Below are 114,292 nucleotides of genomic sequence, written 5' to 3'. Positions count from 1 at the left end.
GCCCACCGACAGCAGCACGGTGAACCAGTTAGTCAGCAGCACCAAAATGAAGGCAGCGGCGACCAGCGCCACGAACAGCAGCTGGGCTTCGGTTTCGCTGATGCGTCCCGTGGCCATGGGGCGCTGGCGAGTACGCTTGACGTGGCCATCCACATGGCGGTCGGCATAGTCGTTCACCACGCAGCCCGCAGCACGCATCACGTAGACACCGGCAATGAAGATGATCAGCACGGAGCGACCCGGCACCCCTTCTGCAGCCACCCACAGCGCCCAGAGCGTCGGCCACATGAGCAGCCAGGTACCAATGGGCCGATCCAGGCGCATCAGCTGAAGAAAGTCTGCCAGCCGGGCCCAACCCGTTGGCCGCAATAGAGAACGGTCCATGCTCATGCTTACCTCGTGAAAGAAACTCCAGAATAGCCTAGCGCGAGGGCAGGCTCAGCGCATCGGCCATGGTCGATAAAAAATACTCTTGAACCAGCAGCGACAACCCCGCGTGCTGAAAGACCGAGCGACGCCCCCACTGGCTACGCCCCTTGGCGGGGGCACCCCACGCCGTGAAGCGCGGGAGCGACACCGTGGCCTGCAACGGCCCGCGCACCAGGTCCGGCTGCTGAAACAACCAGCTGCCCAGCGAACGCTCGCCCAAGGCCCCCAGGCCTTTGCCCTGCAGCTGCTCCAGCGGTGCCACCGATCGCGCCACCACCCAGGGCGTGCCGTCGATGCACAGCGCCACCTCGCGTAGCCAGGCGTGGCGACGTGGAGCGATGCCCAGCGCCATGGCTTCGTCCTGAAACGGCAGGCCAATGGTCTGACGCAGCAGGCGTACGCGGAACTGGCTCGGCGCTCCGGCCGCCATCAGGCGCGCCGTCAGGGAGTCGGTCGAGGCCACCCATTGCCACCAGGCCACACTCATGGCAGGCCGCGCAGCGGCAACCGGCCGCCAGTGGGGGGGTAGCGAAAACGCAGGGCGTGGCAACTCAACGAGCGTCACCTGAGCCTCCAGAACAGTCAATTGGAAAGAAGGCTAGTGTAACATGATGGCTTGGCAGGCTTTTGTTCCTTACCCCCGGATAACGATATGCCCGATTCACACTTCAGCGAATCCCCACATGCCGAGCTGGTCATTGTCGGCACTGGCATGGCCGGTATTGGCCTGGCGCGAGCGCTGCGCCGCCAGGGAGATTCTCGCACCATCGCGCTGGTTAGCGCCGACCGTGGCGAAGAGTACAGCAAACCGCTGCTGTCCACGGGCTTCGCCAAGCGGTTGAGCCCCGAAAAGCTGGCGCAGCGCAGCGCAGAAGCGCTCGCCGACGAACTGAATGCCCAGGTCATGGCTCACACGCAAGTCGTCGAACTGGCGGTGGAACACCAGATGCTGCGCCTGGGCAACGGTACCCTGCTCCGCTACGAGAACCTGGTGCTCGCCACTGGCGCGGCTCCACGCACGCCGTTCCAGATACCCGATGCGCTGGAAGGGCGCTGCTTCACGGTCAACGACCTGGACGACTACCGCCGACTGCATGCAGCGCTCGACCAGCCAAGCCGAGTGGCGATCATTGGCGCGGGCCTGGTGGGCTGCGAATTCGCCAACGACCTCCATGCGGGCGGCCACCACGCCACCCTGGTGGCACCAGAGAGCACCCCGCTGCCGCGCCTGCTGCCCGAACCGCTGGGCCACGCCCTGGCCGAAACCTTTCGAACGGCGGGCATGCAACTGGCGCTTGGACGCACGCTGGACAGTCTATCCCTGAATGCCGACCGCGAACTGGTACTGCAGCTCGACGGCGGCGAGCGCCATGCGGTGGACATCGTCCTGCTGGCCACGGGCCTTGCGCCCCGCACGGCGCTGGCCGAGGCCGCCGGACTCGAGGTCAGCGCCCGCGGTATCGAGGTGGACCGACTGCTTCGCACCCGCCAGCCGAACGTGTACGCATTGGGCGACGTGGCCTGCATCGACGGCGTGAACGCCATGTACGTCCAGCCGCTGCAAGCCAGTGCCAAAGCGCTGGCGGCCACGCTGGGCGGCTCACCCACCCCGGTAAGCTTCGGCGCCTGGCCGATCATCGTCAAAACGCCCCTGCTCCCAGTGGTGGCCTACCCGCCAGTGAGCACACCGCAGCACTGGCGAGTGGAGGGTCATGGGCAGGATTTGACGGCGCTGGCGGAAGATAAAGACGGCCGTTTGATTGGTTTTGCGTTGACAGGGGGCTGCGTGAGAAGGAAAGTGGAGCTTTCCAGAGCTGTACCTGCCCTGCTAGGCTGATTTTCGCCGCATTCACGACTAGGCTGAATAAGCCCCGCCGGGGTGGGTTACCAACAACATTGACGTTTGTTTTTCACAAGGGAGATTCCTTCATGCGCAAACCTGAACTCGCCGCTGCCATCGCCGAGAGTGCTGACCTGTCCAAGGACAAGGCAGGCCAGGTCCTGAATGTCATTCTGGACGAAATCACCAACAGCGTGGCCAAAGGCGAAGACGTTACCCTGATTGGCTTTGGCACCTTCACCGTACGCGAGCGCGCCGCCCGTACCGGCAAGAACCCGCAGACCGGCGCACCGCTGCAGATTCCGGCCAGCAAGAACGTGGCGTTCAAGCCAGGTAAAGCGCTCAAGGACGCCGTTTCCTAATGAAGCTTTCGCTGACGCTGTGGCTGTTGAGCTTCATGCTCAAGCGCGCCCTGCGCCGCAAGCCGCGCTTTCGTGAGCAGCTGGAGCGCATGCGAGGGCTGGACTGGGGCATTGCCACAGAAGATTTGAGTACGGCGCGCCACTACCGAATGACCCCCAAACGCATCACGTCCGGTAAAGGCCTGCCCGTCGACCTGGACCTGGAGCTACGCTTTCGCGACCAGCAAGCCGCCCTGCGCATCCTCAGAAAGCCGACGCAACAGGCGTTCCTGGATGGCATGGTGGCAGGCGACGTGCGCCTCGTCGGCGACTCCTCCGATATGAACAAGCTGCAAAAATTGTTGAAGTATTTGTAGCGCCATACGCCCAGCCGCAGGCAACCTGCTCCCCGCAGCCAAACGCTGCGGGGTTTTTCGTTAACGGCACACCATAGCCACGTACCGGCATACTATCTATACTAAAGTCTAACAACAGCAAACTCACAAGAGCCTCTATGCCCCTGACCCATTCCCTGCGCCGCCTTTGGACCCTAGATAAGTTCGCCTACAGCCTGCGGGTGTTTATCGCCTTCAGCGGGGCGCTGCTGTTTAGTGGGCTGGCGGGGGATGTAGCGCTGGTCATTCCGCTGTTTCTGGGCATTATTGCCAGCGCGCTCTCAGAGACCGACGATAGCTGGCAGGGACGTTTGCAAGCCTTGGTGGTCACGCTGCTCTGCTTTGCCTCGGCGTCGTTCGTGGTGCAGTGGCTGTTTCCGTGGCCGTGGCTGTTTGCGGTGGGTTTGGCGGTCTCCACCTTTACGCTGATCATGCTGGGGGCGATTGGCCAGCGTTACGCAACGATTGCCTCCGGTACGCTGATTCTTTCGATCTACTCCATGATCAATATTGAACAGCACGGCGGCGTGGATGAGGACGTCGCCTCCCGCCAGCTGCTGCTGTTGGCCGGTGCCGCCTGGTACGGAGCGATTTCGGTGGTGTGGTGCGCGCTGTTCTCCCGCCAGCCGGTGAAACAGAGCATGGCACGGGTGTACAAAGCCCTGGGTGAGTTCTTGATTTTGAAATCGGCGCTGTTTGAGCCGGTACGGGGCGTTGATGTAGAGGCCCGCCGCGTGGCGCTCGCTCGCCAGAACGGCAAGGTAGTGGATGCTCTTAACCAGGCAAAAGAGATGATCTTTCGCCGCCTGGAAGGCCAGCGCGGCAGCCGTAAGCTCAACCGCTACCTGCAAATTTACTTTATCGCTCAAGATATCCACGAGCGGGCAAGCTCCACCCACTACCCTTACAGCGCACTTACTGAAGCCTTTTTTCATCACGACGTACTGTTTCGCTGCCAGCGGCTGCTGGACCAGCAGGGCCGTGCCTGCCGCCAGCTAGCCAAGTCGCTGCTGCTCAACCGCCCTTTCAGTCACGAGCAGAGCGAACAGGCGCTGGCCGACCTACGCGCTTCGATTGATAATCTTAGCGAGCGCGGCAAGCCCGAGTGGCGGCCGCTGATACGCCCGTTGAATGCGTTAGCGGACAACCTCTCCACGCTAGAAGCGCAGATTGCCAGCGTCCACAACCCGGACACCGGCAGCGAGCGTCGGGACAGCGCGCTTTATGACCGCTCCCCTTCGAGCCTGCTGGAAGCCTGGAAACGGGTGCGGTTGAACTTTACGCTGGGTTCGCCCACCTTTCGCCACGCGGTGCGCTTAACCACGGCATTGGTGGTGGGCTACGGGCTGTTACAGTGGATCGATCCGCAGCAGGGCTTTTGGATTTTGCTCACCACGCTGTTCGTGTGCCGACCCAACTTCGCCACCACCCGGCGCTTTCTCTCCCAGCGGATTCTGGGCACGGTGCTTGGGCTGATTGCAGGCTGGGCGTCTATCAGCCTGTTCCCCCAGCCACTTATCCAGAGCATGATTGCAGTGGCGGCAGGCGTATCGTTTTTTGCCAATCGGGAAAAGCACTATGTGGTTGCCACCGCCTCTATCACTCTGCTGGTGCTGTGCAGCTTTAACCAAGTGGGGGATGGCTTTGACCTGATCTGGCCGCGGCTGTTTGACACCTTGATTGGCTCGCTGATTGCGGGGCTGGCGGTGTTTTTTATTCTGCCGGATTGGCAGGGTCGCCGCCTGTACCGGGAAGCGGCCAAGGTACTGACCAACCACCGCCGCTATTTGGACGAAATTGTTCACCAGTACGAAGAGGGCAAGCAGGACGACTTAGCCTACCGGTTAGCACGGCGCAACGCTCATAACGCGGATGCGGCGCTCTCGACGCTGCTCACCAATATGCTTCACGAGCCAGGGCACTACCGTAAACTGGATGCCGATAACGGCCTGCGCTTTTTGGTGCTCTCCAACACGCTGCTTAGCCACCTCTCCGCGCTGGGTGCCCACCGCCACCGACTGGCAGAGGATGAAGACGATGCCGCTTTCGTACCCCTCGCCAAGCGGATTAGCGCGCTGTTAGAGCAACTGGCCGAACAGTTGGACCAACGCCTGCCGGTGGAGCTACTCACCGAGCCCGCCAACGAGCTGCTGAGCCAGTTAGAGGAACAAAGCGGCGCGGATGAGAAGGCCGTCACGCTCTATCGACCCATCCAAAGCCAGCTACGCCTAATTGCCGGACAGCTTGGCCCGCTGAGCGATGCTGCTGCTCGGCTCACCAATAAATCAGCAAGTTAGATACCTCAATCAGCTATAAATTATAAATCACTAATAAACTAGTTTAATTTTTATTTCGCACCTCGCTCTGCTCATATCTGACCAATCTGATTTTGTAAGCTATCTCCTAATATTTTGTAAGCCAAAGATTACACATGTAAGAAATTTCTTACATGCTTTTTCATGACTATAAAAAAGAAGATATTAAACCTCTGATTTAAAATAAAATTTACTTCAGAGCAAAGAACAAGAAACTCCGAAGAAACAAAACTGAAACAAAGCGACTTCTCTAGCAAAACCCAGTAATTCGGACTGACTTAATATCGTAGTCAGACTGAAACAATCAACTTCCATATTAGTTTTAAGCAAAAATCACTAGCATCATATTTTTAGCCAGAGGTGAATATGAATTTGAACATATGGCTGACTTTTTTACTGGCTTCAATATTAATTAGCTTATCGCCAGGCGTGGGAGCCATTAAATCTATGAATAGCGGAATAAACTACGGATTTAAATCCTCAATCCCCACTATTCTAGGCTTGCAACTCGGGTATGGCATACAGATATTTATTGTAGCTATCGGGCTTGGAGCGATAATTACTTCATCCGCAGCGGCATTCTTAATAATAAAATGGGGAGGTGTTTTATATTTACTATGGTTAGGTATCGATAAATGGAGATCAGCGGGGTCTTTGGTATCGATTGAAAGCAAGGTAAACAGCCCAAAAAAACAATTTTGGCAATCTGCGGCTGTTAACTTAACAAATCCCAAAGCCACTGTTTTCTAGTTGCTCTATTTCCTCAATTTTTATCTAGTAACAATACATCCCATGAGACTCAGCTTCTCTTAATGGCAACGACCCTTATTATAGTTGATCTGATCATTATGTTTTCGTATGCAGCGCTGGCAAGCCAATTAAATAGCTTCATAAAATCTGAGTCACGTTTAAAATTCATTAACAAAACATTTGGCTCTTTTTTTATACTCGCTGCACTTGCATTATCAGCTTATCAAAAAAATTAAAATAAGTCGTTTTTAGAAAGTTATGCGACATTTTGAAATCAAAAAAGAGATAAACACATGACAACCGCAATTAATGTAGAAGGAATAGATAAAACCTACGGAACTCACAAGGCATTGCGCCACATTGAATTCACAATTAATAAAGGAGAGATTGTAACGCTTATTGGGCCATCTGGTTCAGGCAAATCAACTTTGCTAAGGCACCTTATTGGCTTGACTAAAGCTGACCGACAATCTACAGGAAAAATCGAAGTACTAGGCCACGTACTACAGCGTCAAGGTCACCTTGTAGCTCAAGGACGAGATTACCGGAGACGCAGCGGTTACATCTTTCAGCAGTTCAATCTTGTTGGTCGCTTGAGTGTGATGACGAATGTCTTGATAGGGCACCTTGGTGCAATGCCTAGATGGCGCTCGTTAGCTGGCCGCTTCACAAAAAAAGAACAAAAGCTAGCGCTAAAAGCAATGGAGAGAGTTGGCATTGAGAGTCTAGCAAATCAGCGCGCTAACACTCTCTCAGGCGGGCAAATGCAAAGGGTCGCCATCGCACGGGCTCTTGTTCAAGATGCAGAAGTTATATTTGCTGATGAACCTATTGCTTCTCTAGACCCTCGCAGTGCTCGAGAAGTAATGGAGATTCTTCAGCGTATCAACCATGAAGATGGAAGAACCGTTGTCATCACCTTACATCAAGTTGATGTTGCACGATGCTATTGTCGTAGAGCAATCGCACTCAAGGAAGGAGGTCTATATTACGATGGCCCGATAGAAGGGTTAACCGATATTCTTTTACAAGGGCTTTATGAAAATAGTGGGCTCGATGAAATAAACTCAAGCAGCTTCTCACAATCACGTTCTACAACAGCACATACTACAAACTAAAGTCTGAAAAACCAAGGAGAATCATATGTTTGTGTCTCAGCTCCGTTATAGCACTTTACTAATGGCTGTCAGCATAGGCCTTTTAAATAGCACTCTAGCGCATTCAGAAGTAGAGACTATAAGGTTTGGCATAACCTCTACTGAGTCTAGCCAAAATCAAGCAGACCAGTGGCAACCCTTTTTAGACGATATGTCTAATGCATTGGGAGTTGATGTCGAGCCATTTTTTGCAACCGACTATTCAGCTGTAATTCAAGCAATGCGTTTTGATAAAATTGATATTGCGTGGTACGGCAACAAATCAGCTATGGAAGCAGTTGACCGCGCCAATGGAGAAATCTTTGCTCAAACAGTATCTTCAGATGGCGATCAAGGATACTGGGGGCTTATGATTGTACACCAAGATAGTCCTTACAACTCAATTGCTGAAATACTTGAACATGCTAATGAGCTAACCTTTGGAAATGGAGATCCTAATTCAACATCCGGTTTTTTAGTGCCTGGATACTATGTCTTTGCTGAAAACAATGTTGATCCAAGAACAGCCTTTAGACGTACACTCAACTCAAATCATGAGACAAATGCTCTTACTGTCGCCAACGGTCAAGTTGATGTTGCCACCTTTAGTACCGACAGTATGAAGCGACTAGAAATCAATCATCCCGACAAAGCAGACCAATTAAAAATTATTTGGCAGTCTCCTCTCATACCATCTGACCCACTTGTATGGCGCAGCGACTTAGAGCAAGAAATTAAAAATAATTTACAGCAGTTTATACTAAGTTATGGAGAAACAGCCGCACAGAGGGAGGTTCTTGAGCCAATGAATTGGTCTGGCTTTGTAGCATCTAATAACGACCAATTATTACCAATACGGCAATTAGAACTTTTTAGAGAGCACTCACAAATATCCTCTGATAATTCAATAGATGATGAGACCAAACAAGCGAGGCTTTCAGATATCGAGACTCAGCTTGAAAACCTGAACAATCGTATCCAATCCCTAAACGAAAGCTAACTAAAAAATTTTACTACTATGATACATCATTAGCATCATAAAATTTCGGGGCGAGAGTACCGCCCCGTTAGCGGAGCTATCAAATGGACTCTACATTAACTACTGATACTAAAAACTACTACAAAAAATTTAGTTGGTGGCAATTTGCCGGCTGGATTGCAACATTCATATTACTCGCTTGGGCATGGGAGGGTGCTGAAATAGAACCTGCTCAGTTATTAGCTAATGCAGGGAATATGGCAACCCTTACGGGAGATTTTTTTCCACCGAGTTTACGGCATCTGGAATATTATATTGATCAGATGCTAGTAACAGTTCAAATCGCTATATGGGGTACTTTCCTAGCAGTTTTATGTGCAATACCGTTCGGTTTACTTTCATCAGAAAATCTTACTCCATGGTGGATTTATCAACCAGTGCGGCGGTTAATGGATGCTAGCCGAGCAATAAATGAACTCGTTTTCGCGATGCTTTTCGTAGTAGCTGTAGGCTTAGGTCCATTTGCAGGAACAATGGCTTTATTCGTACACACGACAGGTGTACTCGCCAAACTTTTCTCGGAAGCAGTCGAAGCTGCTGATGAAGGCCCCATGGAAGGAGTACGCGTGACAGGTGCCGGACGTATTGAGGAAATCATGTTTGGGTTGATTCCTCAGGTTCTACCGTTATGGATCTCTGTTAGCCTTTACCGATTCGAGTCCAATATCCGATCCGCGACAGTACTTGGTATGGTTGGTGGCGGTGGAATTGGTGTGGCTCTTTGGGAAACTATGCGTGGCTTCCAGTACACAGAAACCGCCACTATTATGATCGTAATAATAATCTCAGTAACTATGTTGGACATGATTTCACAACGGGTTAGAAAATTTTTCATCTAACTCCCTGAATAGCAAAAATTCAATGATTTAAATCTAGCAGGCCTGAAAAATGGAAGATTCAATTACAGAATATGAGTATAAACTTTTAGAAACAGCTAAGGTCGCTGCCCAAGAAGCTGGAGTGATTTTAAAAGAAGGATACTATTCTTACAGAAGGGTAGACTTTGAACGTAAAGGAGTATCAGATTTTGTTACTTTTTATGATAGAGCCGCTGAAAAATGCATTATCAAGCGTATACGAGAATTATTCCCAGAAATAGCTTTCATGGGTGAAGAAAGTGGTAGTACGGCTGGGAACATGAGCGATTACACAGTCATTATTGACCCAATAGATGGCACTAATAACTTTATTCATGGCGTACCCCATTTTTCCGTCTCAATTGCAGTGACTAAGGGCAGTGAAATTTTACTGGGTCTAGTTTATCAGCCTCTACTTAACGAAATGCTTTGGGCAGCTCGAGGAAGTGGAGCTTATGTAAATAAAAAAAGGCTCAAATTACAAAGCGCTCGCCCTCTTTCAGAAATGATAGTAAGCACCTGCCTTCCATATCATGGTAAAGGAGATTGCTTAACTTCACTAAATCATCTCAAGAAATTAATGCCTATCGTTGCTGGTATTCGTAGTCCAGGATCTGCAGCTCTTGAAATCGCATATACCAGCATTGAACGGTTTGATGCTTTTTGGTCACAGGGCGCAGAGTTGGACTTCTGGGACATTGCTGCGGGTATACTTATTGCTCGTGAAGCAGGCTGTAAAGTGACAGATCTTAATGGTGATCCATCGCCACTCCAGTGGAAAAGTTTATTATCAGCTCATCCTGAGCGGCATGAAGAGTTGCTAAGTTATTTAGGCTAAAATCTTAAACATCAAAATAAAGTTTTAATTTTTCTTCCATTGACACCCTGCAGAAACACCATCTAAAACAGTATTAAATGTTTTTAAAGGAAAGCACTATTGATTAAATAACTAAACACCACCCACAACCATTCTCTATGGTCAATCAGTATCTTTCAAATTCAACATAGGTGAAGAAATGTTACGCAAAGTTGCAATAATCGGAACAGGTAGTATAGGCATTGACTTAATGTATAAAACAATTAAGTCAAAAAAATTAGACTTAAGCTTTTTTGTTGGACGTAGAGTCGATAGCCCTGGAATTCAAGAAGCAAATAAAAATGGCATTACAACATCTAGTCAAGGTGTCGATTTTTTGGAAAAACACATTAATGATTTCGATATTGTTTTTGATGCCACATCAGCAGATGCACATGTAGAAAATGATAAAATCTTTAAAAAATATAATAAATTAATAATTGACCTTACTCCAGCAAAGATTGGAGAACTTTGTGTTCCTGTTATAAACATCAACTCCCTAAAACAGAGTAGAAATATAAATTTAATAACATGCGGAGGTCAAGCTAGTTTACCACTTGCATATGCGATCAAGAAATCTTGTGAAGAAATTGAGTATATTGAAGTAATTTCTAGTATATCCTCTGACAGTGCAGGAATAGCAACTAGAAAGAATCTAGATGAATATATAACAACTACTGAGTTTGCATTAAAAAAATTCACCAACTCAAAATCTGCAAAGGCAATTTTAAATATAAATCCAGCTATGCCACAGGTCTGCATGCAAACCACTCTGTATGCACATTGTAAAAAAATAAACAACGACGCCCTGGAAAAAAACATATCCGCTATAATCAACATGGTTAAACAATATGTTCCAGGCTATCAGTTGGCGTTAGAGCCTATTGTTCAATCAGACAAAATAACATTAGCAGTGCAGGTTTACGGAAGCGGTGATTACCTACCCAAACATGCAGGAAACCTTGACATAATTAATTCTGCAGCTATATCTATAGCAGAATCAAGATCAACTAACATTGTATAATCTATTTTATAAAAAAGGAGATATCATGCAAAACCACGCCATAAAAATAAGTGATTGCTCACTAAGGGATGGTAATCACGCCATTAAGCATCAACTTACTATTGATCAAATTTCAGCATATTGTGAGAAAGCGGACCAAGCAGGATTAGATATTATAGAGGTTGGTCATGGGTACGGAATTGGTGCATCTTCTAGTGCTTTTGGTATTGCCAAAGTAGATGACAAAACCATGTTGTCTATTGCTAGAGAAAAATGTAAAAACGCCCAACTAGGCATTCACTTTGTCCCTGGTGTAGGTAAGCACTCTGAGCTTGATATGGCTATTGATATGGGGGTTGATGTTTTTCGAATTGCAAGCCATTGCACAGAAAGCAATATAACTTATAAATCAATTAATTATTTGAAAGAGCAACACAAAAATGTTTTTGGCGTTCTTATTATGTCACACATGGCAGACGCAACTAGACTTTTGGAGGAAGCATCTGGGATGAAAGCCGCAGGAGCTGATGGCATTATTCTAATGGATAGTGCTGGATACTCAACTCCAGACATGGTGGGCGAAAAGGTCTCAACTCTAGTTAATGGCCTAGGGATTACCATTGGCTACCATGCTCATAATAACCTTGGACTCGCGGTCGCTAACTCTATTGAAGCAGCTAAATCAGGGGCAACAGTCATCGATGCGACTATAAAAGGATTCGGCGCTGGTTCCGGAAATACTCAGTTAGAAGCTGTCGTAGCTGTTTTTGAGCGATTTGGTTACAAAATGAATGTAAAATTTAAAGATCTAATTAATTTATCATTATACGCAGAAAATAATATAACAAGTAGAACTCCTGATATAAAAGCCATAAATATAATGACAGGTATGCATGGATTATTTACTGGTTACGGAACATATATCCAGAAAATTTCCTCTGATTTTGATATAGATATTTTTGAATTATGCGAAAGACTTGCCGCAAGAAAATTAGTTGCTAGTCAAGAAGACATCATTATAGAGGAAGCTACTAAGCTTTCAAAAAAGCAGCTCACCTAATTAAATCAGGCGTTAATAGGTACACCATAATCTAAGCGCACCAACTATGGTGTATCTTTAAAACTATTTATTTATAATTAATGAGGTAACCAATGTTAGAAACTCTAGGAAAAATTTCTCCCGACCCAATACTCACTCTCAGCGATCACTTCAACCAAGATGCTAACCCTAGAAAGATTGACCTTGGAATTGGTTTATATCAAGATGAATCAAACAAAACTCCTATTATGGAGTGTGTGAAAATAGCTGAACAAAGAGTCATTAAAAATCTCTCTTACGATAAAAAATACAAAGGATCTAATGGCTTCAATGGATTTTGCGAAGCAATTTCAGAATTGCTTTTTAGCAGAAAACATGAGCTTATAAAAGAAGGAAGAATTTTATCATTCCAAACAATAGGCGGGACTGGAGCTATTCGTCTCTCTGCTGAAATAATTTATCAAATTAATCCTGACAAAGGTGTTTGGATTAGTAACCCTACGTGGGATAATCATAGAGATATTTTTCAACATTTAGGTATGAAAATCTACAGTTACCCCTATAGTGGAGTTCTGGGGGAATTAGATTTTCAGTCAATGCTTGAGAGTATTAGTAAAATACCAGAAGGCGATGTAATTGTTCTACATGGTTGCGGGCACAATCCGACTGGTTTTGATATAAAAAAGAAGCAGTGGGCTAAAATTTTAGAAATAATTAGATATAGAAAACTAGTGCCAATTATAGACATGGCCTACCATGGATTAACAAAAGGTTTACAAGACCCTGAATCCGTGAGACCGGCCCCCGGAAGCACTTCTAACCCACTGACCTGCATGGCAATATAGCTATTATCGCCATTCACCCAGACAGTGCCATGCCCAACATAAAGTTCCGCGCCAGTCGCCGCACCCTCACCAGCCACGCCGGGCTGTCCATCATCGGGCAATGCTTCGAGATCGCTGGCGTCGACAGCATCGACAGCCGCTTCCCCACCACGCTGGGCATGCGCACCAGTGACGTGATCAAGAGCTACCTGGGCCTGCTGTGTCTGGGCATGAGCGACTATGACGCTGTCGAGAACTTCCGCCGCGACAAGCCCTTCCAACAACTGCTGACCCTGCAGAAGGTGCCGAGCGCGGCGACGCTGCGACAGCGGCTGGAGAAACTTGCCGCCAACGACCTGCAGGCGCGCACCGCCACCTGGTCCACGACCCTGCTGTCACTGATCGAAGCACCGATCACCGCCGAGACGACGCACGTCTGCCTGGACATCGACACCTTCGTCATGGACAACAGCAACTCGAAGAAGGAAGGCGTCTCGCGGACCTACCAGAAGGTCGATGGCTACACCCCGATCGCCGCCTATCTGGGCAACGAAGGGTGGTGCCTGGGTCTGGAACTGCGGCCTGGCAAGCAGCACACCATGAAGGAGAGCAACGCCTTCCTGGAGCGGGTACTGCCTCGCGCCCAATGCTTGACCAAGCAACCGATCCTGTTACGCGAGGACAGCGGCTTCGACAGCCAGGCGCACCTGGCGCTTCTCGAACAGCAACGCCAGGTCTTTGCCGACGAGGGGCGCCGGCTCGACTATGTCGTCAAATGGAACCCGCGCGGCTCGGCCACGGCTGATCGAGATACCTGGCTGGCGGTGGCGGCGGACTACTGGGAAGAGCTGCGTCCTGGCAAGCGCCAGGCGCTGTGGACGCAGACCGTCTCGATCCACGACGACAACAAGACCGAATACGTCGTCCAACGCGTGATGCGCCTGGTAGAGCGCACCGCCGATCGCGATGGCCAGTTGCTGCTCGAACCGGACTATGAGTTGGAAGGCTGGTGGACCAGCCTGGACGAGGCGCCGGAGGCGGTGATCAAACGCTACCAGGCGCATGCCACCCATGAGCAGTTTCACAGCGAGATCAAGACCGATCTCGACCTGGAGCGCTTGCCGTCCGGCAAGTTCGCCACCAACGATCTGATCCTGCATCTCGCCCAGTTGGCCTACAACATCCTGCGCCTGATGGGACAGCTGGGCATGACCGGCGAGCTGAGCCCGGTTCGCCACCCGGCCAAGCGGCGCCGGCTGCGCACCGTGCTACAAGAGCTGGTGCACCGTGCGGCTCTCGTGATTCACAAGGCACGGCAGATCATCCTCGACGTCGGGCAGGATATCGGGCGCATGACGGTGCTCAAGACGCTGCGGAGCCGACTGCGTTATCCACGAGGAACGCCATGCTGACCGTCAATCGGCGACACTCTATCCACAAGCAGTTCCAGGCGACACGTGATCGCCAGATATGTCGTGCCTGGCGGGTGGAAAGGCATGACAAAACGGGCCGTCAGCACTGATCAGCACGGTGGGTTTTGGCAATAACGGGCTTGCGAAAGCCAACTTGCACGGGGCGAATGATCAAAAAGTGCTCGCTGGCGGTGATAGGGAAAGTGTCGGCGCCGGCTTCACGGATTCAGGAAGACGACAACTACTGCATTGATTTGTTTTCTTCTCAAATAGATGAATTTTTTATTGCATATTCATGCTCTAAAAATTTCGGCCTTTATAATGATAGAATCGGCGCTTTAATTGTTGTAGCAAAGAATCGAAAGACTTGTTTTAAAACCATGCTGCACCTGTCTAGACTCACTAGATTAAGCATTTCAAGCCCTGCCATACATGGTGCATATATTATAAATGAAATATTATCATCTGAAGAGCTTAAAGAAATATGGCAGCGTGAGTTAAAAGACATGAAAGATAGAACTATATCTGCTAGAAGAATATTATTAGAAGAAAGCAAACGACAAAATTGTGCTAACTTTTTCTTTGAAATTGAATATGGTGTTGGGCTTTTTTCAATGATTTCTATTCAACCTAAACACATAGACACACTGAGAGATAAATTTGGTATATATATGCTAAGATCTGGAAGAATCAATATCTCAGGCCTTAATTAAAATAATATTAAATATTTTATTTCCTCTACCAAGCCATTTATAAAAAAGCAGTACTAATTTAATAACGCACTCATGTTATAAGACCCATTAAAAAGCATCCAGCGAGCAGTAAATAATTATATGAGCAACGCGGTCAAACGTGCTTTTAGCACTCTTGCCTCATCCAATGCTCTATACCTATGGCAGCTAAGACATTCGCTTCGCAACGTGGTTAGGGTTGCATTTGCAAACTTTATTCCTCATAAATAAAATGCACATGCTTTTCTATTAATGGAAAATTTCTGTTTTTAAAAACGTGTACAACAACAAATATCCATAAGAACACTATCCAGACAATTCCTCGAGATTTTCTCAAATAAAAATATCTATAACTTTGCAATCAAGCCGATTTCTGTTTTTTGGCAATCATACATATGTCGTAAATAGATACTTTCTGAGCTGTAGCCGTTACCATTTTTGGCAGTTCGTTGTCCACGACTACAACTTTTAGGAGCTTGTCAGTGGAAAGCTTTTTCAACTTATTGCTTTCCGTTTCAAGCTCCCATAAGCGCTTCGCCTCATTCACTGCCAGAGTCGACCACTGGCTGTGCCAATCTCAGAAAGCTCTACTGTAAGTGTTCATCTTACCCGACCTTGGCACCGGCATCGTGCTACTTGATAGCGCCAATGATATGTAGCTTTTTCCATACTGATATCTCCGCTAACTACGATTAGCTGAAAACCTCTTCGAGTTCATGGTGCTAATTTCTGGGGAAAAACTAAGCTCATCCTTCAGTTGCAGCAATAAAATTTTAAATACTACACCTGCCCGTAGCGCCCGGCGGCTTCGCCCAGCCAGCGGCGCACCAGTACCGCGGTGACTTCGGCGTTGCCCTGGAGCGCCTGGGCCAGGGCAGTGACCCGCTCCAGCTGGTCGGCATCGCGCTCCAGGTCGGCGATTTTCATCTGGGCGAGGCCGGTCTGGCGGGTGCCGAGCACTTCGCCGGGGCCGCGAATTTCCAGATCTTTTTCGGCAATGCGGAAGCCGTCGGTGGTTTCGCGCATCACGCTGAGCCGCTCTCGGGAGCTTTTGGACAGCGGCGCATGGTAAAGCAGCACACAGAAACTTTCGGTGCTGCCCCGCCCAACACGCCCGCGTAGCTGGTGGAGCTGAGAAAGCCCCAGGCGCTCCGGGTTTTCGATGATCATCAGGCTGGCATTCGGGACATCCACGCCGACCTCGATCACCGTGGTGGCGACCAAAAGGTCCAGCTCGCCGGTCTTGAAGGCCTCCATCACCTCGGCTTTTTCGGCGGCCTTCATGCGCCCATGTATCAGCCCAATGGCCAGCTCCGGCAGCGCCTGGGTAAGCTCGTCCCGCGTGACCTCCGCCGCCTGGCACTGGAGCACTTCGGACTCCTCGATCAGCGTGCAGACCCAATAGGCCTGGCGGCCATCGCGGCAGGCATGGCGGATACGCTCGACCACTTCCGGACGGCGCTCGTCCGAGACCACCACGGTCTTCACCGGCGTGCGCCCCGGCGGCAGCTCGTCGATCACCGACACGTCCAGGTCGGCGTAGGCGCTCATGGCCAGGGTGCGGGGAATCGGCGTGGCGGTCATGATCAGCTGGTGAGGCGTCAGCCCACCGGCCTCCCCCTTTTCACGCAGGGCGAGGCGCTGGTGCACGCCAAAGCGGTGCTGTTCGTCGATGATCGCCAGCCCCAGGCATTGAAAATGCACATCGTCCTGAAACAGCGCGTGGGTGCCCACCACCATCCGCGCTCGGCCATCGGCGATGGCGGCCTTGGCATCCAGCCGCGCCTTGCCTTTCAGCTTGCCCGCCAGCCAGGCGACGTCGATACCCAGTGGCTCGAACCATGCCTTGAACGAACGATAGTGCTGCTCGGCGAGAATTTCCGTGGGCGCCATCATGGCCGCCTGGCAGTTGCCCGCCAGCGCCGAGAGCGCGGCCATGGCCGCCACCACCGTCTTGCCCGATCCCACATCCCCCTGCACCAACCGCAGCATGGGTGCCGGGCGTGCCAGGTCGAGGGCGATCTCCTCCAGCACGCGGCGCTGGGCACCGGTGAGGGCAAACGGCAGCTGCGCCAGAAAGCGGGTTTGCAGGCTACGCCCAGAGGGCAGCGTCGGCGCGCCATCGGCCTGAATACGCAGGCGCACTTCCCGCAGGCTAAGCTGGTGGGCCAGCAGCTCCTCCAGGGCGAGCCGCCGGGTGGCGGGGTGAAGCCCTTGGGAAAGCTGCTCCAGGTCCACGTCCGGTGGTGGCTGGTGCAAGAGCTGCAGGCTGGCATGCAGCCCCGGTAGCTGGAAGCGCTGGCGCAGGGTGTCGGGGATCACGTCCGGCAGCGTTTCAGGGGCTTGCGTCAGCAGGCGCAGCGCCTGCTGGGCCAGGGCCCGCAGGCGTGCCTGATGCAGCCCCTCCGTGGTGGGGTAGATGGGCGTGTAGTACTCCTCCACCGGGGTTTCGCTGCTGCCGCTCAGGCGATACTCCGGGTGGTAGATTTCCAGCCCCGTGGCTCCTGCCCGGGCTTCGCCGAACGCCCGCACGGTGGCTCCGGGGCGCAGCTGTTGCTGCTGAGCCGGAGAGAAGTGAAAGAACCGCAGGCTCAGGATACCGCTACCGTCGCGCAGCCGCACCAGCAGGCTGCGCCGCCGCCCCTTGACCACGTCGCTGGCGGTCACTTCCCCTTCCACCACGGCCTCCTGGCCCGCCCGAAGGTGGCCTATCGGCGTCAGCCGCGTACGGTCCTGGTAGCGCAGCGGCAGGTGAAACAGCAGGTCGCTGACGCGCTCGACCCCCAGCCGCGCCAGCTTGATGGCCAGCGCGTCGCCTACGCCCTTCAGCGCCGTGACCGGAGCAGCCAGTTCACTCATGAGTCCGTGTGGGCCTTGTGGTCCGGTTGCTGGCACTGGCCAATCGCCTGGGCCAGGGCATCGATGGCCTTGGGCCTGGGGAAGCTTGCGCGCCAGGCAATCGCCACCGTGCGCGAAGGCGCAGGCTCCACGAAGGGACGGCTGACCAGCATGGCGTTCTCGTACTGGTCGGTGCCCAGCGCCGACTGGGGCAGTACGGTAATGCCCAGCTTGGAGGCCACCATGTGGCGAATCGTTTCCAACGAGCCGCCTTCGGCAATCAGGGTATTGTTGGGGCTGTTCAGCTTTTGGGTGATGGCCGGGCAGGCTTCCAGAATCTGGTCACGGAAGCAGTGGCCTTCCCCCAGCAGCAGCAGGCGCTCTTCCAGCAGGTCTTCCTTGTGGATGGCTTCACGCGCTACCCACGGATGGCTGGCGGGCATCAGCACTTCGAAATGCTCGTCATAGATCGGCTTGGTGACTACATCGGTTTCGGTGAAGGGCAGCGCCACGATGATCACGTCCAGCTCGCCATTGCGCAGCTTGGCGCGCAGCGTGCCGGTCATGCCCTCTTCGATGTACAGCGGCATCTGTGGCGCAGCGTTGGCCAGCGCAGGCACCAGATGGGGAAACAGGTAGGGCCCAATGGTGTAGATGGCGCCAATGCGCAGGGGGTTGGCCAACTGGTCCTTGCCTGCCTTGGCCAATTCGAAAATCAGCCCACTCTGTTCCAGAACGCGCTGCGCCTGCGCAACGACCTTTTCACCCAGCGGCGTTACCTGTACGGTGGACTTGGAGCGCTCGAACAGCGCCACTTCCAGTTCGTCTTCCAGTTTTTTCACCGCCACCGACAGGGTGGGCTGTGAAACATGGCAACGTTCAGCGGCACGGCCAAAATGGCGCTCTTGTGCAAGGGTTACGATGTAGCGTAGTTCTGTTAAAGTCATGGTGGTGCCAGTGGCATCCTCTCGTTGCAGCTCGTGACTGGTAATCGTAATTAGCGAGATGGAAAAGGACAGACAAGCCCTATTGAAGATGGCACATCTCATAGGGACTTTGTATCTAATAGGGAATATTTATCAAGAGGGGTGAGCAAGGTGAAGCTAACGGTACTGATTATCGGCTGTGGAGATATCGGCGTCACGCTTGGCAAGGAGCTGCTGGACGAAGGGCACCGCGTGATCGGCGTGCGCCGCCAGGCCGATGCACTGGCCAACACGGGCATCGAGCCGCTGGCCCTGGACCTTAACGACCTGGAAGGGGCACCTGCCAACGCCTTGCCCAGCGCGGACTACGTCATTTACACCGTCAGCGCCGACCGTTTCGAAGAGAGCGCCTATCAAAGCGCTTACCCGGACGGCCTGAAACGTGTGCTGAGCGTGCTGGAGCAGCACGACACGCCGCCCAAGCGAATCTTCTTCGTCTCTTCCACCAGCGTTTACGGCCAGCAGGAAGGCGAAGTGGTCAATGAAGAGAGCCCCACTGAATCCACCAGCTTCTCCGGCACCCTGATGCGCGAAGCCGAGCAGTCACTGCTCAACCACCCGCTGCCTGGCACCGTGGTGCGTTTCTCGGGCATTTATGGCCCGGGGCGTGACCGCCTGATCCACCAGGTGGCAGAAGGCCGCATTGCCGCCGTGACGCCGGTGATCTACTCCAACCGGATTCACCGCGATGACTGCACCGGCATCCTGGCGCACCTGATTCGCTGTCAGGAGAGCGGTACGCCGCTGGCAGACCTTTACCTGGGCAGCGACTGCGAGCCGGTGACCATGCACAACGTGATGGCGTGGCTGGCGAAACAGCTGAAGGTGGAGTCCACCGAGACCATGCAGTCCCCCCTGCGCCGCCGGGCCAGCAAGCGCTGCGACAACCGCCGTATTCGTGAAACCGGCTACACCTTCCGCTACCCCAGCTACAAGGAAGGGTATCTGCAGGTGCTCAAGGAAGGCGGGTTTCTGGAACTGCAAAAAGCCTGACGCTATCGCGTAAGAGCAAAAAGCGAGCCCCTCGGCTCGCTTTTTGCTGTGCCGTACCAGGCCTTGGCGTTAGTCGCCAATCACCATGACCGCTTCGGCTTCTACCTGGCTGCCCTTGGGCAGCGCCTTCACGCCCACCGCCGCACGGGCCGGGAACGGCGTGGAGAAAAACTCCTCCATGACCTTGTTGACGATGGCGAAGTTGTCCAGGTCCACCAGGTAGAGGTTGAGCTTGACGATATCGCTCAGCGAACCCGCCGCCTCTTCGCACACTGCCTGCAGGTTGGCAAACACCTGACGCGCCTGGGCTTCGAAATCGTCGGAGACCAGCGCCATGGTGTCCGGGTCGAGGGGAATCTGGCCCGACAGATACACCGTGTTGCCCGCCTTGATGGCTTGTGAATAGGGGCCAATGGCCGCCGGGGCTTTCTCGGTGTTGATAACCGCTTTATTGCTCATTGCGTCTCTTGCTCCTGTAAGAATGCATCGATGGATGATGATCGCCATGGCTGACGCCGCCAGCCTGACAGGCCAGCGGCGGGTACCAGGTCGTTTTAATTGGCCATACGGGTAATCTTGCCGACGTTGGGCAGGTTGCGGATCCGCTTGATGATCCGCGCCAGATGGACTCGCCCTTTCACCGACAGAGTCAGGTTGACCGTCGAGAGCCGTGCATCACGCTCTTCGATGCCGATCCGCTCGATGTTGGCGTCCGCATCGGTCACCAGCCCGGCCAGCTCGGCGACCAGGCCACGGCGGCTTTCGATCTCGATGCGCAGGGCCACCGGGAAGTCTTCGTCGATATTTTCCGACCACTCCAGGGCAAACAGCTTTTCCGGGTCGTTCTTGCGCTCGGAGAGGTTCTTGCACTCACTGCGGTGCACCACCAACCCCTTGCCGACAGAGAGGTGCCCCACCACCGGGTCGCCCGGCAGCGGGTGGCAGCAGCGCGCAAAGTTGATCACCATGCCTTCGCTGCCGCTGATGACCACCGCCTTGTCGCTGTTGTCGGCCAGCGTCTTGTCGAAGCTCTCGCCGTGGGCCACGTCCACCAGCCGCCGAGCCACCACGTGGGCCATGCGATTGCCCAGCCCCATCGACTCCAGCAGCGCATCCATGGAGCTGGCGTCCAGCTCTTTCAACGCCTGTTCGAACACGCTCTCGTCCAGCTCTTCCAGGCTGGTCTCGAAGGGGGCCAGCGCCTTGTTGAGCAAACGGCGTCCCAGCATGATGGCTTCTGCCTGCTGCTGGTGCTTGAGCGCGTGACGGATGGCCGAGCGCGCCTTGGCGGTGGTGACGAAATTCAGCCAGGCCAGGTTGGGGCGCGCGCCGGGCGCGGTGATGATTTCCAGCGTCTGGCCGCTTTCCAGCCGTGTCGAGAGCGGCGCCAGGTGGCGGTCGATGCGACAGGCAATGCAGTTGTTGCCGATATCGGTGTGCACGCTATAGGCAAAATCGATCACCGTGGCCCCCTGGGGAAGCTCCATGATGTCGCCCTTGGGCGTGAACACGTAGATATCATCCGGGAACAGGTCGTTCTTGACGTGCTCGATGAACTCCAGCGAGTCCCCCGCGTGGCGCTGCATCTCCAGCAGCCCCTTCACCCAGGCGCGGGCGCGGGCGTGGCTGCCTTCGGCAATCGGATGCGCGGTCTGGCCAGCCTTGTACAGCCAGTGGGCGGCAATGCCGTTGTTGGCCATGGCTTCCATTTCGCGGGTGCGGATCTGCACTTCGATGGGCATGCCACGCTGGCCGAACAGCGTCGTGTGCAAGCTCTGGTAGCCGTTGGCCTTGGGAATCGCGATGTAGTCCTTGAAGCGCCCGGGTACCGGCTTGTAGAGGTTGTGCACCACGCCCAGAATCCGGTAACAGCTGGCCACGTCTTCGGTAATGATACGGAACCCGAAGACGTCCATGATCTCGGCAAACGGCTTGCGCTGGTCGCGCATCTTCTTGTAGATCGACAGCAGATGCTTCTGGCGGCCAATCACCGTGCCCTGCAGCGCTTCGTCGTCCAGGCTCTGCTGTAGCGAGGCCTGGATTTCACGCATGGCGCTGCGGCGGTTGCCTCTGGCGCTGGCCACCGCACGCTTGATGCGCTCGGCCCGCATGGGGTGAATCGCCTGGAACGAGAGGTCTTCCAGCTCCACACGGATGGTGTTGATCCCCAGTCGCCCTGCAATACGGGCGTAGATTTCCAGGGTTTCCCGGGCAATGCGGCGCTTCTTGTCGGGCCTTAGAGCCCCCAGAGTGCGCATGTTGTGCAGCCGGTCGGCCAGCTTGACGATGATGACACGAATGTCCCGCGACATCGCCAGCACCATCTTCTGGAAATTCTCTGCCTGGGCAACGGCCTTGTCTTCGAAGGTGATCTGCGTCAGCTTGGAGACGCCATCCACCAACTCGGCCACCGGCTTGCCAAACTGGGCTGCCAGGGCTTTCTTGGAAACACCGGTGTCTTCGATGACATCGTGCAGCATGGCGGCCATCAGGCTCTGATGGTCCATGTGCATGTTGGCGAGAATGTTGGCCACCGCCAGCGGGTGGGTCACGTAGGGCTCGCCCGAGCGACGGCGCTGGCCGTCGTGGGCCTGCTCGGCGTAATAGAAGGCGCGCTTGACCTGCTGGATCTCGTCCGGGGGTAAGTAGCCGCCGAGTCGGTCGGCCAGGTCATCAATGGTGAACATGTACCGCGCCCCTGATCGGTGCTAGCTTAGTCGTCGATTTGAGCGCTGGGCGTCATGGCAGGACGCGCCCGCACCGGCGCTTCGACCGGCTCATCCAGAACCGTATGGTCGACCAGGCCTGCGGCGATCTCACGCAGCGCCATGACGGTCGGCTTGTCGTTTTCCCAGGGCAGTTGGGCATCACGGGAGCCACGCGCCAGCTGACGGGCACGCTGGGTAGAAATCATCACCAGTTTGAAGCGGTTTTCTACGTTTTCGAGACAATCTTCGACGGTTACGCGAGCCATGGGGCCATCCTGTAATAACGACGCCGGGCCGGCAGGGCTGAAAACGCCGCCGACCCAGCGAGAAAAGTAGTCATACGACCTGCTAGATTACTCGACGCCAGGCGCCTGTGACAAGAGCGCAGACAGCAGGGGCGCATGACGCTGCTGCATGGTGGCCAGGGTCAGGCGGTGGCTGATCACCAGCGACTGCAGTTCCTGCAGTGCCGTGGTGAAGTCATCATTGATCACCAGGTAGTCGTATTCATCGTAATGGGACATCTCGCTGACGGCATCGCGCATGCGCCGAGCAATCACCGCGTGCTCGTCGGTACCCCGGCTCGACAGGCGGCGCTCCAGCTCACTGCGCGACGGCGGCAGGATGAAGATCGACACGGCGGAGGGCATCTGTTCGCGGACCTGGCGCGCGCCCTGCCAGTCGATTTCCAGAATCACGTCTTGCCCGGCATCCAGCAGCGTTTGCACGGCCTGACGTGACGTACCGTAGTAATTGTCGAAGACTTTGGCATACTCAAAGAAATCGCCGCGGGCAATCATGGCTTCGAACTCGGGAATCTGCGTGAAGTGGTAGTTCACGCCATTCACTTCGCCTTCGCGCTTGGCACGGGTGGTATGAGACACCGATACCTGAATGCCATCCAGGCTCTCTATCAGCTCGCGAACCAGGCTGGTTTTACCCGCCCCAGAGGGGGCAGAAACGATATAAAGCGTACCCTGGGACATGCAGCGCTTCCCTTGTTGATCAGAAATGGGCGCGGGTGACGGCCCACGCCAATAGCGCGCAGTATCGCATACCCCTGGCAGGGACTGTAGGGGTTCAAGAAACCACACGGAGGTCAGATTACGCTGATTCGCGACTGGGATGACGAGGGAGAAGTGGGAGAGTTCTTGCGGGCAGCGAGGGATGGCGCCTGCGATACCTTCGGCAACGTGCTGGGGCCGGATTACAATGCCGCGCATGCCGATCATCTCCATCTGGGCATGCGCGGTTTCAGGCTGTGCCGCTAGTGGCCTGTGCCAACGTCAGTCGAGGCTGATGTCCTCTTCATCGGTCAGGGCACCGGTCGCAGCACCTACGCCTGCACCAATCACCGCGCCACGGCCAATACTTCCGCCAGTGGCCGCTGCTGCGCCAGCACCGACGGCGGCACCTACGCCTGCGCCGCTGGTGGCGCGCTCTCCAGTGGTTGCGCCACAGCCCGCCAAGGCCAGGGTCAGCGCTGCGATGGCACTCAGGGTCAAGCTACGCGAGACGTTCAATGATGGGCTTTGCATGGGTCACCTCCTTATGGGTTGCATCTTACACCCTAGGAACACTCCAGCTTTTTTGCCACCTTTAATGCCCCTTGTCTTGCTTGAGAAAACGCTTATTTATGGCCTTGCGCCACGGGTTGGCGAGGGGCTTCAGCGCGCTTTTCAAGCCAGCGCCCCCAGGCAAAAATGACCAACCCGCACAGCGCCAGCCCCGTTCCCACCAGCCCGGTGCTCGACCAGCTGAACCCGGCACTGATCACCAAGCCCGCCAGCCACGCCCCCAGCGCATTGGCGCCGTTGAACGCTGCATGGTTCATGGAAGCCGCCATGGTCTGGGCATCTTCCGCCACGTCCATCAAGCGCGTTTGCAGCGAAGGCGCCAGCGCCATGCTGGTGCCGACCAGGCCAACGAACAGCAGCCCGCTCCACACCTGATTGGCGGCAAAGTAGAACAGCCCCTGAACCACCGCGCACCACACCAGGATGGTAGGGATTGCCCGCATCAGGTTTTTATCGGCCATGCGCCCACCGACCAGATTGCCCGCGATGGAACCGAGGCCAAAGATGACCAGCACCAAGGGGCCCAGGGCTTCACGCATGCCCGCCTGCTGGGTCAAGGTGGGCATCACGTAGCTGAAAATCGAGAACATGCCGCCACAGCCGATGCAGGCAATGGCAATGGTCACCAGCACACGCTGCTTGACCAGCGCGGAAAGCTCGCGCAGCGGGCTGGCCTGGGCATCGAAGGGCTGCACGGGCACAAAAAGACGAATCAACAGCGCCGTCAGCAGAGCAATCACGCCCACCCCGGCAAAGGCAATTTGCCAACCAAACAGGTTGCCTGCCCAGGTACCCAGCGGCGCCCCGATCAGAATGGCCACCGTCAGCCCCATCATCACCCGAGCAATGGCCCGCGCCCGTTGATCGACCGGCACGGCGCCAGCCGCCACCAGCGCCGCCACGCCAAAGTAGGCCCCGTGGGGCAGCCCGGCCAGAAAGCGTAGCCCCACGAACGACCAGAACCCCGGCGCCATGGCGCTGGCAATGTTACCCACGGCAAACACCAGCATCAGCGCGATCAGCAGCGCTCGCTTGGGCACCCGCGCGGCCAGCGCCGAAATCAGCGGTGCCCCCACCACGACCCCCAGGGCGTAGCTGCTGATGGAATAGCCTACCTGCGGCACGCTCACGGCCAGGTCTTCCGCCACGCGGTTCATCAACCCCATGATGACGAACTCGCTGGTGCCGATGCCGAACCCGCCCAGCGCCAGCACGAATTCCGTCCACCGCGGATGCCGCGCCAGCCCCGCTGATGATGCTTGCATACCTCACTCCCCAGGCGCGGGATAACGCGCCTGTTCACTAAAACGATCCTAGATAGTCGCAAATGATGGCAGGATTAGACGAAAGTAGAAATACAAGGCATGAAAAAAGTTAGCGTGCGAACTCAATCATCCAACGATAAACCAAGAGGATTAGTCCCTCGTGGCATTGGCTGACAATAAGCGCTCGCGCAGCTCGCGGTTGCGCGGCAGCAAGCCTACCTGCAGACCCAGCGGCCGGAAGACCTGATTGAGCAGCGCCACGGTAGGGCTTGCCTTATCGGCTTCCAGGTCTGACAGCGAACGACGGCTGATGCCCACCAGATCGGCGTATTGGGTCTGCGACATGCCCAGTACCTCACGGCGGAGCTGACGCAGCACCTGCCCAGAGCTGATTTCTTCGCGCACCAGTTGGGCCGCTAATGTCGTCAGCAGCGCCTCCCGCTCGATGCTGGTGAGCTCTTTACGCTTCATACCAACCCCCAGCGCTGCAGCTTGGCATCCAGATGATCCAACCCCACCGCATCCAATGCCAAAATGGTATTGGGTACACCCCGCTGCGCTAGCCGTTTCTTCAAGCCCACTAGCTGGCTACCCAAGGCTTTCAGCTCTGCCATGAGCCGCTCTGGTGGAAGATAAACGCTCAGGCGTTCTGCAATGGCGGCCCAGTTAAACTCTCGCCCTTCTTCAAACGGCGCCCCCCAGGTAATGGTTCTGACGATTCCCTCAGGATCTGCCTTCATGGGCGCAAAATCGTACACCGGTGCCCACCAGGTTCCTTGCGGTGTTTTCAGCAGCGCCGCATTGCGGCCATGATTGTCGCTATTGGCAAACGCAACATTGAGCAGGTCGCGTTTCACCCACTCACTGACAAAGCGCGCCGTATCGAAATGGTCACCCGACTCACGCACGCGGAATTGTTGGCTCAACATATCCACCAACTCCCCGACCACGGCAAAATGATTCAAGAAGCTTCCCGGCTCTTTCCCCATGACGGAGTAAACAGACTCCAGGCCATACCGCGCGAGCGCTCCCTCTTGATAGCCCACATCAGAGCGGGGCAACCAGAGCGATGGATATCGCGCACCTTCAATCAGACGCATCCCTTGGGTATCGATGGTCGCGACGCCCAGCGACGCTAACTCGTGATAGAAGTAGTACTCCGCACGCAATATGTCGTTATCGATCACCGTGCGCTGACCGCGAGGAAACTTCACCAGATAGTGCTGATCGATATTCGCCGGATCGTCCTGATAGGTATCAATCCAGACCTGATCATCTGATGAACAGCGCAACAGCAGCTTGGGCGCCTCACCACCGGCCCCAGTGGCGCCCCCCCCAGCAGCCCCCACCTGCTGCGCATAGGCCAGAAAGTCGCTATCCCGATTGACGACATCCACTATTGCAAAGCGCTGCTGCTCCAGCGTGCTGCCTGCTGGGCGCTCAGGAAGGGCCTCTTTGATACGTAAATTGCCCACTGGCGCAATCGTTCCCTTGGCCAGTAGCGCGGCATCCTGCTCCGCCTCACTAAGTGCCGATATACCCAACTGCGTGACCCAGTAACGGCGGCTGGCCCCAGAGGGCATGATATCGTCTAAAAAAGTGAACCAGCGTGGCGATTGATGGGTATTCATCAACTCGATAGGCAAACGAAGGCTACAGGCGTGCTCATCGTCGTGATCCAACCACTCAAGGGCATAATCGGTAAGGTAGCCCAAACGCGCAGGCCCTCGACGGCCCCGCTCTGGATACTCGAACACTAGCTCGGCAGCATCGTGCCACTGCCCTTGATGGAAGGCTTGAACGGTTAGCAACACGGCTCACCTTTAACGCGTCATTTGATGAGTAGTTTAATGCTCAAAAGTGTAGTTCGAAGCAGCATAATGTGCACTTTAATACTCAAATTTGAATCAAATTATCATAAATGAGCAGTTTAATACCCATTTATCTCAGGAGATATCATGCCGTCTGATCAAACGCCCGTTGATATGATCGAGCACGCCATGCAGGCATTGGCCCACGCCGACCCCGACATTGCGCGTGCCTACCCCCTGGTGGGTGCGCCCAGCCCGCGCCAGCGCGACCCCGGGTTTGCCACCTTCTTCTCGACCATCGTCAGCCAGCAGATCTCCACCGAGGCCGCTCGGGCCATCATGGGCCGAGTGAATACGCTGCTGCCGGAGCTGCACGCCAAAGCGGTGATGGAGGTGGAAGGCCAGGCGCTGCGGGATGCAGGCTTGTCGTGGCGCAAGATCGAGTATGCCAAAGGGCTGGCAGAGGCGGAGCTTGCGGGCACCTTTAGCGCCGATGGGTTGGCGCATCTCAGCGATGACGAGGCGATTGCCGCGATTACCCAGCTGCGTGGGTTTGGCCGCTGGAGCGCCGAGATCTACCTGATGTTCTCGCTCAAGCGCCCCGATATCTTCCCCGCCGACGACTTGGCGTTAAGAGTGGCGCTGGGCCGCCTGAAGGGCATGGAGGACAAACCCACGCCGAAGCAGGCCCGCCAGTTGGTAGAGCACTGGTCGCCCTGGCGCAGCGTGGGGTCGCTGTTTTTATGGCACTACTATCGAGGCGAGCCGGTGTAGCGCGGCGGTTACAGCGTCAACCCGCCAAACTTGCCGTTCTGGTAATCCTCTACCGCCTGCACGATCTCGTCGCGGGTGGTCATCACAAAGGGGCCGTGAGAGTAGACCGATTCATCGATGACGTCGCCATGGCCAAACAGCAGGCGCGCATCGCTGGCTGCCTCGATGGCAAGGCTTTCGCCGTCACGGTCGAGTTCGATCAAATGGTGCGCTTTGGCAGGCTCGCCGCCCACCATCACCTCACCACTCACCACGTACAGAAACACCTGCCGCCCAGGGGCCACGGGAAGCTGCTCATGGGCACCCGCAGGCAGCGCGAGTGTGGACATGAACACGCCGGTCAGCGACTCGATCGGGCCTGACTGCCCTTGCCACTCCCCGGCAATCAGGTTGAGCGTACCGCCGCCCGCCAGGGGAACGGCGGGAATGCCTTCCTGCTGCAAGCCCACGTAGCGCGGCTCGCTCATCTTCAGCCGCGACGGCAGGTTGACCCACAGCTGGAGGATTTCCAGCGGCCCGCCTTCGCGCAGGAACTCAGGAGGCGAGATTTCTGCATGCACGATGCCGCTGCCCGCGGTCATCCACTGCACGCCGCCTGCATGAATCACGCTCTGGTGCTTGGCGCTGTCGGCATGGGCCAGCGAGCCTTCCAGAATGAAGGTGACCGTCTCGAACCCCCGGTGGGGGTGCGGCCCAAACGGCAGCCCACGATTATTGGCGGGATATACCTGCGGGCCGTGGTGATTCAGGAACAGAAACGGATCGAGCTGATCCAGCCCCGGCCCCGGCAGCGGCCGGCGGGTGACCAGGTCACCGATATCGTCCCGATGGGCAGGGTGCTGAGCGACCACGCGGCGAACGGATGGGGTATGGGGTGATGACATGACGTCCTCCTTATCAATACGCCCAGCGTAAAACCTCAGCGACGCAATGAGGAGCGAATAATTTGCCTTGGTTCATTGAAGGAAATGCACAAAACCTCAGCGGCTGGGAATGCTAAGCCGCCCCACCACCGCAAACCCATCCTCCTGGGGGCGCACGACTACCATTTCCCCGGAACTGACACCGCCGCCAGTCAGCGCCGTGATATTCACCTGATGCGTCACCAGCAGCCCTCTTTTATCAGAATTCCGTGACGACGGTGACCCCCACGCCTTCAAACTTATCCATGTTGATCAACGCCTGCACCGACTCCTCTAGCGTGATGCGGCGGCCAATCAGCTTTTCCGGCGCCAGTTTGCCCGACTGAATCATCGCCAGCATGGCACCGTAGCGATGCGCCTGCATGCCATGGCTGCCCAAAATTTCCAGCTCGTTGGCGATCACCTTGCTCATCGGCACGGCGGGCGTGCTGTGGTCCGCCAGCATCAGCCCCACCTGAACATGCTTGCCGCGCTTGCGCAAATTGCTGATGGAGTTGAAGCAGGTGGGGTGGCCCAGCGCGTCCAGCGAGACGTGGGCGCCGCCTTGGGTGATCTCGACCACCGCCTCCACCACGTCGGCCACCTGGTTGGCATTCACCGTGGCCACCGCCCCCAGCTGGCGCGCCAAAGCCAGCGCCTGCTCGGAAATATCCACCGCCACCACGTTGGCACCGGCTGCGCTGGCAATCATGATGGCCGATAGCCCCACGCCACCGCAGCCGTGCACCGCCACCCACTGGCCCGCCGACACGCGGCCCTGGTCTACCACCGCACGAAAAGAGGTCACGAACCGACAGCCCAGGCTGGCGGCGGTATCGAACGTCAGGGTATCCGGCAGTGCGACCAGATTCACATCGGCGTAGTGAATGCCCACATACTCGGCAAACGAGCCCCAGTGGGTAAACCCCGGCTGAAATTGAGCATCGCACACCTGATGATTGCCGGTGTGGCACTCCGGGCAGGTGCCGCAGCCACCCACGAACGGCACGGTCACCCGGTCGCCAATGCGCCACTTCGTCACGTCCTTGCCCACCGCTTCCACCACACCGGAGAGCTCATGGCCCGGCACATGGGGAAGCCGGATATCCGAGTCGTGGCCCATCCAGCCGTGCCAATCACTGCGGCATACGCCGTTGGCCATCACCTTCACTACGACCCCGTGAGGCGCTGGCGCTGGGTCGGGCACCTGCTGGATGCTGGGCGGGGTAGAAAACTGCTCGAATACCACGGCTTTCATGGCTCACTCCTGAACGGTCGGCGGTGCGTTGGATGTATACGCACTATAACGAGCCACGCCCGAAATTACGTTTCCTTCTGATGGACATCCTGCGCCTTTTTGAAGCACTCTTTTCAACAAAATGAATAAACCGAAAGAGCCTTTCAAAATGAGCGAGCTTGTTGACATCCTCCCCTCCCTCAGCTTGCGCTGCCGCCTTGCGGCGGAAAGGAAGGGGATTCCCAGGTCGTTACCTTCCTGGTTCCTGCTTCGATGTTCGTTGCCTTCAATGCCTTGGCACTGCCGGTCTTACACAAACTCCACAGGCGTACATTCCCGAGTGCCCCTCGGTATGATCTTTCAACCATCTGCACCGGCTAATAGCGCGGTGCCTGCTTGCAGAATGTTGCGGGCCGCATTCACGTCGCGGTCGATGCCCTGAGTACCGCAATCTGGGCAGTCCCAGGTGCGAACATCCAGCGGTAGTGATTCCAGCACAAAGCCGCAGCTATGGCAGCGTTTTGAGCTTGGGTACCAGCGATCAATCTGGACAAACTGCCTTCCCGCCCAGGCCGCCTTGTAGTCAAGCTGGCGCACTAACTTCCCCCAGCCAACATCACTGATGGCGTTAGAGAGATGGCGGTTTTTGACCATGTTCTTCACCTGCAAACTCTCCGCTGCAATCACTTGGTTCTCGTTAACGATCTGGCGGGTGAGTTTATGCAGGTGGTCACGTCGCGTGTCAGCGATCTTGGCGTGACAGCGAGCGACCTTTAACCGTGCCTTGGCTCGGTTGTTCGAGCCTTTTTGCTTACGGCTGAGGCGCCGCTGCGCCTTCGCTAGCTTTCGGGCATAGCGGGCAGTGTGGCGGGGATTATTCACCCGATGGCCGTCACTGGTCACGAACAGGTCTTTGATCCCCAGGTCGATACCGACCATCTTGAACGTAATTGGCAGCGCCTCAGTGTCTACCTTGCACAGACAGCTAATGAAGTAACGGCCTGCTGCATCCTTGGATACCGTCACTGTGCTCGGTGCCGCAGGCAGGTCGCGGCTCCAGCGGATGTTTAGCGGTTCACGGCACTTGGCGAGCGTGATCTGCCCGTCACGGTACGAAAATGCCGAACTGGCAAAGGTGGCTGACTGCCGGTGCTTCTTCGATTTAAAGCTGGGGTACCGCGCCCGCTTGGCAAAGAAATGCTTGAACGCACTTTGTTGATGGCGCAAGCATTGTTGCAGTGGCACCGAACTAACCTCGGCTAGAAAGGCGGTGTCCGGCTGCTTCTTTAACTGTGTTAGGAACGCGCTGGCATCGTTATAGCCGATCTTTTCCTGACGCTGATAAAACGCGTCGGTGCGATAGCGCAGCACCGCGTTCCAGACAAACCGCACGCACCCAAACGTCCGCGCCAGCAAGGCTGCTTGCTCAGGCGTAGGATAGAAGCGGTATTGGTAGGCGCGTTCGGCTTTCATGTTTTACACTTTAGACTAAATATTGTAAGGATGCAAAACACAAGGCGTCCTGGCGGACGCCGCGCTATCCATCCTCGCACTAAAAGTACGAGGTTTTCCGCGCTAACTGATAAAAAGGATGCCCGATTAGCCACCTTACTGCAGGCAGACGGGCGGGTGGCCAACGCACGGCTGGCCGAGCAGCTGCACCTGAGCGAAGCCACCTGCTGGCGACGCCACAAACGCCTGGAAGAGCTGGGGGTGATCGAAGGCTACCAGGCCATCCTCAACCGCCGCAAAGTGGGCGCCAGCGTGCTGGCGTTCGTGCAGATTACCTGCACCCAGCACAGCGAAGCCGCCACGGCAGAGTTCGAGCGCATCATCCAGGCCAGCTCCCGCGTACTGAGCTGCCACAACACCACCGGCGAAGCCGACTTCCTGCTACAGGTAGCCGCCAAAGACCTGGACGACTACAGCCACTTCGTCGAAACGGTGCTGCGCAAACTGCCCGGGGTATCGAGCATTCGCTCCAACCTCTCGCTGAGGGAAATGAAAGCGACCAGCCATTTGCCGGTTGAGGAGCTGTTGGGGCTGTGAGCTTACTTCCCCGTTTCTGTTGTTGGACGATACCGATGTTCAGCAGGCCTTTGCTGCCCACCTACGCAGGTTGCGCGAGCAGGCCAAGCTATCCCGTGCGGCGCTGGCGCAGCGCAGCAGTGTGCCCGCTCCTACCATCAAGAAATTCGAGCTCACTGGGCAAATTTCTCTCCGCCAACTGCTGTTGCTCTGGCAAAGCCTGGATGACCTGGCACGGCTCTATGCGCTGACCCAACCCGATGCCCTCGCCGCTAAACAGCCCACCTCCATAGAAGAGGTGCTCAAAGATGGCCTTTAAGCCAACGCAGCGGTTGAACGTGACACGCACGCTCTCAACGGGAGAGCGAGTCGCGGCTGGCGTTTTAGCGCAGAACCGCCAAGGGGTGTTGGTGACTGTTTACCCGATGGCTGTGGGCTGCTGCTGCAAGACCGAGTCTTTCGCCAGCAGGGCATCGCCCCGACACAGCTGACGGCGATGGATCGGCTGGCAACACAGGTAGGTTTCACTGATTGGAAACAGGCACTGTCGTACGCTCAAGAGTCAGTGGGCGTTCTCAGCACCTTTGCGGTAGTGGCCCAAGCACCTCGGAGCGAGAGCCAGCACCATTGAGCTCGTCACCAAGCGGTTGAGCCAGGCGTGGAATGCTAGCAAGGGGCTATTGGGCACATGGGCACACCTTAGGGCGTGGGCGTGATCGCTTGGGTGATGGTTGGTGTATTTTTCTTGCTTTATTTAAAATCAGCTATATAGATCGTTTGTCACTGCACGAGGCCCTGTCTTGGGCAAGTAGCCCAAAAAAATAGGGTTGCTCAATCACAGCACACTGATAAGATGGGCACCCTATCTGTATATGCACACAGGGGTATTGGGATCCTTGGCTTAGAATGGAAGCATGCGGCTGTTTTCTTTTTAATGATCGCTTAGCAGTAAGTTAATCATAAATTTCTTCAAGAAATATTTGCGAATTATATTTCAATTTTTCATTAAAAATTTCATTCAATTTTATTGCACTATCACACAAACATCAATTTAGCAGCTAAAAATGGAAAGCAGAAACCTTAAAATGAAAAGCGCATTGAATGCCCTAAAACCGTTAGCTATTCAGCACACACCTAACGGTAGCGAGTATCAAGCAGTAATTGACCAATGGATGCACGCTTTATCGACTAAGAGCAAGCTTTATTTCAAGCCCTCATTAACCACACACACAAAGCTTAAAAAAGAAATTACCGAAACAATAGCTAAAGAAGGTGTCATTTACACATGTGAATCTTTTTATAATGAGTATTTTAAAGAATTACCAGTCAAACAAGTCAAAAATCCTAAATTTAGATTCATCGATCTTTTTGCGGGAATCGGCGGTGTTAGACTTGGATTCCAGAGCGCTGGGGGAGTTTGCGTTTTTTCTTCAGAGTATGATAAAAATGCACAAAAAACTTATAAGACAAACCATGGAGAGCTTCCTTTTGGGGATATTACAAAAATTGAAGAAGATGAAATCCCAGAGCACGATATACTTTTAGCTGGATTTCCTTGCCAACCTTTTTCAAACGCAGGTGTATCTGCTCGCAATGCGGTCGGCAAAAAACATGGTTTTTTGTGCGACACTCAGGGAACATTATTCTTTGATGTTATGCGCATTGTTTCAGCCAAAAAACCAAAAGTAGTTTTTCTTGAAAACGTAAGAAACTTAGAACGGCACGATAAAGGTAAGACTTTTCAGACTATTAAAAAAACCCTAGAAGACGGTGGATATCAATTTTCATATAAAGTCATTGATTCAAGCTCAGTTGTACCTCAAAGGAGAGTACGTTGCTACATGGTAGCAGTGCGCAATGACATTGGAAAAAAATTTGAATTTCCTGACTTTAAGGGGGAGCCTAAAGCGCTTCGCAGCATACTAGAGAGCAATGTAGATGAGATCTTCACGATATCTGATAAATTGTGGGCTGGACATATAAATAGAACAAAAAGGAACCTTGAAAGAGGAACAGGCTTTACAGCACATACTGCAGATTTAGACAAACCATCCAACACTATAGTTGCAAGATATGGTAAAGATGGAAAAGAGTGTTTAATACCTCAATTAAACAAAAACCCCAGAATGTTAACTCCAAGAGAATGTGCACGTCTGCAAGGCTTTCCTGAAAGCTTTGTAATACCGAGCGCTCGTACACCAGCTTATAAGCAGTTTGGTAATTCAGTCGTAGTGCCGATCATAGAAAAAATTGCTCAAAAGATACAGGAAGACATCATATGAAATTTGAAGACTATTGCCGCACTATTGATCAAACTCAGAAGATAAGAGCTGAAAACACTTTTACCTTAACATACACAAACACTAGAAAAGAAGAATTTAATATTTCTCCTGAAAGCATCAAATGTTTTTTTAATTTTTTTATAGATAACTATAGTTTAGTAGAAAATGCATGGAAAAACATTGATACGAGGAGAGATGAAATCTATCAATATGAAGAAAAGTCATACCGCGCGATTTATAAGACAGTGAACTCAGAAGGAATGAAAGCAATTTCCGCAGCGGGAAGTAGCCAGACAAAAGCACTAACTCAATTGATATCGAAAATAATATCTTTTTTAGCAAAAAAAAATTACAAGAAACCTGAAGAAAACACTTTTTTCACAATAGATAATATAAAAAAGTGTTTGGAAAACTGGGATGATCTTGAAAAAAATTCAAAACATAAAAAGTCCAATCCTGTTAAAAGTGGCATAGCCACGACATTACCTAAACAATTTTTAATTCTAGCTGGTCTTTCAGGGACAGGGAAAACCCGCTTCGTTCGTGAACAAGCAAAGTCTACGGGTGTGGCTCATAAGAATTATTGCTTAACTTCTGTCCGCCCAGACTGGCATGAGCCAAGTGATTTATTGGGATATATTTCACGGCTAAATGGTACAGCAGAATATATTACTACGGATGTGTTACAGTTTATTGCTAACGCTTGGCGCGAAATTGTGGATAGTGGCTTAACATTAGACATACAAGATACGGATGAAAACGGTGAACGCTTGGTCGTTTTGGGTGAAAGAGATATTCTCAATCAAGTGTTGCCTTATTGGCTATGCTTAGATGAAATGAACCTTGCCCCTGTGGAACAATATTTTGCTGATTATTTATCTGTGCTAGAAACTCGCGAATGGTATTGGGAAGGAGATAGCTTTACCTATAGCAGTGATGCTCTATTAAAACCTGCAACCATTAAAGAAGTAGCCAATACGGATAAGTTACGCAGTGCGCTAGGCTTTACAGAAGCAGAGTACGATGAGCTGTGGAAATATATTTGTCAATATGGCTTGGCAATTCCATTTAATCTCATGGTTGCAGGCACTGTTAATATGGATGAAACCACTCATGGCTTCTCACGTAAAGTAATAGATCGTGCATTAAGCTTTGATTTTGGCGCTTTCTTTCCAAACGACTATGATGAGTTTTTCTCACCGACTAGTTTTCACAAGCGACTAAGTTACCCTATTTGGTCGCATGCCAGCAAGGAAGAGGTTGATTTTGAGATTGAATCGCAAACGGGAGAACAAATAAAAGCTGGCGATACAACAATACAATTTTTGAAAGTGGTCAACTCTGTTTTAAAAAATACACCTTTCGAACTAGCATACCGCGCATTAAATGAATTACTTCTTTCTGTGATCAGTGTCTATCCAAAAGATGAATTATCTCTTAAAGCCGTTTGGGATGATTTTATAATGTGTAAAGTACTGCCGCGAATTGAAGGTGATATTGATAAATTAACGACCAGCGATGGAAAAGAGATTCTAGCAGAGTTAAGTGCTGTATTAGAGATACAGCTAGCACCTATTTGGAACTCTACTGAAAGTGACGTGAGCACCATGCGACCTGATCTTTATCGCGAAAAAACAGATGTCGAAGGCTTATCTGATAAAGAAAAAATACTGCGAATCCCATGTCGCTCAAAAGATAAAATTGAATGGATGGGACAACGATTAACAAACTCCTCTTTTACCAGCTTCTGGCCTTAAATTTATATTATAAGCTTTTTTTAAGAATGAAGGGGGTAAGCAATGCCAGAATTAATACGATTTAAAACGTCTGATTTTGAATTTTCCGTGTGGGCTAGCGACATTAGCCAACGCGCGAAAACATATCACACCACTTTGGCATCAAGAGATTGCTTAGCTAAAAGTTATGGAAATAACATAGAGTCAGATGAACTCACAGAGAATGTATCTGTTTCTTCAAAAGTTATTCAACCCATCTACTCTCTACGTTTTTCGCCAACTGTCGAGATAACCGATATCAACACCTCGGCAGAGGCTCATCAGGAGCAAAGACAGCATTTAACAGCAGATGAGTCTGTTCATGAGTTTTATTCTCACCAACCCAAAGCGGAGCTAACTCTAAAAGCACCACTGTTTTTTGAAAACACTCAATACCAGTTTGAGTGGATATTTTTCAATGCAGTAACAGAAGCCAATTTAACACACCCTAGCCACAGTATTAGTGAGGCTTTTCGCTTTTCTCCTGAAGCGACTACTGCTAGAGGGATCATTCCTGCTCGATTATCGGGAACTATAAACACTGGAAATAATGTTGGCTGGTTGCGTTTGCCGCTAACTTTTAAAATGGATGGAAAAACGCACAATCAATATATTGCATTTGAAGTATTGCCAACTAAAATGGTACTTCATCAAGATTTACCAGCCATGTATCAATCCATCGATACTATTTATCCGCTCTGGCGTTTTAGACTAGTCGAAAAAACAGAACAAGATGCCGCAACAAGTCAGCAACGTGGCCATTTTCCTTTAATGTGGTTAGCAAATTTTTCAGCATTAAGAACACGTTTTGAACATGGCCTTAAAGTCATTTGCGAAGCACCTCATAGTCGGCTTCAATTGAGCGAAGAGAATATTAAAGCAGCTAAGTTAAAAGGCAAGATACCTCATAAACTAGCACAAAAAATTAAACAAGATTTATCAAATGGGCAATACGATAAAAGATACAAAATAAATAATAAAAAACTTAGTTTAGACACACCAGAAAATCGATTCATTAAGATGGCTGTAGTCAAGGCCAAAAAACAACTACACAATTTTGAAACAACTTTACGTCTTCATAACCAGGCCCCTGAGAAACAGCGATTATCAAACTCTTTTTTGGATGAGTTACATAGCTGGCAACAACCTTTGCAAAAAATATTAAGCCAAAGCTTTTTAAAAGATGTCGGGAATTATAAAGAATTAAACCGTGGATCTTTAGTCCTGCAGCAAAAAACTGGTTACAGTGTAATATATAGAGTATGGCAAGAGCTAAAATTTTATTTAAACGCTTTTGGAAATCATTCAAGTATTTCCATGAAGTCAGTATCTGAAATTTACGAAGTTTGGTGTTTTTTGTGCATAAAACAAATCCTAGAAGAAAATTTAGGATTTACGCTGATTGACAATGGTGCGTCTAAACTACAGCAATGTGATTTTTTTGAATACCAAATGCAAGATGGTTTCGCTGGAGCATTTCAATTTAAACGTAAAGATGGCGTGACTGCAAAACTAGCGCACGAGCCAAAATTCACTAAAAAAGGAAAAACGATACGCTCATACTTAGTGAACCAGGAACCCGATATTGTACTGGAAGTGACATTGCCAAAAACCAACGAACTAGACATAGAAAAAAAATTCATTTGGATTTTTGATGCAAAATACCGCATAAAGTTAGATAAAAATCGTTTTGATGATGGCAGTGACGATATTACAAAAACCGATTATGTGCCAGATGATGCTATTAACCAAATGCATCGCTATCGTGATGCTTTAATTCGTTTAAGTGGCTCTGAGATAAAGACTGGAAATGTATCTCCAAACGTTGACAACCTTTCAACGGGGCAGAATGTGAAAAAAAGTCGTCCCGTTTTCGGAGCTTTTGCATTATATCCTGGTTTTTTTAATCAGTCCCAAACTGAAAATCCTTATGCACCTGCAATTGAAGAAATTGGGATAGGTGCATTCGCCCTGCTACCAAGCCAACCCGAGAGTAATTACTGCGGCCACCAGTGGCTACTAGAGTTTTTAGAAGCACAAATTGGCGCTGTTCAAACAGGACAGCATAGTCATACTAAGTATCCTACTGCTGATATAGCGGAAAGGCTTTATGTACAAGAAGCTGCTCGCATACCTTTCTACGGAATGCAGCAGGTATTATATCCTGACTTGACAATGACAGTAGCTCTTGCTGGGCAACGTGGGCGCGACAATGAATACTTTAATAGGTTTGAGCAAGGCACAGCTCAATGGTATCACTTACCACAAAGTACGTTATTACAAAAATTTAAACAGCATGTGGCTGATGAAATCAGGTATTTAGCTTTGGCGTCGACCTCAGACACTCACAGCAAAACAAAAAAAATCGACAAACTATGGCCAGTAAAACAGGTTAAGGTTCTACCACGTTATGCTATCACTGAAGAACAAGCCGGTAAAAACTCTAATTCAAACAAGCTTTATTATTTGTTCACACTAGGCAAACCTCTTTTATTACAAACGCCAGTAACCAATGTACCCCATAGACCCATTAAAAACTCTATGAAGCTGACTACTTTAACTAGTCTAGAAAATACAGGGAAATTTGTTGACATAGAAAAGGTATATGAAGAGGCCTTTGAAAGATAGCCTTTTGGATTAATTGGTTAAATTAAAAAGCACTGCGGTGCCAAACTCTTATGGCGTAGTATCATTTTTTAGCATGCTCCAGACAGCGAAAAACCCCGATGCACTCACCGAGGTTTAGACGCCGACCGGGCACTCCCTGTCCATTTAACTTCAGCTTGTAGAGTTTGGCATGCCAAGTCAATGCCAATACCTCATCACTCAATATTCTGAATCTGCTCCCGCATCTGCTCGATCAACACCTTCAGCTCTACCGCGCAGCGGGTGGTCTCTGCCACCACGGATTTCGATGACAGCGTGTTGGCTTCGCGGTTGAGCTCTTGCATCAGGAAGTCCAGGCGGCGGCCTTTGGGGCCTTTTTGGGCGAGCTGGTGGCGCACTTCGTCGATATGTGCGGTGAGGCGGTCGAGCTCTTCGTCCACGTCGGCTTTTTGGGCCACCAGTACCAGCTCGGCTTCCAGGCGCTGGGGGTCGAGTTCGGTCTTGGCGACTTCTAAACGCTCCAGCAGTTGGGCCCGCTGGCGTTCCAGAATTTGCGGCAGCAGGCTGCGTACGGTGGCCACTTGCTCGCTGACGGCGTCCAGGCGGGTGGTGATCATCTCGGCCAGCTTTTCGCCTTCTCGGGCGCGGGCGTCGATCAGTTCCTTCAGCGCTTGGTCGAACAGCGCTTTGGCGGCGGCCTTGATGGCGTCCTGGTCCAGGTGCTGGGTTTCCATCACGCCGGGCTGGTTGAGCAGCGCAAGCGTGGTGGGCGGTACGGCGCTGGGCACCTGCTGCTGAATGGCCGCCAGGGCGTCGGCAATCTCTTGCAGGCGCGCGATGTTCACCGCCGGTGCCTGGGCGGTGTCAGAACTCTCGAAACGCACGCTGCACTCCACTTTGCCACGCGCCAGGCGGGTACGCAGCGCCTCGCGCAGCAGCGGCTCCAGGTCACGCAGGCTTTCGTGCAAACGAAAATGCGGCTCCAGGTAGCGCTGGTTCACCGAACGTATCTCGACCTGCAGGGTGCCAAAAGGGGCGGCCTGCTCGGCGCGGGCGAAGGCGGTCATGCTGTGAACGTGGCGGGGGCTGGCCATGGGGGCTCCTGTGGGTCGCGTTTTGGTCAGTCTACCTGATCTTGTCGGGGCGGGGTGCCTTGAATGGGCCTGGCCTGAATAGCCCCATGCCGGGTGGCGTTGACGTGTACAATGGTGGGCCTTTTCAACGTAATGATGATGTGAGGTGCTATGCGTCCTGATGTAGTTCGCCCCAGCGGTCGCGAGGCCAACCAGCTGCGTGAGATTCGTTTGACCCGCGACTTCACCCGCCATGCCGAAGGCTCTGTGCTGGTGGAGTTTGGCGAGACCAAGGTGCTGTGCAACGCCAGCGTGGAAGCGGGCGTACCGCGCTGGCTGCGTGGCAAGAATCAGGGCTGGATTACGGCGGAGTACGGCATGCTGCCCCGCGCCACGCACTCCCGCAGCAACCGCGAAGCCACCCAAGGCAAGCAGGGTGGTCGCACGCTGGAGATTCAGCGACTGATTGGCCGTAGCCTGCGCGCGGCGGTGAATTTGAAGAAGCTGGGTGAGTTCACCATTACCGTGGATTGCGATGTAATCCAGGCCGATGGCGGCACGCGCACGGCGGCGATTACCGGTGGTTGCGTGGCGCTGGTGGACGCCATTCGCTACCTGCAGCGGGAAAAGAAGATCAAGGGCGACCCCTTCAAGCAGCTGGTCAGCGCCATTTCCGTGGGTATTTACAAGGGCGTGCCGGTGCTGGACCTGGACTACCCGGAAGACAGCAAGGCCGACACCGACCTGAACGTGGTGATGACCGAAAACGCCGAGCTGATCGAAGTGCAGGGCACCGCCGAAGCGGGCGCGTTCAACCGCCAGGAACTGAACGCCATGCTGGACCTGGCCGAAAAAGCCGGTGAAGAGCTGCGCGAGAAGCAGCGTGAAGCGCTGGGCATTCGCGGCTAGGCGGGCCTGAAACGCAACAGGCCAGCGGTAAGCTGGCCTGTTGCCGATGCGACGCGGGAAGTAGCTAACGCTTAGAGCGCTAAATCATACTCAACGATCAGCGGTGCGAACTCGGAGAAGGTCGCATCGTAATCAATCCACGCGTCTACCACATGGCGCCGGAAGTTGGGGCCGACCAGCTGGTAGTCGATCCGCCAGCCTTCCTGCCGGTCCCGGGGTACTTCCTGGTCCAGCTTGGGCCACCAGGTGTATTCGCCAGCATCGCGATTGATCTCGCGGAAGGTGTCGATGAAACCGATTGGGCCAAGCACCTGGTCCATCCAGGCACGCTCTTCCGGGCGGAAGCCGGAGGTGAGCTGATTGTCCGACCAGTTGGCCAGGTCGACGGTTTTGTGGGCAATGTGCCAGGTACCGCAGATGATGTATTCGCGGCGCTTGCGCGACATCTTCGTCAGGTACTCCTGGTACTGCTCCATGAACGCCTGCTTGGCTTTCTGGTCACTTCCGTCGGGCATCAGGAAAGTGGCAATGCTGAAACGGTCATAGTCCGCCTGCAGAAAGCGCCCTTCGTGATCGCACTGAGGAAACCCCAGGCCGTACATGATGGCCTTGGGGATTTTGCGGCAATAGAGCGCCACACCGGCGAAACCATCCTCCTCGGCATCCAGGAAATAGCCTTCGTAGCCTTCCGGATAGAGAATATGGTCACCCAGTTCAAAACTTTTTGCCTTGATGTTCTGCACGCAGACCACGTCGGCATCCTGCTGAGCCAGCCAGTCCAGGAAGCCACGGTCGACGGCATCACGAATACCATTGACATTGATGCTGGCAATTTTCATAAATCGTCCCTTTTGCGTCGCTGCTGTATGATACCCGACGTTTAGACGTTTGGGTAAATAGACAAACCAATTCTTGCTATTTATCCCCGTTTTATTGTTGCGTTTGACTTACATTCCTATCGATCACACCTACCGACAAGAGAACACCGCCGTGGCCACCACTCTACAACCCTACCAACGCGATTTCATTGCCTTCGCTATTGAGCAGGGCGTGCTCAAGTTTGGCGAGTTCACGCTGAAGTCGGGGCGAGTAAGCCCTTACTTTTTCAACGCAGGCCTGTTCCAGACGGGCCGAGCGCTGGCCAAGCTGGGGCGTTTCTATGCCCAGGCGATTGTCGATAGCGGCCTGCAGGCCGATGTGCTGTTCGGCCCGGCCTACAAGGGCATTCCCCTGGCGGCGGTCACCACGGCGGCCTTGGCCGACCACCACGACCGTGACATGCCCTACGCCTTCAATCGCAAGGAAGCCAAGACCCACGGTGAAGGCGGTAACATCGTGGGGGCTGAGCTGGCGGGCGATATCTTGATCATCGATGACGTGATCACGGCGGGCACGGCCATCCGCGAAGTCATGACCCTGATCGAGCAGAGCGGCGCTCGGGCGGGCGGCGTGATCATTGCCTTGGACCGCCAAGAGCGTGGCCAGGGCGAGCAGAGCGCCATCCAGGAAGTACAGTCCCAGTATGGCATGCCGGTGGTCAGCATCGTGTCGCTTGAGCAAGTGCTCACGTACTTGGAAGAGCAGTCGGGTAGCGACCTCAGCAGCCACGCCGAGGCCGTGCGTGCGTACCGCGACCGCTACGGTATCGCCGGTTAGGTTGCGTTGCCCATGGGCAGTGCGCCAGCGTAGTCTTGTTGGCGCCACGCTTCGTAACTGACCACCGCCACGGCGTTGGAGAGGTTCAGGCTGCGGTTGTTGGGCTGCATGGGAATGCGCAGTTTTTGCTCTGCGGGCAGCATGGCGTGCACCTCGGGGGAGAGCCCGGCGGTTTCCGAGCCGAACAGCAGCACATCCCCCGGCTTGAAGGCGGCATCGCTGTGGGCGCGGGTGCCTTTGGTGGTAATCGCCCAAAGGGTACGCCCCTGCATGGCCGTGTAGAACGCCGCGAAATCAGCGTGTCGGGTGACGTTGGCCAGGTCACGGTAATCGAGCCCCGCACGCCGCAGCTTTTTCTCTTCGAGATCGAAGCCCAGCGGTTCGATGAGATGCAGGCGGCAGCCGTTGTTCGCCACCAGGCGCATAATATTGCCCGTATTGGGAGCCATGCGTGGCTCGAAGAGCGCTACTTCAAACATCACTACCTGCCATGATTGGTCTATGGTGCCGTTGTCAGCGCGGCTGATTGTAATGGAAATCACTCGGAAACACTTGTAGAGGTCACCCTTCGCCATGATGCCCCAACCGCCAAAGACGATTCTTGAACGTATCAAAGGGCTCAATCCACGCCAGCAGGAAGCGGTGCGCTACATCGACGGCCCCTGCCTGGTGCTGGCGGGCGCGGGGTCCGGCAAGACCAGCGTGATCACCACCAAGATTGCCTACCTGGTGCAAGAGTGCGGCATGAGCGCCCGCCGGATCGCCGCGGTGACCTTTACCAACAAGGCCGCCCGAGAGATGAAAGAGCGGGTGGGCCAGATGCTGAAGGGCAAGGAGGGCCACGGGCTGACGGTCTCGACCTTCCACAACCTGGGGCTCAACATCATTCGCGGCGAGCTGAAGACCTTGGGCTACAAGCCGGGGTTTTCGCTGTTCGACCCGGAAGACGCCAAGGCGCTGCTGCGGGACTTGATGAATAAGGACGCTCAGGTGGACGCCGAGCAGATCAACGCCGTTCAGGCCAAGATTTCCCAGTGGAAGAACGACCTGGTGCTGCCCGGGGATGCGCTTTCGTTTGCTGCCGATGACGACGAGCATTTCGCGGCACGGGTGTACGAAGCCTACGTTCGCCACCTGAAAGCCTACAACGCGGTGGATTTCGACGACCTGATTCTGCTGCCCGTAGTGCTCTTGCAGCGTGACCCGGAAGCGCTGGCCCGCTGGCGGCGCAAAATCCACTACATGCTGGTGGATGAGTACCAGGACACCAACGTTTCCCAGTACCTGCTGGTGAAGCTGCTGATGGCCGAACGCGCCACCTTTACCGTGGTCGGCGACGACGACCAGTCGATTTACGCCTGGCGGGGCGCACGGCCGGAAAACCTGGTCACCCTGGGGGAGGATTTCCCGCGCTTGAAGGTCATCAAGCTGGAGCAGAACTACCGCTCTACCGGCACGATACTGCGCGCTGCCAACACGCTGATTGCCAACAACCCCCACGTCTACGACAAAACCCTGTGGTCGGAAATGGGCGACGGCGCGCCGATTCGCGTGGTGGTGAACCGCCATGAGGAGGCGGAAGCCGAGCGAGTGGCCAGCGAGATGCTCACTCGGCGCATCAAGGAAAAAGCCGAGTGGCGCGATTTTGCGGTGCTTTACCGAGGCAACTTTCAGGCGCGGCTGCTGGAGCTGAAGCTGCAGCACCACCAGATTCCGTACAAGCTCTCCGGCGGCACGTCGTTTTTCTCGCGTAACGAGATCAAGGACGCCATGGCGTACCTGCGGCTTTTGATCAACCCCGCCGATGACAACGCCTTTTTGCGCATCGTCAACGTGCCCCGGCGTGAAATTGGCCCCGGTACGCTGGAAAAGCTCGCCAACTACGCCACCGAGCGCTCCATTTCGCTGTTTTCCGCCTGCCACGAGCTGGGCCTGGAGCAAATGCTACCCACCCGCGCCGTGGAGCGGCTGTCGCGCTTTACGCACTTCATCGATGGCGTGCGCAAGCGGATGGACCAGGGCGATGCCATTGCCGCGATACGTGACATGCTGCGGGATATGGATTACGAGGCGTGGCTGTACCAGAACGCCAGCGCCCCGACCATTGCCGAGCGCCGCATGGCCAACGTATGGATTTTGATCGACCAGCTGGAAAAGTCGCTGAACCGCGACCCGGAAGAGAGTACCGCCAGCACCGAGACGGAAACCGACAGCGTCGAGGCCGCTATCTCGCGGCTGGTGTTGCGCGACATCCTGGAGCAGCAGGCCGAAGAGGATGATTCGGATCGCGTGCAGCTGCTCACCATGCACGCCTCCAAGGGGCTGGAGTTTCCCCACGTTTACCTGATGGGCTGGGAAGAGGATCTGCTGCCCCACCGTAACGCCATTGAAATGGGCACCGTGGAGGAGGAGCGCCGCCTGGCCTACGTGGGCATTACCCGCGCCCGGCGGACGCTGACGCTGACCCTGGCGCGCCAGCGCAAGGCGTATGGCGAACTGATGGACTGCCAGCCTAGCCGCTTTCTGGATGAGCTGCCCGCCGACGACCTGGAGTGGGAGGGCCGCGCCGACAAGGAAGACCCCGACAAGAAGCAGGCTCGGGGCAAGGATGCCATTGCGGGGCTGCGTTCCTTGCTGGGCTGAGGACGTTTGATAGGAAGGCGGTTTTTCAAGGCAAAAAAATATCCACAGGGGGTAGGGAGAACCCGCCTGTGGATAGTTTGGAGCATCCGCTAACGAAGGATTACTCGGCTTCGGCGACCATGTAGTCGACGATGGCCATGATCTCTTCATCGGAAGCGCTGCTGCCACCGCGCGGCGGCATCACGCCCAGGCCGTTGAACACGCTGGCGTAGAGCTCATCCATTCCTTTGTCGATTCGCGCTGCCCAGGCATCCGCATCGCCCAGCACCGGTGCACCAGCCACACCAGCGGCGTGACAAGCGACACAGCCTGCGCTGGAGTAAAGCGCGGCGCCATCCAGATCGCTACCGCCATTGGCGGCTTCTTCTGTGCTGGCCACGGCTTCGTCTTCGCTGGTGGCTTCTTCAGCCGCGGCGACTTCCTCGCTGGCACCTTCGTCTTCGGCAGCCGCTTCTTCACCGCCGCCCAGCTCAGGCACGTCCATCACCGGCTCGACCAAATAGGCCGTGGCGGCTTCCATTTCGGCATCCGACAGGTTGGGGTTGCCGCCGCGGGCAGGCATCGCGCCAATGCCGTTGATCGAGTGCTCGAGCAGCGTGGCAAAGCCCTGCTCGGTACGCTCGGCCCAGGCGCTTTCATCACCACGTACCGGTGCACCGGCAGCGCCCGTCTCGTGACACGCCATGCAGATACGGTTGTAAATGCCCGCGCCGTCGATCTCGTCGCCACCACTGCTAGCCGCCGCCGGTGCCGATGCGGTACCACAGTCCTGGCCCTGGAGGCAGAGCTGGCCTACTGGTGCCAGGCGCTCAGCCATTGCGTCACGTGCGGCGTCGTCCAGAGCATAAGCACCCGATGTGCCTGCCATGACGCCGAGGGCCGCCAGCCCGCTCATGATCAGCTTAGATTTCACTCTCACCACCTCTTTGAGTTTTATATAAAACGTTGTGCTTAAGAATCGTGCTTGAAGATCGAGCTCAGGAACCGTGCTCAGGAACCGTGCTCAGGAACCGGACGCTTGAAGATGTAGCACTGAACCCCTGCGCACCAGCGCCACTACGCACTCTGCCGCCGAAACGCCAAGACATGCCTCTTGGAGTTAGTATACCGAGAACACAAAGGGTAGGAAAATGCTACTAAGCGCGGCAGTTCAACTCGGTGGCGGGCAAGACACACCAGCCCAGCAGTTGATGCTCACCCGCAGACAGCATCCCTGCCTGCCGATAGGCTCGCTGCGCGGGCAGGTTGTCACGGTCTACCGTCAGCGCCAGCTGGCTTGCGCCCGCCTGGGCCACCATGGCCTGCGCTTGCTGCACCAGTGCCTTGCCTTGCCCTTGGCCGCGCCAGCCAGGCACCAGTCCCATCAACTGAACGCTCCAGTGCTCGCGGCCTGGGCTGGCATCCAGCAGCAGCAGGCCCGCATGGCGGCCCTGCTCCCCCTGCAGGTAATACCAGTGTTTGGAAGCGCTCGATGCTTGGTGATAAAAGCCTTCCAGCAGAGCCTGCGCAGGCAATACATCGCGCAAGGCAGGGCAATCCAGCGAGCCCTCCCCCACCTGCTCGACCAGTGCCTGCTGCTGAGCGGGCGTCAGCTCATCAAACGGCCGTAGCGGTGGCAGCCCCCGCACGTGAGCAACCGGCCGACAGTGCCAAGCCAGGTGATCGAGGGTGGCCAACCGCTGCATGCCCAGGTTCAGCAATGGTGCTTCCCAGCTCGCCATGGTCTTATCCAGGGCAACGTGACACAGCACAAGCTCTTGGGTCGCCACCCAGCGGTGCAGTTGACTTAGCAGGGGCTCGACAAATTGGTTATTCTGCTTGGGCAACCATAGCTGCGCGATGCGGTTTTCCTGGCACTCTACCCAGGCGGCAGCGCAGACTCGCCCTGCCTGGCAAGCCACCCACAGGCCCGACCAACCCTCGGGCCGTGTGCTGGCCTTGACCAGCGCCTGCTGTAGCGCAGCCTGCTGGGCAGGTTGGTGGACGGCAGCCAACTGCAGCAGCGCCTCGCGCCGTTGCTGCGCCGGGCAGACCATGATCGACGTTGCCGGGCGGGTCGAGAACATGCCAGATAGCCTTGTCGCCAGCAGGCGCAACACAACAAGAGGAGTGGCCTGTCAGTATGCGAATTTTATTGGTGGAAGATGACCCTAGCTTGGCATCGGGCATTCGCATGGCGCTAAAGCCCGAGCATTACACGGTCGATCATCTGACCGATGGTGACACGGCCCTGGTCGCACTGCAAAACGAACCGTTCGATGCCGTGATTCTGGACCTGGGCCTGCCCACCATGGACGGCATCGAGCTGCTGCAAACCCTGCGCCGTCAGGGGCACCAGGTGCCCATTCTAGTGCTGACGGCCCGCGACGCCGTCGAGAGCCGCATTGCCGGGCTGGACGCGGGTGCCGACGACTACTTGACCAAACCCTTCGAAGTGGATGAGCTGAAAGCGCGCCTGCGGGCCTTGCTACGCCGCAGCCAGGGCCAGCCCAACGGCCTGCTCTCCTGCCGGGGGATCAGCTTGAACCCTCAAACCCTCACCGTACACTACCAGCAGCAGACGATTCCCCTATCGCGTCGCGAGCTGGCGCTGCTGCAGGAGTTCATGAGCCACCCGGGGCGCGTCTTCACCCGTGATACGTTGGCCCGGCTGGTATACGGCTGGGAAGAGGACGTGGAAAGCAATGCCATCGAGGTCCATATCCATCACCTGCGGCGCAAGCTGTTTGCGGATGCCATCCGCACCGTGCGGGGCATTGGCTATGTGATGGAAAAAACGGGCAAGGAGAGCTGATGCGCTCCATTCGTCGCCGCACGCTGGGGCTCGTGCTGCTGGTATTCGGCGTGAGCATGTTCATCATCGGTTTCATCAGCTATCGCTTTGCGGCACAGGAAATCGAAGAGTTGCACGACCGCAGCCTGGCGCAAAACGCCCGTTTACTGGAGGGCCTGCTGCAAGCCCCCTTGCCCACTCAGGACCGCACGCTGCTACTGCAAAGCCTGGAGAACGCCTTGCTGCAGCCCGGCGCCACAGAACCACCGGATCTGAGCGATGGCTATACCCACCAGCTGGCGTTTCAGCTGTGGGAAGGCAACCAACTGCTGCTGCGTTCCGATAACGCGCCGGCGACCCCGCTGGTGAGCCAGCCGGTCGGGTATTCGACCGCCACCCTGGGGGAGCAGACCTGGCGGGTCTACGTGCTTTCGATGGCAGATGCCAACAAGCGGGTCATCGTCAGCGAACGCCAGGATGTGCGCGCGGCGCTGACCCGAGAAGTGGCGCTGCGTACGCTACTACCCGACCTGATCGGCCTGCCTCTGCTCACCCTGCTGCTGTGGTGGTCGATTGGCTGGGGGCTGGCGCCGCTGTCACGCATGGCGGAACAGATCCGCAGCCGCGACCCTAACAACCTCCAGCCGCTGTCATTACAACGCCTTCCTCAGGAGCTGGATACCATTGCCGGGGCACTCAACCGTTTGCTGGCGCGTTTACAACAGATGCGTATTCGCGAAAAGCGCTTCATCGCCGATGCGACCCATGAGCTGCGTACGCCGCTGGCGATTCTCGATCTGCATGCCCAAAACGCGCTGGCTGCCGATAACCGCGCGGATCGTGAAGAGTCGCTGCACCATTTGCGCAGCGGCGTGGCCCGCTCGACGCGGCTGGTGGCCCAACTGCTGACCCTGGCAAGGCTGGACCCCGAAGAGGAGCCGCTGCCCGAGATCCGCCATGCCGACGTGCGGCAAGAGACCCAGGAGACCCTGGCGAAACTCCTGCCGCTGGCCACGGAGCGCCGCCAGCAGCTGCACATGGAGGTCGAGGAGCAGCAGAGCTGGCTCATGGAAGAGGAGCCCGGGGCCATCGAGACCCTGGTACAGAACCTGGTGGGCAACGCCCTTCAGCACTCGCCCCCGGAAGGCGCTGTGACGGTGCACCTGAGCGCGTCCCGTCACCACATCACCCTGATGGTCGATGACCAGGGCAAGGGAATCCCACCCAGCGAGCGCAGCCGGGTCGTGGAGCGCTTTCAGCGTGCAGGGCCTGGAGCGGGCGCTGGCCTGGGCTTGTCGATCGTCGAACGCATCGTGAAACGCCATGGTGGCACCCTGTTACTGGAGGACGCACCCAGCGGAGGGCTGCGAGTACACGCCACGCTGGCGAGAGATTCACTGACTCAGCGCCATGCAAAAGAATGAGAAAAAATGTAACAGATTCTGGCTGTTAAGATTTCGATAAGAATTCCGTGCAAATGTGAAGGTACAGAGCAGGCAATCAGTCAATGACCTGCTGTTCACCCCACGGAGGTACCCCCGATGAATTCACTGCTGAAATCTCATAAAGCCCTTATCCAATTTGGCGCAACACCGCTGCTGACGACCCCGGCCACCAAGACGTTGACGCCCGATAGCCCGGCGCTGTCGGTTCTGACCGATTTCACCAAGGTGGTGCCACAATCTGTCGCTGGCGATACGCCCATCGATGAAGCCCACCTGAAGATGCGCCATGGCGGTGTTCGCCTGCTGTTCGTGATGGACAAGCAGAATCACTGCGTCGGCGTGCTGTCGGCCAAGGAAGTGATTGGCTCACGACGCATCAATATTGCCATGCAGCAGCGTAATCTGGAACGTTCCGAAGTGACGGCTGCCATGATCATGACGCCTTGGGAAAAACTCAGCGCCATGCCGCTGGAGCAGCTGACAGCGCTCACCATCGAGGATCTGGTGCGTTCCATGGAAACGTTTGCCGAGCAACACCTGCTGATTACCGAGCAGACGGCCAACCACGAACTCAGCGTACGGGGAATCGTGTCGGCCACGGACATTCAAGCCGTCATGGGCAAGCAGACCAAGGGAAAAGCCGATGCCACGGTAGTACCCATGGCCCGCAGCTTCGCCGACATTTGCCAAGTGGTCACCGGTCACGATTTGTAAGTTTCAACCCGCTTACTGACCAAAACGCCCCTTATCTTCGATAAGGGGCGTTTTGTTTGCCTGCCCAGCGGCCAGCGCTGGGCAAACGGTGGGTTTTCAAAACATGCTGGCGTTGATCATCAGATGCGCCGCGATACTGGCCACATAGCCCAGCAGGATGGCAGGCACCCAGCGCAGATGAACGGCAAAGGTGTATATGCCCCTTGCCTGGCCCATCAGCGCCACCCCAGCGGCAGACCCCATGGAAAGCAGGCTACCGCCCACCCCCGCCGTCAGGGTAATCAGCAGCCAGTTGCCTTCGCTCATGTCTGGTGCCATGGAGAGCACGGCAAACATCACGGGAATGTTGTCCACCACGGCGGAAATCAGGCCCAGCACCACGTTGGCCCAGACCGGGTTCCAGCCGCCGTACAGGGTTTCAGACAGCAGGCTGAGATAGCCCATGAAGCCAAGGCCACCGACACACATGACGACCCCGTAGAAGAACAGCAGCGTGTCCCACTCGGAGCGCGCAATCCGGCTGAAGATATCGAACGGCACCACGCTGCCCAGTTGCTCCAGCTTTTGCCAATCGCCACGGCGAGAGTAGCGCTCGCGCTTGCGCTCCAGCGAGCGAGGCAGGCTGCGACGCAGGTAGTAGCCAAAGAACTGCAGCAGGCCCAGGCCAAACATCATGCCCATGGCAGGGGGGAGATACAGGATCGAATGGCACAGTACCGAGATGGCCACGGTCACCAGAAACAGCAAGATAATGCGCTTCGCGCCGCGCTTCATCCAGACGTCCTCGGTCAAGGCAGCGGGCTGACGGTTGACGAGGAAGAAGTTCATGATCAACGCGGGCACCATGAAGTTGACGATGGCGGGCACCAGCAACGCAAAGAAGCCTTCGAACGGCACTTGCCCAGCTTGCCATACCATCAGCGTGGTAATGTCGCCAAACGGGCTGAAGGCGCCCCCTGCGTTGGAAGCAACCACCACGTTGACACAGCACAGGCTGATGAACTTGTTGTCTCCCTCAGCCACCTTCAAGACGACGGCACACATCAACATGGCCGTGGTCATGTTGTTGGCAATCGAGGAGATGGCAAACGCGAGACAGCCGGTGATCCAGAAAAGGGTTCGGTAGCTGAACCCCTTGCGCACCAGCCAGGCACGCAGCGTATCGAAGACACGCCGCTCTTCCATGGCGTTGATGTAGGTCATCGCCACCAGCAGGAACAGCAGCAGCTCGGCGTACTCCAGCAGCGTCTCCTTGAAGGCTTCTTCCGCTTCATGAGGCATGCCTGCCTGAACGTACACCCAAGCCACCATGGCCCAGATGAGTCCCGCCGCCACCAACACCGGCTTGGACTTGCGCATGTGGATAATTTCTTCACTCATGACCAACGCATAAGCAAGAATGAAGATGGTCACCGCCGCTATACCGGTCAGTGAGGAGGTCAGGTCTAGCGGGCCAGCAGCAGCAAAAGCAAAGGAGGGCAAGAGGGTCAAGCAGAGGGCGGTCAACAACCAAGCGGCTCGGCGGGAGGAGTGCCGTGCTGCGAGGGCGTTAGGTGGTTTCATGGCAAGTGGTCCTGGCAGGGTAAGAGAGTACCGCCACGATAATAAGCACACTAACTATGTGCTGCAACGCAGCGATTGCGCATAAGATGCGGCCATTCGCCGCATCCTGTAAAGCGCTTTTGTGCAGGCCTTTGCAATAAATTGTGTCTTGGGTTTTATTCCACCGTCACGCTTTTCGCCAAGTTACGTGGCTGGTCCACATCGGTGCCTTTCAGCACGGCCACGTGATAGCTCAGCAGCTGTAACGGCAGGGTATATAACAGCGGCGCCAGTGCCTCGTGCACCTCCGGTAATTCCAGTACGCGGATATCTTCCTGAGCGCTGATGCCTACCTTGCGATCGGCAAATACGAACAGCTGACCACCGCGAGCGCGCACTTCTTGAAGGTTGGACTTCAGCTTTTCCAGCAGCTCGTCATTGGGCGCTACCGAAATTACCGGCATCTCGTTATCCACCAGCGCCAACGGGCCGTGCTTCAGCTCACCCGCAGGATAGGCTTCCGCGTGGATGTAGGAGATCTCCTTGAGCTTCAGGGCGCCTTCCAGAGCAATCGGATAGTGGGCACCACGGCCCAAGAACAGCGCATGATGCTTTTCGGCAAACGCCTGGGAAAGCGCTTCGATCTGCGCATCGAGGCCTAGCACCTGCTGGCAGAGCGATGGCAGGGCCTGAAGACCCGCCAGAATCTCCGGCTGCTCCGGCTGGCCTTTCGCTTTACTGACGGAAAGCGTCAGCAGCAGCAGTGCGATCAACTGCGTCGTGAATGCCTTGGTGGAGGCCACGCCGATTTCAGGGCCAGCGCGGGTCATCAGCGACATATCCGATTCGCGCACCAGCGAACTGCCGGGCACGTTGCAGATCGCCAACGTACCGACATAGCCCAGGGTTTTGGCAAACCGCAGCGCTGCCAGCGTATCGGCGGTTTCCCCAGACTGAGAGAGGGTGACGAATAGCGTGCCATCCGGTACCACCGGATGGCGGTAGCGATACTCGGAGGCCACTTCGACCTGCACCGGCACGCCAGCGTAGCGCTCCAGCCAGTAGCGGGCCACCAAGCCCGCATGGTAGCTGGTGCCACAGGCAATGATGTGCACTTGGCGGGCTTTCTGGAACAGCGCCTGAGCGTCTGGCCCGAAGCTTTCGACCAGAACGCTGCTGGCGCTGATGCGCCCTTCCAGCGCTGCCTCGATGACCTTGGGCTGCTCGAAGATTTCCTTGAGCATGTAGTGGCGATACTCTCCCTTGCTGGCAGCGCCATCGCCATGCTCGAAGGTATGTACCGGGCGCTGGACATCGTGCCCCTGACGGTCGACGATGCGGATGACACCGTGTTCGCGCAGCTCGACCAGATCGCCCTCTTCCAGGTAGATGAAGCGGTCGGTGACCTGCAACAGCGCCAGCGGGTCGGAGGCCAGGAAGGCCTCATCGATCCCCACGCCCACCACCAGCGGGCTGCCCTGGCGCGCGCCCACCACCACGTTGGGCTCGTGCGTGCTCATCACGCCCAGCGCGTAGGCGCCCCCCAGCCCGCTGACGATTTCCTGGGTCGCCTCGAACAGTGTCTTGCCGGTCGCCAGTTTGTCGGCCAGCAAGTGAGCAATCACTTCGGTATCGGTGTCGGAAGTGAAGGTGTAGCCACTGCCCTGCAGCGTTTCTTTGATCTGCTCGTAGTTCTCGATGATGCCGTTATGTACCACGGCGACATTGTCACTGCTGTGGTGGGGATGGGCATTGGCCTCGGAGGGCTTGCCATGGGTGGCCCAGCGAGTATGGGCGATACCGCAATGCCCCGGCAGTGCCTCGCTGGCCAGGCGCTCTTCCAGGGCCGCCACCTTGCCCAGGGCCCGGTGGCGGGTCAATGATCCGCTGCTGAGTACCGTCATGCCTGCCGAGTCATAACCGCGATACTCCAGACGCTTGAGTCCTTCCAACAATATTCCCTGCACATTGCGCTGTGCCACGGCTGCGACGATACCGCACATACTCCACTCTCCTGGAGGCGCCAAGCGCCTGTGTCACCGATAGTTAGTTTGCTTTTTTGGTGGGGCGCGGCCAGTCGGCCTTTTCCAACTGGCGGCTGCGAGTGACCGCCAAGGCATGTTCTGCCACGTCCTTGGCGATGGTGGAGCCCGCGCCCACGGTGGCTCCCTGACCAATCGAAACAGGCGCGACCAGCGCGCTGTTGGAGCCAATGAACGCATGGTCGCCAATCTGCGTGCGATGCTTGTTGGCGCCATCGTAGTTGCAGGTGATGGTACCTGCCCCAACGTTCACTTCACGCCCCAGGGTGGCATCGCCCACATAGCTCAGGTGGTTGATCTTGCTGCCTTCGCCGACCTCGGCGTTCTTGGTCTCCACGAAGTTGCCCACTTTCGCCTTGACCGCCAGACGCGTGCCAGGACGCAAACGTGCATAAGGCCCAATCTGATTATGGCCAGCGGCCACCGTGGAGTCGATGACGCTGTGGCTATCGATGACGCTTTCAGCACCGAGGGTGCTGTTCTTGATCACGCAATAAGGGCCAACGCGCACGCCTTCGCCCAATTCCACGTCCCCTTCGAAGACGCAACCCACATCGATGAACACGTCGTGTCCACAGGTGAGCTTGCCGCGCACATCGATTCTCGCCGGGTCTGCCAGGGCAACGCCCTGGGCCATCAACGCTTCCGCCGTCTGCTGCTGGTAAGCACGCTCCAGACGGGCCATCTGCGCACGGTTGTTGACCCCTTCCACCTCGGTAGCATCGTGGGGCTGCGCCGTGGCCACCTTGATACCTTCGCTGGCAGCCATGGCAATGACGTCAGTCAGATAGTACTCACCCTGGGCATTCTCTGCCGAGAGCTGGGGCAACCAGCGCTTCAGTTGAGCGCTGGTCATGGCCATGATGCCGGTATTGCACTCGGTGATGCTCAGTTGCTCGTCGTTGGCATCTTTTTGCTCGACAATCGCCACGGCCTGCCCGTCACTATCGCGCACGATGCGCCCGTAGCCGCCAGGGTCGTCCAGCGTGACCGTCAACAGGCCCATATGCTGCTCATCCACCTGAGTCAGCAGGTTGGCCAACGTGTCACGGCGAATTAGCGGCACATCGCCGTAAAGCACCAGCACGACGCCCTTGCCCAGACGAGCCTGGGCCTGGGCCACGGCATGGCCCGTCCCCTTTTGCTCTTCCTGCAGAGCAAACAGAACGTCATGCTCTGCCAGCGCTTCTCGCAGTTGGTCAGCGCCGTGACCGATCACCACGTGGGTCCGTGCCGGATTCAGTGCCTGAGCGGTCTCCAGCACGTGCTGCACCATGGGTTTGCCTGCCAGGGTATGCAGCACTTTCGGCAAGGGAGAGCGCATCCGCGTCCCTTTGCCAGCGGCCAGAATGACGATGTCGAGATCATGCATGTTCAGTACCTACCGTTATTGGGCCACTGCCGGTGTCCAGGCATCGATGCCCAGCTCTTCCAGCAGCGCATCACCAAAATAGTTCGTAAACGCAGGGCTGGCGATGCTGCGCCAGCGGTCGCCGTCGCGCACCAGCAGCAGTACGCTCAGGTCGTGTTCAAGGGCCAGTGCCATTCCCTCTTCCGTGCCGACGACCAGTAGTGCCGTGGCCCAGGCATCCGCCCATGCATTGGAAGGGTGGAAGACCGACACCGATACCAGGTCATGGGTAATCGGTTTGCCGTCACGAGGATTGATGGTATGCGAGTAGCGCTGCCCGTCGACTTCGAAGTAATTGCGGTAGTCACCGGAGGTCGCCACCGACAAGTTGCTGAGCGGCACGATATGCTGAGCCGTCTGCTCACCGTCTTCCGGCACTTCGATACCTACACGCCAAGCCAGTTCCTCGTCGGGCTCCCGGTAACCACGGGCGATCATGTCTCCCCCCAGGTTCACCAGATAGTGCTCGATCCCCTGCTGGTCCAGATACGCACCCACTCGATCGACGGCATGACCTTTCGCCACACCAGAAAGATCGACAAAGATATCCCGCGTGCGTCGCGCCTGCATCTGCTGGGTATCCACTTCCAGGGCGTCATACCCGACGGTCGAAAGGCGTTCGGCAAGGGCTTCATCGCTGGGCACTTCTTCTGGCCTCGCCTCTGGCCCGAAACTCCACAGATTCACCAGGCCGCCCACCGTCACGTCGAAGGCACCATCGCTATCCGTCGCAATGGCTTGGCTGACGGCCAATACCTCGATCAGCTCATTGGACAATGGCTGCCATTCATCCAGCGGCGCATGATTGAACGTTACCAGCTCGGCGTCATCCCGATAGGTCGACATGGAACGGTCCACGCTCTCGAGTTCGGCCAGAAAGCCCTCTTCCAACGCCTGTGCCTGACCCTGGGTCAGCGGATCCATCACCGTCACTTGGTAGAAAGAGCCAAATACCCCTCCTTCAAACCGGGTGGGCGGCTCCAGGGGTCGATCACTCTCGGAGCAGCCTGCCATCAGGGGCAACAGGGTCAGTAAGCCAATGCCAGCCAAAAAAGGGCGATAGCCGATGTTCATCGCATTTTCCTTGAAATGTGCGCGGGGTCAGAAGTGGAAGAACCACAGCAGCCAGAGACCAAATACCACGCGGTAAACCACGAACGGCTGCATGCCCAGTTTCTTGATGACGACCAGAAAATAGTGAATACACAAGTAAGCGCTAATACCAGAGAGAAGCGTACCGACGATCATGGCGGGCCAGTCGATGGCCTGTGGGTCGCGGAGCAAGCCAACGGCCTCCAGTCCTCCAGCCAGCACAATCACGGGAATCGACAGCAGAAACGAGAAGCGTGCCGCGCCCTCCCGGCTCATGCCTACCAGCAGGGCTGCCGTGATGGTGATACCGGAACGGGATGTACCCGGAATTAGCGCCAGTGCCTGCGCAAAACCAATGATCAGCACATCCTTCAGATTCATGCTGTACTCGCTGCGGGTGCCGCGCTTTTTCCAGTCGGCATAGCCCAGCAGTAAACCAAAAGCGACCAGGCTCAGCCCGATGATCAGGGTCGAGCGCATGTGATCGGCAATCAGATCGCGACCCAAAAAGCCGATAATACACACCGGCAAAGTGGCCAATGCGACCCAGAACCCTAGCCTGGCATCCTCATCGACGCCTTTACCCCGTAGCGCGGCCACGCTGCTGACGACCATGCGTATGATTTCATGACGAAAGTAGAGGATGACGGCACTCAAGCTACCCAGATGGAGTGCCACATCGAATGCCAACCCCTGATCTTCCCAGGGCGTAAATACGGGCACGAGAATAAGATGTGCGGAACTGGAAATCGGCAGGAACTCGGTTATTCCCTGAACCACTGCCAAAATCACGACCTGTAGCCAATCCATAGATTCATCCTAGCGTCAGTTGAGAGGCGTTCTGAAAAGCAACAAGGATACACGTGCGATTCCATGATGTCCGCCTGCAAATATTCTGTGATTGACAATCATGAAAACGCCTCCTAGCATGGCGCCGTGTTCAAGCGCCCTACCTGTGGCCCATGAATGCAATACAACTCCTTATCTTTCCCATAAAAGAGGTTTCGAGAGCAGCCCATGGAAGATCCCAGTAGTCGATTATGTATGCGTGAAGCAGCCATGAAGTTTGGCTCGCTAGTGCACACGACCCGCCGGTAAGCTTTCTGCTCTCCAGGCCGTCGTGGCCTGGCCCTCTATACCCCCGCCTCTCTTCATAGCTCTTTCGCGCCTTGCGCGAGTCGTTGTCGTCAACTCGCCACATTAGTCGTTCACTATGCACACAAGTACTTTGTCGACCGTGTGTCCCTGACTCATGTCAGGCCACTTTGGCCAGAAAACCTTGTGCGCGTGGATTATATGCGTGTCGGTGCGTCGTCATGAACGCTGCCTTCACATCGGGTTGTCTCGCCTTGATTCCGCCATTGCCGGAGGCGAACAATGAGCTATGCCGTACTAGCCGCTTCACTAAGAAGCGCCATGCAGCGCAACGATCACACCGCGATTTCTCATATCGTCGCGGAAATGCAGCCTGCCGATATTGCCGATTTTGCCCGTTACGAGCCCGCTTATACGGTGTTGGCGTTAATCATGCAGCTTCCCGAAGCGCAGCGTGGCCCTACGTTCGGCTACCTGGAAACGGAGCAACAGCGGGACATCGGTGAAAAAATGACCGATGAAGAACTCGCAAAACTGGCTGCTACGATGGATGCAGACGAGCGCGCTGACCTGTTCCACCTGGTGGCGCCAGGCAGGCAGCCTGCCATCCTGCGCCAACTATCGCAAAAAGAGCGCGATGACTTAACCAAGCTGGCCAGCTATGCCGAAGGCACGGCAGGGGCCGTCATGACCTCCGAGTATGTTTCCGTGCCGGTCACCATCGACGTGGCGGAAGCCTTGAGCCTGCTACGCGCCAGCGCGCCTGACGCCGAAACCATCTACCAGGTGTATTGCGTCGATAAAGAAGGCCGTTTGCAGGGCACCGTATCGCTACGCCAGCTGATTCTTGCGGCCCCCCACCAACGCGTGGAAGAACTAATGGTCTCGGAAGTGGTGTTTGCCTCCGTGGAAACGCCGCAGGAAGAAGTCAGTCGGCTGATTGCCCATTACGACTTGCTGGCGCTTCCCGTGATCAATGGTGGTGACCGCCTGGTGGGCATCGTGACCTACGACGACGCCATGGACGTGGCCGCGGAAGAAGCCACCGAAGACATGCACAAGGGGGTGTCGGTGGGCAAGCTGGAGGGCAGCCTGCGCTCGGTCAGCCTGTTCGAGCTCTACCGCAAGCGTGTGGTGTGGCTGGTATTGCTGGTATTCGCCAATATCTTCTCGGGTGCCGGTATCGCCTATTTCGAAGAAACCATCGAAGCCTACATTGCGCTGGTGTTCTTCCTGCCCCTGCTGGTGGATAGCGGTGGCAACGCAGGCTCTCAGGCGGCCACCCTGATGGTACGCGGCATGGCCACCGGCGATGTACGTACCCGCGATTGGGCCAAGCTGCTGGGTCGTGAAGTCGGCGTCGCCTTGGCGCTGGGTCTGACCATGGCACTGGCGGTGTCCGTGGTGGGTATTTTCCGCGCGGGCAGCGAAATAGCACTGGTCGTCGCGCTATCAATGGTGCTGATCGTCACGGTAGGTAGTCTAATCGGGATGATTCTGCCGTTCATTCTGCAGCGCTTCAAGCTAGATCCGGCGACCGCCTCGGCACCGCTGGTGACCTCGATTGCCGATGCGTCAGGCGTACTGATCTACTTTGCACTGGCAACGGCTATTTTGGGTCTACCTACCCCATAGGCCGCGCTTTGGTCAAGGAGACCAGTGATGATGCCGACCATGATATTTTGGGAGTCTCTGCAACCATTATGGCCGCTAGTACTAGCGGCCATACTCGGATCCCTGGTAGGTCTCGAGCGCCAGTGGAGGCAGCGGTTAGCAGGGTTGAGGACTAATGCACTGGTGGCACTGGGTGCCGCCAGTTTCACATTGATGTCGATGATGGTGGAGGGTGAAATCAGCCCTACTCGTATGGCAGCGCAAGTGGTATCAGGAATAGGCTTTCTGGGCGCTGGGGTCATCATGAAAGAGGGGGCCAATATTCGGGGGCTCAATACCGCCGCAACCCTTTGGTGTTCTGCGGCCATTGGGGTCATGGCAGGGGCTGGCTTCCATCTCGTCGCCATGATGGTAGCGCTATGCATTCTGGCGATTAACATTCTACTGCGCCCTGTCGTACTGATCATCAACCGGCAGCCGATGGAAAATAGCCAGGAAGAGATCGATTGGCGCTATGAGCTGAATGTGACCTGTCATAGTGATCAAGAAGCACATATTCGCGCACTACTACTTCAGGGTCTATTGGGCGATGCGTTACAATTGCAAAAACTCGAGAGCAGTCACCGTGATGATCAACGCAGCGTACGAGTCACAGCGCAGTTATACGCCACCGAGCGTCATGATGCCCTCGTTGAAAAAGTGATTGGCCGCCTTAGCCTTGAGCCATCCGTCAGCGCCGCTGGTTGGGACATTTCATGATCACAGATACCACTGAGCAACACCACAGCCAGGAAGCCAAGCGCGTCACGTACATTGGTGCCTGGCTGGATGGGCTGCTGAGTGTCGTCAAGGTGGTGGTGGGGTTTCTGGTTGGCTCGGCAGCCTTGATTGCCGATGGCATTCACTCCCTGTCTGACCTTGTCACCGATGGCTTTGTTCTGGCCGCCATTCATTATGGCCGTCAGGAACCGGATAACGACCACCATTATGGCCATGGCCGTATCGAGACGCTGACCACGCTACTGCTGGGCAGTGTGCTGATCTTTGTGGCCGGCGGTATCGCCTGGTCGAGCATCGACCGTCTGTTGAGCGGTACCGAAGTAGGCGCGCCCGGCGCTTTTGCCATCGCGGTGACGGTGCTGGCCCTGATCAGCAAGGAGTGGATATTCCGCTACACCATGCGGGTCGCCAAACGGGTCAAGTCCAAGCTGCTGGAAGCCAATGCCTGGCACTCCCGCAGCGATGCCCTCTCAACGGCCGTGGTGCTGGTAGCGCTGGTGGGTGCCCAGTATGGGATGGGGTGGCTGGACGCCGTGGCCGCAATCATCGTGGGGCTGCTGGTAGGTAAGGTCGGCATCGACCTGCTATGGGAGTCCGCCAGAGAACTGGTGGATACCGCCTTGCCCGAAGACGTGCAGCAGCAGATGCATGATGTGGCCTGCAGCGTGCCCGGCGTGGATAGCGTGCATGACCTGCGTACGCGCCAATCGGCAGGCTGGGTGATGGTGGACCTGCACGTGGTGGTGGGTCCGCGTATCACCGTTTCCGAAGCTCATGAAATCGGCAATGAGGTGAGTCGCCGCCTGCGCCACGAGTTTCCGCTACTGACCGACGTCATCTTCCACGTGGACCCGGAAGACGATGCCGGTGAGGGCGACCCGAGCCGCCTGCCCGGCCTGCCCTTGCGCCCAGAAGTGGAAGCCGCTCTCGATGAGCGCTGGTACATGCACCCGGTATGGCGCACGTTGAACGATCTACAGCTTCACTACCTGGACGACAAGGTATCGGTCACGCTGATCATCGGTGACGCGGTCCACCAGCCGCCCCAGTGCCTGGCCAGCCAGCTCAAGGCGCTGGCCAGCGACATCGAGTGGCTGGGCCACGTGGAAGTGATGTTCATCACCCGCGCGGCCAGCAGCGCCATGCGCTAGACGTTGGTCAGAATGGCGGTGGCGATGGTGAAGTAGATCAATACCCCCGAGGCATCGATCAAGGTCGTCACCAGCGGTGCCGAGGCCGTGGCCGGGTCGACCTTGAAGCGTTCCAGCACGAACGGCAGACACATGCCCATCATGCTACCGAACAGCACGATGGTGACCATGCTCAACGCGACCACCATGGCGACTTCCTCACCGCCACGCATGACCCCGATGGGCGCGACGGCCAACGCCATGGTCAGCCCCAGCGCACCGGCCACCAGCAGCTCCCTACCCAGCATCTTGCTCCAGTCCTTGACCCCTACGTCCCCGGTGGCCATACCCCGCACCATCAGCGTGGCCGCCTGGGCGCCCGCATTACCACCACTGCCAATCAACAGCGGCAGGAAGAATACCAGAGCGACCTGAGCGGCAATGGTATCTTCGAAGTACGCAATACCAGCCCCCGAAAACAGGTTGGCAAACACCAGCAGTACCAGCCAGGTCACCCGCTTGCGGTAAAGACTGGCCAAGGGCACCCGACTGACACCGTCTTCCAGTTGGCCAATCGACATCCCTTTGTGGATATCTTCGGTGGCCTCGGATTCGGCCACGTCCATGGCATCATCGTGGGTCACGATCCCCACCATGCGTCCATCCTGATCAAGCACCGGCAGCGCCAGCAGGTCATAACGCGCCACGATACGCGCCACTTCTTCCTGCTCTTCGTCTACGTGGGTGCTGATGACATCCTTGATCATGATGTCATCGACCACGGCTCCTGGACGGGCGACCATCAGCTGCCGTAGAGACATGGTTCCCACCAACTCGCCTTCCTTGTCGAGGATGTAGAGCTGGTAGACCGTTTCCGCATCCGGCGCCGTCTGTCGCACCCGCATCATCGCCTGTGACACCGTCATGCCACTGGCTATCGCCACATAGTCAGAGGTCATGATGGCGCCGGCCGTGCCTTCTTCGTAGCTTGCCAGACGCTTGAGATCTTCCCGCTCCTGGTGCGCCATGCGACGCAGCAACGCTTCGCGGCGGTCTTCATCGAGCAGGTTGAACAGATCCACTCGCTCGTCCGACCCCATCTCCTCAAGCAGCTTGAGCACTTGGGTGTCGCTCAGCTCACCGACGACTTCGAGCTGACTCTCGCCTGGCAGATAGCCCAGCACGTTGGCGGCTCGCTCGGTGGAGAGTATGTCCAGCACCGTCAGGGCCGCACGTAGCTCTTCATCCTCTTCGATCAGCTCTTCCAGCACTTCGCCAATATCGGCCGAGCGAATTTCAGCGAGGCGTTCTGCCAATTGCGCCTTGCTGGGCTCTTCCTTGACCAGCTCATCGAGCAGTTCGGTTTTCAATTCCTGTAAGGCTTCTTCGTTCAGCGCCATCGCTCTCTCCTGATGCCATTCAAATCCGGGACGACTGACCACCATACTAACAGACAAAAAAAACGCCCCTTAAACCCTGGTCGGGTTTAAGGGGCGTTTGGGTACACAGTGCGTGTAACTAGCCTTTTCCCGCCTTCTTGCGCAGCTGCTGGATCGTTCGCAACTGAGCAACGGCTTCGGCAAGTTCAGCAGCAGCACGGGTATAATCCAGCTCTGCTGACTTGTCGTTAAAGGCTTTCAGCGCCTGCTGACGCGCTTCCTCGGCGGCGGCCTCGTCGAGGTCACCGGCACGAGCAGCAGCATCTGCCAGGATCGTCACGACATCTGGCTGGACTTCCATGAAGCCGCCAGAGACAAAGAAGTTTTCTTCCTTGCCGCCATCGTGGATCACGCGGATCGGGCCCGGCTGAAGCTCGGTCAGCAGCGGGGCGTGCCCCGGCAAGATGCCGAGGTCACCCATAATCCCGGAAGCCACCACCTGCTCGACCTTGCCTGAGAAGATGGATGCTTCTGCGCTGACGATATTGCAAGTGAAGCTATTCGCCATAGCGAATCCCCCTAATGGACGGGATTACTTCTTCATCTGGTTGGCTTTGTCGACAGCTTCGTCGATGGAGCCGACCATGTAGAAGGCCTGTTCCGGCAGATCGTCATACTCGCCAGCCAGAATGCCCTGGAAGCCACGGATGGTGTCTTTCAGAGAAACATACTTGCCGGGTGAGCCTGTGAATACCTCAGCCACGAAGAACGGCTGAGACAGGAAGCGCTGGATCTTACGCGCACGAGATACGGCCAGCTTGTCTTCGTCAGACAGCTCGTCCATACCCAGGATCGCGATGATGTCCTTCAGTTCCTTGTAACGCTGCAGAACGTTCTGCACGCCACGCGCCACTTCGTAGTGCTCTTCACCGACGACCAGCGGGTCCAGCTGACGTGACGTGGAGTCCAGCGGATCGATGGCGGGGTAGATACCCAGCTCAGCGATGGAACGCGCCAGTACCACGGTAGCGTCAAGGTGGGAGAAGGTGGTCGCAGGAGACGGGTCAGTCAAGTCATCCGCAGGAACGTAAACGGCCTGCACCGACGTGATAGAGCCTGTCTTGGTGGAAGTGATACGCTCCTGAAGAACGCCCATCTCTTCCGCCAGCGTCGGCTGGTAACCTACCGCTGAAGGCATACGGCCCAGCAGTGCAGACACTTCGGTACCGGCCAGGGTGTAACGATAGATGTTGTCGACGAACAGCAGAACGTCACGGCCTTCATCACGGAATTTCTCAGCGATGGTCAGGCCGGTCAGCGCTACGCGCAGACGGTTGCCGGGCGGCTCGTTCATCTGACCATAGACCAGCGCTACCTTGTCGATAACGTTGGATTCGGTCATTTCATGATAGAAGTCGTTACCCTCACGAGTACGCTCACCCACACCTGCGAATACGGAGTAGCCGCTGTGTTCGGTGGCGATGTTGCGGATAAGCTCCATCATGTTGACGGTTTTACCGACACCCGCGCCGCCGAACAGACCAACCTTACCGCCTTTCGCGAAGGGGCATACCAGGTCGATGACCTTGATACCGGTCTCGAGCAGCTCGTTGGAAGCTGCCTGGTCGGCATAGCTGGGGGCTTTACGGTGGATCGGCATGCGCTCTTGCTCGCCAATCGGGCCCGCTTCATCGATCGGCTCACCGAGCACGTTCATGATGCGGCCCAGCGTTTCCTTACCCACCGGTACGGAAATCGCGGCACCTGTGTTGACCACGTCCAGGCCACGCTTCAGACCCTCGGTGGAGCCCATGGCAATGGCGCGTACTACGCCGTCGCCCAGCTGCTGCTGGACTTCGAGGATGGTCTCAACATTGGAGACCTTCAGCGCGTCGTAGACCTTGGGCACAGAGTCCCGCGGAAACTCTACGTCAATCACCGCGCCGATGATTTGTACGATACGTCCGCTCATCTTGGTTCCTCTCAAAAACCTGCAAATGAAACCTGTCTGCCGGGAATGACCTGTCAGTCAGACCACTCCCTCGGCGTTAAACGGCAGAAGCGCCGCCGACGATCTCGGAAATTTCCTGGGTGATGGCGGCCTGACGGGCCTTGTTGTAAACCATCTCCAGATCGTCAATCAGGTTGCCCGCGTTATCAGTGGCACTCTTCATAGCGATCATACGGGCGGCCTGTTCGCACGCACCGTTTTCGACTACCGCCTGATACACCTGCGATTCGATGAATCGAACCAACAGGCTGTCCAGCAACGCCTTGGCATCCGGTTCATACAGGTAGTCCCAGCTTCCGGGACGGGCGTTTTCTTCGTCATGCTTCTCTTCGCTGCCCATGTCAGGGGACAGCGGAAGGATCTGATGCACGACCGGGCGCTGTGTCATGGTGTTCACGAATTCGTTGTACACCACGTACAGGCGATCCAGCCGACCTTCATCGTACGCTTCCAGCATGACCTTCACACTACCGATCAGACCCTCGACGGTCGGTGCTTCACCTAATCCGCTCTTGGCAGCAACCAGGTTGCCACCATAATTGCGGAAGAAGGCACCGGCCTTGGAGCCAAGGGCACAGAAGTCCAGCTCGGCGCCTTGCTGTTTCCAGGCCATCGCATCTTTCAGAACGGCCTTGAACAGGTTGACGTTCAAGCCGCCACACAGGCCGCGGTCTGTCGACACCACGATATAACCCACGCGGTTGACAGGGCGCTCGACCATGTAGCGGTGCTTGTCTTCCTGCTCTACGTCTGCATCCGCAATATGGGCTACCACATTACGGATCTGCTTGGCGTAGGGCTGACTGGACTTCATCAGATCTTGCGCTTTACGCATTTTCGATGCAGCCACCATTTCCATGGCGCTGGTGATCTTCTGCGTATTTTTGATGCTCCCGATCTGGGTGCGTATCTCTTTTGCAGCTGCCATAGCGATCTACCCTTCGTTCGTGGCTCTCAGAAAGCATGCAAGCCCGCCCGCAGGCGGGCCAGACATTACCAGCTCTGAGTCGCCTTGAACTTCTCGAGACCCGACTTCAAACCGTCCTGAATCTCGCCGTTGTAGTCGCCGGTCTGGTTGATCTTGTCGAGCAGTTCGCCGTGCTCGGACTTCATGTAGTCGTGCAGAGCACGTTCGAAGCCCAGCACCTTCTCGACGCTCACATCGTCCAGGTAACCTTCGTTGGCAGCGTACAGAGACAGGGCCATTTCCGCCACGGACATCGGCGAGTACTGCTTCTGCTTCATCAGCTCGGTAACACGCTGTCCGTGCTCGAGCTGCTTACGCGTGGCTTCATCCAGGTCAGAGGCAAACTGAGAGAACGCCGCCAGTTCGCGGTACTGAGCCAGCGCCAGACGCACACCACCACCCAACTTCTTGATGATCTTGGTCTGTGCGGCACCACCAACACGAGAAACCGACAGACCTGCGTTGATCGCCGGACGAATACCGGAGTTGAACAGGTTGGTTTCCAGGAAGATCTGACCATCGGTGATGGAGATGACGTTGGTCGGAACGAAGGCCGATACGTCACCGCCTTGGGTTTCGATGATCGGCAGCGCGGTCAAGGAACCGGTCTTGCCTTTCACTTCGCCGTTGGTGAACTTCTCGACGTAGTCGGCGTTGACGCGCGCGGCGCGCTCCAGCAGACGGGAGTGGAGATAGAACACGTCACCCGGGTAAGCTTCACGACCCGGCGGACGACGCAGCAGCAGCGATACCTGACGGTAGGCAACGGCCTGCTTGGAGAGATCGTCATACACGATCAGTGCGTCTTCGCCACGATCACGGAAGTACTCGCCCATGGTGCAGCCGGAGTAGGCCGCCAGGAACTGCATGGGTGCCGGGTCGGCAGCGCCAGCCGCCACCACGATGGTGTGCTCCATCGCGCCGTGCTCTTCGAGCTTGCGCACCACGTTGGCAATGGTCGACTGCTTCTGACCGATGGCCACGTAGACACAGGTCACGCCCTTGCCTTTCTGGTTGATGATCGCATCGATGGCAATGGCGGATTTACCGATCTGACGGTCGCCGATGATCAGCTCACGCTGACCACGACCGATCGGCACCATGGCGTCGATGGACTTCAGACCCGTCTGGATGGGCTCGTCAACGGACTGACGGGTGATAACGCCAGGCGCTACCTTTTCTACCGCGTCGGTCAGCTTGGCATTGATGTCGCCTTTGCCGTCGATGGGGTTACCCAGCGCGTCGACAACGCGACCCACCAGCTCGGGGCCTACCGGAACTTCAAGAATACGACCGGTACACTGAGCGGTCATGCCTTCTTCAAGCTGCAGGTAGTCACCCAGGACAACGGCACCCACGGAGTCACGCTCCAGGTTGAGTACCATGCCGAAGATGCTGTTGGGGAATTCAATCATTTCACCGAACATCGCGTCTTCGAGGCCGTGAATTTTCACGATACCGTCGGAAACGCTGACGATGGTGCCCTGATTACGGGCTTCGGATGCGACGTCAAGCTTCTCAATTCGCTGCTTGATGATGTCGCTGATCTCGGAAGGATTCAGTTGCTGCATGCCATGTCCCTCAGACTCAAGCGGTCAGCGCTTCGGAAAGACGGTTCAATCGACCACGCACCGAACCGTCAATGACGGTATCGCCGGCACGCAGGATGACACCGCCGATGAGCGACTTGTCGACCTGAGTAGTAATGGAGATTTCGCGATTCAGACGTTTCTTGAGCGCGTTTGCCAGCTTGGTCTGCTGCTTGCTATCCAGCTTGTAGGCTGAAACCACAGTGACGTCGATACGCTTTTCATGTTCTGCGCGAAGGTGTTCAAACTGTTCAGCGATTGCACTCAACGCCATCAACCGACGCTGGTCGGCCAGGGTGGTGAGAAACCGCTGGAAAGCGTCATCGGCACCGTCGCCCAGCATGTCAGCCAGCAACGCCACTTTCTGTTCGCTACCCAGTTTGGGACTACCTAACAGGTTGGCGACCTGGTGATCCTTGACAATGAGACCTGCCATTGCCAGTGACTGAGACCAGGTATCCAGTGCCTGATGATCGCGCGCGTATTCAAACGCCGCTTTGGCGTAAGGACGAGCGACGGTCGTTTGTTCCGCCATGGATCACCTCCTTACAGTTCAGCGGCAAGCTTATCAAGCAAGTCGCGGTGCGCTTTCTCGTCAACAGAGGCTTCAAGAACACGCTCGGCGCCTATGATCGCAAGGTGAGAAACCTGCGCACGCAACTCGTCTTTCGCGCGATTGATTTCTTGCTCAATTTCAGCCCGAGCACTGGCCACCAGACGCTCGCCTTCGGCACGTGCTTGTTCACGTGCTTCTTCGATCATCTGCGCAGAGCGCTTGTTCGCTTGCTCGAGGATTTGAGATGCCTGCTCCTTGCTTTCACGCAGCGTCTGCTCGGCACGCTCTTGAGCGAGCTCAAGGTCACGCGTCGCGCGGCTGGCTGCGTCCAAGCCATCAGCAATCTTTTTCTGACGCTCGTGAAGCGCGTTGCTGATCGGAGGCCACACATACTTTATGCAAAACCAGACAAAGATCGCGAAGGCGATCGTTTGCCCGATAAGCGTCATGTTGATATTCACAGGGATGTACCTCTGACAAATTCGTGGCGACCGGAGTGAAACAAAACCGAGCGGTTGCCCGCTCGGTCAAGCTGCATTAACCGGCAACAACGAAGATCAGGTACATCGCGATACCAACACCGATCATCGGTACGGCGTCAAGCAGACCGGCCATGATGAAGGTACGAGTTTGCAGCTGGTCGCTCAGCTCAGGCTGACGAGCGGTGTTGTCCAGCAGCTTGCCACCCAGCATGGCGAAACCAAAGCCAGTGGTCAGGGCGCTAACACTGATGATGATGGCGGCAGCAATGTAGACGATTTCCATGATGAAGCTCCTGATAGTGCGTTAATTTCAAGGGTTTAGGTTAAGGGTTTAATGCAAAGCGTTGCTCGGGTTCAGTGATGCTCGTGCGCGGCGCTCAAATAGACGATAGACAGCGTCGTAAAGATGAAGGCCTGCAGCGAAACCACCAGAATATGGAAGATGGCCCACGGCACATCCAGCATCCAGATCGCCCAGAACGGTAGCAGGGCAATCAGGATAAAGATAACTTCACCGGCAAACATGGCGCCGAACAGACGGAAACCAAGGCTGATCGGTTTGACCAGCAGGCCGACGATTTCGAGAATCAGGTTGAACGGTGCCAACAGCCAGGTATTGAACGGCGTCAGCGCCAGCTCCTTGCCGAACCCAGCAACACCTTTCACCTTGCAGCTGTAGTAGATGATCATCAGGAAGACACCGATGGCCATACCCAGCGTGGCGTTGATGTCGGTGGTGGGAACGATTTTCATGTAGCCCACGCCCAGCTTGCCGAACAGCTCCGGGAAGTAGTCCAGCGGGATCAGCTTGAGGCTGTTCATCAGCAGAATCCACATGAACAGCGTCAAGGCGATCGGGCCGATGTTCTTGTTGTTGCCGTGGAAGGTAGAGCGGGTCAGGTTATCGATGAACTCGATGACCATTTCAACGGCGTTCTGCAGGCCGCCCGGGACGCCGGTGGTCGCTGCTTTGCCCGCTTTATGGAACAGCCACAGGAACAGAGCACCCATGCCGATGGACCAGCCCATCGTGTCCAGGTGAATGGCCCAAAAACCCATTTCGGTCGCTTCGGCAGAGGTGGACGCAAGCGACCAACCATTTTCCGGGTGCTTTCCGAACGTCAGGTTCTGGAGGTGGTGCTGTATGTAATAGATGGCCGATATTTCGTTATCCGCTGCCATACTGCTTCCTCAAGTTTAAGGGGTTGACCGCTCACGCACGAGCCAAGGGGCTAGCCAGTGCATCAGTTGGGCCACCACATAGGCGACAAAGAAAAAAGCTGGGTTTGAAGGGGGCGCTATCGTCAGCACTATGGCGAATAACGCCACCGTCAAACCAAACTTGCCTGCTGCAGCCTGGTACAAGTTGAGCACATTACGCTGTGGTTGGCGGTTACGCTGCTGCCTTTGACCACGCCACACAAAATAGATGGTCGGTAGAAGGCTAATCAGCCCCCCCGACAAGGCAGACCCTGCTGCCTCGATGCCGACCATGACGCTTGCCAACATGGCCACCAGCAAGATCGCCACCAGCTGAGCAAGAAACAGCCGCCGAAAATCCAATAGACGCCGACGGACAGGCGCTGCACTTTTCACTTTGACCACGACTCCGTGCAGGCTGGGCTGCTGCTCAATGGGGTAACGAGTACGCCCGTTCGTCCAAGCAAGCTTTCGACAAACACGGCGGATTATAGGGAAGCGCTATCACACCTTCAACCGAAGTTGCACGGATTTCGCACGTTTTGGCGTTTACTTGCGACCAAAGGGTTAAAAAAAGGCCGCTTATTTCATTAGCCTGCTACTTTATATGGGCAAGAATGCCATCCAGCTCTTCAAGGCTTGTATAACGTATGGTGACTTTTCCTTTGCCCTTTTGACCGTGGTCGATGGAGACAGGCGCGCCCAGTAGCTCGCCCAGGTGCGTTTCGAGGCGCGCCACATCGGCGGTCTTGGCCACTTTTTTGGCCGATGCTACCGGTGACTGCTGAGTGTCGTGCACCTTCTTGACCAGCGCCTCGGTGTCTCTCACCGTCAGGTCCTTGTTGACCACTTCATGGGCCACCTGGCGTTGCTGGGCGCTGTTCAACGACAGTAGGGCACGAGCATGCCCCATATCCAGATCGCCACGCTCCAGCAGGGTCTGCACTTCCGGGTCCAGGGCCAACAAACGCAGCAGGTTGGCCACCTGCGTGCGGGATTTGCCCACGGCATCGGCCACCTGCTGCTGGGTAAGCTCGAACTCTTCTGCCAGGCGTTTTAACGCCAGCGCTTCTTCGATGGCATTGAGGTTTTCACGCTGAATGTTCTCGATCAGCGCCAGCGCCAGCGCTACGTCGTCGCTGACATGGCGAATGACCGCCGGAATGACATCCAGCTCGGCCAGTTGGGCAGCGCGCCAGCGCCGTTCACCGGCAATGATTTCATAGCGGTCCGGGCCAATCGGGCGAACGACGATCGGCTGCATGACCCCCTGGGCGCGAATGGAGTCGGCAAGCTCCTCCAGTGCCTCGGGCTGAATGTCGCGGCGAGGCTGGTACTTGCCCCGGGTCAGTTGCCCCAGCGGCAGCCGCTCCAGGCGTTCGGCATGGGCATCGTCCTGCGCTGCCTCTGCGGAAGCACCTTCCGGCAGAAGGGCCTCTGTGCCTTGTGAGGCGCTACTGGTCAGGTCCAAACTGTCACGACGACGGGCGCCCGCACCAATCAGGGCATCCAGGCCACGTCCTAGCGCGCGTTTACGCGTCATTCGCTTTCCCTCGTTGAACGTTACGTACTTCGAACCTTACAGCGACAGCCGCCGTAACGACAGGCGTTACAGTGACAACCGTCGAATCATCTCTTTGGCCAGCACGCGGTAGGCCTGGCTGCCCCGCGAAAAACGGGCGTACTGGGTCACGGGCAGGCCATGACTTGGCGCTTCTGCCACTTTCACGTTGCGCGGAATGGTGGTTTTCAGCAGCGCATCGCCGAAAAAGTCGCGTAGCTGCTTGTCCACTTCCCGCGTGAGGCTGGTGCGCTTGTCGTACATGGTGCGCAGGATACCGGAGACGGCAAGCTCGGAATTCACGCTCTGCTTGATCTGTTCCACGGTATCCAGCAGCGCCGAGAGTCCTTCCAGAGCGTAAAATTCACACTGCAGCGGGATCAGTACGCCATGGGCTGCAGTAAGCGCATTCACCGTGAGCATGTTCAGCGACGGCGGGCAGTCGATCAGCACCACATCGTATTCGTCGGCCACGCTGGCCAGCGCCTGAGAAAGGCGACTCTGCCGCTGCTCGGCGTCCAGCAGCTCGACTTCCGCCGCCGTCAAATCGCCATTGCCCGGCAAGACATCGTAACGAACCGACAAACCGCGCACGATGGCGTCGCTGGCCGAGGTTTCCCCCAAGAGCACGTCCAGCACGCTCTTTTCCAGATCATACTTGTCGATCCCACTGCCCATGCTGGCATGCCCCTGGGGGTCGAGGTCGACCAACAGTACGCGCCGGTCCAGGGCGGCCAGGCTGGCGGCCAGATTGACGGCTGAAGTGGTCTTGCCCACGCCGCCTTTTTGGTTGGTCAGGGCAATGATCTGGCTCACTACTCAACTCCTTTTGGGGTCAGGATCAACAGCTGCCGCTCGGCCGTCTCGAAGGGTATATTCAACAGGTGCCGAGCGTTCAGTTCAACACCTGCTGGCAGGTCGCGCAGCTCGTCATCGGCACCGGGGCCCTTCATGGCCAGCCACTGGCCGTCGGCGGTCGGTAGCGGGCGCGTCAAGGTCACGAAGTCCACCAGGCTGGCGAAGGCCCGCGAGATCACCTGATCGAAGTGCTGGCCCGCAAACTGCTCGACCCTTGCCTGAGTGGGCGTCACGTTGCTCAGCGCCAGCTCCATGACGGCCTGCCGTTGGAAGCGAACCTTCTTGCCGTTGCTGTCCAGCAGCGTCACCTGAAGTTCGGGCTTCAAAATCGCCAGCACCAGTCCAGGCAAGCCTGGCCCGGCGCCTACGTCCAGAAGTCGGGGCCCCCGAATGAAGGGCGCCACCGCCGCACTGTCCAGCACGTGGCGAGACACCATTTCATCGACGTCGCGTACGGCGGTGAGGTTATAAGCCCGGTTCCACTTGTGCAATAGCGCCAGCAGCCCCAGCAGCTGCTCACGCTGGGCGGGCGTAATGGCGATATCCAGTTGGGCCAGCCCTTGCTCCAGTCTGGGGGCCACACTAGCGGGCAGGCTTTCAATCAGCGGCGGCAAGAAACTCATCCGTTGGCGACCTCGGTATGGCTGATCAGGCGGCGCTTTTTCAGGTGAATCAGCAGTATCGAGACGGCAGCAGGCGTCACTCCAGAGATACGGGCAGCCTGGGCAAGGGTTTCCGGCCGCGCGGCGCTGAGCTTCTGGCGAATCTCGTGGGAGAGCCCCTCCACGTTGTGATAATCCAGCTCAGCGGGGAGCGCTGTGGCTTCGTGGCGCTTGAGCTTGTCGATTTCGTCCTGCTGACGATCGATGTACCCCTGATACTTGGCCTGAATCTGCACCTGTTCGGCGACAGCTTCATCCTCCACGCCGCCGCTTTCCATGCCCGGCAGGTCGGCAATATCGGCGTAGGTCAGTTCAGGGCGCTTCAGCAAATCGCTCAGGCAGTACTCCCGCGACAGCGGCTTGCCGGTTTTCTCGGCGATGCTGGCGGCAGCCGGGCTGTTGGGATGTACCCAGGCGCTGGACAAGCGCGTGGCTTCACGCTCGATGGCATCACGTTTCTGGCTGAAAGCCGCCCAGCGGGTGTCATCGACCAACCCCAGCTGGCGGCCCTGCTCGGTCAGGCGGAGGTCGGCATTGTCTTCACGCAGCAGCAGCCGATACTCGGCGCGTGACGTGAACATGCGATAGGGTTCCTTGGTGCCCATGGTGATCAGGTCATCCACCAGAACGCCTAGATACGCCTCGTCACGACGTGGGTACCACGCCTCCAGCTGCTTGGCTCGCCGTGCCGCGTTGAGCCCCGCCAGCAACCCTTGAGCACCCGCTTCTTCGTAGCCAGTGGTGCCGTTGATCTGCCCGGCAAAAAACAGGTTGTGGATAAATTTGGTTTCCAGCGAGTGCTTCAAATCCCGCGGGTCGAAGAAGTCATACTCGATGGCATAACCCGGGCGCGTGATATGGGCGTTTTCCAACCCTTTGATGGAGCGCACGACCTGCAGCTGCACATCGAAGGGCAGTGAGGTGGAGATCCCATTGGGGTAGAGCTCGTGGGTATCCAGACCTTCCGGTTCGATGAACACCTGATGGCTCGATTTGTCGGCGAAGCGATGCACCTTGTCTTCGATCGACGGGCAGTAGCGGGGGCCGATGCCTTCGATTACCCCGGAGTACATGGGGGAACGATCGAGGTTGTTCAGGATGATCTCGTGGGTGCGCTCGTTGGTGTGCGCAATATGGCAGCTCACCTGCTGAGGATGCATGCCCCGATGCCCCAGGTAGGACATGATCGGCGTGGGCGTGTCGCCTGGTTGCTCTTCCAGCTGTGAAAAGTCGACGGATTTGGCATCGATACGCGGAGGGGTACCGGTCTTCAACCTGTCGACGTGAAAAGGCAGTGCCCGCAGTCGCTCTGCCAGCGCATTGGAAGGTGGGTCGCCTGCGCGGCCACCACGGCTTTGGTCCAACCCGATGTGGATAACACCGCCAAGGAACGTGCCCGTGCTCAGCACCACCGACTCGGCATGAAAACGAATGCCTGTCTCGGTCACTACACCACGTACGGTGTCGTTATCCACAATGAGGTCGCCAGCCGCCTGCTGGAAAATCGTCAGGTTCGGCTGGTTTTCCAGCATGCCTCGAATGGCGGCCTTGTAGCGGATCCTGTCTGCCTGGGCGCGGGTCGCGCGTACGGCAGGCCCCTTACGTGCGTTGAGTACTCGAAACTGGATGCCGCCCAAATCCGTGGCTAGCCCCATGGCACCACCCAACGCATCGATCTCCTTGACCAGATGGCTCTTGCCGATCCCACCAATGGCGGGATTGCAGGACATTTGGCCCAGCGTCTCGATGTTGTGGGTCAGCAATAGGGTTTGACAGCCCATGCGAGCAGAGGCCAGTGCGGCTTCGGTTCCCGCATGGCCACCGCCGATGACAATCACGTCAAAGCGGTCGGGGTAGTTCAAGAGACACCTCGTCTTGTGCCCAAGGCACGGATGATGTGGTCAGCGGATCACCGCTGTTGGAATAAGCCCGCCAGTATAAACCTCCTGTGGGTAACCGTCAGGTTTTTCCACATCCTTGCTATCAGTGGTTTTATAAATTAATAACAAAATAAAAATATATAAGAGAAGTTCTGTAAATGTAGTTACTAATGGTGTGGACAAAATCTGTTGATAAATGATTTTTTCCTATATTAATCATCATTTTGTATTGTTGACCAAGCAGTGGTGAACCGGCGGAGTGCCTGCGTAGAAGCGGTGACGGAGCTGTGGATGAAAAGCTTACTTACCCACAGGCCAGGTTAACGACGGCTTATCCACCGCTGGCTACCGCGCTTGTTACCGCACCTGTGAACAAGTGATCTGGTGACCATCATATGCGTTGAAAGATGCCCATGGCGCGGGTGTCAGCCAGATAGTGGCAGCCGAGGAAAAAATATTATCCACAGGCAAAAAAAAGGCCTGTCGCAAGGACAGGCCGGTCTCTGAGGTGCCCTGATGGGCTGCTAGTGCTTCAATACGCGCGCCAAGAAGGACTGGGTGCGTTCATGCTGAGGTGCATCGAACAGCTGTTCCGGTGGCCCTTGCTCGGTGATTTCCCCTTTGTGAATGAAGATGACGCGGTCGGCTACTTCCCGCGCAAAGCCCATTTCATGGGTCACGATGACCATGGTCATGCCTTCCTTGGCCAGCTCACGCATGGCGTCCAGCACTTCACCGATCATCTCCGGGTCTAGCGCCGAGGTGGGCTCGTCGAAGAGCATGAGCCGGGGTTCCATGGCCAGCGCGCGGGCCAGGGCGACCCGCTGCTGCTGCCCTCCAGAGAGCTGGCTGGGGTACTTCTGTGCCTGATCGGCAATGCCGACGCGTTCCAACAGCCGCTGAGCCGTCTCTTCGGCATCCTTACGGCTCCAGCCACGCACTTTCATGGGGGCCAGGGTAATGTTGTCGATGACGCTCAGATGGGGGAAGAGGTTGAACTGCTGGAACACCATGCCGACTTCGGTGCGGATGGTTTGCAGGGCCTTGCTGCTTTTGCCATCGGGCAGCAGCGTATTGCCATCGACATCGAGGCTGCCGGACTGAAACTCTTCCAGCCCGTTGATGCAGCGGATCAGCGTGGATTTGCCAGAACCGCTGGCGCCGATCACGACGACGACTTCTCCAGGGACGATTTCCAGATCGATGTTCTTGAGCACATGCAGGCTGCCAAAGTGCTTGTTGAGCTTCTGCATTTGCACAATGGGCGATGAGGTCGAAGTCATTGTGCGCTCCTTATTGGCCAACGACGCCGCGCCGTTCCAACTGGCGCAGGATGATAGAGAGGGTCCAGGTAATGGCCAGGTACATCAGGGCGACCATGAAATAGACTTCCAGCGCCGTGAAGGTGGTGGCAATGTAGATCTGTCCTTGGCGCACCAGCTCACCCACCCCGATGACGGAAAACAGCGAGGTGTCCTTGATGCTGATGATGCCCTGGTTGCCCAGCGGAGGGATCATGCGGCGGAAGGCTTGAGGCCAGATGACGTAACGAAACGACTGCGCTCGGGAGAGCCCCAGCGACAGCGATGCTTCGCGTTGCCCGCGTTCGATCGACTGCACGCCTCCGCGTACGATTTCGGAGATATAGGCCCCTGAATTGACGGCAATGGCGGCAATGCCGGCCACCAGCGCATTGATGGGGCCACCCAGTAGTTGGGGCAGGCCGTAGAAAATGAACAGCACCTGCACCAGGATGGGTGTACCGCGAAAGACTTCGACATACAGGATGGCTGGCCAGCGCAGCCAGCGCGTGCGGCTGATGCGCAGCAGGCCAAAGAAGATGCCGATGAAAAAGCCAATGGCCAGGCCGCCGAACGAGATCAGCAGTGTCCACGGAATACCGGGTAACAAGTAGGGAATCGAGCGGAAAGCGGCCGCCCAGTCGAATTGAAAAGTGACTTCCACGTGACGTCTCCAGAACAGCACCACACAATGATTCAGGGCCGGGGGCTAGGCCGCCCGGCCCTGTAAACGTGAGATAACGCACTTACCTATGACAGTGCTTACTCTTCGTCGGAGGTCTCACCAAACCACTTCTGGTAAATCTCGTCGTAGGTGCCGTCTTCACGCATGGCCGCGAGTGCTTCATTGGCGGGTTCTACCCACTGGCTACCCTTGTGGAAGACGATGCCGTACTGCTGGCCTTCGTACAGGGGGCCGACGACCTTGGTGCGACCTTCACCGCGTGTTTGCGAGAAGTAGGCAACGTTGGGGGCATCGTAGAACGCGGCATCGACGTTACGCCCCAGCAGGGCCATGTACATGTCGCTATTGCCTGGATAGGGAGTGATATCGGCGTCGTCGCCCAGCTGCTCTTGCAGGAAGTCGTAGCTGGTGGAGCCGATGCGCGTGGCGATGGAGAGCCCGGCCAGGTCTTCGATGGACTCTACGTCATCGTTGTCGGCACGCACGATGATCTGCAGGCCCGAGTCGTAGTAGGGATCAGAGAAGTCGACGATCTGCGCACGCTCTTCGGTGATGGTCACACCGGCAATGGCAATTTCCTGGCTGCCGGTCTGGACGGCCGGAATGATGCCCGCGAACTCCATGGTGGTGAGATTGATGTCGAAGCCAGCCCGTTCGGCGATTTCGTTGATGATGTCCATGTCGAAGCCGATCATTTCACCGGTTTCGGGGTCGAGCATCTCGAAAGGCACAAAGCTTGGGTCAGTCACCACATTGACCGTGGGTGTGTCAGCAAACGCAGTGGTACTGCCCAAGCCCAGTGCAACGGCAGTGGCGATAGCGGAGGTGGTAAAAAAGTGTTTCATTAGTTTCCCCGAGTTTTATGTGGTTTCCGTCACCGTTTATATAGTGTGTTTCTTCTTATAAACCGGTCGATGAACCGTTATTGACCTTTTTACCTTGGCGAGAAACCGCCAAGGCGTCAAGTCATGGGGAAGTCGTTGCGACCAACGCTGGTCATACCATGAACGAGGCACCACAGCCGCAGGTGGTAGTGGCATTGGGGTTTTGCACGCGAAAACGCGCCCCTGCCAGGCCCTCTTCGTAGTCCACGGTAGAGCCGACCAGGTATTGGTAGGAGAGGGGGTCCACCACCAGCGTGGCGTCTCCGAATTCGATCAGGGTGTCGTCCTCTGCCACGTTGTCGGCAAAGTCAAAACCATACTGAAAGCCGGAACAGCCACCACCGGTGACATAGACACGCAGCTTGAGGGCTGGATTGTGCTCTTCGGCCATGAGTGCCTTGATGCGCTGGCGCGCACTGTCGGACAGCATTAAAGGGGTTGGAACAAAAGCTTCTGCACCGCTCATGGGTACCTCCCGCGAGCTTTAGGAACGAATAGATGGCATGGGGGGATTATGGGTAATTCCCAGCAAAATGGTCAACTATTGCCGGGAATTACTGTGGCTCAAGGCATCAGAGCGGGGGCGTTGAGGCCCATCTGCTCATCGAAGCCAAACATCAGGTTCAGGTTCTGGATGGCCTGGCCGGAGGCGCCCTTGACCAGGTTGTCGATGACGGAAAGTACCACCACCGTATTGCCGTTGCCCGGACGATGCACGGCGATGCGGCAGGTATTGTTGCCTTTTACGCTGCGGGTTTCCGGGTGGCTGCCGGCGGGCATGACGTCCACGAACGGCTCATTGGCAAAGCGTTTTTCGAACAGTGCCTGCAAGTCGCCTGGCTCGGTGCTGAGGGTGCTGTAGAGCGTGGCGTGGATGCCGCGGATCATGGGTGTCAGGTGGGGGACGAAGGTCAATCCCACGGTGTCTGGCTGCATGTCGCCCAGGCCCTGACGAATTTCCGGCAGATGGCGATGGCCGCCTGCACCGTAGGCTTTCATGGACTCGCTGGCTTCGGCCAGCAGCGAGGCGACCTTGGCACCCCGCCCAGCGCCAGTGACCCCGGACTTGCAGTCGGCAATCAGCTGATTCGGGTCGATCAGGCCCGCTTCCAGCAGCGGCAGGTAACCTAGCTGAACGGCGGTGGGGTAGCAGCCGGGTACCGCGATCAGACGCGCGGTCTTGATCTTTTCACGATGCATTTCCGGCAGGCCGTAGACCGCCTCTTTCAACAGTTCAGGGGCGCCGTGGGGCTGGTCGTACCAGCGGCTCCACTCGTCGGCATCGCGCAGGCGAAAGTCGGCCGACAGGTCGATGACGCGGGTTCCGTTGGCCAATAGCTCGCCTGCCAGCGCGTGGGCCACGCCATGAGGGGTGGCAAAAAAGACGGCGTCCATGGCCCCCAGGGCCTTGGCATCGGGCTCACTGAAGGTCAGGGTATCGTAGTGGCCTCGCAGGTTGGGGTACATGTCACAGACCTTGACGCCTGCTTCCGAGCGCGACGTTATCGCTTGAACATTTACCTCGGGGTGCTGGGCCAGCAGCCTCAGAAGTTCAACACCGGTGTAGCCAGTGCCGCCTACAATGCCAACGTTTATCACAGATCACTCCTTGCGCCTTCTGCACAGTCCTGGCAGCGGTAATTAGCAGCCTGGCAAGTTTTGCGAGGCTGTTGATGTGTCTCCAGCTATGATACACAAGAGAGCAGGCGCAGAAGAGCACTGCGTGTCGTAGACCCACTCTACCCAACCAAGGACGAGCGTTGTGGCAGGTTTTTCGCGGTCAGATTTCACCTTAGAGGGTTTTCGTCGCCAGCTGGCCAATGTGGATGCCTTGCCGCAACTGTGTGTGCTGGGGCTGGTGTCTGGTGTCATGACCGGGGCTGTCATGGTGGCATTCAGGCTGCTGCTGGAGGCGGGAGCCGCGCTGTACATGCCGGACGGTAACCCGGAAGGCTTCGAAGCGCTGCCCCCGTGGGTCAGAGCGCTGCTGCCCCTGCTGGCCGTGAGCGTCATCGGTGTGCTGCTGTATCGTCAGAAGGCCACCGCACGCAAGCTGGGCGTCGGCCATGTCATCGAGCGCCTGACCTACCATCAGGGCCGTTTTCCACTGCGTAACTGGCTCAACCAGTGGTGGGTCGGGGTGGTATCGGTGTTGGGCGGTCTCTCTGCTGGCCGTGAAGGACCGGCAATTCATCTGGGGGCGGCGGCTTCCAGTGGCCTGGGGATGCGGCTGCGGCTGCCACACAACAGCCTGCGTGTGCTGGTGGCCTGTGGAACGGCGGCGGGTATTTCTGCCTCTTTCAATACGCCCATCGCGGGGGTCATCTTTGCCATGGAAGTGGTCATGATGGAGTACACCCTGATGAGCTTCATGCCGGTGATCCTGGCTTCCACCATGGGTGCGCTGGTGGCTCAGCTGGCGTACGGAAACGAGCCAGCCTTCCGCATCCCTGAAGTAGCACTTGGCTCGCTGATGAATTTGCCCTGGATAGTGGTGACGGGGCTGGTGATTGGCCTGATGGCTGGCGTATTCATTCATCTGGCACGCCATGCCTTCCTGCAAGGGCTTCCGTTATGGCTGAGGCTGGGCAGCGTTGGAGTTGCTACGGGAGCACTGGCGTGGTGGTTTCCTGAAATACAGGGCATTGGCTACGATAGCCTGGCCGCGGCGCTGAATAACCAACTGACCGTTAGCGTATTGCTGGCGCTGATGATTGGCAAGCTGCTGATCACGGCTCTGACCGTGGCGGGCGGTGTGCCGATCGGTATCATCGGCCCCGTGCTGGTGTCGGGCGCAGCCTCCGGCGCACTGGCAGGCATGCTGGGTGGCTGGCTATGGCCCGACAAGGCGGCAGACCCCGGGATTTATGCCATGCTGGGGATGGCCGCCATGATGGGCGCCGTGTTGCAGGCTCCGCTAGCGGCCTTGATGGCACTGCTGGAGTTGACCCACACCCCCCACATGATGTTGCCTGGCATGCTGGCGGTGGTGGTGGCTTGCCTGACTTCGCGACAGTTGACGGGATGTGAAGGGTTTTTCGTCAGTTCGGTGCGGTATGGCATGCACCCCTTGCAGCAGCCGTTGATGCAGGCGCTTTCCAGAGTGTCGGTGCCTGCGGTCATGGAGCGCTCTCTGGTGCGTACCGAGCGCATGATCACCCTCGAGCAGGCCCGCCAGCGGCTGGAGGCCAACCCTACCTGGCTGGTGATCGAACGATCCAGCGACGACAAGCCGGTATTGGGCTTGAAAGCGGCAGAGCTGGCCCGCTGGTTGCTGGAGCATGACGAAGCCTTGAAAGAGGGAGCCGCGCAAGAGGAGGAGTTGATCGACCTGCTGGAAATTCCCGGGCAGCGGCTGGAAATGGCCCCCATCGGTTTGCAGGCCACCCTGTCGGAAGCCTTCCTCAAGCTGCAGGACAATACGCTGGATGCGCTCTACGTGATTCATGGCTACCGGCCAAAGCAGCAGCGAATTTCAGGTATCATTACTCGCGGCGCCATCGAGCGCTATTACCACTATACCGATACACGTCATTCTGACCCCCGTGACCCCACTGTTTCGCAATGAGCGCACCTATTAAGGAGAGACCATGTACGAGTGGATAAAGGCCATTCACCTGATGGCCGTTGTGACCTGGTTTGCTGCACTGTTCTATCTGCCACGGCTATACGTGTACCACGCGATGGCGCGCGACAAGGGGGATGTCCAGGCCATCGACTACTTCAAGACCATGGAGCGCAAGCTTTATCGCGGCATCATGACGCCTTCCATGATCGTCGTGCTGCTGTTTGGCGGCTGGCTGCTTTACCTGGTACCTGCCTGGTTCACTCAGGGCTGGATGCACGTGAAGCTGACGCTGGTGGTATTGCTGGTGGCCTATCACCACGTATGTCTGATCTATTTGAAGCAGTTGGCCCAGGATCGCTGCACCAAGAGCCACGTGTTCTTCCGCTGGTTCAATGAGGCCCCTGTCGTGGCCCTGATCGCCATCATTCTTCTGGCGGTAGTGAAACCCTTTTGATGCGCCAACCACTTCCTCCCGTTGTACTGGTATTGGCAGGCCATGATCCTACCGGCGGCGCTGGACTGGTCGCCGATAGCGAAGCCATCGCCGCGTGTGGTGGCTGGGCAGTGACCATTCCCACCGCCCTGACCGTGCAGAACTGCCATAATGTCACCACGGTATTGCCAGCCGATGCAGCTGCCATGCGGCAAATGGCAGAAGCGCTGGTCGACATGCAGATTGCCGCCATCAAGCTAGGCTTGCTGGCGGACGAAGCAACCTTGCGTGCGGCCGAGCAGATCGTGCGGCGTTTTCCGGGTGTACCGGTGGTGGCAGACCCTGTCTTGAAAGCGGGCGGCGGCACTGAGTTATCCACACCCCGTTTGCAGAAGCTTTATAGTGACCGTCTGCTTCCCCTTGTGGATATCCTGACGCCCAACCGCCATGAACTGATCGCGCTCACGCCTGAGATCGACGCACCGTTCGATGATACGGCCCGCGCTGTTTCGTTGTTATCGCGCGGGTGCCAGGCGGTGCTGGTCACCGCCACGGATGAGCCTCTGCCCGGCAGCGGGCAGCAGGTGGTCAACACACTGCATTCGCCCGATACCACTCGCCAGTGGCAGTGGCCCAGACTGCCGGAAGTGTTTCACGGGTCCGGATGTACGTTGGCTTCCGCCCTGGCCGCTCGTTTGGCGGTAGGTGAGCGCTTACCTACGGCTTGCGAACAGGCACAGCACTTTACCTGGGAGAGTTTGTCACACGGCTATCAGCCGCCCAGCGGGCAGTGTTTGCCTCAACGTCTATCACGCCCTGCACGCTTTTGATTTTTATTGTCCGTCAGCTATTGCTACAGAGGATGCCATGACCACATCTGCAGAATTATTTGATCTGGCCAGTCGCCATATTCCCGGTGGCGTGAACTCTCCCGTCCGTGCCTTCAAAGGGTTGCACCGCCCGCCGGTATTCATGGAACGTGCGCAGGGCGCTTACCTCTTCGATGTCGAGGGCAACCGCTACGTCGATTACATCGGCTCCTGGGGACCGATGATTACCGGTCATGCCGATCAAGACGTATTGGCGGCTGTACGTGCGCGGTTGGATAATGGGCTCTCGTTCGGTACCCCCACGGCCGTGGAAACCACCATGGCCGACCTAATTTGCGACATGATTCCCTCCATGGAAATGGTGCGCATGACCAGCTCGGGCACCGAGGCCACCATGTCAGCGATTCGGCTGGCGCGGGGCACCACGGGGCGGGACAAGATCGTCAAGTTCGAGGGTAACTACCACGGCCACTCGGACTCCCTGCTGGTAAAAGCGGGCTCCGGTGCCTTGACCCACGGCGAGCCCAGCTCACCTGGTGTACCGGCGTCGTTGGCCGAGCACACCATTACACTCTCCTATAACGACCCGGAAGGCGTTGAAGCGTGCTTTGCAGAGATCGGTGAGCAGATTGCCTGCATCATCGTCGAGCCGGTGGCGGGCAATATGAACTGCATTCCGCCTCAGCCAGGTTTCTTGGAAACCCTGCGCCACGTTTGTAACGAGTACGGCAGCATTCTGATTTTTGATGAGGTGATGACCGGATTCCGGGTTGCCCTTGGTGGTGCCCAGGCGTACTACGGTATCACGCCGGATCTGACCTGTTTGGGTAAGATCGTTGGTGGCGGTATGCCGGTCGGTGCGTTTGGCGGCAAGCGCGACATCATGCAGAACATCTCGCCGCTGGGGCCGGTATATCAGGCGGGCACCCTTTCGGGTAACCCACTGGCTATGGCCGCCGGGGTAGCACTTCTCACCAAGCTGCAGGTGCCGGGCTTCCACGATGCCCTGAGTCAGCGCGTGCAAACGCTGTGTAACGGCCTGCAAGAGCGTGCCAACGCGGCGCGGGTACCGATGATGACCCAATCCGCAGGCGGCATGTTCGGCGTGTTCTTCACCTCGCAGTCCCGTGTGGATAACTTTGCCCAAGCCACGGCGTGTAATCCCGATGCCTTCCGCCGCTTCTTCGGCGCAATGCTGGATCATGGCGTCTACCTTGCGCCGTCTGCCTATGAAGCCGGCTTTATGTCCAGTGCCCATACGCCCGAGGATATCCAGCTCACGCTGGATGCCGCAGAGAAAGCCTTTGCTGTTATGTAACACTAGGTAACTGGTAGTTAGAACGCCTGCTACACTGCAAGAGCCGCTCATGTTGAGCGGCTCTTGTGGTTAATGAGGTAGCTAACATGAAACGATCATTGGCTTGGCACGTTTCACGACGATACGGCACGCTGTTTATCGCCGTACTTACCCTTGGCTTGCCCATCTCAGGGTTAGCCGCACAGGAGCAGGATATGACCCAAATCCACATCACCATGAGCGGCTCTCCCGGCGCTGAGTTTTCCGCCGAGTGGCGCATTACCCACAACGGCGACACCGTCGAACACCCTGAAATCCACGGCACGGTACCCGCAGAGTTCACCTTTGAAGGCGATACCTTGGAAGGCACCGTCAAACTCCTGAACGATGACGAGCGGCTGGAAGTCGATATCGTCAAAGGCAGCAACCGTTCACGCTCCTCGACTCAAGGCAAAGGCGGCACGCTGACGGTGGTGGTGCGTTAGGTGACAGCATAAAAAAACCGCCCCCTTGGGGGGCGGTTTGAGAACATTATTTAACCAGGAATTAGTACTGAATGGTAGAGGCGCGGTTGCCACTGCCCACTTGAGTTACGCTGGCATTGGCGTTTACCGCACTACTTACCTGAGTGATGGTGGAGATGTTGTTCCAGCCACCTGCTGGGTTATGAGTTTGGCTTACAGTAGCATTATGCATGCCGCTGCCAGTTTGCAGGATGAAGGACTCGTTAAATTCTGCCCCTGCAATACCAACGCCATCTTGGGTAACGGTAGCTGTTTTACCATCACCATTTTGGATAATGAAAGAAACGTCACCTTCACTGAACTGACCAACTAACGCAGTGTTACCACTACCATTTTGGAAGATGTCAGACTCACCATCTGTACCTAGCTGGGCCACTCCAGCAAAGTTATTGTCGCCATTTAACTGCGAGACATAAGAATCATTGTCCATTCCGCTCTGTCCAACTAAGGCGATATTGGTATCTCCCGTACCTGCTGCGCCCTGCAGAATGTAAGAGTTGTTGAACGAGCCATCATCAGCTAAAAATGCTAAGTTGCTGCTGCCTGCTTGTTTGATATGACTAATACCGTCATTTCCCACTTGAACCGCTAAGGCTTGGTTGGTATCCCATTGCTGGCGAATATAGCTTTGGTTAGCTGAGCCAAGCTGAATGGCAACGGCGTCGTTATTATCCGCACCACCGCCTACGACCCCTTGATTCACAATAGATTTGTGACCAACACCCACTTGGGTGACACTAGCACCGTTGGCATCGCCACCGAACTGATCAACGCGAGATTGGTTTTCGTTGCCGACCTGAACAACGTTGGCAACACCGCCAGTGCTAAGATCCTGAGTAATATCGGAACGGTTAAGCGTACCATCTTGTATTACATCAGCTTTCAAAGCATCGCCTGTACCGCTTTGGTTTTGTGTGATGTTGGATTCGTTTTGATCTCCACCACCCTGTAACACACTGGCCGAGTTGCCTGTGGTGCCAGTCGCAGTTTGGGTGATAGTACTGTCGTTGTCACCTACTGCTGCCGTACTGCCAGGCATATTATCAAGGCCATTTGGGCCAGTCTGGAAGTTGGTAAAAGCAGGATCTGGTTGGAAAGCCGTTGGAAAACCTGCAGTGTCCCAAGCATCAGTATCGATAGGTGTATTATCGTTATCAACGCCATAACCGCCCCCTTGTCCGCCACCAGCGCTGGTATAGGTTAGGTTATTGGTAGAGACAATTGTTGTTGCCATGGCCATGCTGCTGGAAAGTGCTAGAGCGGCAGCAATTGCGGTTAGTTGCAGTTTCATGGTGTTTCCCCTTTATTTCGATCAACTTGCTTTGGTGGTTAACTGAGAAGCCAGGTGCGACTCAGTTGATATCGATAGTGACCGGTCGTGAAGTGCCCGAGTAGTTTTGTTGGTGGACATTTACATCGCGTAGGCCACTGCCCGATTGTGAAATCATTAAGCTGCTGTTGAAGCCAATTTGGATGGCATTCAACGCAACGCCAACACTGTTTCCTTCTTGAGTAGCCGTAACGCTATGGTTACGGCCTTGCTGAACAATCACGCCAATATTGTTACCGTTGTGCTGGGTCAAACTGGCCTGATTGTCGTATCCGGATTGTTTGATGTAGGCAAAGTTTTTAAATTGGTAATTCGCTGAACGAGATTGAACGACGCTCGCGCTGTTATTGATGCCTTGCTGTTGAATGATACTCACATTACCTTTTAAATGGCTAACACCTTGAGACTCTACGTATTGCGTGACTCTAGACATGCTGCCAACGAATTGGTCATTTGCTGAAGCGTCTAGGTTTAAGCTGGTTAGTAAGACACCCATCACCAATGCCGTACAGGAAGCTACGGATCCTGTCTTTTGGAGGGCTGGCAATTGGTTGAACGGTTTCATTGGGCGTTCCTTTTGAAACGTTATGTGTCTTTTTGTTTCCTGTGTTGAGTTTGGACGATTTCAAAGAAGGCGCTATCGGAAATTTTTCTAGTCATTAACTTATAAAGTTGGTGTTTTTTATTTTAATAGACATGATTGCTTTGGTTGGATTTGATGAGTTTTCTAATGCTAATAACTATAGATTCGGAAATATTAGATTTGTAAATAAAAAGCCGCTTGAAAAAGCGGCTAAAATCAATAGAGGGAATGCATACTCAAAGAATAGGTATAGGTTCGTTGAGGTAGTCGCCTAGAATCGTCTCCTGCAGATTGGTCCCTGGTGATAGGTTCCAAAGACGGTTTTCTACCCCACGGGCAATCAAGTGAATCACCGCAGACTCGATAGCAGACATCACCGCTAACTGAACGGGCTCATTCGTGGTGATGCCTGCCTCTGCTTCTAGCAAACGCCTAAAGTCGATGAAGCGATACACGCCAGCTCTAAGTTCTTTAGAGTAAATGGTTTTGGTGGTAGTGACGTTGGCAAGTATTTCACCGGTGGATATTTCTACCGCGCGCAAATTCACCGTGACTTGATCGACTTGATACTGACCCGATGCCCCGATACCAAAGTACTCTGCCCCCGCACCGCCCGTGCGGACATTGGATTCATAAGCGATAATACCGCCTTCGAGCATCACAGAGGCAGCTCGGAGTGACGGCAAGGTATCGGGCTGGCCAAAACGCTCGAATTCAGCACGAATGATGCGTCGTTCGGTCAACAGGTTCTGTAATCCCACCCTTTCTAAAGGTATGAACCAGCCTGAATCAGCAAGCGCTCCTGTGAGCATGGCGGCGGCGCCTTGGGTGACGGCGGTTGAAAAAGTGCTGGCTGGGGCGGGTCGATATTGCCCGGTTTGATCTCTAAAGTCATACACGGAGACGAATATTTTTCCCGCAGGAGGGGGTAAAGAGACCAAGTCTTGATAAGTGGCGCCCCTTGGCGTTAACGTTGCCTGGGCTCCTTCTAAATTTTCTGACGTGGCTACCATTCCAGCGCACCCGCTGAGTAGCCCAGCAATGACGATCGAGGCAATTATTTTCATGGTGTTCCCCTGAATACCTTAAGCCGTACTTTGTTTTAACGTGTACTTTTGATCATTAAGGGTTGAATAAACCGCCTACGCTAATTTCAGTCACGTCGCCGGTTATTTTATCGACGACACGAACCACTAACTGTCCGCTACTATCACTGACGACAACGCCAAACTCGTTGCTATCAAAACTACCTTCACTCACTTCCCCCCGACTCACATCAGAGATCAGCTGTGATATCAATCGGCTCTCTAGGTTTTGTATCAAACGTTGAGTAGATGAAAGTGATTGCAAACTTCGTGTATTAGGATCCGAATTCGTATCTTGTGCTTGAGCTTTGCCTAGCAAATAGCTTCCAACAAAGGGGTCGCCGCCAAAAGAGGGGTTGAGTGGTCGGTAAATCAGCTCTCCTGCCTCTGAGCCGTGGGGGATTGACAGCATGAAAATTGCTGATGCTGCACTAATATTTCTTATGATCTTCATCAGAATAACTCCTCTTTTCCCAGGTCTTTATCTGACGTCAGGGCGGCCGATAATTGTTGTTGAAGCAGCGCTTCTTCCACGATATTTACAGCTTCTCCGGCAACACGGTCCGCTTCGTTGATTCGGGGAGAGAGCTGTGTTCGGAAATACATGCGGTTGCCTTCCATGACCCAGATCTGGCTTCCCCACCGAGCATCTGGGCGCTCTTGAATGGTCAGGGTGGCGTTGCCGATGATCAGGTTATCCATCGCCCGCTGACTGAAGGCGCGATAGAACGTTTTTCCGGCCATGGTGATCGTTCGATCTACCATGATGCCGGTCAGCTCACTGCCCCTGTTCACTTGGCCTTGAACTTCCGGGCCATCTGGGCTCGACAGCTGATTGATGGCCTCTATCTCCGCTTGCTCATTGACGGGCAAGGTGCTGGCGGGGTTTGCAGGTTCATTGGCGTGACTGTAAAGCCCTGATCCTGAGCTCAGCAGTACCGTCATGATCAAGAAATGGCGAAGGTTCATGGCGTTTACCCCTGTGCCTAGCGATGCCGTTGCAGGCTTCGCGCGGCCTCCATGTTGGGGAGGATGGGGCCCAGGTTCTGGTGGATCCAGTTGAGCGCCTGAATACGATTGTGTACGTTGATTTTTCTGAAGATATTGTAAAGATGTGACTTCACCGTGTGCTCACTGACGAACAGCTTGTCGGCAATTTGCTGGTTGGACGACCCATTGCTCAGCAGTGAAATGATCTCCATCTCTCGATTGGTCAGGCCACAAGCTGGGCGAAAGGCGTTGCTCTGATACTTGCGGTAAAAAAGGATAAGCCGCGCCATCAAGTCGCGTGACATCCACAACTCCCCCTCCAGCAATGAGAGGATGCCCTTGCAGATCACTTCCAGGCTTTCATCTCGGTAAAAAACGCCTTTCAAATGAGCGCAGGAGAGTGCTTCCAAGGCGTGATCCATATCTCGCACATTGAAGGCTGCCAGCGGTGATTTCGCGAGCGAATCCGACAGTTTGTCCTGCCATTCTGGCAGTGCATCCACGCCGATATGGTCGCTGTCGATGAGTATCAGCAGTCGATCGGTGATCGTGGCAGGCAGTTGAGCAGCAGGTGAGTGAACGCTCACACTACAACCTGTGTGCTCATGCAGGTAATCAGCAAATAGCTGTGCTTGAGGGCTTTTTTCGGTGACGATGTACACCAAGCCGGGGGTCTTTTGCTGGGACATTGGGGGAGCCTCATTCAAGGAGAACATCAGCAGGCGACCCTAACAGTGTTGCCTATAAGATAATTTTCGTAAAGAAATGTTATCAAAATAATGAGTAAAGTAATTTTCATATCGTTATTCTTTTTTTATCTAAAAGCCAAGTTGTTGATTTATATTCTATAAATGAGTCATCTTCGAACGATTGGGCGGTAACGATAAAAATACGCTGGGTACACATTCCATGTGCTTTAGCTGTGTTTCTGTTCAGCGTAAACTGAGGCTCCCTGTTTGGAGGTTTCGATATGTCGACGGGTACGACGCTTGTCCTGGCCAGTGGAAACGCAGGAAAACTTAAAGAGTTCAATCAGTTACTTTCCCCGCTTGGGCTCGATGTAAGAGCACAGGCAGAGTTTGGCGTGCAAGACGTGGAAGAAACTGGACTGACCTTCGTTGAAAATGCGCTGTTAAAAGCTCGTGAAGCCAGCCGAGTCAGCGGGTTACCTGCCCTGGCAGACGATTCGGGGCTGGAGGTGGATGCACTGCAAGGAGCACCGGGTATCTATTCTGCGCGTTATGCCGGTGAGCCGAAGAGTGACGAACGCAACAATCAGAAACTGCTGGCGGCGCTTGCCGACTGTGCGGAAGGCCAGCGCAGTGGCCGCTACTGGTGTGTGCTGGTCTATTTGCGTCATGCCGAAGACCCTGTCCCCGTCATTGTACAGCGCAGCTGGGAAGGCGAAATTCTGGCGCATCCCCGTGGGGATGGTGGGTTTGGTTACGATCCTCTGTTCTGGTTACCGGATCAAGGCATGAGCGTGGCTGAGCTGGCGTCAGAGTCCAAGAACCGGTTGAGCCACCGCGGGCGTGCGCTGCACGATCTCGTGGATATCCTGAAGGTGGCGCATGGCTGAGGCACTGCCGCCCCTGTCGCTGTACATCCACACCCCGTGGTGTGTTCGCAAGTGCCCTTATTGCGATTTCAACTCTCACGAGCCAGGCGCCCAGGGGCTCCCTGAAGAGGCGTATCTGGCTGCGCTATTGGCTGATCTGGAGCACGATCTTCCACTGGCAGCCGAACGTCCTCTGCAAACGATCTTCATTGGCGGCGGGACGCCTAGCCTGCTCTCGCCGGACTTCTATCAGCGGCTGTTTCAGGGTATTCAGCAGCGTTTGGCGTTTGCACCAACCATCGAGATCACTCTGGAAGCCAATCCAGGTACGACCGAACAGCAGCGTTTCGTAGGTTACCGAGAGGCGGGTATCAACCGGCTGTCGCTGGGGGTACAGAGTTTTCGTCCGGTGCAGCTAGAGGCCCTGGGGCGGATCCATAGTGGGCAAGAGGCATTGACGGCCGTGGAGCAGGCCAGGTCGGCGGGCTTCGATAATATCAACATCGACTTGATGCATGGGCTTCCCCAGCAAACGCCTGAACAGGCCATGGAAGACATCGACCAGGCCTTGGCATTGGCGCCTGAACACCTCTCCTGGTACCAATTGACCCTGGAACCCAATACGGCTTTCTTCTCACATCCTCCTCCGTTACCGGAAGAGGAAGCGCTGTGGGACATTCAGGAAGCGGGGCATGTGCGCCTTGAACGGGCAGGGCTGCAGCGTTATGAAATATCGGCCTATGCGCGCCTCGGCTTACAAAGCCAGCACAATCTGAACTATTGGCGCTTCGGCGACTATCTGGGCATTGGAGCGGGTGCCCACGGCAAGTTGACGTGTATCGACGAGAATGGCCAATGGCAGATCGAACGCCGCTGGAAAACCCGCCAGCCTCATTCTTATTTGAGGCGTCTCGACGATCCACGTGGTTTCGTGGCCGGCAAACAGCCGATCGAAGCCGATGAGCTGCCGCTGGAATTTGCCATGAATGCACTGCGATTGACGGAAGGGGCAGGCCTGAAGACATGGCAAGCGCATACGGGTCAGCCTGTTGAACTGTTACTTGACCGTTTACAAATCGCTCACGAAAAAGGACTTTTGGTGGAAATGCCCGAAAAGCTGCGTGCTTCTCCTCAAGGTCTATTATTCTTGAACGAACTGCTGGCACTGATCAGTGATGAGTGAGCAGTGATAACAAAGGCAAAACCTAATCGTAAAAGGAGTGAGTGATGCGTATGTTCCGACTACTGACCCCGTTGGCGGCGGCTATTCTGGTGGCGGGCTGTGCCACCACCGACCCTTATGGTGGCCAAACACAACGCTCCAGTACAGCGGTGGGTACGGGCATTGGGGCAGCCATTGGTGCCGCAGCGGGTGCCTTGTCTGGTGATGGAAGCACTAGCCGTCGTGACCGAGCGTTGATCGGGGCAGCGGTTGGCGCTGCCGCCGGTGCTGGGGTCGGCGCCTACATGGACCGCCAGGAACAGCAGCTGCGCGAAAACCTGCAGGGATCACGTATCGAGATCGACCGTCGTGGCGATGACATCGTGCTGAACATGCCCAGCAGCGTGACCTTTGGTTTCGACTCTGCTGACCTGACCAGCGACGCACGCAGTGCACTCAATGAAGTGGCCAATGTGTTGACCCAGTACACGGATACCCGCGTCAACATTGCTGGCCACACCGACAGCACGGGCAACGCGGATTATAACCAGCGGCTTTCCGAGCGCCGTGCCGAATCGGTAGGGCGTTACCTGAGCCAGAATGGCGTTTCCTCCATGCGTCTGAACACCTTGGGTTACGGTGCGACTCGGCCGGTTGCCAGCAATGACTCCGAACAGGGGCGTGCACAAAACCGTCGTGTCGAAATCACGCTGACGCCGACAGGCAATGGCCAATAAGCCGTAAAAACTCTGCATTGCTCTAGAACGCCCGCTATGCTCCCATAGCGGGCGTTCTGTTTATATAGGCATCCTCATGCTGTCATACCAACACGCCTACCATGCCGGTAACTTCGCCGATGTTCAGAAGCATCTGACGCTCTATGCCGTCATCGATCATCTGTTACGTAAAAAATCAGCAATTACATATGTGGATACCCATGCGGGCAGAGGCTTCTATCCACTGGCTACCGCAGAGACACAGCGGCTGCTGGAGTATCGTGAGGGAGTTTTACCGCTCTGGCAGCATCGCCAGCAGTTGTCAGATCCGCTGCTTGGCGCCTGGCTCGAGGCCGTGGCCAGTGCCCAGCCAGACGCTGATACACTGGCCTGCTATCCGGGTTCTCCCTGGTGGCTCGCCCAGCGTCTGCGCTCGGAGGATCGGCTGACGCTGTTCGAACTGCACCCCGGTGAGCACGAACATCTCGCCAGCCAGTCGCTGCCCAAGCGGGCGACGCGTATCTTCGGCGATGGGTTGGTCGGCCTGCGCCATCAGGTACCGGCATCGACCCCCAGGGTGTGTGTGTTGATGGATCCCAGCTACGAGCGCAAGATTGAGTACCACGAAGTGGTGGAGAGCACGGCCTACGTGCTTGAGAAAGCCAGGCATGCCGTGGTGATGATCTGGTATCCGTTATTACCTGCCGAACACCATCAAGCGCTGCTGGCAGGCCTGCGTGACAGCGGAATTCGCAAGATCTGGCAAAGCGAACTGTTACTACGTTCCCCTGAAGCGGGTGCCCGCGGCATGTACGGAAGCGGCATGCTGGTCGTCAACCCCCCCTGGGGGCTGGAGGAGCGTCTGATCAATGCCATGGCTCAGGTAACGCCAAAGCTAAGCGTTCACAGCCGCTTCCGAACGTCCTGGTTGGTCCCGGAGTAAAGGTGGAGGAGTAGTCGAGTCTACTTGCCAATACAGAATATATAAAATCGTTTAAAAACAATGGATTGTAAATTTTTCGGAGCACAATCGGAGTGCAGAAATTTGCGAAAAAAAGTGTAACTATTGGCAAATTTCCTCTTCATCGGCTCCTGATGACCCAGTTTAAACTGGGATAAGTGGGAAACTGGGAGCCTTGTATACGCTTTTATCTCTATGAAATCAGTGCATTGAGATCTCTCTTTCAGCGCCTTCTGCCAAACAAAATTATAGTAACATCGTTTTCTAAACGGATCCCTTCTCATTTTGAACGGACTTGACGCACAACGTTGTTGTGCATAAAATGACTAAAAAGCGATCAGGTAACTATGGCGGTTGAATTCAGGGATATATGGCTAGAGGCTTTCTACGACGAAGACCAAAGCCACAAGAAAATACCCAGCACTATTGAAGGCGCTCTGTTCAGAAAGATTCAGATTCTGGATGCCGCGACGCAGGAGTCAGACTTGAGGATTCCGCCGGGTAACCGTTTTGAACATTTGCAGGGAAACCTTTCTGGATGGTGTTCCATTCGGGTTAACAAACAGTATCGCCTGATTTTTCGCTGGGAAGATGGCACCGCCCAAGATACATATCTAGACCCGCATGTTTACAAGGGCTAGAGGAGGTTATGGTAATGAGGAATACAAAACGTCGTCCAGTGACCGTTGGCGAAATGCTGGTCACCGAGTTTCTGGAGCCGATGAACATAGAAATCAGTGAACTTGCCGAAGCAATGGGTGTGCACAGAAATACACTCAGCCGGATTGCGCATGACAAAGGCACGCTGACAGCACCCATGGCCATCAAACTCGCAGCGGCTTTGGGGAATACGCCGGAGTTCTGGCTGAATATTCAGCACGCCGTTGAGTTATGGGATGTTCGTCATCGTGCCTATGAGCAGGAAGCGAAAAATGTGAAACGTGTAAAGCCTCATGTGCTGCCACTAAAGCAGGCCTGAAGCACTTTTTGTTTCAGCCATGTTTCCTCTTTCCTTTGGAAAGTTACAGCAGCCGGGTTTGCTGATCGGATTGGAAAAACTGGTACCCCATCGCCTTATAACCTTTCTCGCGCTTTCGGAACATGCGTTCAAGCATTGGCAGGCTGTTGTCCAGGTAGTCGTAGACAGTAACTTTCTGCTTGCCGTCGGCATCCCTGTGAATCCTGCCAGCATACTGCGACAGTGTTCCTTTCCAGGCTATGGGCAGGGCCAGAAACAAAGTGTCCAGCCGAGGCAAGTCAAAACCTTCACCAATGTATTTCCCAGTTGCAACAATAACCTGAGCTTCGTGCAACTGCGATTCGGCAGCCCGGCGTTCCTTGACTCGCATCCCGCCACGCAGCACAACCGACGTTATAGACTCAGCTTCCAACAATGTTGCCAGCGTCTCGGCATGCTCTCTTCGTTCGGTCAGCAAAAGACAGTTGGCCTCTTTTTGCACGCAGCGTACGACATCCTGAACAATATCCTGATTCCGGGCGTTGCTCTGGGCGAGCCAATGGTAAACCGATGCTATGTGTGGTCGTTCACCATTATTCTGAAAGATGTCCGTCGGTGGCGTTTCATGACGTTCTCGAACGATGACACGCTGGACAAACTTAGACCCATGTTCGGCCCTGACTTTGTGACGAACGGGTCCTGCGACCATAAACATGATTTTTTGGTGGCCATCCTGACGGTCAGGCGTTGCGGTGAGGCCTACAACATATCGGGCGCTGACTTCGTTAAGCAGCATCTCATAACGGGGAGCTGAAATGTGATGGCATTCATCGATGATGACCTGCCCGTATTCCCGGACCTTACTTGAGACCGTATTATCTTTTTTGTTGATCAGGCTTTGATAGGTGGCAACGTCGATCTGACCGGTAGGTTTCTTTTTGCCGCCGCCAATCACACCCACGGATGCACCCTCAATGAAGGTTTCCAGACGCTCCTTCCATTGATCCAGTAACTGACGACTGTGAGTGAGGATCAGCGTGTTTACCTGCCGCTTGGCGACAATGCCAATAGCGGTTACGGTTTTCCCGAAAGCGGTCGGAGCATGAAGTATTCCGGTATCGTGATCGGCAAGCGCCGTCACAGCCTTTTTCTGATCACGACGCAGCGTTGCTTTCAGGCTGACTTCCGGCAGCAATTGGCCAGACATTCTGCGGTCATCGATTTCTACCGTTATTCCCTGTTCGCGCAACAATGCCTGAAGATCATCAAAGCAGCCTCTCGGTACCGAGATATAACCTTGCTCAATCCGGGCACAGGATATGTAACGAGGGATGCCATGAGTTGAAAATCGAAGTGCCTGGGTTTTGAAAAATACTGGATTGGCAAAGCTCGCCATGCGCTTTATTCGTGCCGCCAGTGTCCCTGGTATGTCTGACAACTTCATATAAATGTGATTGGCCAGGGTAAGCGTGATACTCTCGGGACATCCTGAAATTATCCCTGTATCGACCGGTAAAGCTTGTTCCCACGGCAACGCAACGTCTGCTATCGCATCGGAATCAGGCTCATTTCCAGCCATATCTCGAAGCTGAGCCGGCGAAACGGTCTTTTGCTGACTAAGTAGCGCCCACTGATCCGGATACGGGATTAGCTTATCGTCGACGAATACAGTACATCCACGACTTCGCGCCTCATGCTGAAGCGGAAGGGCAATCAAATTGCCAAATCCACCATCGGGCATCGTATCCTGGTTGGGGAATAGCCGGTCATAAGAATCGAAGGACAGGCCCGGGTGGCGTTCCATTGCTTTGTCCAGCAGCTTGAACCCCAAAGCCCTCGCGGACCAGGCCGGAACGGCGTCCGAAAAGAAGATCCATAGGTGGGCACCCGCACCCGACCGGGAGATCTCTACAAGATAAGGGACACCTTCATCACGACAAGCCTGGGCCAGCGCACGAACATCTGCTCTCCAGTCCTCCTTATCAAAATCTACAGCCAGCAGATAACAGGAACTGTCCGGCAACAAAGGGTATAACCCTGCGACATGCTTGCCGGACAGGTGGTCATACACTGCACTGAAACCCAGAGGTTTAAATTTTTTGTGCGGGCACTCGCCGCACTTGATCCGGGGTTTCTGACAGATGCCCTGTGCCCACTCATTTGCACAGGCGACAGCATAACCGGAACGTCCATTCGAGCTACTTTCCCAGCGAACCGCATACACATCCTGTCGGCCGCGAAAGAGACCCCGGAATAACTCTGCTTTTTGATTGGGAGTCAATTGCATTGATGTGGGTGATTGTGCAGCTCGCTGAAGCTCGTTCCTCCGGGAAAGTAATGCTACTTTTTCCTTCTCAAGCTCAGATAACCTCAATGCAATGGCCGCAAGCTCTTCTTCTACTTGGATAAATGCCTCCCAACGCTAAATCAGTCAACCACAATAATCTTTCTTTGAATATTTGACTGATCCTATCAGATATAGATTCCTAATCAGTAAAACAAATGACCGCGTTTTCTTACCAGTAAACAGCCGGAGTCAATAAGAATGGCCCCGCGACCTTGGTTCCGGGTCATCCAGAATAGCACCTGCCACCGCCGTCAGAGTAATTGCGACGACGCTGTCCATAGGTAACCTCTGCTGATCAAAAGTGCCATTTTCTTTTATAGCCAAAGATATGCCTGCCCCGCCAATTTTTCGCTACGTCCGAATTTAAACTTTGTTCTGTTAGTACAAGCTATTGATTTATAAAGATTATTTTTGGTTTTCCTCTTGCATATTCTCAACCTCATGAGAATATTTAATCCCGGCTTATTCATGAGGCAGGCCTGAAAACGAAGATAGCGGATGGTATTCTCTATAAAAATCAGTGCATTCCGCCAAGAATCTGATTCAAGAGGACCATCCGCTATGGGTGAAAGCATATCTCCCTGGATTCCGACCTGCAACGGATCTATACGCGTTGAGCTCGACGGCCAACGCACCACCAGCGACAGCGGCGCTTTGCTGCTGCGTGAAGCCCTCGACAACAGCGGCGTGATCGACGCGCTGGAGGATAACTTGGTCGATAGACGCAACCCACTACGTATCCGTCACTCCCTGGCCAGTCAGCTGCGAACGCTGGTGCTGCAGCGCGCGATGGGCTGGATCGACCTCAGCGATACCGACACGCTGCGCCGTGACCCGCTCTGGCAACTGGCCTGCAGCGATGCGCGCGGCATGACGCCATTGGCTCAAGATCGGCCCTCTCAAGCCACATTATCGCGGCTGCTGGCATGTCTCGGGCGTAGCGACAACATCGATGCCGTACACGAAGGCCTGCTGCGACTGGTGGTCTGGCGTCTGACCTCGCTGCAGAACGGTGAACGTCCCAAACAGCTGACACTGGACATCGATGGTCTGCCGATTGAGGCTCACGGTCACCAGGGCGGCTCGGCCTTTCATGGTCATTACGGTGCCCGCATCTACTCGCCGCTGGTCGCATCGTTGGCGGAGACCCGAGACCGGCGACATGGTGGGCGGCTTGCTGCGGGAGGGCAATGCCGGCCCAGCCGAGGATGCCGACACCTGGATCCCTTATCTAGTACGGCGACTCAACGAGAGCACCGGTGCCCAGGTGCGAGTGCGCATCGACGCTGGCTTCACTGACAATGCGACATTGGAGGCCTTGGAAGAGCGCGACATCGAGTACCTGGGTCGGCTGCGTAGCCATACAGGTCTGCAGAAGCTGGCAGCGCCCTATCTCAAGCGACCGAGTGGCCGACCACCTGAGCAGCCTCGTGAATGGTGCCATGACCTGGCGTACCAAGCCGGCACCTGGCCGACGCCAAGGCGCGTGGTACTGGTGGTCCAAGAACGTCCCGATGACCTACTGCTGCATGCCTTCTTCCTGGTCACCAACCTCGGCAAGTTCGACTGGCCGCCGGAGAAGGTCCTGGCGCTCTACCGCAAGCGCGGCAGCGCCGAGGCGCACATGGGCGAAGTGAAGTCAGCGCTCGACGTGCACCTCTCCTCGACCGACCGCGGCGCTTCCACCGTTCAAGAGGTGATGGCCCGCAACGAAGTGAGTCTGCTACTGAGTCTCTACGCCTACCAGGTCTTGCATGGACTGCGCTGCCTCCTGGAGCGGCAAACCCACCAGGGCTGGAGCCTGAGCCGGATGCGCGAGCAAGTGCTCAAGATCGCGTCCACTATCTCGCTACACGCCCGGCGCATCACTGTTCACCTTGGCGATGCCGCTGACAAATGGTGGCCCACCTTGCTTAAGGGGCTACCGAAGCTGACCGCACTGAGCTGATACACGGTTGATATCACAACCGATCCAAGCGCAAGGCGGCCATCACGATGGCTGGCGATCACGGCTGCCCTGATGGCCGGAATCGATTACTGAAGGTTATATAGCAACAAAGAAACCGTACTATTTGGGTATATATCGGCAGGTATTCACACCGCAAATACGGCTGCTGGGAGTCGGTGCCAGCAACCTGGGGCTTCGCGATGCTCAATCAGCACACTCATGAATAAGCCGGGTTGAATGCAAAATCACAGGCCAGCGGGCAATAGAGTGATCAAGCACACTCATAAGACCGGCGCAAACAAATAGGCCGCTCGAGCCGTCACCCGATGCCAAAGCGGCTTATCGCTGATCTCTTCTGGCTGCATCTGCCGTGCCCGCGCGAAATCCGCCTTGAACATCGCATCAACCTCGGCGGCAAAGTCGGCGTCCATCACCATCGCCGTCACCTCGAAGTTGAGTCGAAAGGAGCGGTTGTCGAGGTTAACGGTACCCACTGCCGCACCGATTTCGTCAACCAAAAAGGCTTTGCCATGTAAGAAGCCCCCCTCGTAGCGATAGACCTCGACCCCCGCCTCGAGAAGCGAATCGAGAAAGGCATAGGCCGCAAAGTAGGTTAGAAGGTTATCTGGACGTTCGGGAATCAGGATTTTCACCTCTACTCCGCTTAACGAGGCTAGTTTAAGCATCGCCAGCACCCCCTCATCTGGCACAAAGTAGGGACTGGATATCCAGATACGCTCTTGCGCGGCGTGAATTGCCTGTTGAATCATCAGACTAGCCGTCTCAAATCGGTCTGCGGGCCCACTCGGAAGAATGAGCACCGGTGTACCATGGCCGCTTGGAATTAGCGGTGACCAGGGAAGCTCGGGGATTTCCTCAGTCGCCCAGTGCCAATCTTCAAGAAACACCAGCTGCAGCGCCAAGGCCGCAGGCCCCTCAATCATTAGGTGGGTATCACGCCACGGGCCAATTCGTGGGTGGCCTTCCAAGTATTCATCGCCAACATTGAATCCACCGACCCAAGCTCTTTCCCCATCGGCCACCATTATCTTGCGATGGTTGCGAAAGTTGAGCTGGAAGCGATTACCTGTCCCCCGCGTAGAATGAAAGCGATGTACTCGAACACCCGCCTCTTCCAGCGTCTGGAGATAGTGGCTCGGCAACGCATAACTTCCAATTTCATCGTATAGAAAGAAGACCTCCACGCCCTGCCTAGCCTTCTCAATCAGCCGTGCCTGCAGCGCCAATCCCACTGCATCAGCCCGAACGATATAAAACTGCACAAGCAGATAGCGCTCAGCAGCATCAATACCGGCAAACAAGCTCTCGAAGGTCTGCTCACCGTCGATCAGCAGTTCCACCCGGTTGCCACCTAGAAACGGCAGCTTGGCCAGCTGTTCGACACCCACCAGATGCTTGTCAGCGTGTTCATCCGAAACCCCATGAGCCCGCAGCTCGGCCAGTTTTTCAGCAAGCGCCTGCCCCAACACCGAGTTCTCGTCGCGTCGTGCAGAGACATAGCCCTGGAATTTCGTGCGGCCGAACACCCAGTAGGCTGGCACCGCCACATAGGGCAATGTGTTTAGTGAAACGATCCAGGCCACAGCTCCCTGAGAGGTACGGCTCGACATCATCGCATCCAGTGACGACACAAACCCAACCAGATGAGCAACTCCCACCACGAGCAGTAAACGACGCCAGAATCGACGTCGCCTGGAGGGCAGCGTTACTGCCCCCGGCTTTTCCCTTTCATCGCTCATGCTCCCCCTAAACCACCTTTTCTTCGCTGTAAAATCAGTTTTATCATTGCCGCAACCTGAACGGTAAAGACAATACTCACGAGCCCTACAAACCAGAACCGAAACCAATTGGGCCCAGACACCCCACTCTGGAAAACTAGATTCCTGAGACTCAGCTCATAATGTAGGAAGAGAAAGTAGATTCCATGAAGAGCAACTAGATAGAAAACCACATAGGCATAATTTTGAAGATGCTTCCATGTTGAGCTTCCCAGGAAGCGCATGGCCTTGTCGGATGATATGGCAAACAGGACGAGCCCAAAAAAGAGGGCGACTAACCCGACCATATTCGCAAGCCCGAACCCCGGATCCACAAGAACCGGGCCTGAAAGCCCCGCCAAAGGCAGCTCCTGATAGCCTAAAAATCCACGAATCGACCACCGTGCCCAGCCATCCCACACTAGAAAAGCATGCACAGAGGCAAAGATCGCAAACCAGATCCCGAAGGCTCGCCGCCAATTGACAAGAAAGCTCAATTGCCTAGGCCATATTTTCACCACAGGGCCTATCACCATGGTGACAAATAACAGGATAAAAGCAGCATCGCCTAAAGCACGCCAAGTGCGCATCTCAGCGTCCCACTCCATTCGGCTCAACCAAAAAAGATAAGCTGTCATGGCACCAATCAGTACAACAACGAAATGTCTTCCAATTCTATGACGCCTAGTCGACATACTGACTTTTTTAGCTATAACGTGATGGTTCATATTTTTCATACCTAGACACCACTTCATCGCAAGGCTAACCCTATTTCACATATGATTAATATCGACTTTATTCGGGTGCCTGGGAAGCTTGGCTGACTTTTCTCAGCATCCCAAACACCCTTATGAAAGCGTTAAAGACCCACCTCATAAAGCAATATCAAGGGTTGTGCTTGTTCTTCTAGAAGCTCATCCTGAGTTGGCGTATCGATGGGCACTACTTGACCGTCGGATCTCTCCAGCAGTTCTTGGAGTTGTGCATAATTTACCGATTGATCCAAGATGTACTGATTGAGCTTCGGCTGCATCTCAAGCAGTGCTTGTCTGCCGTGGTTCTGATTTTCAAGAAACTGATATACCTGCACGAACGCAGTGCCATCGTCCCAGCCGATCTTGACGGGCTGATCGACGATATTAACCTGAGTGCCTAAAGGCACAGCACCGAATATTGCTTTAACATCTTCCGGAAACATGCGTATGCAGCCACGGCTGGCGCGCATGCCAATGCCGTCCGGATCATTGGTACCGTGAATTAGATAACCAGGAATATCGAGCAGGATGGCATGCTTGCCGAGCGGGTTATCGGGACCCGGCGGCACCACTGAGGGTGCCGGTTCGCCTCGCGCCGCCGCTTCTTCACGCATGGAACGTGGCGGATACCAGGCAGGATCCTCAAGCCGCATGGTAGTGGTGGTAATTCCCAGTGGGGTGTTATAGCCATCTCGACCGATACCGATCGGATAGGTCTCGACTCGCGGCACCTCACCTTCGCCTATCTCCGGAAAATAGTAGAGACGTAACTCGGCGATGTTAATTACAATGCCAGTCCTCTCGGCATCGGGCAGGATATACTGGGCTGGCACGAGCACTTCTGTTCCGACGCCCGGCACCCAAAGACTGACGTTCGGATTAGCCCGACGGATTTCCTCGTAGCCCAGGTTATGGGTACGGGCGATATCGAGGAGCGTATCCGCCTCGTTGTCTACCACTACCTTATAGGCCTCACCAATCAGGTCACCGTACTCAGGCAACCTGTAGTGGCCCTGCGGCCACTCCCCCACGTCTTCAGCAAGCACAGGCGAAGTGCTCAGCAGCGTAGCGATAAGCAACGCCCCTAGCCCCGTTTTAATAATAATGGCAGTAATGGTGTTGGAGTGCCCAAGCGATAGTATCATTGTGTCCTCCTCTCTCGGCGGCGCAGATATAAACCGGGTTGGCTATGATTATCCACCGGTTGTTGGCGCGACCAGGTGATCAGCGCCATGCCGACCAGTATCATAGGGGCAGTCAGCAGCATTCCCATGGTGACCCAGCCAAACGCGAGGAAGCCGATGTGTTCATCCGGCAACCTCACGAATTCAACTGTGAAGCGAAACACGCCGTACAGCAGCAAAAAAAGACCAGAGATCAGACCTCGCCGCCTCGGTTCAGCGGAAAGCCACCACAGCAGCACGAACAGCACCACCCCTTCCAGGGCGAATTCATAAAGCGCAGAGGGGTGTCGTGGCTCTGGGCCCATGTGGGGAAACGGCATCGCCCAGGGCAGGTTGCTGACGCGCCCCGGCAGCTCGTGATTGATGAAATTGCCGATTCGCCCTGCACCAAGACCGATCGGCACCAGTGGTGCGATGAAGTCGGTTAGGGCAAAGAAGCCGAGCCGATGCTTTCGCGCAAACCATAGCGTCGCCGCCAGCACCCCGAGCAGTCCACCATGAAAGCTCATACCGCCTTCCCAAACTTTGAACAGCCATAAGGGGTTGGCCATAAACTGTTCTATTCCATAGAACAGGACATAGCCCAACCGGCCACCAACCACTACGCCTACCGCGGAGTAAAAGATCAGGTCGCTAATGTCATCGTGGGTTAGCTTAAGCCGATTAGCTCTAAGGCGCCCAAGCCACCAGGCGGCGCCGAAGCCCACCACATACATCAGGCCATACCAGTGAATCGCGAACGGGCCGAGGCTGATGGCCACTGGATCAATCTGGGGATATTGCAACATGTGGTATCTCCCAATTCATTAGAGGTGCGACCAATCGCGCCCACCGTTATTACTGATCAGCAGTTGATTGAGGTCATCAACCGCCACCAAACGCTGGGAGTCGTGCGGATCCAGCGCCAGATGCATCAGATAGCGCTCTTCCCAGCCACGCTTGACTACCTCCCAATCCCGGCTGCCCTCCCCAACTCTCAGCAAGCCTACCCCTATCATGAAGGCGTAAAGCTCTCCTTGGCTGGCCACCACCAGGCTCGTAGGGCGACGCTCAGGGTATACTTGTCGCCATCGTTCGCCTCCGTCAGGACTCATCAATAGCCCGGTTTGGGTGGCGGCATAGAGTTGTTCGGGATCACGGCTCGAGGCAGCCAGTGAAATCAGCCCGGCCGGCGCCTGGGCGCGAATCTGCCAATTGGCTCCACCATCCTGGCTGACTTGGAGCTGGCCACCATTAGCCCCATAGAGCACGTCGGGACTGGCCTCACTGATGGTCATCTGATGAAAGTCCACCGGGCCATCAACGCCGATAGCTAATTGTGACCAGCTGCGGCCTGAATCCCGGGACTTAACCACGCCGAGGTTGCCACCCCTGGCCGGGTGGCCGCTGGCAAAGAAGGTCTCGGCTTCTTCCGGGTGAGGAGCAAAACCCATGAAGTCATGGGTCTCCTCCGAGACCCGGCGGGCCATTCCATCACTACCAACGGCATAGAAGCCATGATGGGTGGCCAACCATAGTCGTTCGCTATCCGCTCGATCGACGGCCAGGCCGTGAATATGGGTCTGCTCTCGCAGTTGCTCAAGACTGATACTACTCGGTTCTCGGGAGCAACCTGAAAGCAAGGTAAGCAGGAAGGCCACGGCGAGTGGCCAGCGATAATAGGTCATGACATCACGTCCTTATCAGTCGTCAGGTGGGCTAGAGCAAAACAAGGCACGTTTAGCTGATACGGATCGTTGCCATCATGCCTAGCTCTTCGTGTTCGATGATGTGGCAGTGGAACAGCCAATCGCCGGGCTTGAGGAACACCATGCGCAGCCTGAGACGCTGATAAGGAGCCAGGTTGACGGTGTCCTTCCAGGCCAGCCAGGGCGCGTCTCGCCATTCCCTGTCAGCATCGCGGGTAGCGATCACCTGAAAGTGGGTGCCATGCACATGGAAGGGGTGATCCATATGGGAGTTATTGAAGACTTCCCACTCCTCTACCTCGCCAACCTGCCCCTCAAACAGGACGTCGTTCATGGCAAAGGCACGGCCGTTGATCAGAAAATCCACCTTGGGTCGAACCGCTCTATCATCGTCGCTAGCGTGACTCGCCCCATGCCCCGGCCCATGGGTTCCGTGATGGCTGTCACTGCCGCCGTGGCCGGCATGCGGATCGCCATTCACCGCACCGTGATTGTCATGGTCTGGCATCACCTCGGTCAGTTCCACTTGACGTCTCACCACTGGTTCGCCTAGGGGTTCGATATGGGACAAGGGGTCAGGTAACGCGACGGCGGGGTATACGCCAGTATTTAGGGTATGAATCGATAATAGCGAAGCAATCTCGTCCAGATGTGCCGGCTTAGCCCCCATCCAACCACGTGTATAGGGATGACTCGCCAGCTCAAAACTCCTTTCAGATTTCTCGCTGATGCGTACTAGCAGATCGACCCGCTCACCCGGGGTGAGCAGCAACTCTTCGAGTGGTTGTGGTCGCTCGATCAGCCCGCCATCGGTACCGATCAGGGTCAACTCGTGATCTTCCAAGCGTAAACGCAAGTACCGGCCAGCACAGGCGTTGACCAGCCGCAGCCGCAGAGTAGTGCCCGGCGCCACATCAAGACGTGGCTCGCGTTGGCCGTTGACCAACAGAAGCTCCCCCTCGCGTCCATTCATCCAATCTTCGCTGGTATGGGGCGCCACTTCGCCATTCATATTCAGGCGCAGGTCGCTGACCACTAGCAAATGCTCTTCCACCTCCGCGGGCAACACGCCTAATCGGGGCCTGACCAACAATGCACCCGCTAAACCATGAGCTACCTGACGCGCAGTACCTTCATGTGGGTGGGGGTGAAACCAGTGTAACCCTGCACTCCCCCTATGAAAAACATAACGATAATGTCGTGACTCTCCTGGTAATACGGCTTCCCAGGGTGCCCCATCTTGCGACTGGGGCACCGGTACCCCATGCCAGTGCAGCGTCGTTTCCTGCTCAAGCTCATTTATCAGCGTAATGTCTAACTCATCCCCCTCGCGCACCTCAATCAATGGCAACACTTTACCGTTGTATAGCCACAACTTTGCCTCCAGCCCATCGCTCACTGGCAGCGCATGGGCAGCGGGGGTTAACACACTTTGAAAGCGCCCAACCTGATCACTCAAGTTTGCAATCCGAGGCAATGGTTGAAGGGGTTGTCCTGCAGGGATGCTAGCGTTATCTAGCAGAGCTGTTGGTGACGCCTGTGTATGCCGTCCGGCCAAAGCGTGAACCAATAGGCCAGACCCAGATAGGGCAATACCACCCAGGGTGGTGTAGCGAAGAAATTCGCGACGTTTCATGGCTATTCCTCGTGATTAAAATCATCATCTTGGCCCGCCATAGGCGAGCTGAACGTTCAGCGATGAAGGTTTAAACGCGAGGAGGGCGATCAAAGAGCGCGCGCGGAGCTGGCGACCAGTTGACCAGATAACGAGGCAAGGTCGACGTGGCGGAGGTTGCGTCTTCGATAAGCAACGCGAGATTTACCGCACACTGAGCACAGGGCATACAGCACTCTGCCATATGGGAGGCATCGTGGTCGCCAATGCTGACCGACCCAACAACTTCGATCGCTCCACTGGCTAGATCAATGTCAGTGAACAGACAAGGTTCATCTTCATGATGATCCATCGCCACGACTATCAATGGCTGCGCCAAGGCAAGGCTTATCAGCAAACAAAGCAGCCATTTAAAAGTGGAGCAATTCATGACAAAGAAGTAATCACTATCGAGTGGAGGATATTAAGAGTATTTCATGGCTTCACAGACACACGCAACCCAAGTGCAGCAGGCAGGTTGCCGAATTACCAAAATTGATACAGGTCAACAAACTGCCTACTTTCACGCCCTGAGATGCCTTAGGCATGCCTGAATGCCATATTGAGAATTGACCTAGGTGCTACACATAGCCTCAATACTTCAGGCATCGGCCTTTGATATAGGCCTGTCGCTGATATAGGCCTGTCGCTGATATAGGCCTGTCGCTAAGGAGAACGACCATGGATATTCGCAAGCACACTCTCGCCTTCGGACTCACCCTGGCCCTCGCAGCCAGTGGTACCGGCATTGCTTTCGCCCAGGGAATGATGGGTGACCAAGCGGGCCAGGGACGCTCCATGATGGAGGGCGGCATGGGTTCCGGCATGATGGGCGGCGGCATGATGCCCTGCCCGATGATGGGCGGCGCCGGCATGGACATGATGTTGATGCTCGATGATGATCAACGCAGCGAGATGCGTGAGCTGATGCAGGAGCACCGACCTGCCCAGTTCGAACGCATGGGGCGGATGATGAACCTACGCGACGACCTGATGGCGGAGATGCACGGCGATCGCCCAGACCCTGATGAGGTTCAGGCGCTACACGGACAGATGGCCGAGTTGCACGGTGAGATGATGGCCGAGATGGTGCGCATGCGAAATGCCATGCATGACCTGATGAGCGACGAGCAGCGCCAACAGCTTGAGCAGGCCACACCCGAGGGCGGCGTCGATCCTGACGACCATGACGCCCACCACTGACCGAGATGTCACTGCGTAGGCATTAGGACGGACGGCCAACCCTGGCCGTTCTCTCATCAACGCCAGCAGGAGGTACACGATGTCCGATTCGACCCCGAACACAATCACCCTGACGGTGCCCGGCATGGGCAGCGACCACTGCGCCGGCATTGTGCGCAAAACGCTCGAACGCCTTGATGGCGTGGGCGTGATTCAGACCAATATTGCCAATCACCATGTCAGTGTGACCATCAAGGCAAGCGGGCCCGACGGCGACACCTTGAAGAAAGCCGTCGAAGGAGCAGGCTATGACGTGGCTGCCGTGCAGAGTGATCAGGAGGACGCCGAGAGCGACTCCGAGATCGAGGAGGCCTATCTAAGTCAGGCTCGCAGGCGACTGATCATCGCCGCGATACCCACCACCCTGATCATGCTGCTAATGATTCCGCACATGTTCTGGCAGCCAATTCCCGGCTATCTGGCCATCGTGGCACTGCTAGCCTTCCCGGTGGTATTCCTCTATGGCGGGGCAGCCACCCACAAGTCGACCTGGCGCTCGTTGAAAAACGGAACCTTTAATATGGATGTGCTGATCTCCATGGGCAGCCTGCCGCCCTACCTGATTGGCCTGGTCGGCTTTTTCTACACCATGACCTCGTTCATTGAGATGGCTGCCACCATCATGACCTTCCACTTGCTGGGCCGTTATTTGGAGGCACTAGCCAAAGGGCGCGCCTCCCAGGCTATTCGTCGCCTGATGACGCTGGGCGCCAAGACAGCGCGGGTGGAGCGCGACGGCGAGGAAATTGAAGTGCCGGTGAAAGAGCTCACGCCCGGTGACATCATGATCGTGCGCCCCGGCGATAAAATCCCCACCGACGGCGAAGTGGTCGAGGGTGAGAGCCATCTCGACGAGTCCCTCGCTACCGGCGAGTCGATACCGGTCTACAAGAGCACCGGCGACAGCGTGATCGGCGCCACCATCAACAAGGAGGGCCGATTGCGGGTCAAGGCGACCCGCGTCGGCGCCGATACTTTTCTCTCCCAAGTGGTGCGTCTGATCGACCAGGCTCAGGGCTCACGGGTGCCAATCCAAGAATTCGCCGACCGTATGACCGGCCGCTTCGTGCCAGCGGTACTGGCTATTTCACTGGCTAGCCTGATTGCATGGGCGCTGTTTCCAGACGTCCTGCGGCCGATTCTGGACTGGGGCGCGACCTTCCTGCCTTGGGTGAATCCAGATGCCAGCACACCAACGCTAGCCCTGATTGCCGCCGTCGCCGTGCTTGTCATCGCCTGTCCCTGCGCCCTCGGCCTAGCCACCCCCACCGCGCTGATGGTGGGCTCCGGTATCGGTGCCGAGCGCGGCATCCTGATCCGCTCCGGCGAAGCGATCCAGACCTTCAAGGACGTCAAAGTGATGGTGCTCGACAAGACCGGCACCATTACCCGCGGCGAGCCGAAGCTCACCGATGCCGTCACCGCCGAAGGAGTCGAGGAAACGCGCCTGCTGACCCTCGCCGCGAGCGTGGAGAACGCCTCGGAGCACCCCATCGCCCGGGCCATCGTGGATGGTGCCAAGGAACGCGATGTGAAGCCCGGTGAGGTCAGCGATTTTCGCTCCACCGGAGCGCGGGGCGTCTCGGGCAAGGTGGGCGATGAAACCGTGCTGATCGGCAATCGTCGACTGCTGGAAGAGGAAGGCGTGACAGGCCTTGAGGCTCTTGATGACGCCATGGCAGAGCTCGAGGGCAAGGGGCGCACCGTTGTGATCGTCGCCGCCGACGGTCAGGCCCTGGGCCTGGTGGCAGTGGCCGATACCCTCAAGGAAAAATCCGTAGAGGCCATCCGCGGCATGCATGACCTGGGCCTGCACGTGGTGATGATCACCGGCGACAACGAGCGCGCCGCCCGTGCCGTAGCAGACGAGGTGGGCATCGACGAGGTTCAGGCCGGGGTGTTGCCGGAAGGTAAGGTCGATGCCATCCGTAAACTTCAGGAGAAACATGGCAACCACGTGGCCATGGTCGGCGATGGCATCAATGATGCCGCGGCGTTGAAGCAAGCCAACGTTGGCATAGCCATCGGCGCGGGGGCAGATGTGGCCATTGAGGCCGCCGATGTGACCCTGGTGCGCGGCGAACTGACCGCCGTGGTGGATGCCATGCACCTATCTCGCGCCACCTTCGGCAAAATCGTCCAAAACCTGATCTGGGCCAGCGCTTATAACGTGGCAGCCATTCCCATCGCCGCGATTGGTCTGCTGCACCCGATGATCGGCGTCATCGCCATGACCGCAAGCTCTCTCTCCGTCATTGGCAACTCGCTGCTACTCAAGCGGCGCTTCGCCACAAACAACCCACAAGGAGACGCCAAATGAACCGCATTCACCACTGGATGATGACTGCTTGCTTAGTAATTATGGGCGTGGCCATGTTCTTTCTAATGTGGCGCGGCCAGTCACTGGGCACTGGGGCCTGGCTGTTGCTTCCCCTGACACTCTGTCTTGGCATGCATTTCCTCATGCATCGCCATTTCGGTCATCATCAAAGAAATAAGGATGAGAAGTGAGCCAGCGTCATTGCGTTCATGAAATCGATGTCTTCGGCATCAAATATAGCCAGTACTAGCTTCAGTCTTCCTTAAAGAGACAGGTGGCCAAGTAGTGACCACCTGCTATTTAAATATATAGATTTTGCTGGACTAGCATAGGTACTACTCAATATCCTGGATTTGAATATAGATAGAAAAAATAAAAACAAATAAAAACAAATACTTAATTTAACAAGAAGGAAATAACCATTGCCCTACTACCCAAACTGCATGGGCATAAGCTAGCAAGCAACCGGCCAGTTACTAAATCATGATCGCCAAAATATTCAGGTTTCTCGCTCTGTTCCTTGGCAACCGTAGTGCTAATGCTGGATGATGGCAATTCCAACTAGATGCTGACGCGTCCGAATTGCCAAAATAACGAATTATGCGGGAAAACACGCTGTCCTCCTCTTTATATCCTCTATTCTAAAGAGCTAAGCTGATTCATTCACTATGTACGTACCGGCACCCAAAATACCGGTGGGGTTAGGACTAGACATGGCCAAAGCAAATCCAGAAATTCTCAAGTGGGCTCGAGAAACTGCTGGCCTAAGCCTCGAGGAGGCGGCTAGCAAACTAGCCCTTGGCGGAAAGAGAGTGACCGGCTCAGAAATGTTGGCAGCGTATGAAGCGGGTGACCGTTCACCCACTCAGCCCCAATTGATGAAAATGGTTAAGCATTACCATAGGCCTTTCATAACTTTTTTTCTGCCTACTCCGCCGCGTAGTGCCTCGTTGGGCGAAGACTTCCGTCGTCTTCCTGAGGCGAAGCGGGATGAGCATCAAGGTAGCGTAAGCGCTCTTGTTCGTGACATCTACCTTCGCCAATCACTAGTTAAAGATGCTCTTATTGACAAAGAGGAGGACGTGATTGTCGATTTTGTGGGTAAAGGGCAAGTCACTTCAGCCGTAGATAGTGCCTGCCGTACAATAAGGGACTATTTTGAAATCGATATTGCCGCATATCGAAGAAGGAAAGGTGCCCACGAGGCATTCAAATATCTCCGAGAAAAAATCGAGATCAAAGGGATTTATGTGTTGCTCATTGGAGACTTGGGCAGTAATCATTCTTCAATCAATACCGAGGCCTTTCGCGGCTTCGCTCTCTCTGATCCTATTGCACCCTTTGTAGTAATCAATCAGAACGACTCGAAATCAGCCTGGTGCTTCACTCTGCTTCATGAAGTGGTACACCTGTGGCTGGGGAAAACTGGCATCAGCGCCCAGACGCACGAACACAAAATTGAGCGTTACTGCAACGATGTCGCGAGCCACATCCTGATTTCAGCAGATGAGGTGAGCGAGGTCTATGAAGCTGCCATGCAGTCGGAAGAGACCTTCGTCATAGCGCTGCAGCGGGAGGCAGGAGACCTCAATGTTAGCGCTTCACTGGTAGCGTACCGGCTGTTTCGTAGCAATCTGCTCAACCAAGCTCAATGGGAAAGGGCTAGCACTGAGCTTCGTGAGTTGTGGCTGAACAGTAAGGCCAAATCAAAGGAAAGCGAGTCTGGCTCAAGTGGAAATTTCTACAATACGCAGCGCCATCGTGCAGGAGGCGCTCTTATCAGCCTTGTTCGTCGTTCGCTACAGGATGGCGTTCTAACTGAAACCAAGGCGGGTCGTGTTCTGGGAGTTAACCCAGGTAATGTCGCTGAAATGGTAGGATTTTAATGCCTGACAAACAAAAAAAGCTGTTTCTTCTCGACGCTAATATCATCATTCACGCCCACGATTATTACTACCATATGGAGAGAGTGCCAGAATTTTGGCGCTGGCTTGAGTTTCATGCTGGCGATGGTTCTATCTGTATGCCGCTTGAGACAATTGATGAGATAAAAGGCGGCACAAAGGCACAGCATGCAAACTTGGCTAAAAGCCGAGAGATACGCGACCTCCTTGTTTTACAAGAAGAATTTGATGTGGACCTATTGAACAGAGTGCTAGACGAAGGATATGGATCAGACCTCGATGAGATAGAACTTGAGAAGGTTGGGAAGGATCCATTTTTAATCGCTTACGGTCTTCGGGATCCAGTCAACAGGATTGTGGTATCCAATGAGATTCCTAAACCCTCGGCACGTCGCAAGAACCGTAAAGTTCCGGATGTGTGCGATGATATGGGAGTCCGTTGTTGTACCGTTTATGCGCTATTACGCTCACTGGACTTCCGCACTAATTGGCGTGACAGTATTTAATGCCAGCTTTAGTTTGACGAATCACTGCTCCAGACATCGTCGCCTGTCAATTTTCTTGTCAAAACAGTGCAAGCACATTTTCACGCCGCAGCCGCAAACTCGAAATTCCTCGGCTTCTGATAGCCTGGTTAGAAAGGAGCTGGCACCTGTCGTACTCCATCTGAATACATGACACATGCTGCTTGGCGGCTAATTATGCCGTTCAAGGAATGCGAAATACGCTAGCAACCTAAACTACCTTTCTTTCTCCTCGTGCCATTGCTGGAAATATTTAGAACGTCCGCGGGCCGACTGAACCCTTATTTCGAGCCACGAGGGTCGCTAGCAAAAGGCTGGGGTAAACCCGGCCTTTTCACTATTAGCGCATTGCTCACTCCCCGTTTGGGTCTCCCGCCAAATACGCCTGGTAAAGGTCATCAAACAACATATCTGTATGTTGTAGTAGGGCATCATCGTCGTCACAACGCTCTTTAGCCCCGGCCAGCATGAGTTTTAACCCTACGGCCTCCGGCACAGGGGTGCCCCCCACATCCAAGTAGTGGACTAGCTCCGCAATCCTGCTCAAGCCTGCCTGTGTCTCAAGGCTAAAACTCGCGAGCAGCACTTCAAACGTGACCTTGTCATCAACATGGGTGAAATGAGCTCCATCAAAATCAAACCCCAGCGCGTCTGTCGGACACTGGCTCGGATGCTCAAGCCACACGAAGCGAGCCTCGGGATCAATAAAGCGCTTGATCAACCAAGCCGATGCCAGCCTATCCACCCAAGGGCGACGGCGCGTGGCCCACCATCTCCCGCGAAATGCAGAGTGATCAAGCCGTGGGATCTCGGCTTGGATCGGCTGGGGCTCGTCTGGCACAAAGCAACGATTAAAGACGGTCTCCGCATCTGCCAAGGCCATAACGGCGCGCTTGCTTTCTGACCCTGGATAAAAATCGATCTCCACAATGCCTTGTAAACGTCGCTGCAACTGGGTCAATTGACGCTGCGCTTCTCGCTCCTCCAACTGAGGGCAAGCCTGCTGCCAGTCAACCACTGCCGCTCGTAAGGCTTGAAAATCTGGCGTTCGATCAAAGAGCGAAGGCAACACATCGACGCTATCTATGGCAGATTCTTCTATCTCGATCAGCAGCGCGTTACCTCCCAGCTCCCGAATAGCGCCGACTTGTAACTCCAGCGCTTCCCTTCGCGAGGGGCTAGCAGGCAGTAAGTAGACACCATCTCTGAGTACCACGGCACCTAAACTACGAAGTGCCCGCCAGACCCTCATACGGGGTGTGCCCGCCCGCCCACTGAGGCGCATGATCAGGATTAACCAGTGCTGTACGTTATCTGTCATACCGCCTCTTTCGTTGTATGTATAACCCTATTGTTATACATTCTACAAAATAACACCCCTGACATCGTTAAAGAGTGTGCCATGCCGCCCATCATTGAGTCGCCCCATCAAGTACCGTTCCGTGAGGCCGTTAGGGTCTGGTTACGAATCGCACTATTAAGCTTCGGCGGCCCCGCCGGTCAGATAGCGGTGATGCATCGCATACTCGTTGAAGAAAAAAAATGGATTGGCGAGCGCCGTTTTCTGCACGCGCTTAACTACTGCATGATGCTGCCGGGGCCAGAAGCGCAACAGTTGGCTATCTATATCGGTTGGCTGATGCATCGTACCAAAGGTGGCTTGGTCGCGGGCAGCCTCTTTGTGCTACCTGGTTTCATCGCCATTCTGGCCCTGAGCTACCTGTATGCCGCCTTGGGCAATGTGGGAGCCGTTGAAGGGCTCTTCTTTGGCCTAAAAGCGGCGGTTCTAGCCGTGGTGCTTAACGCTGTCGTCCGTATAGGTAAAAGGGCACTGAAAAATCAGATAATGCTTGGCATCGCCGCTGCCGCGTTTGTCGCCATCTTCTTTTTTGAGGTAGCGTTTCCGCTGATTATTCTAGGCGCGGCCCTTCTGGGGTATTGGGGAGGGAAACGTGGCATGACGGCCTTTCAGGTAGGAGGTGGCCATGGAAATGCCGACGAGTCAGTGCTTAGCGACCGAGACTCCCTACTGGGCGAAGGGCTGCCTGCCCATGCACGCCCCAATCGCCAGTGGTCGCTACGTATGTCAGGCACGTTACTCCTATTGTGGCTAACACCGGTAGTGCTGCTATTGGCCCTATTCGGCAGCGAGAATGTGTTCAGTCAGATTGCTTTCTTCTTCAGTAAGATGGCGGTGGTGACCTTTGGCGGTGCCTATGCGGTGCTGGGTTACGTCACTCAAGAGGCGGTGCAAAATTATGGATGGTTGGCACCGGGCGAGATGCTGGATGGCCTGGGCATGGCGGAGACGACACCGGGCCCGTTAATTCAAGTCGTGCAGTTTGTTGGGTTTATGGGCGCTTATCGTGAGGCCACAGGCCTTGATCCTATGTTGGCCGCAACGCTCGCCGCATTGCTGACCACGTGGGTAACGTTCGTACCTTGTTTTCTTTGGATATTTTTAGGGGCTCCCTATGTGGAGCGTTTACGTGACAACCGCGCCCTCAGCGCGGCGCTGTCCGCCATTACCGCTGCGGTCGTCGGGGTTATCCTCAACTTAGCCATTTGGTTTGGACTTCACGTTATCTTCGCTGACGTAGGCGAAAGGCACGTGATGGGAGCGCGACTTTTAGCGCCGAACTTAGCGTCCCTCGATTTACTGGCGTTGTTACTGGCGGCAGGCGCCATGATCGCGATTTTTCATTTCAAGGTTGGCATGCTCAAGGTGCTGTTTGGCTGTGCGTTACTCGGCGTTCTAGCCTCCCTGGTTAGCTTCTAATTACCTCACACTGTCAAGCTTGCTAGAGCCCACTTGAGGGCAATATCCCTCCGCCAGCTTTATCAGATCATGATGGCCATCGCGTATGGTGGTTATCAATGACAAATACATGTCGATGCGAGCCTGGGGAATGATGGTGGAAATGGCGATGAGGTTCCGGCCCCTCCCACCCTTCATGCTCGTGCTGATGATGTTCATCGTGGTAGTGCCGGTGGGTATGGCTTATGGGGATGTGCTCGTGCTCAACAATCATCGGGTCACGTCTATGCCAGATAAGAGCTGTGAGCGCCGTTGCCGCCAGGGCCACCGTTCCCAGCAAAGCAAACGTCCCCTTCAGCCCAAGGTTCACCCCCAGCCAGCCTGCCAGCGGATAGGTGACCAGCCAACAGCTGTGTGACAACGAAAACTGGGCAGCAAACAGCGCTGGACGATCCTCGGGCTGGCATGAGCGCTTGAGCAGGCGCCCGGTGGGGGTCATGACCAATGAGGCCCCTGCGCCCAGCAGTAACCATAGCCCGACAAGCCCCGCAAACGATGGGCCTAGCCAGCCCAGGTAGAGGCTGAGAGCCATCATAACGCCACCCAGCAGCATGACCGGCCGTTCGGACACCCGATCCAGCACCTTGGGCAACAGTAAGGCCACTAGCATGGAGCCCCCGCCTGCGGTGGCAAAGGCCAGGGCTACCTCTTTCTCGCCCAAACCCAACACCGAGCGCACGAGCACTACCGTGTTGACGATCTGCATGGCCCCGGCGGCTGATACCGCCAGGCTCAACGCCAGCAGCCCGCGCAGCCGGGGCGTCTTTAGGTAAATTCGCGTGCCATGGGTAACGCGACGCCAAACGCCGGGAACATCCTCTAGGGCAAGAGGCGCAGGCAGGGTCACCGATATCACCAGGGCGGCAGAAATAAAGAAGGCCAATGCGTTGAGTACGAACAGGACATCAAAACCCATCACCATCAGCAATGCCGCCGCCGCCATCGGGCTAAGAAGGTTTTCTAAGTCATAGGCGAGGCGCGACAGGGATAATGCTCGCGTGTATTGCTCTTCGTCTTCGAGAATGTCAGGGATCGTCGCCTGGAAAACGGGTGTAAAGCCTGCTGAACAAGCATTGAGCAGAAAGATCAGCACATAGATCTGCCACACCTCGGTAACAAACGGCAGCGTGCAGACCACGGCCGCACGCAGCACGTCCAGGCTAACCAACAAGGTGCGCCGAGGCAGGCGTGAGGCATAGGCGCCGACCAGTGGGGCAATGCCCACGTAAGCGACCATCTTGATCGCCAGCGCGGTGCCGAGCACGACCCCCGCCTGACCCTCAGCAAGGTGATGAGCCAGTAATGCCAGAGCAACCGTGGTCAGACCGGTACCAATCAGTGCAATGACCTGAGCAAAAAAGAGATGGCGATAGACGCGATGGGCGAGTACATCGAGCATAGAGCGTTCCTCACGTGAGGGGAGCTTAGATGCATTTACAGGTAGCGGGCAA

The 114,292-nt window shown here is 55.7% G+C and carries 108 protein-coding genes and 3 pseudogenes (2 of these 111 only partly in view); 50 read left to right on the top strand and 61 right to left on the bottom strand.

Annotation, left to right across the window (positions count from 1 at the left end; genetic code table 11):
• Positions 1 to 384 carry the 5' portion of a 4-hydroxybenzoate octaprenyltransferase gene (gene ubiA / locus RVM27_RS09120; protein WP_081138642.1) on the bottom strand. 507 nt of this gene lie to the left of the window's left edge, so the window shows 384 of its 891 coding nt (coding positions 1-384); its start codon is at positions 382 to 384; its stop codon lies off the left edge, out of view.
• Between the two features lie 37 nt (positions 385 to 421).
• Positions 422 to 994, bottom strand: a complete 573-nt coding sequence (locus tag RVM27_RS09115) for a chorismate--pyruvate lyase family protein (protein ID WP_498956402.1) — start codon at positions 992 to 994, stop codon at positions 422 to 424.
• Between the two features lie 87 nt (positions 995 to 1,081).
• On the opposite strand from RVM27_RS09115, the gene RVM27_RS09110 reads away from it, so the two are divergent.
• From RVM27_RS09110 to RVM27_RS09045, 14 genes and pseudogenes are all read left to right on the top strand, one after another.
• Entirely contained in the window at positions 1,082 to 2,266 is a 1,185-nt protein-coding gene (locus tag RVM27_RS09110; RefSeq protein WP_498956401.1) for an NAD(P)/FAD-dependent oxidoreductase, read from the top strand.
• A 92-nt stretch (positions 2,267 to 2,358) separates the two neighbouring features.
• Complete coding sequence (locus RVM27_RS09105) at positions 2,359 to 2,631, top strand: HU family DNA-binding protein (RefSeq protein WP_016915488.1); 273 nt, start codon at positions 2,359 to 2,361, stop codon at positions 2,629 to 2,631.
• Positions 2,631 to 2,987, top strand: coding sequence for a hypothetical protein (locus RVM27_RS09100; RefSeq protein WP_498956400.1), 357 nt, complete (start codon positions 2,631 to 2,633; stop codon positions 2,985 to 2,987). The genes RVM27_RS09105 and RVM27_RS09100 overlap by 1 nt, the downstream gene beginning before the upstream one ends.
• 137 nt (positions 2,988 to 3,124) lie before the next feature.
• Positions 3,125 to 5,302: a YccS family putative transporter gene (yccS, locus tag RVM27_RS09095; RefSeq protein WP_498956399.1), complete on the top strand. Its 2,178-nt coding sequence runs from the start codon at positions 3,125 to 3,127 to the stop codon at positions 5,300 to 5,302.
• Positions 5,303 to 5,686: 384 nt separating this feature from the next.
• A pseudogene (rhtB, locus tag RVM27_RS09090) lies at positions 5,687 to 6,306 on the top strand (homoserine/homoserine lactone efflux protein).
• Positions 6,307 to 6,363: 57 nt separating this feature from the next.
• Positions 6,364 to 7,188, top strand: a complete 825-nt coding sequence (gene phnC, locus RVM27_RS09085; RefSeq protein ID WP_463004131.1) for a phosphonate ABC transporter ATP-binding protein — start codon at positions 6,364 to 6,366, stop codon at positions 7,186 to 7,188.
• A gap of 25 nt (positions 7,189 to 7,213) precedes the next feature.
• Entirely contained in the window at positions 7,214 to 8,206 is a 993-nt protein-coding gene (gene phnD / locus RVM27_RS09080; RefSeq protein WP_058577829.1) for a phosphonate ABC transporter substrate-binding protein, read from the top strand.
• An 83-nt stretch (positions 8,207 to 8,289) separates the two neighbouring features.
• Entirely contained in the window at positions 8,290 to 9,084 is a 795-nt protein-coding gene (phnE, locus tag RVM27_RS09075; RefSeq protein WP_058577828.1) for a phosphonate ABC transporter, permease protein PhnE, read from the top strand.
• 49 nt (positions 9,085 to 9,133) lie between these two features.
• Positions 9,134 to 9,940, top strand: coding sequence for an inositol monophosphatase family protein (locus RVM27_RS09070; RefSeq protein WP_058577827.1), 807 nt, complete (start codon positions 9,134 to 9,136; stop codon positions 9,938 to 9,940).
• A 178-nt stretch (positions 9,941 to 10,118) separates the two neighbouring features.
• Positions 10,119 to 10,982, top strand: a complete 864-nt coding sequence (locus tag RVM27_RS09065) for an acetaldehyde dehydrogenase (acetylating) (RefSeq protein ID WP_058577826.1) — start codon at positions 10,119 to 10,121, stop codon at positions 10,980 to 10,982.
• Between the two features lie 25 nt (positions 10,983 to 11,007).
• A complete protein-coding gene (gene dmpG, locus RVM27_RS09060) occupies positions 11,008 to 12,021 on the top strand; it encodes a 4-hydroxy-2-oxovalerate aldolase (protein ID WP_498956398.1) in 1,014 nt (337 codons plus the stop codon).
• A gap of 92 nt (positions 12,022 to 12,113) precedes the next feature.
• Positions 12,114 to 12,845 (top strand): aminotransferase class I/II-fold pyridoxal phosphate-dependent enzyme, encoded by a 732-nt coding sequence (locus RVM27_RS09055; protein ID WP_498956397.1) that lies wholly within the window; start codon positions 12,114 to 12,116, stop codon positions 12,843 to 12,845.
• Positions 12,846 to 12,874: 29 nt separating this feature from the next.
• Positions 12,875 to 14,236, top strand: a complete 1,362-nt coding sequence (locus tag RVM27_RS09050; protein ID WP_498956396.1) for an IS1380 family transposase — start codon at positions 12,875 to 12,877, stop codon at positions 14,234 to 14,236.
• Between the two features lie 167 nt (positions 14,237 to 14,403).
• Positions 14,404 to 14,949, top strand: coding sequence for a PLP-dependent aminotransferase family protein (locus tag RVM27_RS09045; RefSeq protein WP_498956395.1), 546 nt, complete (start codon positions 14,404 to 14,406; stop codon positions 14,947 to 14,949).
• A 798-nt stretch (positions 14,950 to 15,747) separates the two neighbouring features.
• Here the strand turns inward: RVM27_RS09045 and recG are convergent.
• A complete protein-coding gene (gene recG, locus RVM27_RS09040; RefSeq protein ID WP_498956394.1) occupies positions 15,748 to 17,826 on the bottom strand; it encodes an ATP-dependent DNA helicase RecG in 2,079 nt (692 codons plus the stop codon).
• The gene (locus RVM27_RS09035) at positions 17,823 to 18,752 is read right to left on the bottom strand and encodes a hydrogen peroxide-inducible genes activator (protein WP_081138541.1); all 930 of its coding nucleotides are present in this window, start codon (positions 18,750 to 18,752) and stop codon (positions 17,823 to 17,825) included. Before RVM27_RS09035 ends, recG begins: the two co-directional genes overlap by 4 nt.
• A gap of 150 nt (positions 18,753 to 18,902) precedes the next feature.
• On the opposite strand from RVM27_RS09035, the gene RVM27_RS09030 reads away from it, so the two are divergent.
• Positions 18,903 to 19,784, top strand: a complete 882-nt coding sequence (locus RVM27_RS09030) for an SDR family oxidoreductase (protein WP_287806987.1) — start codon at positions 18,903 to 18,905, stop codon at positions 19,782 to 19,784.
• A 69-nt stretch (positions 19,785 to 19,853) separates the two neighbouring features.
• Here the strand turns inward: RVM27_RS09030 and RVM27_RS09025 are convergent, their stop codons facing one another.
• The 4 genes from RVM27_RS09025 to gmk form a co-directional block, all read right to left on the bottom strand.
• Positions 19,854 to 20,243: a RidA family protein gene (locus tag RVM27_RS09025; RefSeq protein WP_016915500.1), complete on the bottom strand. Its 390-nt coding sequence runs from the start codon at positions 20,241 to 20,243 to the stop codon at positions 19,854 to 19,856.
• Positions 20,244 to 20,338: 95 nt separating this feature from the next.
• The gene (locus tag RVM27_RS09020) at positions 20,339 to 22,471 is read right to left on the bottom strand and encodes a RelA/SpoT family protein (RefSeq protein WP_100732170.1); all 2,133 of its coding nucleotides are present in this window, start codon (positions 22,469 to 22,471) and stop codon (positions 20,339 to 20,341) included.
• A 26-nt stretch (positions 22,472 to 22,497) separates the two neighbouring features.
• Entirely contained in the window at positions 22,498 to 22,758 is a 261-nt protein-coding gene (gene rpoZ / locus RVM27_RS09015; RefSeq protein ID WP_016915502.1) for a DNA-directed RNA polymerase subunit omega, read from the bottom strand.
• 87 nt (positions 22,759 to 22,845) lie between these two features.
• The gene (gene gmk / locus RVM27_RS09010; RefSeq protein WP_498956393.1) at positions 22,846 to 23,478 is read right to left on the bottom strand and encodes a guanylate kinase; all 633 of its coding nucleotides are present in this window, start codon (positions 23,476 to 23,478) and stop codon (positions 22,846 to 22,848) included.
• Positions 23,479 to 23,592: 114 nt separating this feature from the next.
• On the opposite strand from gmk, the pseudogene RVM27_RS09005 reads away from it, so the two are divergent.
• Positions 23,593 to 23,763 (top strand): annotated as a pseudogene (locus RVM27_RS09005) (extensin family protein); the annotation flags it as partial.
• Between the two features lie 15 nt (positions 23,764 to 23,778).
• On the opposite strand, the gene RVM27_RS09000 reads toward RVM27_RS09005, so the two are convergent.
• The 4 genes from RVM27_RS09000 to RVM27_RS08985 all read right to left on the bottom strand — a co-directional run bounded on the left by RVM27_RS09000 (position 23,779) and on the right by RVM27_RS08985 (position 27,145).
• Positions 23,779 to 24,030 carry a YMGG-like glycine zipper-containing protein gene (locus tag RVM27_RS09000; RefSeq protein ID WP_463004105.1) on the bottom strand — a complete coding sequence of 84 codons (252 nt, stop codon included), beginning with the start codon at positions 24,028 to 24,030 and terminating at the stop codon, positions 23,779 to 23,781.
• Between the two features lie 92 nt (positions 24,031 to 24,122).
• On the bottom strand, positions 24,123 to 25,334 hold the full coding sequence (locus tag RVM27_RS08995; RefSeq protein ID WP_498956392.1) for an MFS transporter: 1,212 nt from the start codon (positions 25,332 to 25,334) through the stop codon (positions 24,123 to 24,125).
• Positions 25,335 to 25,484: 150 nt separating this feature from the next.
• Positions 25,485 to 25,805: a helix-turn-helix transcriptional regulator gene (locus RVM27_RS08990; RefSeq protein WP_039178947.1), complete on the bottom strand. Its 321-nt coding sequence runs from the start codon at positions 25,803 to 25,805 to the stop codon at positions 25,485 to 25,487.
• Positions 25,802 to 27,145: a type II toxin-antitoxin system HipA family toxin gene (locus tag RVM27_RS08985; RefSeq protein WP_498957761.1), complete on the bottom strand. Its 1,344-nt coding sequence runs from the start codon at positions 27,143 to 27,145 to the stop codon at positions 25,802 to 25,804. The genes RVM27_RS08990 and RVM27_RS08985 overlap by 4 nt, the downstream gene beginning before the upstream one ends.
• A 147-nt stretch (positions 27,146 to 27,292) precedes the next feature.
• On the opposite strand from RVM27_RS08985, the gene RVM27_RS08980 reads away from it, so the two are divergent.
• A complete protein-coding gene (locus tag RVM27_RS08980; protein WP_498956391.1) occupies positions 27,293 to 27,919 on the top strand; it encodes a DNA-3-methyladenine glycosylase family protein in 627 nt (208 codons plus the stop codon).
• Positions 27,920 to 27,927: 8 nt separating this feature from the next.
• Here the strand turns inward: RVM27_RS08980 and RVM27_RS08975 are convergent, their stop codons facing one another.
• From RVM27_RS08975 to RVM27_RS08960, 4 genes are all read right to left on the bottom strand, one after another.
• A complete protein-coding gene (locus RVM27_RS08975) occupies positions 27,928 to 28,803 on the bottom strand; it encodes a pirin family protein (protein ID WP_498956390.1) in 876 nt (291 codons plus the stop codon).
• Positions 28,804 to 28,899: 96 nt separating this feature from the next.
• Entirely contained in the window at positions 28,900 to 29,025 is a 126-nt protein-coding gene (locus tag RVM27_RS08970) for a hypothetical protein (RefSeq protein ID WP_266100297.1), read from the bottom strand.
• A 16-nt stretch (positions 29,026 to 29,041) separates the two neighbouring features.
• Positions 29,042 to 30,079, bottom strand: a complete 1,038-nt coding sequence (locus tag RVM27_RS08965; protein WP_498956389.1) for a zinc-dependent alcohol dehydrogenase family protein — start codon at positions 30,077 to 30,079, stop codon at positions 29,042 to 29,044.
• A gap of 339 nt (positions 30,080 to 30,418) precedes the next feature.
• On the bottom strand, positions 30,419 to 31,531 hold the full coding sequence (locus RVM27_RS08960; RefSeq protein ID WP_081138526.1) for an RNA-guided endonuclease InsQ/TnpB family protein: 1,113 nt from the start codon (positions 31,529 to 31,531) through the stop codon (positions 30,419 to 30,421).
• 156 nt (positions 31,532 to 31,687) lie between these two features.
• Between RVM27_RS08960 and RVM27_RS08955 the strand changes: the two genes are divergently transcribed.
• The 5 genes from RVM27_RS08955 to RVM27_RS08935 all read left to right on the top strand — a co-directional run bounded on the left by RVM27_RS08955 (position 31,688) and on the right by RVM27_RS08935 (position 38,771).
• Positions 31,688 to 32,107, top strand: a complete 420-nt coding sequence (locus tag RVM27_RS08955; protein WP_498956388.1) for an Lrp/AsnC family transcriptional regulator — start codon at positions 31,688 to 31,690, stop codon at positions 32,105 to 32,107.
• Positions 32,108 to 32,126: 19 nt separating this feature from the next.
• Positions 32,127 to 32,405 carry a helix-turn-helix domain-containing protein gene (locus RVM27_RS08950; RefSeq protein WP_498956387.1) on the top strand — a complete coding sequence of 93 codons (279 nt, stop codon included), beginning with the start codon at positions 32,127 to 32,129 and terminating at the stop codon, positions 32,403 to 32,405.
• Positions 32,406 to 33,150: 745 nt separating this feature from the next.
• Positions 33,151 to 34,368 (top strand): DNA cytosine methyltransferase, encoded by a 1,218-nt coding sequence (locus RVM27_RS08945; RefSeq protein WP_498956386.1) that lies wholly within the window; start codon positions 33,151 to 33,153, stop codon positions 34,366 to 34,368.
• Positions 34,365 to 36,125 (top strand): McrB family protein, encoded by a 1,761-nt coding sequence (locus RVM27_RS08940; protein WP_498956385.1) that lies wholly within the window; start codon positions 34,365 to 34,367, stop codon positions 36,123 to 36,125. Before RVM27_RS08945 ends, RVM27_RS08940 begins: the two co-directional genes overlap by 4 nt.
• Before the next feature lie 42 nt (positions 36,126 to 36,167).
• Positions 36,168 to 38,771: a DUF2357 domain-containing protein gene (locus RVM27_RS08935; RefSeq protein WP_498956384.1), complete on the top strand. Its 2,604-nt coding sequence runs from the start codon at positions 36,168 to 36,170 to the stop codon at positions 38,769 to 38,771.
• 194 nt (positions 38,772 to 38,965) lie between these two features.
• On the opposite strand, the gene RVM27_RS08930 is transcribed toward RVM27_RS08935, so the two are convergent.
• Positions 38,966 to 39,844, bottom strand: coding sequence for a YicC family protein (locus RVM27_RS08930; protein ID WP_498956383.1), 879 nt, complete (start codon positions 39,842 to 39,844; stop codon positions 38,966 to 38,968).
• Between the two features lie 150 nt (positions 39,845 to 39,994).
• Here RVM27_RS08930 and rph point away from each other — a divergent pair, with 150 nt between their 5' ends.
• Complete coding sequence (gene rph, locus RVM27_RS08925; RefSeq protein ID WP_016915558.1) at positions 39,995 to 40,732, top strand: ribonuclease PH; 738 nt, start codon at positions 39,995 to 39,997, stop codon at positions 40,730 to 40,732.
• A gap of 71 nt (positions 40,733 to 40,803) precedes the next feature.
• On the opposite strand, the gene RVM27_RS08920 is transcribed toward rph, so the two are convergent.
• Complete coding sequence (locus RVM27_RS08920; RefSeq protein ID WP_498956382.1) at positions 40,804 to 41,571, bottom strand: exodeoxyribonuclease III; 768 nt, start codon at positions 41,569 to 41,571, stop codon at positions 40,804 to 40,806.
• A 151-nt stretch (positions 41,572 to 41,722) separates the two neighbouring features.
• On the opposite strand from RVM27_RS08920, the gene pyrE reads away from it, so the two are divergent.
• Positions 41,723 to 42,388 carry an orotate phosphoribosyltransferase gene (pyrE, locus tag RVM27_RS08915; protein WP_498956381.1) on the top strand — a complete coding sequence of 222 codons (666 nt, stop codon included), beginning with the start codon at positions 41,723 to 41,725 and terminating at the stop codon, positions 42,386 to 42,388.
• Here pyrE and RVM27_RS08910 read toward each other — a convergent pair.
• On the bottom strand, positions 42,385 to 42,867 hold the full coding sequence (locus tag RVM27_RS08910) for a tRNA (cytidine(34)-2'-O)-methyltransferase (RefSeq protein WP_498957760.1): 483 nt from the start codon (positions 42,865 to 42,867) through the stop codon (positions 42,385 to 42,387). The two genes, pyrE and RVM27_RS08910, sit on opposite strands and share 4 nt — an antisense overlap.
• A 94-nt stretch (positions 42,868 to 42,961) precedes the next feature.
• On the opposite strand from RVM27_RS08910, the gene rep reads away from it, so the two are divergent.
• Entirely contained in the window at positions 42,962 to 45,031 is a 2,070-nt protein-coding gene (gene rep / locus RVM27_RS08905; protein ID WP_498956380.1) for a DNA helicase Rep, read from the top strand.
• Positions 45,032 to 45,131: 100 nt separating this feature from the next.
• Here the strand turns inward: rep and RVM27_RS08900 are convergent, their stop codons facing one another.
• Positions 45,132 to 45,944, bottom strand: coding sequence for a c-type cytochrome (locus RVM27_RS08900; RefSeq protein ID WP_498956379.1), 813 nt, complete (start codon positions 45,942 to 45,944; stop codon positions 45,132 to 45,134).
• A gap of 223 nt (positions 45,945 to 46,167) precedes the next feature.
• Positions 46,168 to 47,097: a GNAT family N-acetyltransferase gene (locus tag RVM27_RS08895; protein WP_498956378.1), complete on the bottom strand. Its 930-nt coding sequence runs from the start codon at positions 47,095 to 47,097 to the stop codon at positions 46,168 to 46,170.
• Positions 47,098 to 47,153: 56 nt separating this feature from the next.
• Here RVM27_RS08895 and RVM27_RS08890 point away from each other — a divergent pair, with 56 nt between their 5' ends.
• From RVM27_RS08890 to RVM27_RS08880, 3 genes are all read left to right on the top strand, one after another.
• Positions 47,154 to 47,825: a response regulator transcription factor gene (locus RVM27_RS08890; RefSeq protein WP_081138499.1), complete on the top strand. Its 672-nt coding sequence runs from the start codon at positions 47,154 to 47,156 to the stop codon at positions 47,823 to 47,825.
• Complete coding sequence (locus tag RVM27_RS08885) at positions 47,825 to 49,228, top strand: sensor histidine kinase family protein (protein WP_498956377.1); 1,404 nt, start codon at positions 47,825 to 47,827, stop codon at positions 49,226 to 49,228. The genes RVM27_RS08890 and RVM27_RS08885 overlap by 1 nt, the downstream gene beginning before the upstream one ends.
• Before the next feature lie 117 nt (positions 49,229 to 49,345).
• Positions 49,346 to 49,963, top strand: coding sequence for a CBS domain-containing protein (locus RVM27_RS08880; protein ID WP_039178991.1), 618 nt, complete (start codon positions 49,346 to 49,348; stop codon positions 49,961 to 49,963).
• A 96-nt stretch (positions 49,964 to 50,059) separates the two neighbouring features.
• On the opposite strand, the gene nhaD is transcribed toward RVM27_RS08880, so the two are convergent.
• From nhaD to RVM27_RS08855, 5 genes are all read right to left on the bottom strand, one after another.
• Positions 50,060 to 51,526, bottom strand: a complete 1,467-nt coding sequence (gene nhaD, locus RVM27_RS08875) for a sodium:proton antiporter NhaD (RefSeq protein WP_096921754.1) — start codon at positions 51,524 to 51,526, stop codon at positions 50,060 to 50,062.
• 155 nt (positions 51,527 to 51,681) lie between these two features.
• Positions 51,682 to 53,508 (bottom strand): glutamine--fructose-6-phosphate aminotransferase, encoded by a 1,827-nt coding sequence (gene glmS, locus RVM27_RS08870; RefSeq protein ID WP_498956376.1) that lies wholly within the window; start codon positions 53,506 to 53,508, stop codon positions 51,682 to 51,684.
• Between the two features lie 43 nt (positions 53,509 to 53,551).
• Positions 53,552 to 54,919, bottom strand: coding sequence for a bifunctional UDP-N-acetylglucosamine diphosphorylase/glucosamine-1-phosphate N-acetyltransferase GlmU (gene glmU, locus RVM27_RS08865; protein WP_498956375.1), 1,368 nt, complete (start codon positions 54,917 to 54,919; stop codon positions 53,552 to 53,554).
• A 15-nt stretch (positions 54,920 to 54,934) separates the two neighbouring features.
• On the bottom strand, positions 54,935 to 56,032 hold the full coding sequence (locus RVM27_RS08860; RefSeq protein WP_096921751.1) for an FAD:protein FMN transferase: 1,098 nt from the start codon (positions 56,030 to 56,032) through the stop codon (positions 54,935 to 54,937).
• A gap of 27 nt (positions 56,033 to 56,059) precedes the next feature.
• Positions 56,060 to 56,860 (bottom strand): undecaprenyl-diphosphate phosphatase, encoded by an 801-nt coding sequence (locus RVM27_RS08855; protein ID WP_498956374.1) that lies wholly within the window; start codon positions 56,858 to 56,860, stop codon positions 56,060 to 56,062.
• A 567-nt stretch (positions 56,861 to 57,427) separates the two neighbouring features.
• Between RVM27_RS08855 and mgtE (RVM27_RS08850) the strand changes: the two genes are divergently transcribed.
• Genes mgtE (RVM27_RS08850) through RVM27_RS08840 form a run of 3 tightly spaced genes read left to right on the top strand, consistent with a single transcriptional unit; the run spans position 57,428 to position 60,690 of the window.
• Entirely contained in the window at positions 57,428 to 58,780 is a 1,353-nt protein-coding gene (mgtE, locus tag RVM27_RS08850; protein WP_498956373.1) for a magnesium transporter, read from the top strand.
• A 27-nt stretch (positions 58,781 to 58,807) separates the two neighbouring features.
• Complete coding sequence (locus RVM27_RS08845) at positions 58,808 to 59,518, top strand: MgtC/SapB family protein (protein WP_498956372.1); 711 nt, start codon at positions 58,808 to 58,810, stop codon at positions 59,516 to 59,518.
• Entirely contained in the window at positions 59,515 to 60,690 is a 1,176-nt protein-coding gene (locus tag RVM27_RS08840; protein WP_394426169.1) for a cation diffusion facilitator family transporter, read from the top strand. Before RVM27_RS08845 ends, RVM27_RS08840 begins: the two co-directional genes overlap by 4 nt.
• On the opposite strand, the gene mgtE (RVM27_RS08835) is transcribed toward RVM27_RS08840, so the two are convergent.
• The 19 genes from mgtE (RVM27_RS08835) to argC all read right to left on the bottom strand — a co-directional run bounded on the left by mgtE (RVM27_RS08835) (position 60,687) and on the right by argC (position 78,283).
• Positions 60,687 to 62,069 (bottom strand): magnesium transporter, encoded by a 1,383-nt coding sequence (mgtE, locus tag RVM27_RS08835; protein ID WP_016915575.1) that lies wholly within the window; start codon positions 62,067 to 62,069, stop codon positions 60,687 to 60,689. The genes RVM27_RS08840 and mgtE (RVM27_RS08835) overlap by 4 nt on opposite strands.
• Positions 62,070 to 62,187: 118 nt before the next feature.
• Entirely contained in the window at positions 62,188 to 62,616 is a 429-nt protein-coding gene (locus tag RVM27_RS08830) for a F0F1 ATP synthase subunit epsilon (RefSeq protein WP_016915576.1), read from the bottom strand.
• Between the two features lie 24 nt (positions 62,617 to 62,640).
• Complete coding sequence (atpD, locus tag RVM27_RS08825) at positions 62,641 to 64,020, bottom strand: F0F1 ATP synthase subunit beta (RefSeq protein ID WP_016915577.1); 1,380 nt, start codon at positions 64,018 to 64,020, stop codon at positions 62,641 to 62,643.
• Between the two features lie 76 nt (positions 64,021 to 64,096).
• Positions 64,097 to 64,987, bottom strand: coding sequence for a F0F1 ATP synthase subunit gamma (atpG, locus tag RVM27_RS08820; RefSeq protein WP_016915578.1), 891 nt, complete (start codon positions 64,985 to 64,987; stop codon positions 64,097 to 64,099).
• A gap of 65 nt (positions 64,988 to 65,052) precedes the next feature.
• Positions 65,053 to 66,597 carry a F0F1 ATP synthase subunit alpha gene (gene atpA, locus RVM27_RS08815; protein ID WP_100731127.1) on the bottom strand — a complete coding sequence of 515 codons (1,545 nt, stop codon included), beginning with the start codon at positions 66,595 to 66,597 and terminating at the stop codon, positions 65,053 to 65,055.
• Positions 66,598 to 66,613: 16 nt separating this feature from the next.
• Positions 66,614 to 67,150 carry a F0F1 ATP synthase subunit delta gene (locus RVM27_RS08810; protein WP_016915580.1) on the bottom strand — a complete coding sequence of 179 codons (537 nt, stop codon included), beginning with the start codon at positions 67,148 to 67,150 and terminating at the stop codon, positions 66,614 to 66,616.
• Positions 67,151 to 67,161: 11 nt separating this feature from the next.
• Complete coding sequence (locus tag RVM27_RS08805; RefSeq protein ID WP_016915581.1) at positions 67,162 to 67,632, bottom strand: F0F1 ATP synthase subunit B; 471 nt, start codon at positions 67,630 to 67,632, stop codon at positions 67,162 to 67,164.
• 76 nt (positions 67,633 to 67,708) lie between these two features.
• Entirely contained in the window at positions 67,709 to 67,936 is a 228-nt protein-coding gene (gene atpE, locus RVM27_RS08800) for a F0F1 ATP synthase subunit C (protein ID WP_016915582.1), read from the bottom strand.
• A gap of 71 nt (positions 67,937 to 68,007) precedes the next feature.
• Positions 68,008 to 68,835: a F0F1 ATP synthase subunit A gene (atpB, locus tag RVM27_RS08795; RefSeq protein ID WP_016915583.1), complete on the bottom strand. Its 828-nt coding sequence runs from the start codon at positions 68,833 to 68,835 to the stop codon at positions 68,008 to 68,010.
• A gap of 15 nt (positions 68,836 to 68,850) precedes the next feature.
• Positions 68,851 to 69,249, bottom strand: coding sequence for an ATP synthase subunit I (locus tag RVM27_RS08790; RefSeq protein ID WP_256357540.1), 399 nt, complete (start codon positions 69,247 to 69,249; stop codon positions 68,851 to 68,853).
• 202 nt (positions 69,250 to 69,451) lie between these two features.
• Complete coding sequence (locus tag RVM27_RS08785; RefSeq protein WP_498956371.1) at positions 69,452 to 70,396, bottom strand: ParB/RepB/Spo0J family partition protein; 945 nt, start codon at positions 70,394 to 70,396, stop codon at positions 69,452 to 69,454.
• 66 nt (positions 70,397 to 70,462) lie between these two features.
• A complete protein-coding gene (locus RVM27_RS08780) occupies positions 70,463 to 71,230 on the bottom strand; it encodes a ParA family protein (protein WP_498956370.1) in 768 nt (255 codons plus the stop codon).
• The gene (gene rsmG, locus RVM27_RS08775; RefSeq protein ID WP_498956369.1) at positions 71,230 to 71,895 is read right to left on the bottom strand and encodes a 16S rRNA (guanine(527)-N(7))-methyltransferase RsmG; all 666 of its coding nucleotides are present in this window, start codon (positions 71,893 to 71,895) and stop codon (positions 71,230 to 71,232) included. Before rsmG ends, RVM27_RS08780 begins: the two co-directional genes overlap by 1 nt.
• Positions 71,892 to 73,796: a tRNA uridine-5-carboxymethylaminomethyl(34) synthesis enzyme MnmG gene (gene mnmG / locus RVM27_RS08770; RefSeq protein ID WP_189463650.1), complete on the bottom strand. Its 1,905-nt coding sequence runs from the start codon at positions 73,794 to 73,796 to the stop codon at positions 71,892 to 71,894. The genes rsmG and mnmG overlap by 4 nt, the downstream gene beginning before the upstream one ends.
• A gap of 542 nt (positions 73,797 to 74,338) precedes the next feature.
• The gene (locus RVM27_RS08765) at positions 74,339 to 75,097 is read right to left on the bottom strand and encodes an amino acid ABC transporter ATP-binding protein (protein WP_016915589.1); all 759 of its coding nucleotides are present in this window, start codon (positions 75,095 to 75,097) and stop codon (positions 74,339 to 74,341) included.
• A gap of 10 nt (positions 75,098 to 75,107) precedes the next feature.
• Positions 75,108 to 75,779 carry an amino acid ABC transporter permease gene (locus tag RVM27_RS08760; RefSeq protein ID WP_016915590.1) on the bottom strand — a complete coding sequence of 224 codons (672 nt, stop codon included), beginning with the start codon at positions 75,777 to 75,779 and terminating at the stop codon, positions 75,108 to 75,110.
• 98 nt (positions 75,780 to 75,877) lie between these two features.
• Positions 75,878 to 76,645, bottom strand: a complete 768-nt coding sequence (locus RVM27_RS08755; protein WP_498956368.1) for a type 2 periplasmic-binding domain-containing protein — start codon at positions 76,643 to 76,645, stop codon at positions 75,878 to 75,880.
• A gap of 151 nt (positions 76,646 to 76,796) precedes the next feature.
• Positions 76,797 to 77,150: an iron-sulfur cluster insertion protein ErpA gene (gene erpA, locus RVM27_RS08750; protein WP_026001913.1), complete on the bottom strand. Its 354-nt coding sequence runs from the start codon at positions 77,148 to 77,150 to the stop codon at positions 76,797 to 76,799.
• A gap of 98 nt (positions 77,151 to 77,248) precedes the next feature.
• The gene (gene argC / locus RVM27_RS08745) at positions 77,249 to 78,283 is read right to left on the bottom strand and encodes an N-acetyl-gamma-glutamyl-phosphate reductase (RefSeq protein WP_081138476.1); all 1,035 of its coding nucleotides are present in this window, start codon (positions 78,281 to 78,283) and stop codon (positions 77,249 to 77,251) included.
• 163 nt (positions 78,284 to 78,446) lie between these two features.
• On the opposite strand from argC, the gene RVM27_RS08740 reads away from it, so the two are divergent.
• The 5 genes from RVM27_RS08740 (at position 78,447) to RVM27_RS08720 (ending at position 83,297) form a co-directional block, all read left to right on the top strand.
• Positions 78,447 to 80,252 (top strand): chloride channel protein, encoded by a 1,806-nt coding sequence (locus RVM27_RS08740; RefSeq protein ID WP_498956367.1) that lies wholly within the window; start codon positions 78,447 to 78,449, stop codon positions 80,250 to 80,252.
• Between the two features lie 22 nt (positions 80,253 to 80,274).
• Positions 80,275 to 80,706, top strand: a complete 432-nt coding sequence (hemJ, locus tag RVM27_RS08735; protein WP_016915595.1) for a protoporphyrinogen oxidase HemJ — start codon at positions 80,275 to 80,277, stop codon at positions 80,704 to 80,706.
• Entirely contained in the window at positions 80,706 to 81,515 is an 810-nt protein-coding gene (thiD, locus tag RVM27_RS08730; RefSeq protein ID WP_100731119.1) for a bifunctional hydroxymethylpyrimidine kinase/phosphomethylpyrimidine kinase, read from the top strand. The genes hemJ and thiD overlap by 1 nt, the downstream gene beginning before the upstream one ends.
• Before the next feature lie 37 nt (positions 81,516 to 81,552).
• A complete protein-coding gene (hemL, locus tag RVM27_RS08725; protein ID WP_498956366.1) occupies positions 81,553 to 82,833 on the top strand; it encodes a glutamate-1-semialdehyde 2,1-aminomutase in 1,281 nt (426 codons plus the stop codon).
• Between the two features lie 86 nt (positions 82,834 to 82,919).
• Positions 82,920 to 83,297 carry a hypothetical protein gene (locus tag RVM27_RS08720; protein ID WP_498956365.1) on the top strand — a complete coding sequence of 126 codons (378 nt, stop codon included), beginning with the start codon at positions 82,920 to 82,922 and terminating at the stop codon, positions 83,295 to 83,297.
• Between the two features lie 61 nt (positions 83,298 to 83,358).
• Here the strand turns inward: RVM27_RS08720 and RVM27_RS08715 are convergent, their stop codons facing one another.
• From RVM27_RS08715 to RVM27_RS08690, 6 genes are all read right to left on the bottom strand, one after another.
• The gene (locus RVM27_RS08715; protein WP_498956364.1) at positions 83,359 to 84,627 is read right to left on the bottom strand and encodes a hypothetical protein; all 1,269 of its coding nucleotides are present in this window, start codon (positions 84,625 to 84,627) and stop codon (positions 83,359 to 83,361) included.
• Between the two features lie 61 nt (positions 84,628 to 84,688).
• On the bottom strand, positions 84,689 to 85,231 hold the full coding sequence (locus tag RVM27_RS08710) for a hypothetical protein (RefSeq protein WP_287804591.1): 543 nt from the start codon (positions 85,229 to 85,231) through the stop codon (positions 84,689 to 84,691).
• Between the two features lie 254 nt (positions 85,232 to 85,485).
• A complete protein-coding gene (locus RVM27_RS08705; protein ID WP_287804589.1) occupies positions 85,486 to 86,316 on the bottom strand; it encodes a CsgG/HfaB family protein in 831 nt (276 codons plus the stop codon).
• Positions 86,317 to 86,371: 55 nt separating this feature from the next.
• Positions 86,372 to 86,788, bottom strand: coding sequence for a curli assembly protein CsgF (locus RVM27_RS08700; protein WP_287804587.1), 417 nt, complete (start codon positions 86,786 to 86,788; stop codon positions 86,372 to 86,374).
• Complete coding sequence (locus RVM27_RS08695) at positions 86,788 to 87,303, bottom strand: CsgE family curli-type amyloid fiber assembly protein (protein ID WP_287804585.1); 516 nt, start codon at positions 87,301 to 87,303, stop codon at positions 86,788 to 86,790. The genes RVM27_RS08700 and RVM27_RS08695 overlap by 1 nt, the downstream gene beginning before the upstream one ends.
• A 17-nt stretch (positions 87,304 to 87,320) precedes the next feature.
• Entirely contained in the window at positions 87,321 to 88,013 is a 693-nt protein-coding gene (locus RVM27_RS08690) for a LuxR C-terminal-related transcriptional regulator (RefSeq protein WP_039179084.1), read from the bottom strand.
• A 281-nt stretch (positions 88,014 to 88,294) separates the two neighbouring features.
• On the opposite strand from RVM27_RS08690, the gene rdgB reads away from it, so the two are divergent.
• The 6 genes from rdgB to RVM27_RS08660 all read left to right on the top strand — a co-directional run bounded on the left by rdgB (position 88,295) and on the right by RVM27_RS08660 (position 92,700).
• A complete protein-coding gene (gene rdgB, locus RVM27_RS08685; protein WP_287804581.1) occupies positions 88,295 to 88,903 on the top strand; it encodes an RdgB/HAM1 family non-canonical purine NTP pyrophosphatase in 609 nt (202 codons plus the stop codon).
• Positions 88,896 to 90,065 carry a radical SAM family heme chaperone HemW gene (gene hemW / locus RVM27_RS08680; protein WP_287804579.1) on the top strand — a complete coding sequence of 390 codons (1,170 nt, stop codon included), beginning with the start codon at positions 88,896 to 88,898 and terminating at the stop codon, positions 90,063 to 90,065. The genes rdgB and hemW overlap by 8 nt, the downstream gene beginning before the upstream one ends.
• 44 nt (positions 90,066 to 90,109) lie before the next feature.
• Complete coding sequence (locus RVM27_RS08675; protein ID WP_287804578.1) at positions 90,110 to 90,781, top strand: OmpA family protein; 672 nt, start codon at positions 90,110 to 90,112, stop codon at positions 90,779 to 90,781.
• A gap of 76 nt (positions 90,782 to 90,857) precedes the next feature.
• Positions 90,858 to 91,703, top strand: coding sequence for a 23S rRNA (adenine(2030)-N(6))-methyltransferase RlmJ (locus RVM27_RS08670; RefSeq protein ID WP_463004593.1), 846 nt, complete (start codon positions 90,858 to 90,860; stop codon positions 91,701 to 91,703).
• Positions 91,704 to 92,068: 365 nt separating this feature from the next.
• A complete protein-coding gene (locus RVM27_RS08665) occupies positions 92,069 to 92,362 on the top strand; it encodes a type II toxin-antitoxin system RelE/ParE family toxin (protein ID WP_044628576.1) in 294 nt (97 codons plus the stop codon).
• Positions 92,363 to 92,376: 14 nt separating this feature from the next.
• On the top strand, positions 92,377 to 92,700 hold the full coding sequence (locus tag RVM27_RS08660; protein WP_199452083.1) for a HigA family addiction module antitoxin: 324 nt from the start codon (positions 92,377 to 92,379) through the stop codon (positions 92,698 to 92,700).
• A gap of 43 nt (positions 92,701 to 92,743) precedes the next feature.
• Here the strand turns inward: RVM27_RS08660 and RVM27_RS08655 are convergent, their stop codons facing one another.
• Entirely contained in the window at positions 92,744 to 94,966 is a 2,223-nt protein-coding gene (locus RVM27_RS08655) for a TOTE conflict system archaeo-eukaryotic primase domain-containing protein (protein WP_498956363.1), read from the bottom strand.
• A 621-nt stretch (positions 94,967 to 95,587) separates the two neighbouring features.
• Between RVM27_RS08655 and RVM27_RS08650 the strand changes: the two are divergent.
• A pseudogene (locus RVM27_RS08650) lies at positions 95,588 to 96,974 on the top strand (IS1380 family transposase).
• A gap of 281 nt (positions 96,975 to 97,255) precedes the next feature.
• Here the strand turns inward: RVM27_RS08650 and cls are convergent.
• From cls to RVM27_RS08620, 6 genes are all read right to left on the bottom strand, one after another.
• Positions 97,256 to 98,605 (bottom strand): cardiolipin synthase, encoded by a 1,350-nt coding sequence (gene cls, locus RVM27_RS08645; protein ID WP_498957759.1) that lies wholly within the window; start codon positions 98,603 to 98,605, stop codon positions 97,256 to 97,258.
• Between the two features lie 125 nt (positions 98,606 to 98,730).
• Complete coding sequence (locus RVM27_RS08640) at positions 98,731 to 99,489, bottom strand: ferric reductase-like transmembrane domain-containing protein (protein WP_498956362.1); 759 nt, start codon at positions 99,487 to 99,489, stop codon at positions 98,731 to 98,733.
• Positions 99,490 to 99,611: 122 nt separating this feature from the next.
• A complete protein-coding gene (locus RVM27_RS08635; RefSeq protein ID WP_081195058.1) occupies positions 99,612 to 100,652 on the bottom strand; it encodes a L,D-transpeptidase family protein in 1,041 nt (346 codons plus the stop codon).
• A complete protein-coding gene (lgt, locus tag RVM27_RS08630; protein WP_081195060.1) occupies positions 100,649 to 101,479 on the bottom strand; it encodes a prolipoprotein diacylglyceryl transferase in 831 nt (276 codons plus the stop codon). Before lgt ends, RVM27_RS08635 begins: the two co-directional genes overlap by 4 nt.
• An 18-nt stretch (positions 101,480 to 101,497) precedes the next feature.
• Positions 101,498 to 102,358, bottom strand: a complete 861-nt coding sequence (locus tag RVM27_RS08625) for a F510_1955 family glycosylhydrolase (RefSeq protein WP_039181150.1) — start codon at positions 102,356 to 102,358, stop codon at positions 101,498 to 101,500.
• Between the two features lie 52 nt (positions 102,359 to 102,410).
• Positions 102,411 to 104,015 carry a multicopper oxidase family protein gene (locus RVM27_RS08620; RefSeq protein WP_498956361.1) on the bottom strand — a complete coding sequence of 535 codons (1,605 nt, stop codon included), beginning with the start codon at positions 104,013 to 104,015 and terminating at the stop codon, positions 102,411 to 102,413.
• Between the two features lie 319 nt (positions 104,016 to 104,334).
• Between RVM27_RS08620 and RVM27_RS08615 the strand changes: the two genes are divergently transcribed.
• The 6 genes from RVM27_RS08615 to RVM27_RS08590 all read left to right on the top strand — a co-directional run bounded on the left by RVM27_RS08615 (position 104,335) and on the right by RVM27_RS08590 (position 110,005).
• Complete coding sequence (locus tag RVM27_RS08615) at positions 104,335 to 104,532, top strand: hypothetical protein (RefSeq protein WP_144983648.1); 198 nt, start codon at positions 104,335 to 104,337, stop codon at positions 104,530 to 104,532.
• Between the two features lie 182 nt (positions 104,533 to 104,714).
• The gene (locus RVM27_RS08610) at positions 104,715 to 105,236 is read left to right on the top strand and encodes a Spy/CpxP family protein refolding chaperone (RefSeq protein ID WP_498956360.1); all 522 of its coding nucleotides are present in this window, start codon (positions 104,715 to 104,717) and stop codon (positions 105,234 to 105,236) included.
• A gap of 79 nt (positions 105,237 to 105,315) precedes the next feature.
• Positions 105,316 to 107,595 (top strand): heavy metal translocating P-type ATPase, encoded by a 2,280-nt coding sequence (locus RVM27_RS08605; RefSeq protein WP_096921765.1) that lies wholly within the window; start codon positions 105,316 to 105,318, stop codon positions 107,593 to 107,595.
• Entirely contained in the window at positions 107,592 to 107,786 is a 195-nt protein-coding gene (locus RVM27_RS08600; RefSeq protein WP_016915536.1) for a DUF2933 domain-containing protein, read from the top strand. Before RVM27_RS08605 ends, RVM27_RS08600 begins: the two co-directional genes overlap by 4 nt.
• Positions 107,787 to 108,308: 522 nt before the next feature.
• On the top strand, positions 108,309 to 109,481 hold the full coding sequence (locus RVM27_RS08595) for an ImmA/IrrE family metallo-endopeptidase (protein ID WP_170919469.1): 1,173 nt from the start codon (positions 108,309 to 108,311) through the stop codon (positions 109,479 to 109,481).
• Positions 109,481 to 110,005, top strand: coding sequence for a DUF4411 family protein (locus RVM27_RS08590; RefSeq protein WP_081195070.1), 525 nt, complete (start codon positions 109,481 to 109,483; stop codon positions 110,003 to 110,005). Before RVM27_RS08595 ends, RVM27_RS08590 begins: the two co-directional genes overlap by 1 nt.
• A gap of 370 nt (positions 110,006 to 110,375) precedes the next feature.
• Here RVM27_RS08590 and RVM27_RS08585 read toward each other — a convergent pair whose 3' ends face one another.
• Positions 110,376 to 111,344, bottom strand: a complete 969-nt coding sequence (locus RVM27_RS08585; protein WP_081195072.1) for a chromate resistance protein ChrB domain-containing protein — start codon at positions 111,342 to 111,344, stop codon at positions 110,376 to 110,378.
• Positions 111,345 to 111,425: 81 nt separating this feature from the next.
• Here RVM27_RS08585 and chrA point away from each other — a divergent pair, with 81 nt between their 5' ends.
• A complete protein-coding gene (gene chrA / locus RVM27_RS08580; protein WP_081195074.1) occupies positions 111,426 to 112,802 on the top strand; it encodes a chromate efflux transporter in 1,377 nt (458 codons plus the stop codon).
• 67 nt (positions 112,803 to 112,869) lie between these two features.
• Here chrA and RVM27_RS08575 read toward each other — a convergent pair whose 3' ends face one another.
• Complete coding sequence (locus tag RVM27_RS08575; RefSeq protein ID WP_218314075.1) at positions 112,870 to 114,240, bottom strand: MFS transporter; 1,371 nt, start codon at positions 114,238 to 114,240, stop codon at positions 112,870 to 112,872.
• A gap of 35 nt (positions 114,241 to 114,275) precedes the next feature.
• A protein-coding gene (locus RVM27_RS08570) for a metal-sensing transcriptional repressor (RefSeq protein WP_081195078.1) crosses the window boundary here: on the bottom strand, positions 114,276 to 114,292 show its 3' end. Its footprint extends 259 nt past the window's final position; 17 of the gene's 276 nt are visible here — the last part of the coding sequence; the start codon falls outside the window, past its right edge — the gene reads right to left on this strand; the stop codon is at positions 114,276 to 114,278.

Source organism: Halomonas sp. KM007 (genome assembly GCF_050709225.1).
Classification (GTDB): Bacteria; Pseudomonadota; Gammaproteobacteria; order Pseudomonadales; family Halomonadaceae; genus Vreelandella; species Vreelandella hamiltonii.
This window is presented reverse-complemented; position numbering and strand designations above follow the sequence as displayed.

What these genes read in the sequence shown, in the direction of transcription:
- RVM27_RS09110 (WP_498956401.1), top strand. Translation starts at nt 1,082, where the DNA reads ATGCCCGATTCACACTTCAGCGAATCCCCACATGCCGAGCTGGTCATT.
- RVM27_RS09105 (WP_016915488.1), top strand. Translation starts at nt 2,359, where the DNA reads ATGCGCAAACCTGAACTCGCCGCTGCCATCGCCGAGAGTGCTGACCTG.
- RVM27_RS09100 (WP_498956400.1), top strand. Translation starts at nt 2,631, where the DNA reads ATGAAGCTTTCGCTGACGCTGTGGCTGTTGAGCTTCATGCTCAAGCGC.
- yccS (WP_498956399.1), top strand. Translation starts at nt 3,125, where the DNA reads ATGCCCCTGACCCATTCCCTGCGCCGCCTTTGGACCCTAGATAAGTTC.
- phnC (WP_463004131.1), top strand. Translation starts at nt 6,364, where the DNA reads ATGACAACCGCAATTAATGTAGAAGGAATAGATAAAACCTACGGAACT.
- phnD (WP_058577829.1), top strand. Translation starts at nt 7,214, where the DNA reads ATGTTTGTGTCTCAGCTCCGTTATAGCACTTTACTAATGGCTGTCAGC.
- phnE (WP_058577828.1), top strand. Translation starts at nt 8,290, where the DNA reads ATGGACTCTACATTAACTACTGATACTAAAAACTACTACAAAAAATTT.
- RVM27_RS09070 (WP_058577827.1), top strand. Translation starts at nt 9,134, where the DNA reads ATGGAAGATTCAATTACAGAATATGAGTATAAACTTTTAGAAACAGCT.
- RVM27_RS09065 (WP_058577826.1), top strand. Translation starts at nt 10,119, where the DNA reads ATGTTACGCAAAGTTGCAATAATCGGAACAGGTAGTATAGGCATTGAC.
- dmpG (WP_498956398.1), top strand. Translation starts at nt 11,008, where the DNA reads ATGCAAAACCACGCCATAAAAATAAGTGATTGCTCACTAAGGGATGGT.
- RVM27_RS09055 (WP_498956397.1), top strand. Translation starts at nt 12,114, where the DNA reads ATGTTAGAAACTCTAGGAAAAATTTCTCCCGACCCAATACTCACTCTC.
- RVM27_RS09050 (WP_498956396.1), top strand. Translation starts at nt 12,875, where the DNA reads ATGCCCAACATAAAGTTCCGCGCCAGTCGCCGCACCCTCACCAGCCAC.
- RVM27_RS09045 (WP_498956395.1), top strand. Translation starts at nt 14,404, where the DNA reads ATGATCAAAAAGTGCTCGCTGGCGGTGATAGGGAAAGTGTCGGCGCCG.
- recG (WP_498956394.1), bottom strand. Translation starts at nt 17,826, where the DNA reads ATGAGTGAACTGGCTGCTCCGGTCACGGCGCTGAAGGGCGTAGGCGAC.
- RVM27_RS09035 (WP_081138541.1), bottom strand. Translation starts at nt 18,752, where the DNA reads ATGACTTTAACAGAACTACGCTACATCGTAACCCTTGCACAAGAGCGC.
- RVM27_RS09025 (WP_016915500.1), bottom strand. Translation starts at nt 20,243, where the DNA reads ATGAGCAATAAAGCGGTTATCAACACCGAGAAAGCCCCGGCGGCCATT.
- RVM27_RS09020 (WP_100732170.1), bottom strand. Translation starts at nt 22,471, where the DNA reads ATGTTCACCATTGATGACCTGGCCGACCGACTCGGCGGCTACTTACCC.
- rpoZ (WP_016915502.1), bottom strand. Translation starts at nt 22,758, where the DNA reads ATGGCTCGCGTAACCGTCGAAGATTGTCTCGAAAACGTAGAAAACCGC.
- gmk (WP_498956393.1), bottom strand. Translation starts at nt 23,478, where the DNA reads ATGTCCCAGGGTACGCTTTATATCGTTTCTGCCCCCTCTGGGGCGGGT.
- RVM27_RS09000 (WP_463004105.1), bottom strand. Translation starts at nt 24,030, where the DNA reads ATGCAAAGCCCATCATTGAACGTCTCGCGTAGCTTGACCCTGAGTGCC.
- RVM27_RS08995 (WP_498956392.1), bottom strand. Translation starts at nt 25,334, where the DNA reads ATGCAAGCATCATCAGCGGGGCTGGCGCGGCATCCGCGGTGGACGGAA.
- RVM27_RS08990 (WP_039178947.1), bottom strand. Translation starts at nt 25,805, where the DNA reads ATGAAGCGTAAAGAGCTCACCAGCATCGAGCGGGAGGCGCTGCTGACG.
- RVM27_RS08980 (WP_498956391.1), top strand. Translation starts at nt 27,293, where the DNA reads ATGCCGTCTGATCAAACGCCCGTTGATATGATCGAGCACGCCATGCAG.
- RVM27_RS08975 (WP_498956390.1), bottom strand. Translation starts at nt 28,803, where the DNA reads ATGTCATCACCCCATACCCCATCCGTTCGCCGCGTGGTCGCTCAGCAC.
- RVM27_RS08965 (WP_498956389.1), bottom strand. Translation starts at nt 30,079, where the DNA reads ATGAAAGCCGTGGTATTCGAGCAGTTTTCTACCCCGCCCAGCATCCAG.
- RVM27_RS08960 (WP_081138526.1), bottom strand. Translation starts at nt 31,531, where the DNA reads ATGAAAGCCGAACGCGCCTACCAATACCGCTTCTATCCTACGCCTGAG.
- RVM27_RS08945 (WP_498956386.1), top strand. Translation starts at nt 33,151, where the DNA reads ATGGAAAGCAGAAACCTTAAAATGAAAAGCGCATTGAATGCCCTAAAA.
- RVM27_RS08940 (WP_498956385.1), top strand. Translation starts at nt 34,365, where the DNA reads ATGAAATTTGAAGACTATTGCCGCACTATTGATCAAACTCAGAAGATA.
- RVM27_RS08935 (WP_498956384.1), top strand. Translation starts at nt 36,168, where the DNA reads ATGCCAGAATTAATACGATTTAAAACGTCTGATTTTGAATTTTCCGTG.
- RVM27_RS08930 (WP_498956383.1), bottom strand. Translation starts at nt 39,844, where the DNA reads ATGGCCAGCCCCCGCCACGTTCACAGCATGACCGCCTTCGCCCGCGCC.
- rph (WP_016915558.1), top strand. Translation starts at nt 39,995, where the DNA reads ATGCGTCCTGATGTAGTTCGCCCCAGCGGTCGCGAGGCCAACCAGCTG.
- RVM27_RS08920 (WP_498956382.1), bottom strand. Translation starts at nt 41,571, where the DNA reads ATGAAAATTGCCAGCATCAATGTCAATGGTATTCGTGATGCCGTCGAC.
- RVM27_RS08910 (WP_498957760.1), bottom strand. Translation starts at nt 42,867, where the DNA reads ATGTTTGAAGTAGCGCTCTTCGAGCCACGCATGGCTCCCAATACGGGC.
- rep (WP_498956380.1), top strand. Translation starts at nt 42,962, where the DNA reads ATGATGCCCCAACCGCCAAAGACGATTCTTGAACGTATCAAAGGGCTC.
- RVM27_RS08895 (WP_498956378.1), bottom strand. Translation starts at nt 47,097, where the DNA reads ATGTTCTCGACCCGCCCGGCAACGTCGATCATGGTCTGCCCGGCGCAG.
- RVM27_RS08890 (WP_081138499.1), top strand. Translation starts at nt 47,154, where the DNA reads ATGCGAATTTTATTGGTGGAAGATGACCCTAGCTTGGCATCGGGCATT.
- RVM27_RS08885 (WP_498956377.1), top strand. Translation starts at nt 47,825, where the DNA reads ATGCGCTCCATTCGTCGCCGCACGCTGGGGCTCGTGCTGCTGGTATTC.
- RVM27_RS08880 (WP_039178991.1), top strand. Translation starts at nt 49,346, where the DNA reads ATGAATTCACTGCTGAAATCTCATAAAGCCCTTATCCAATTTGGCGCA.
- nhaD (WP_096921754.1), bottom strand. Translation starts at nt 51,526, where the DNA reads ATGAAACCACCTAACGCCCTCGCAGCACGGCACTCCTCCCGCCGAGCC.
- glmS (WP_498956376.1), bottom strand. Translation starts at nt 53,508, where the DNA reads ATGTGCGGTATCGTCGCAGCCGTGGCACAGCGCAATGTGCAGGGAATA.
- glmU (WP_498956375.1), bottom strand. Translation starts at nt 54,919, where the DNA reads ATGCATGATCTCGACATCGTCATTCTGGCCGCTGGCAAAGGGACGCGG.
- RVM27_RS08860 (WP_096921751.1), bottom strand. Translation starts at nt 56,032, where the DNA reads ATGAACATCGGCTATCGCCCTTTTTTGGCTGGCATTGGCTTACTGACC.
- RVM27_RS08855 (WP_498956374.1), bottom strand. Translation starts at nt 56,860, where the DNA reads ATGGATTGGCTACAGGTCGTGATTTTGGCAGTGGTTCAGGGAATAACC.
- mgtE (WP_498956373.1), top strand. Translation starts at nt 57,428, where the DNA reads ATGAGCTATGCCGTACTAGCCGCTTCACTAAGAAGCGCCATGCAGCGC.
- RVM27_RS08845 (WP_498956372.1), top strand. Translation starts at nt 58,808, where the DNA reads ATGATGCCGACCATGATATTTTGGGAGTCTCTGCAACCATTATGGCCG.
- RVM27_RS08840 (WP_394426169.1), top strand. Translation starts at nt 59,515, where the DNA reads ATGATCACAGATACCACTGAGCAACACCACAGCCAGGAAGCCAAGCGC.
- mgtE (WP_016915575.1), bottom strand. Translation starts at nt 62,069, where the DNA reads ATGGCGCTGAACGAAGAAGCCTTACAGGAATTGAAAACCGAACTGCTC.
- RVM27_RS08830 (WP_016915576.1), bottom strand. Translation starts at nt 62,616, where the DNA reads ATGGCGAATAGCTTCACTTGCAATATCGTCAGCGCAGAAGCATCCATC.
- atpD (WP_016915577.1), bottom strand. Translation starts at nt 64,020, where the DNA reads ATGAGCGGACGTATCGTACAAATCATCGGCGCGGTGATTGACGTAGAG.
- atpG (WP_016915578.1), bottom strand. Translation starts at nt 64,987, where the DNA reads ATGGCAGCTGCAAAAGAGATACGCACCCAGATCGGGAGCATCAAAAAT.
- atpA (WP_100731127.1), bottom strand. Translation starts at nt 66,597, where the DNA reads ATGCAGCAACTGAATCCTTCCGAGATCAGCGACATCATCAAGCAGCGA.
- RVM27_RS08810 (WP_016915580.1), bottom strand. Translation starts at nt 67,150, where the DNA reads ATGGCGGAACAAACGACCGTCGCTCGTCCTTACGCCAAAGCGGCGTTT.
- atpE (WP_016915582.1), bottom strand. Translation starts at nt 67,936, where the DNA reads ATGGAAATCGTCTACATTGCTGCCGCCATCATCATCAGTGTTAGCGCC.
- atpB (WP_016915583.1), bottom strand. Translation starts at nt 68,835, where the DNA reads ATGGCAGCGGATAACGAAATATCGGCCATCTATTACATACAGCACCAC.
- RVM27_RS08785 (WP_498956371.1), bottom strand. Translation starts at nt 70,396, where the DNA reads ATGACGCGTAAACGCGCGCTAGGACGTGGCCTGGATGCCCTGATTGGT.
- rsmG (WP_498956369.1), bottom strand. Translation starts at nt 71,895, where the DNA reads ATGAGTTTCTTGCCGCCGCTGATTGAAAGCCTGCCCGCTAGTGTGGCC.
- RVM27_RS08765 (WP_016915589.1), bottom strand. Translation starts at nt 75,097, where the DNA reads ATGACTTCGACCTCATCGCCCATTGTGCAAATGCAGAAGCTCAACAAG.
- RVM27_RS08755 (WP_498956368.1), bottom strand. Translation starts at nt 76,645, where the DNA reads ATGAAACACTTTTTTACCACCTCCGCTATCGCCACTGCCGTTGCACTG.
- erpA (WP_026001913.1), bottom strand. Translation starts at nt 77,150, where the DNA reads ATGAGCGGTGCAGAAGCTTTTGTTCCAACCCCTTTAATGCTGTCCGAC.
- hemJ (WP_016915595.1), top strand. Translation starts at nt 80,275, where the DNA reads ATGTACGAGTGGATAAAGGCCATTCACCTGATGGCCGTTGTGACCTGG.
- thiD (WP_100731119.1), top strand. Translation starts at nt 80,706, where the DNA reads ATGCGCCAACCACTTCCTCCCGTTGTACTGGTATTGGCAGGCCATGAT.
- hemL (WP_498956366.1), top strand. Translation starts at nt 81,553, where the DNA reads ATGACCACATCTGCAGAATTATTTGATCTGGCCAGTCGCCATATTCCC.
- RVM27_RS08720 (WP_498956365.1), top strand. Translation starts at nt 82,920, where the DNA reads ATGAAACGATCATTGGCTTGGCACGTTTCACGACGATACGGCACGCTG.
- RVM27_RS08715 (WP_498956364.1), bottom strand. Translation starts at nt 84,627, where the DNA reads ATGAAACTGCAACTAACCGCAATTGCTGCCGCTCTAGCACTTTCCAGC.
- RVM27_RS08710 (WP_287804591.1), bottom strand. Translation starts at nt 85,231, where the DNA reads ATGAAACCGTTCAACCAATTGCCAGCCCTCCAAAAGACAGGATCCGTA.
- RVM27_RS08705 (WP_287804589.1), bottom strand. Translation starts at nt 86,316, where the DNA reads ATGAAAATAATTGCCTCGATCGTCATTGCTGGGCTACTCAGCGGGTGC.
- RVM27_RS08700 (WP_287804587.1), bottom strand. Translation starts at nt 86,788, where the DNA reads ATGAAGATCATAAGAAATATTAGTGCAGCATCAGCAATTTTCATGCTG.
- RVM27_RS08695 (WP_287804585.1), bottom strand. Translation starts at nt 87,303, where the DNA reads ATGAACCTTCGCCATTTCTTGATCATGACGGTACTGCTGAGCTCAGGA.
- RVM27_RS08690 (WP_039179084.1), bottom strand. Translation starts at nt 88,013, where the DNA reads ATGTCCCAGCAAAAGACCCCCGGCTTGGTGTACATCGTCACCGAAAAA.
- rdgB (WP_287804581.1), top strand. Translation starts at nt 88,295, where the DNA reads ATGTCGACGGGTACGACGCTTGTCCTGGCCAGTGGAAACGCAGGAAAA.
- hemW (WP_287804579.1), top strand. Translation starts at nt 88,896, where the DNA reads ATGGCTGAGGCACTGCCGCCCCTGTCGCTGTACATCCACACCCCGTGG.
- RVM27_RS08675 (WP_287804578.1), top strand. Translation starts at nt 90,110, where the DNA reads ATGCGTATGTTCCGACTACTGACCCCGTTGGCGGCGGCTATTCTGGTG.
- RVM27_RS08670 (WP_463004593.1), top strand. Translation starts at nt 90,858, where the DNA reads ATGCTGTCATACCAACACGCCTACCATGCCGGTAACTTCGCCGATGTT.
- RVM27_RS08665 (WP_044628576.1), top strand. Translation starts at nt 92,069, where the DNA reads ATGGCGGTTGAATTCAGGGATATATGGCTAGAGGCTTTCTACGACGAA.
- RVM27_RS08660 (WP_199452083.1), top strand. Translation starts at nt 92,377, where the DNA reads ATGAGGAATACAAAACGTCGTCCAGTGACCGTTGGCGAAATGCTGGTC.
- RVM27_RS08655 (WP_498956363.1), bottom strand. Translation starts at nt 94,966, where the DNA reads ATGCAATTGACTCCCAATCAAAAAGCAGAGTTATTCCGGGGTCTCTTT.
- cls (WP_498957759.1), bottom strand. Translation starts at nt 98,605, where the DNA reads ATGTCGAGCCGTACCTCTCAGGGAGCTGTGGCCTGGATCGTTTCACTA.
- RVM27_RS08640 (WP_498956362.1), bottom strand. Translation starts at nt 99,489, where the DNA reads ATGAAAAATATGAACCATCACGTTATAGCTAAAAAAGTCAGTATGTCG.
- RVM27_RS08635 (WP_081195058.1), bottom strand. Translation starts at nt 100,652, where the DNA reads ATGATACTATCGCTTGGGCACTCCAACACCATTACTGCCATTATTATT.
- lgt (WP_081195060.1), bottom strand. Translation starts at nt 101,479, where the DNA reads ATGTTGCAATATCCCCAGATTGATCCAGTGGCCATCAGCCTCGGCCCG.
- RVM27_RS08625 (WP_039181150.1), bottom strand. Translation starts at nt 102,358, where the DNA reads ATGACCTATTATCGCTGGCCACTCGCCGTGGCCTTCCTGCTTACCTTG.
- RVM27_RS08620 (WP_498956361.1), bottom strand. Translation starts at nt 104,015, where the DNA reads ATGAAACGTCGCGAATTTCTTCGCTACACCACCCTGGGTGGTATTGCC.
- RVM27_RS08615 (WP_144983648.1), top strand. Translation starts at nt 104,335, where the DNA reads ATGATGATCCATCGCCACGACTATCAATGGCTGCGCCAAGGCAAGGCT.
- RVM27_RS08610 (WP_498956360.1), top strand. Translation starts at nt 104,715, where the DNA reads ATGGATATTCGCAAGCACACTCTCGCCTTCGGACTCACCCTGGCCCTC.
- RVM27_RS08605 (WP_096921765.1), top strand. Translation starts at nt 105,316, where the DNA reads ATGTCCGATTCGACCCCGAACACAATCACCCTGACGGTGCCCGGCATG.
- RVM27_RS08600 (WP_016915536.1), top strand. Translation starts at nt 107,592, where the DNA reads ATGAACCGCATTCACCACTGGATGATGACTGCTTGCTTAGTAATTATG.
- RVM27_RS08595 (WP_170919469.1), top strand. Translation starts at nt 108,309, where the DNA reads ATGGCCAAAGCAAATCCAGAAATTCTCAAGTGGGCTCGAGAAACTGCT.
- RVM27_RS08590 (WP_081195070.1), top strand. Translation starts at nt 109,481, where the DNA reads ATGCCTGACAAACAAAAAAAGCTGTTTCTTCTCGACGCTAATATCATC.
- RVM27_RS08585 (WP_081195072.1), bottom strand. Translation starts at nt 111,344, where the DNA reads ATGACAGATAACGTACAGCACTGGTTAATCCTGATCATGCGCCTCAGT.
- chrA (WP_081195074.1), top strand. Translation starts at nt 111,426, where the DNA reads ATGCCGCCCATCATTGAGTCGCCCCATCAAGTACCGTTCCGTGAGGCC.
- RVM27_RS08575 (WP_218314075.1), bottom strand. Translation starts at nt 114,240, where the DNA reads ATGCTCGATGTACTCGCCCATCGCGTCTATCGCCATCTCTTTTTTGCT.